Genomic DNA, 113,130 nt, shown 5'->3' with positions numbered 1-113,130 from the left:
CCCACGGGTCGACCCGTGGCCAAGGCGCCGGAGGCTCCGGAGGGCACGGCAAGAAGCCCACCGGGCAGCCCGCCCGTCCCCTCGGCGACGGCTCGACCTCCTTCACCGGCAGTCAGCCGGGACAGCCGAAGAAGCCCGAGCCGCTCGAGCCCGGCCAGACCCCGCCGCAGTTCGTCGTCTTCTCCTGGGACGGCGCCGGCGAGGTCGGCAACGGCCTCTTCCCGCGCTTCCTCGACCTCGCCAAGGAGCACGGCGCGCACATGACCTTCTTCCTCTCCGGCATCTACCTGCTGCCGGAGTCGAAGAAGCGGCTGTACGACCCGCCCAACAACCCGCGCGGCGCCTCCGATATCGGCTACCTCACCGACGACCACGTCAAGGCCACCCTGAAGAACGTCCGCCGCGCCTGGCTCGAAGGGCACGAGATAGGCACCCACTTCAACGGCCACTTCTGCTCCGGCTCCGGCACGGTCGGCAACTGGACGCCCCAGCAGTGGAAGAGCGAGATCCAGCAGGCCAAGTCCTTCGTCAAGGAGTGGCGCACCAACACCGGCTGGACCGACCTGCCCGCCCTGCCCTTCGACTACGACAAGGAACTCGTCGGCGGCCGCACCCCCTGCCTGCTCGGCCAGGACAACCTGCTGCCCACCGCCCGCGAGCTCGGCTGGCGCTACGACGCCTCCTCGCCCGGCGGCCGGCAGGTCTGGCCCGACAAGAAGCAGGGCCTGTGGGACCTGCCCCTGCAGCAGATACCTTTCCCCGGACACAGTTTCGAGGTCCTGTCGATGGACTACAACATGCTCGCCAACCAGTCGGTCAACTCCACCAACGCGCCCGCCTACAACTACCCGGCCTGGCGCGAGCAGGCCGCCCAGGCGTACATATCGGGCTTCGAGCGGGCCTTCGGCACCAACCGCGCGCCCTTCTTCATCGGCAACCACTTCGAGCAGTGGAACGGCGGCATCTACATGGACGCCGTCGAGCAGGCGCTGAAGCACATCGCGCGGGAGAAGGAGAAGGGCGCGGACGTCCGCATCGTCTCGTTCCGGCAGTTCGCCGACTGGATGGACGTCCAGAAGCCCGAGGTGCTCGCGAAGCTGCGCACCCTCGACGTCGGGCAGCAGCCGGCCGGTGGCTGGAAGGATTTCCTCAACGACGTCTCCACGGCCTCCACGGCCTCCACGGCCTCCACTGCGTCCACCGCCTCCGCGAACCCGGCCTGACGTGCGCGTTTCCGGCCCCCGGACGACCGTGAGGGGGGTGCGCAAGATCCTCGGAACGGACATGCGAAACTTTTCACATGACCGCCGCCAGCCGCGCCCCCCTGCGCTCGAACCGACGTAGCCGTGCCGCCCTCGCCGCCCTGGCCGCGGCCGCCGCGCTGACCGTGTCCGCGTGCGGTTCGGGAGGCACCTCGGGCGGGGGCGGTGACACCAACTTCGTGATGGGCAAGGACGGCATCTCCACCGCGAAGAAGGGGGAACGCGCCGCGGCGCCCGATCTGTCGGGCAAGACCGTCGACGGCGGACAGGTCGATGTCGCGTCCTTCAAGGGCAAGGTCGTCGTCCTGAACATGTGGGGCTCCTGGTGCGCCCCCTGCCGGGCCGAGGCGCGCAACTTCGAGACGGTCTACCGGGACCTCAAGGACGAGGGCGTGCAGTTCGTCGGCATCAACACCCGCGACACCAGCATCGAGAACGCGGTCGCCTTCGAGAAGCAGCAGGGCATCACCTACCCCAGCCTGTACGACCCGACCGGCAAGCTGATGCTCCGCTTCAAGAAGGGCACGCTCAACCCGCAGGCCGTCCCCTCCACCCTCGTCCTGGACCGGGACGGCGGGATCGCCGCCCGCTCGCTGGCCGCGCTCAGCGAGGAGAAGCTGCGCAAGATGGTCGCCCCGGTCCTCGCGGAGAAGTGACGTGAGCGCGGTCACCACGCTCGCCGCGACGGGCTACAACGGCACGGTGCTCAACGGCGCCCTGCTGGTCGCCCTGCCCGTCGCGCTGCTCGGCGGACTCGTCTCCTTCTTCTCCCCGTGCGTCCTGCCCCTCGTCCCCGGCTACCTCAGCTACGTCACCGGGGTCACCGGCACCGACCTGGCCGAGGCCCGGCGCGGGCGGATGGTGGCGGGCGCCTCCCTGTTCGTGCTCGGCTTCACCGCCGTGTTCGTCTCCAGCGGCGCGCTGTTCGGATACTTCGGCGACAGCCTCCAGGACAGCAAGGGCGTCCTGTCGAAGGTGCTCGGCGCGTTCATGATCCTCATGGGTCTCTTCTTCATGGGCCTGATGCCGTGGATGACCCAGCGTGAGTTCCGCCTGCACAAGCGGCCGGTGGCCGGCCTGGCCGGCGCGCCCGTCCTGGGCGCGCTGTTCGGCATCGGCTGGACGCCGTGCATCGGGCCGACGCTCGCCTCCGTGCTGGCCCTGTCCTCCCAGCAGTCCAGCGCGGGCCGCGGTGCCGTCCTGACCGTCGCCTACTGCCTCGGCCTCGGCGTGCCCTTCGTGCTCGCCGCGGTCGCCTTCCGCAAGGCGCTCGGCGCCTTCGGCTGGGTCAAGCGCCACTATGTCTGGGTGATGCGGATCGGCGGCACGATGATGATCGTGACCGGTCTGCTGCTGCTGACCGGCGCCTGGGACCGCCTCGTGCAGGACATGCAGTCCTGGTCCGCCGGCTTCACTGTGGGGATCTGATCGATGAGCAAGACCACCGCCGACAACGCCCCCGCCACGGGCGAGGACCAGGACCTGGGCGCCGCCGGCTCCCAGCTGTCCACCGCGCCCAAGGAGGAACTGCCGAACGTGCCCGCGCTGGGCGTGATCGGCTGGGCGCGCTGGTTCTGGCGCCAGCTCACCTCGATGCGGGTGGCGCTGCTGCTGCTCCTGCTGCTGTCGCTGGGCGCGATCCCGGGCTCGCTGATCCCGCAGACCGGCATCGACGCGACGAAGGTCACCCAGTTCCGCAAGGCCCACAGCATCCTCGGGCCGGTCTACGACAGGCTCGGCCTGTTCCACGTCTACAGCTCGGTGTGGTTCTCCGCGATCTACATCCTGCTGTTCATCTCGCTCATCGGCTGCATCGTTCCCCGCACCTGGCAGTTCGTGGGCCAGCTGCGCGGCCGTCCGCCGGCCGCCCCGCGCCGGCTGACCCGGCTGCCCGCCTACACCACCTGGCGCACCGCCGCCGAGCCCGAAGAGGTCCGCGAGGCCGCGCTCGCGCTGCTGAAGAAGCGCCGCTTCCGGGCGCACCCCACGGGTGACGCGGTCGCCGCCGAGAAGGGCTATCTGCGCGAGGTCGGCAACCTCGCCTTCCACGTCGCGCTGATCGTGATGCTGGTCGCCTTCGCCTGGGGCCAGCTGTTCAAGTCCGAGGGCTACAAGCTGGTGGTCGAGGGCGACGGCTTCGCCAACACCATCACCCAGTACGACAACTTCAAGTCGGGCAACCTCTTCACCACCGACGACCTCACCCCCTTCAGCTTCGACCTGAAGGACTTCCGGGGCACCTACGAGGAGACCGGCCCCAACCGGGGCACGCCGCGCACCTACCAGGCCAGGATCGACTACAGCGTGGGCGCGTACGGCAAGGAGAAGAGCACCACGATCCGGGTCAACGACCCGCTGGCCGTCGGCGACTCCAAGGTGTACCTCGCCAGCCACGGCTACGCGCCCGTCGTCACCGTCCGCGACGGCAAGGGCAACGTCGTCTACCGCGACGCCGTGCCGCTGCTGCCGCTGGACTCCTTCGCCACCTCCTCCGGCGCGATCAAGGTGATGGACGGCTACCGCAACGCCAAGGGCGTCCGCGAGCAGCTCGGTTTCCAGGCGTTCTTCCTGCCGACCTACACCGTGGGCAGCGAGACGGCCTCCACCTTCCCGGCGCTGCGCAACCCGACGCTGAACCTGGTCGGCTACCACGGCGACCTCGGCGTCGACTCGGGCATCCCGCAGAGCGTGTACCAGCTCGACCTGAAGAACATGAAGCCGTTCAAGAAGGCCGACGGCCAGGTGCTGCGCAAGAACCTGCACCCCGGCCAGACCATGACGCTCCCCGGCGGCGCCGGCTCGATCACCCTCGAGAAGCACGTCCGGGAGTGGGCGCAGTTCCAGATCGCCCAGCAGCCCGGCAGCGGGTGGGCGCTGGGCGGTTCGCTGGTGGCGATCTTCGGTCTCGCCGCGTCGCTGTTCGTCCAGCGGCGCCGGGTCTGGGTGCGGGCGACGCGGGGCGCCGACGGCGTCACGGTCGTCGAGATGGCCGGGCTCGGCCGCAGCGAGTCCGCCAAGGTGCCCGAGGAACTCGGCGACCTCGCCGGAATCCTCTACGACCAGGCGCCGGGCGCCCCCGACGCAGACGCCGACTCCGACTCCGGCCCCGGCCCCGGCGCCGACTCCGGCTCCGGCTCCGGCTCCGGCTCCGGCTCCGGCTCCGGCTCCGGCTCCGGCTCCGGCCCCGACTCCGGCTCCGGCCCCGACGCCGACTCCGGCTCCGGCTCCGGCTCCGGCCCCGACTCCGTCCCGGCCGCCACCGACCCCGCCGATCCCTCCGACTCCGCCGATCCCTCCGATTCCCCCGACCCCGAAGTCGTTCCTGCCGAAGGGGCTGAGAAGCAGTGACTCTCGCCGCCGCCACCAACGAACACCTCGCGAACATCAGCAACACGCTGATCTACTCCGCGATGGCCGTCTACACCCTGGCCTTCTTCGCCTACATCACCGAATGGCTCTTCGGCAGCCGCAGCAAGGTGGGCCGCACGGCCGCCGCGCTCACCGAGCCCAGGACGTCCACGACGTCCAAGGCGGCGGCCCCCGCCGTCACCGTCAAGAAGGCCGGCGGCACCGCCGTGCTGGAGCGGCCGAAGGTCGTCGTGCGGTCCTCCGCCGGCTCCCGTGACGTGCCGGACGGGCCGGGGGCGCACGGCGGGGACGCCCAGGGCGACCTCTACGGCCGGATCGCCGTCTCCCTCACCGCGCTCGCCTTCCTCGTCGAGGCCGGCGGGGTGCTCGCGCGGGCCCTCTCGGTGGAGCGGGCGCCGTGGGGCAACATGTACGAGTTCAACATCACCTTCTCGACGGTCGCCGTCGGCGTGTACCTCACGCTGCTCGCGCTGAAGAAGAACATCCGCTGGCTCGGGCTGTTCCTGATCACCACGGTCCTGCTCGACCTCGGTCTCGCCGTCACCGTCCTGTACACCGCCAGCGCCCAGCTCGTGCCCGCCCTGCACTCGTACTGGCTGTACATCCACGTCTCCACGGCGATCCTGTGCGGCGCGGTCTTCTACGTCGGCGCGGTCGCCACGCTGCTGTACCTGTTCAAGGACAGCTACGAGAACAAGCTCGCGGGCGGCGGTACCCCCGGCCGCTTCGCCGCGTCGTTCCTGGAGCGGCTGCCCGCCTCGGCGACCCTCGACAAGTTCTCCTACCGCGTCAACGCGGCCGTCTTCCCGCTGTGGACGTTCACCATCATCGCGGGCGCGATCTGGGCGGGCGACGCGTGGGGCCGCTACTGGGGCTGGGACCCCAAGGAGACCTGGTCGTTCATCACCTGGGTCGCCTACGCCGGTTACCTGCACGCCCGCGCCACGGCCGGCTGGAAGGGCCGCAAGGCCGCCTACCTCGCCCTGCTCGCCTTCGGCTGCTGGCTGTTCAACTACTACGGCGTGAACATCTTCGTCTCCGGCAAGCACTCCTACGCGGGCGTGTAGGACGCGGTTCCAACCCCTTCGGGTGCGCGACGTTCCCGTGCGAGTCAGGCTGGTGTCATGACCGGTTCCATCGAACAGGGCACCAGCCAGACCCACGGGAACACGCGCATCCTGCACTTCCTGGTGCGGCTCCCGCGGCCCATGGAGCAGGCCTGGCCGGCACTGGCCACCCCGGAGGGGCTCGCGGAGTGGTTCACCGCCGCCGACGTCCTCGAGCCCCGGCTCGGCGGTGAGGTCTCCCTGCGCGACCTGGGCGACGGGCAGGTCACGGCGTGGGACGTGGACCGGGTCGCCGAGTACACGCTGCGGGGCGGCGGGAGGGTCAGGTTCCACCTGGAACGGGCCGGTGAGGACGGCTGCCTGCTCCGCTTCACCCATGAGTTCCAGGGCGAGCACGAGTCCGAGGCCCGCTGGCGGGCCCGCTTCGAGCGCCTGATCGACGTCCTGGAGACCCGGGCCTAGGACGCTCCCGGGGGGCGTCGCGCGCGGTCACGCACCCCTTCACTCACCGATGTCCTCGTTCCACAGGGCCGGATGCCGGTCGATGAAGTCGCGCATCGTCCCGACGCACTCGGGGTCGTCCAGCAGCACGATCTCCACGCCGTGCTCCGTCAGCCAGTCGTGCCCGCCGTGGAAGGTCTCCGCCTCGCCGATCACGACCCGGGAGATGCCGAACTGCCGGACCAGGCCGGAGCAGTACCAGCACGGCGACAGGGTCGTCACCATCGTCGTGCCGCGGTACGAGCGCTGCCGTCCCGCCGCCCGGAACGCGGCCGTCTCCGCGTGCGCCGAGGGGTCGCCGTCCTGGATGCGCCGGTTGTGGCCCCGCCCGAGGAGGGTGCCGTCGGCGCCGTACAGCGCGGCCCCGATCGGGATGCCGCCCTCGGCGAGGCCGGCGCGGGCCTCCGCGACGGCGGTGGTGAGCCAGGTGCGTGCCTGTGCCGGATCCATGCGCCCCACTCTCCTGTGACCGAAACCCGAGGGCAACCGCCGTCGATCGGCCGTAGCCGTAGCCGTAGCCGTAGCCGTAGCCGTAGCCGTAGCCGTAGCCGTAGCCGTAGCCGTAGCCGTAGCCGTAGCCGTAGCCGTAGCCGTAGCCGTAGCCGTAGCCGTAGCCGTAGCCGTAGCCGTAGCCGTAGCCGTAGCCGTAGCCGTAGCCGTAGCCGCAGTCGCAGTCGCAGTCGCAGTGGTCGTGGCCATGGGGGCCGGGATCTTCCGGCGTTCTTCCCTTACGGGCGGTTTCCCCTAAGAAACGGTACAGAAGGCGCCCCATCCCCTACGGTGAGCGCGTGGACGAAGAAGAGGACAAGCGTCTGGCCGCCCTCACCCCCGAGGTCTCCCGCCTCTCCATCGACCTGCTGCGCAGGGCGGCCGGCGCCTACCCCGCCGAGGAGATCGCCCGGGAGGCCCTGGACTGCGCCGACCACATCCTCGACCGCTACGGCACGGACGGCCTGCGCGTCCTCGTCATGAGCCTCACCTGCTGGGCCACCGTTCAGGTGGAGATCAACGCGCACGCCTCCGGCCGCCCCCTGCAGTCCCTGCTGGACGACATGCTCCTGACCTGGCTGGAGACCGACCCGGAGGAGTGAGCGGCGGTGCCCGGGGGCGCCGGCCGGCCGTCCCTCAGTGCGCCCCGCCCACCCGCAGCAGCAGCTTGCCGGTGCTGGTCCGCGCCCCCATCAGACGGTGCGCCTCGGCCGCCTCCTCCAGGGCGAACTCGGCCGTCACCGGCAAGGACACCGTCCCGTCCACCGCCTTCGCGAAGGCCCGTTCGGCCAGTGACCGCAGCTCGCCGGGAGCGGTCCGCGCCAGCGTGAGGATCGAGAAGCCGCCGACCGACACACCCTGCGGGTACAGCTCGGGCTGCCCCACGCTCCAGGCCGGCGCCGAACTCGCGTTGCCGAAGGAGACCAGCCGCCCGAAGACCGCGAGCGAGGCCAGCCCGGCCCGGAGGGTGTCGCCGCCGACGGGGTCGAGCACGAGGTCGACCCCGCGGCCGCCGGTCGCCGCCCGCACCGGCTCCGCGAACTCCCCGACGAACACCTCGTCGTAGCCCTGCTCGCGCGCGTACGCCGCCTTCGCCGCGCCCGACACCACGCCGTACACCGCCCCGGCGCCCGCCGCCTTCGCCAACTGTCCCGCCACGGTGCCGACCCCGCCCGCCGCGCCCTGCACGAGCACCGTCTCGCCGGGCTGCAGCCGGCCCACGGAGTGGACGAGCGCGTAAGCCGTGGGCAGCACGGTCGGCAGTGCCGCCGCCGTGCGCGGGTCCACACCCGTCGGGAGCGGGAAGACCGTCACGGCGTCGGCGAGGACCACGTCCGCGTACGCCCCGCCGCCCGTCAGCGCCGTCACCTCCTGGCCCGCGGTCAGACCGACGACGCCCTCGCCCACCGCCCGGACGCGGCCGGACACCTCCAGGCCCGGCCGGAACGGCAGGTCCGTGACCCGGTAGCCCTCCGAACGCGCCTTGAGGTCGGCGAAGTTGACCCCGGTGTACGCCACGTCGACGCTCACCTGGCCGGGGCCCGGCTCGGGCACGTCGGCCTCCACCACCCCGAGGACCTCGGGACCGCCGTACTCCTGGAACTCCACCGCGCGCATGCCACACCCCGTCCAGCCGAAAACTGTTCAATCAAAAGCGAACAGTCGGTGAGTGTATGGTTTCCATCGAACACTGGCAAGCGGAGCAGCGGACAGGAGCACGGCGTGGCACAGCGGACCTCCACCGGTCATCGGGCCGCCCCCGAACACACCCACCCCGACGACGTCCCCGTGCAGACGGCGCTGGCCGCCCTCGCCGACCCGGTACGCCTCACCCTGGTGCGGGAACTGGCGGAGTCGGCCGAGTGGTCGCGCAGTTGCGGCGGCTTCGACGTGCCGGTCGGCAAGGCGGCGCTCAGCCACCACTTCGCCGTACTGCGCGGGGCGGGCCTGGTGGAGCAGCGCGACGAGGGCCCCCGGCGGGTCAACCGCCTGCGCAGAAGGGAGTTCGACGCCCGCTTCCCGGGCCTGCTGGAACTCGTCCTGCGGCAGGACGACCCGCCCCGGGAGGCATGACCCGCGCGAGCGGGCGGCCCGCACCGTGCCGGGTACCGGGTGCCGTCACCCCCGGCAGGCGGCCGCGCCCTCAGGCGCCGTCGTTCTCCTCGCCGCGCCGGTTCTCCTCGCGCAGCGACTTCAGGAACTCGGGGTTGTCGTCGGGCGCGACCCAGCGGGTCCGGCCGGCGGACGGCGCGGTGCGCCTCCGGCCGGCGACCAGCCACGCCACCGGGCCGACGAGCACCTCGCCGAACAGCAGGATGACGAACACCCAGGCCACCTTGGGCAGCCCGCGCACCTCGTCCTCGGGCGTGTTCAGGCAGTCCACGAACGCGTAGATCCACAGCGCCAGGACCAGTAGGAAGGGCAGATACCTGAGCATCGTCGTGCGATCCCCCAGACGAGTGAGCGGGCCCCGGTGACCGGGCCAGCGTATCGGGTGGCAGATACTGGGACGCATGGCATACGACGATCTTCGCTCGCTGCTCAGGGCACTGGAACGCGAGGGCGACCTCAAGCGTGTCAAGGCCGAGGTGGACCCGTACCTGGAGGTCGGGGAGATCGTCGACCGGGTGCAGAAGGCGGGCGGCCCGGCGCTGCTGTTCGAGAACGTGAAGGGCTCCTCGATGCCCCTCGCGATGAACGTCTTCGGCACCGACCGCCGCCTGCTCAAGGCCCTGGGCCTGAAGGCGTACGGCGACATCAGCGACAAGATCGGCGGACTGCTGAGGCCGGAGCTGCCGCACGGGTTCGTCGGCGTCCGCGAGGCCTTCGGCAAGCTCGGCGCGATGGCGCACGTACCGCCGAGGAAGGTGAAGGACGCGCCGGTGCAGGAGGTCGTGCTGACCGGCGACGACGTCGACCTGGAGCGGCTGCCGGCCCTGTTCACCTGGCCCAAGGACGGCGGCTCCTTCTTCAACCTGGGGCTGACCCACACCAAGGACCCGGAGACCGGGATCCGCAACCTCGGCCTGTACCGCCTCCAGCGCCACGACCGGCGCACGATCGGCATGCACTGGCAGATCCACAAGGACAGCCGCAACCACTACCAGGTGGCGGCCAGGCGCGGCGAGCGCCTGCCGGTCGCCATCGCCTTCGGCTGCCCCCCGGCCGTCACCTACGCCTCCACCGCCCCGCTCCCCGGCGACATCGACGAGTACCTCTTCGCCGGGTTCGTCGCGGGCCGGCGGATCGAGATGGTCGACTGCAAGACCGTCCCGCTGCAGGTGCCGGCGAACGCGGAGGTCGTGCTGGAGGGCTGGCTGGAGCCCGGCGAGATGCTGCCCGAGGGCCCCTTCGGCGACCACACCGGCTTCTACACCCCGCAGGAGCCCTTCCCCGCCCTGACGATCGACTGCGTGACGATGCGCAGGCGGCCCCTGCTGCAGTCGATCGTGGTCGGCAGGCCCCCGACGGAGGACGGCCCGCTCGGCCGGGCGACGGAGCGGTTCTTCCTCCCGCTGCTGAAGATCATCGTCCCGGACATCGTGGACTACCACCTGCCGGAGGCGGGCGGGTTCCACAACTGCGCGATCGTCTCGATCGACAAGAAGTACCCCAAGCACGCGCAGAAGGTGATGCACGCGATCTGGGGGGCGCACATGATGTCCCTGACGAAGCTGATCGTGGTGGTCGACTCCGACTGCGACGTGCACGACCTGCACGAGGTCGCGTGGCGGGCCCTGGGCAACACGGACTACGCCCGCGACCTCAGCGTCGTCGAAGGCCCCGTCGACCACCTCGACCACGCCTCCTACCAGCAGTTCTGGGGCGGCAAGGCGGGCATCGACGCGACGAAGAAGTGGCCCGAGGAGGGCTACACCCGCGACGGCGGCTGGCCGGACATGGTCCTGTCCGATCCGGAGACGGCGGCGAAGGTCGACCGCCGCTGGAAGGAGTACGGCCTGTGAGCAGCGCCTCCGCCGCGATTCCGCAGCCAGGACGCACCAGGGCGTTCCTGCGCCTGGTGATGATCGAGCACTCCGTCTTCGCCCTGCCGTTCGCGTACATCGCCGCGCTCACCGCGATGTACGAGTGGGACGAGAACATCCACTGGGGCAAGCTGCTGCTGGTCACCGTCTGCATGGTGGGCCTGCGCACCTTCGCCATGGCGGTGAACCGGATCATCGACCGGGAGATCGACGCCCGCAACCCGCGCACGGCGCACCGCGAGCTGGTGACCGGCGCGATGTCGGTGAAGCACGCCTGGACGGGCGCCCTGATCGCGGTGGTCGTCTTCCTCGGCTCCGCCGCCCTGCTGAACCCCCTCTGCCTGGCCCTGGCCCCCGTCGCGGTGATCCCGATGGTGGTCTACCCGTACGGCAAGCGGTTCACGAACTTCCCGCAGGCCATCCTGGGCCTCGCCCAGGCGATGGGTCCGGTCGGCGGCTGGCTCGCCATCACCGGCGAGTGGTCCTGGGACGCGGTGATCCTGGGCCTCGCGGTCGGCGTCTGGATCGGCGGCTTCGACCTGATCTACGCCTGCCAGGACGTCGAGACCGACCGCGAGATCGGCGTCAGGTCGGTCCCGGCCCGCTTCGGCATCCCCGCGGCGATCCGGGGCGCCCGGGTCTGCCACGCGGTGACCACGGCCCTGTTCGTCTGGTACGCCCTCGCCACCGGCGCGGGCGCCTTCTTCTGGCTGGGCCTGCTGATCGTGGCGGGCGCGTTCGGGTACGAGCACTCGATCGTCCGCCCGCACGACCTGTCCCGCCTGAACCGGGCCTTCTTCAGTGTCAACGGCTTCATCGGCATCGCCCTGTTCGTCTGTGCCCTGCTGGACCTGCTGGTGCGGGGGCTGACGCTGTAGCCGCGCGGTCACTGTGGTGCGGGCGGCCCCGGCCGCCCAGGGTGCGTCCGCAGGCGCCACCGTGCCGGAGCTGTTCGGCCTGAGCAGAACGACCCCGGTTGCCGTACCGCTTCTCTCTCACTCGTTCGAGCGGTGGAAAAGATCTGGTGCCGCTCCAGCGGTTCATCGCGCAGTGGGCCGTCTACGTCCACATCCAGCGTCAGCCCCACCTGGCGGCAGCCCTTCGCCACTGGGAAGACGCCGCCGAGTCGGGCGGCGCCCTCCAGGCACGGCAAGCTGCCTCCGAGATCGGGCGGCTGCTGGACGAAGCCCACGGGGCCATCGGCCTGTCGGCCCGGTGAGCGCGGGCTGGAGCTGGGAGTACGACCCGGGCCACGCCCACGTGGCGGGCGGTGTCCCTGCCCAGGTGGTGGCGGAAGCGGAGCGCCTGGCGGACCAGCTCGTCGACCTGGCCGGTACGGGCGTCGACATCAGTGACCTCGGCAACGGCCCTCGGCCGGGCGGACTGCGCCGTATGGACGCCGCCGGTGGCTGGTTCCACTTCCTCGTGGCACCACGGGACCCGCTGATCATCATCGTCCGCATCGCCCCCGTTCGGCGCGCTGTAGCACTGGACCACCACCGTCTTCGCATGCCAGGGGCGCGCCGGCTCCCCGTCGACCCCGAGGGGCCCGGCCGGTCCCGAGCACCCCTCGTCCCACCGGTACGCTCAAGATGTGAACGCAGGAGAAACGCAGCGCACGCCTTGGATCGTGGGGGTGTCCGGGGCATCCGGCACGCCGTATGCCGCCGCGGTGCTGCGCGCGCTGCTGGACGCCGGTGAGAGCGTCGACCTGGTCGTCAGCCGGGCCTCGCGGCTCACCCTGCTCGACGAGACGGGGATCTCCTTCCGGGACGGCCACTGGCAGGACGACCTGCGGGAATGGCTGTCGCGGGGGGCCGACGGCAAGCCGGGCCGCTTCCAGGTCGACCTCGCGGGCGTACGGCACTGGAGCGCGGGGGACCTCGCCGCCGGGCCGTCCTCGGGGTCGTACCCGAGCAAGGGCATGCTGATCGTGCCCGCTTCCACGGCCTGCGTCGCGGGCGTCGCGCTCGGGCTGTCCAAGGACCTGCTGCAGCGGGCGGCGAGCGTCACGCTCAAGGAGCGCCGCAAGCTGGTCGTGGCGGTGCGCGAGGCCCCGCTGGGCGGCCAGACCCTGCGTCACCTGGTCGCCCTGGACGACGCCGGCGCGAGCGTGGTGCCGGCCTCGCCGGGCTTCTACGCGGGCGCCACCCACATCCAGGACCTGGTGGACTTCGTCGCCGGGCGGGTGCTGGACGCGGCGGGTGTCGAGCACGGCCTGTACCGGCGGTGGAAGGGCGACCTGGGCGGCGGCGCGCCGGGCCGGTAGAGCACGCGGCCCCCCGCAACTTCTCAGCACCCCCAGCACCACCTCCCACTACTTCTCAGAACTTCACAGCACCTCAGACTTCAGGAACTCCTACAGCGGAAGGCTTCGATCGCATGGACGCGGTGGACAGGCAGCTCATCCAGGCCCTGAGGGAGAACGGCCGGGCCTCGTACGCGGAACTGGGGCGCCTCGTCGGCCTGTCGGGACCCAGCGTGACCGACCGCATCAACCGGCTGGAGGCGGCCGGCGTCATCACCGGCTACCGCGCCACCGTCGACGCCGCCTCCCTCGGCCTCGGCGTCACCGCGCTGATCGGCATCTCGCTCTCCGACGCCGCCGACCACGAGGACGTGGCGATGCGGCTGAAGGACCTCGGGGAGATCGAGGACTGCTGGTTCATCGCCGGCGACGACTCGTTCATGCTCAAGGTCCGGGCGGCGGACGTGGACGGCCTGGAGCGGATCATCCGGCGGCTGTCCGGGACCAAGGGCGTCTCCCGGACCCGTACCACCATCGTGCTGTCCACGAAGTGGGAGAACCGGGTGGGTGAGCTGCCGGAAGAGGTCTGACGGGCGCAGCGTACGGTTGACGGAGTCTTCTCAGAAAGAGGTAACGGCATGGACGTCGGGCTCAAGCGCGAGCTGGAGGAGAAGGTCCGCTCCGGTGAGCGGCTGTCCCGCGAGGACGGCATCGCGCTGTACGAGTCGGACGACCTGGCGTGGCTGGGCGGCCTGGCGCACGAGGTGCGCACCCGGAAGAACGGCGACGTCGTCCACTTCAACGTCAACCGCCACCTCAACATGACCAACGTGTGCACGGCCTCCTGCGCCTACTGCTCCTTCCAGCGCAAGCCGGGCGAGAAGGACGCGTACACGATGCGCATCGAGGAGGCCGTCAAGCTCGCCAAGGCGATGGAGTCGGAGAACCTCACCGAGCTGCACATCGTCAACGGCCTGCACCCCAACCTGCCGTGGCGCTACTACCCGCGGTCGCTGCGGGAGCTGAAGGCGGCCCTGCCGAACGTCTCCCTGAAGGCCTTCACGGCCACCGAGATCCACCACTTCGAGACCATCTCGGGGCTCAGCGCCTCCGAGATCCTCGACGAGCTCATCGACGCCGGCCTGGAGTCCCTCACCGGCGGCGGCGCGGAGATCTTCGACTGGGAGGTCCGGCAGCACATCGTGGACCACCGCACCCACTGGGAGGACTGGTCCCGCATCCACCGCCTGGCGCACGAGAAGGGCCTCAAGACCCCGTGCACCATGCTCTACGGCCACATCGAGGAGCCCCGCCACCGCGTCGACCACGTGCTGCGCCTGCGTGAGCTGCAGGACGAGACGAACGGCTTCCAGGTCTTCATCCCGCTGCGCTACCAGCACGACTTCGTGGACATGAAGGACGGCAAGATCCGCAACCGCCTCCAGGCGCGCACCCAGATGGCGACCGGCGCGGAGGCGCTGAAGACCTTCGCGGTCTCCCGGCTGCTGTTCGACAACGTCCCGCACGTGAAGGTCTTCTGGGTGATGCACGGCGTCCAGACCGCCCAGCTCGCCCTCCAGCACGGCGCCGACGACATGGACGGCTCGGTCGTCGAGTACAAGATCACGCACGACGCGGACAACTTCGGCACGCCGAACAAGCTGACCCGCGACGACCTGCTGGACCTCATCCGCGACGCCGGCTTCCGCCCGGTGGAGCGCAACACCCGCTACGAGATCATCCGCGAGTTCGACGGCCCGGACCCGGCGCGCCGGGACACCCCGCAGCCGATGCGCCTGTGACCTGACGCCCGCGCGGTGTGGCGGTTGTGCGAGCGTGACCCAGGTGCGGGTGTGACCCAGGTGCGGGCGTGATGCCCGGTGCCGGGCGGGTACCCGCCCGGCATGGTGCGCACCGAGGCTCCCGAGGACGCCTACACCGCCGTGCCGTTCCTGCCCGGGCGGCTCACCCTCGGCGGGCTGCGGGAGGCCGCCGCCGGCTGCCGGGGCTGCCCGCTGCACCGGGACGCCATGCAGACCGTCTTCGGCGCGGGCGCCGAGGACGCCCGCGTGATGCTCGTCGGCGAGCAGCCCGGCGACCAGGAGGACCGGCAGGGCAGGCCCTTCGTCGGGCCCGCGGGCAGGCTGCTGGACCGGGCGCTCGCCGAGGCCGGCATCGATCCCGGCGAGGCGTACGTCACCAACGCCGTCAAGCACTTCAAGTTCGCGCGGTCCGGGCCGGGCAAGCGCCGGATCCACAAGGCGCCGAGCCTGCGCGAGATGACGGCGTGCGGGCCGTGGCTGGCGGCAGAGCTGGCGGTCGTCGAGCCGGAGCTGGTCGTGGTGCTCGGCGCCACCGCGGGCAAGGCGCTGCTCGGCTCGTCGTTCCGGGTCGGCCGGGTGCGCGGGACGGTGCTGGAGGAGGAGATCCACGGGCGCCCGCGGCGACTGGTGCCGACCGTGCACCCGTCGTCGGTGCTGCGGGCGGACGACCGGGAGGCCGCGTACCGGGGGCTGGTGGGGGACCTGGAGGTGGCGGCGCGCGTGCTGTCGTAAGTCCCGCAATGCACGTGCTGTCGTAGCCCCGTAAGGGATACGATGCGCGCATGCCCCTTACCTTCACCCTGGACCCCTCCGTCACGCCCGACCTCCGCGACGGCGTGCTCGACCTGTGGGCCGATGTCTCCGACGCGGGCGGCGCCGTCGGGTTCGTGCCGCCGGTGACGCGGGAGGAGATCCGGCCCGAGCTGGTGAAGCACTTCGTGGCGATGAGCGAGGGGCGCGCCCGCCTGCTCTGCGGGCACGACGAGGAGGGACGGGTGGCGGCCACGGCGTTCCTCACGCACAACACCCACCGGCTGATGAAGCACTGGGTGTGGCTCTACACCGTGATGGTGCACCCCCGCCACCAGGGCCGGGGGTACGGCCGGGACCTGCTCACGGCCGCCGCCGGGGCCGCCCGCGGTCTGGAGGGCGTGGAGGCGATCCGCCTCACCTGCCGCGGCGGACTCGGCCTGGAGCGCTTCTACGGTTCCTGCGGCTACAAGGAGGTCGGCCGCATACCCGGCGCCATCCGCGTCGCGCCCGGCGACGACCGCGACGACGTGATCATGCTGCTGTCGCTGGGCTGAGCCCCGGCCGGAAGATCGCGGGGTGAGCGTGCTTCACTGGACAGTGCTCCTTGCTCCTTTCTGGAATCGGAAGAGTGGATTGAGATGCTCCGCTACACGCTGATGCGCCTCGGGATCTTCGTGGGCTGCCTCGTGGTCGTCTGGGGCCTCGTGTACGCGGGTGCCGTCCCACGCGGGCTCGGCGACTCCAACGGCATGTGGATCGTGCTGCTGTCGCTGGTGATCTCCGCTCCGATCAGCTTCGTCGCGCTGCGCGGGGAGCGGGACCGGGCCTCCGAGCAGGTCGTGCAGCGGGTGGACCGGATGAAGGCGAACCTGGCCGCCAGCCGCTCCCAGGAGGACGAGGCGGCCGACGAGGCGGCCGGACGCACGCGGGAACAGACCTCCTGACGGACCTCGTGGCGGACCTCGTGGCGAACGTCGTAGCGACCTGACCGGGCCTGACCGGGGCCTGACCGGGCCTGACCGGGCGGCCCCCGCCGGGCGGGCCGCCGCGACCCGTGACCGGACCGTTCCGCCGGACAGGCCCTACCCTTGCCTCATGGGTGCCGTGAAGACCAAGCGGATGCCGCGCGCGGTCCGCGAACAGCAGATGCTGGACGCCGCAGTACGGACCTTCGGCCAGCGGGGCTACATGGCCGCATCCATGGACGAGATCGCCGAACTCGCCGGTGTCTCCAAGCCGTTGGTCTACCTGTACCTGAATTCCAAGGAAGACCTGTTCACGGCCTGCATCCGCCGCGAGGCGAAGGCGCTGACCGAGGCGGTGCGCGCCGGCGTCCGGCGCGACCTGCCGGCCGACCGCCAACTCTGGGAGGGGCTGCAGGCGTTCTTCACGCACACCGCGCAGAACCCGGACGGCTGGTCGGTGCTGCACCTGCAGGCCCGCACCCACGGCGAGCGGTTCGCCGCCGAGGTCGCCGCGATGCGCGAGGAACTCGTCGCCTTCGTCACGCAGCTGATCGCCGTCGCCGCCCGGGATGCGCACCGCGACCCCGACCTGCCCGAGCACGAGGTCGCCGGCCTCGCCGAGGCCCTGGTCGGTGCCGCCGAGTCCCTCGCCGCCTGGGCCAACGCCAACCCCGGCGTCACCGCGCGGCAGGCGGCGGCGACCCTGATGAACTTCGCCTGGGCAGGCCTGGGCAACCTGATGACCGGACACCCCTGGTCACCCCCGCCCACCCCCGAAGCCTGACCCCCGGACCCCGCCCGGCCCTCCTCGCCCCCACCACCGGCACCGGCACCGACCTGCCCGCCGCGGCAACCACCGCCCCCGGCGGCGCCGCGCGACGCCGGGGGCGTGCTGCCGCTCCGGGGTTCCCGGCCTGGGGTCAGCGTTCCACTCGGCCACTCACGTGGACGCGGTCGCCGCCGCGCAGTTCGAACCGGTCGCCGGCCGCCGCGTAGGTCACCGTCCCCGGCAGCAGCACCGGTGCCCGGAAGTCGGCCCGTGCGCGCACCGACTCGGGCGTGCCGTGGGCGGCGAGGCAGCGCGCCACGGTCCACATGCCGTGTGCGATGGCGCGCGGGAAGCCGAACAGGCGGGCGGTGAGCGGGTGCAGGTGGATGGGGTTGCGGTCGCCGGACGCGGCGCCGTAGCGCCGGCCGAGGTCCCCGGCCAGGTGCCACTCGGCGACCGACGGCAGCGGTCCCGGCTCCTCCCGTCCGGCGGCACCCGCCCCGGCACCGGCATCCGCTCCGGAATGGGCATCCTCTCCGGAATGGACATCCGCTCCGGAACCGGCATCCGCTCCGGAACCGGCATCCGCTCCGGAACCGGCATCCGCTACGGCCGTCGTACGGTGCCGGGCCAGATAGGTGCTCGTCGACTCCCACACCACGGCGGAGCCGTCCCGCACCTCGGTGACCACCGTGGCCTCGGTCCCGCGCCGGTGCGGGGCCAGGCCGGCGACCCGCACGGCGACCTCGTACGCGCCGGTGGCCGGCAGCGCCCGGTGCCGGGTGATGTCGATCGACGTGTGGACGAGACCGAGCAGTGGCAGCGGGAAGTCCCGGCCGCTCATCAGCCGCATGGCCAGCGGGAAGCCCAGCACGTGCGGATAGGTGAGCGGCAGCAGGCCGTCGCCGGCGGCGAAGCCGCACACCCGCTCGTAGGCCGCCAGCCGGGCGAGGTCGACGCGCAGGCCGGGCAGCACGAGCCGGTCGTGCGGGAAGCCGGCGTCCGGGCGGGGCCGCTTGAACGGCGACAGCAGGGCGCCGCGGGCGAGCAGGGGCGCCAGCGCGGGGGAGCCGGTGAGGACGACGGACACTAGGCCCCCAGCAGGCTCTGGCCGCAGACCCGCACGACCTGCCCGTTGACCGCGCCGGAGGCCGGGTGCGCGAGCCAGGCGGTGGTCTCGGCGACGTCGGCGGGCAGCCCGCCCTGGGCGAGGGAGTTCATGCGGCGGCCCGCCTCCCGGATGAACAGCGGGACCGCGGCCGTCATCCTCGTCTCGATGAACCCGGGCGCGACCGCGTTGACCGTCACCCCGTGCTCGGCCAGCGCGCGCGGCGCGAGCGAGCGCACCAGCCCGACGACGCCCGCCTTGCTCGCGCCGTAGTTCGTCTGGCCCGCGTTGCCGGCGATCCCCGCGATGGAGGCCGTCGCCACGATCCGCCCGCCGCGCTTCAGCGTCCCGGCGGCCAGCAGTTCGTCCGTGCTGCGCAGTACGCTCGCCAGATTGACCTCCAGTACCGAACTCCAGCGCTCCGCAGGCATGTTGACCAGCCTGCGGTCGCGGGTGACGCCCGCGTTGTGGACGAGGACGTCCAGGCCGTCGGGCAGCGCCTCGGCCATCCGCCGGCCGGCGTCCGCGGCCGTGATGTCGAGCGCGAGGGCCGTGCCGCCGAGCCGTTCGGCGACCCGCCGCGCGTCCGCCTCGGCCTGCGGCACGTCGAGCACGACGACCCGGGCGCCGTCCCTGGCCAGCGTCTCGGCGACCGCCTCGCCGATGCCGCGGGCGGCACCGGTGACCAGGGCGGTGCGCCCGGCGAGGGGGCGGTCCGGGTCGACGGCGACGTCCGAGGCACCGGCGTCCAAGGCATGGGCGTCCAAGGCATCGGCGTCCGGGGCCGCGGGGCCCACCTCGATCACCTGGCCGCTGACGTAGGCCGACTTGGGGGAGAGCAGGAAGCGCAGGGTCGACTCGGCGGCGGCCGGGTCCGTGAGCCGTACCAGGTTCACCGTCCGCCCGCGCCCGATCTCCTTGCCGAGCGAGCGGGTGAAGCCCTCCAACGCCTGCTGCGCGGCGGCCTGGTGGTGGTCGTCGGCGTCGAGGGGCGCGCCCAGCACCACGACCCGGCCGCTGCCCGCCACCGACCGTACGACGGGGTGGAGGGCGGCGTGCACCTCGGCGAGCGCGCCGACGTCCCGCACACCGGTGGCGTCGAGGACGACGGCGGCGGGGGAGCCGGTTCCCGCCGTGAGCCCCGTGCGGGCGAGGACCGGCGCGAGGTCCAGCCCGGACTTCCCGGCGGTGAGGTGCAGCAGGGGACCGGGCAGGGCGGGGTGCTCCGGTGACCAGCGTCGCAGCGGCTCCGGCTGCGGCAGCCCGAGCCGCCGGGTCAGGAACCGGCCGGGCGCGGTGCCGGTGAAACGGAGATATCGGTCGGCCACAGTCCTTCTCCCCACGCGGATCCTTGGTTACTCTGGAGTAAGGTTACCGGAGGTAATCCTATGTCACAGGTGAGGAGCAGGTCGAGATGAGCCCCCTGAAGCCCCGGGCGGCACGGCGGGTCGCGATCATCGGCGGCGCCCGCATCCCGTTCGCGCGCTCCGACGGCCCGTACGCCACCGCGTCGAACCAGGAGATGCTGACCGCCGCGCTGGACGGCCTCGTCGAGCGGTACGCCCTTCAGGAGCCGGGCGCGGTCGGCGAGTTCGTCGCCGGGGCGGTCCTCAAGCACGCCCGCGACTTCAACCTCGCCCGCGAGACGGTCCTCGGCTCGAAGCTGGACGCCCGCACCCCGGCCTACGACGTCCAGCAGGCGTGCGGCACGGGGCTGCAGGCCGTGATCGCCGCCGCCAACAAGATCGCCCTCGGGCAGACCGAGTCGGCGATCGCGGGCGGCGCGGACACGGCCAGCGACGCGCCCCTCGGCGTCAACGACCGGCTGCGCCGCATCCTGCTGGAGGCCCGGCGGGCGAAGTCGGCCGGCGGCCGGCTGAAGGCGCTCGCCCGCATCCGCCCGTCCCACCTGATCCCCGACATCCCGCGCAACGCCGAGCCGCGCACCGGCCTTTCGATGGGCGAGCACGCGGCCGTCACCGCCCGCGCCTGGGGCATCACCCGCGAGGCGCAGGACGAACTGGCCGCGGCCAGTCACCAGAAGCTCGCGGCGGCGTACGAACGTGGCTTCTTCCAGGACCTGGTGATCCCGTTCCGCGACCTGGCCCGCGACCAGAACCTGCGCCCCGGCTCGACGACCGCCGAACTGGCGTCCCTGAAGCCGGTGTTCGGTCTGGACGGCCCGAACCCCACGATGACCGCGGGCAATTCGACGCCACTGACGGACGGCGCCGCGACCGTACTGCTCGCCTCCGAGGAGTGGGCCGAGGCCCGCGGGCTCGCACCCCTCGCGTATCTGACGGCGTACGAGACGGCGGCCGTGGACTTCGTCGCGGGCGATGTCGCCGACGGCGAGGACGGACTGCTGATGGCGCCCGCGTACGCGGTCCCGCGCATGCTGGAGCGGGCGGGCCTGGGCGTCGAGGACTTCGACCTGGTCGAGATCCACGAGGCGTTCGCCTCCCAGGTGCTGGCCACGCTCGCGGCCTGGGAGAAGCGGGGCATCGCGCCCGTGGACCGCGCCCGGCTGAACGTCGCCGGCTCCTCCCTCGCCACCGGCCACCCGTTCGCCGCGACCGGCGCGCGGATCGTGGCGACGCTGGCCGCTCTGCTCGCCGAACGGGACGCTCCCGGACGCGGCCTGATCTCGGTCTGCGCGGCGGGCGGCCAGGGCGTGACGGCGGTCCTGGAAAGAACGTGACGGCGGTCCTGGAAAGAAACTGAAGGGTCCTCACGTAAACCCACGTGACCCCCGAGGTTGCACACGCCCGGCTCCGGACCCTCCCCGAACCCGCACCGACTCCCCATCCGAGCCCCGTACGATCACCGTCCCGACCAGCGGTGCCCCCGCCGGCCGCGCACCGGCGGTGAACGTCTCGGCACGCGCGTCCCGTACCCCCGGTTGCACAGCGGAACCGAGCCGCACGCCTCAGGAGCTGCCATGTCCGTGTCCTACCCGTCCGCGTACGACTACGACGGTGTGCCCCGGCTGGTGGAGCCGGAGGTACGGAAGCTGGACGGGGAGGTCCGGGAGGTGTCGGTGCCGCCGCTCGTCCCGCCGGCCACCCACGGCTCGCTCGCCGACCTGCCGTTCGACAACGCCGAGGCGGCTCCCCGCGACCGCGTCCTCAGCCGCCGTACGGCGGACGGCCGTTGGACGGACGTGACGGCGGCCGAGTTCGCGCGGCAGGTGCTGGGCCTCGCCAAGGGCCTGATCAACGAGGGGCTGAAGCCGGGCGACCGGATCGCGGTCATGGCGCGCACGGTCTACGAGTGGACGCTGCTGGACTTCGCCGCGTGGGCGGCCGGCCTGGTCACCGTCCCGATCTACCCCACCTCCTCCGTCTTCCAGGCCCGCTGGATCCTCCAGGACTCCGGCGCGGTGGCCCTGGTAACGGAGACCGCCGGGCAGGCGGCGGCCCTGGGCCCGGAGCTCAGCCGCCTGCCCGACCTGCGCCACCTGTGGGTCGTCGACAAACGGCACCTGGAGCGGCTGGCCGAACTCGGACAGCACGTCCCCGACCAGGAGGTCGCCGTACGCCGCGGGATGCTGGTCCCCGACACCCTCGCCACCGTCATCTACACCTCGGGCACCACCGGCCGCCCCAAGGGCTGCGTCCTCACCCACGGAAACTTCCTGACGGAGGTCGACAACGCGATCGAACTCCTCTACCCGGTCTTCAAATCGAAGTCGAAGTCGAAGTCCGCCGAGGATGCCGCGACCCTGCTGTTCCTGCCGATGTCGCACGTCTTCGGCCGCATGGTCGCCATCGCCTGCGTGCGCGCCCGGGTCCGGCTGGGTCACGCGCCGAGCATGGCGGCGGAGGACCTGCTCGCGGACCTCGCCGCGTTCCGGCCCACCTTCCTCCTGGCCATCCCGTACATGCTGGAGAAGGTCTACAACAACGCGCGGGCCAGGGCGGAGAGCGGCGGCCGGGTGACGGCCTTCGACCGCGCGGCGAACGTGGCCGTCCGCCACGGCGAGGCGACCGAGGCCCGGCACGCCGGCACCGGCCCCGGCCCCGGCACGGCCCTGAAGGCGGCCCGCGCCTTCTACGACCCCCTCGTCTACCGCCGCATCCGCAACGCCATGGGCGGCCGCGTCCGGCACATCATCTGCGGCGGCTCACCGCTGGGCCGCCGTCTCGCCGCCTTCTACGCGGGCGCCGGCATGGAGATCTACGAGGGCTACGGCCTGACCGAGTCGACGGGCGCGGCGACGGTGACACCGCCCCTCAAACCCCGGCTGGGCACGGTCGGCTGGCCGCTGCCCGGCACGAAGGTGCGCATAGCGGCCGACGGCGAGATCCTGCTCAGCGGCGGCCAGGTGTTCCGCGGCTACTGGGACCCGCACGGCGGCGGGGTGGCCCCCGCGTCGGCGGACGGCTGGTTCGCCACGGGTGACCTGGGCCGCCTGGACGACGACGGCTACCTGACGATCACCGGCCGCAAGAAGGAGATCCTGATCACCGCGGGCGGCAAGAACATGGCGCCCGCCCCGCTGGAGAACTGGCTCCGCCAGCACCCGCTCATCTCCCAGTGCATGGTCCTGGGCGACGGCCGCCCCTACATCTCCGCGCTCGTCACCCTGGACCAGGACGGCATCGGCCACTGGTGCCGGATGAACGGCCGGCCCGCCGTCCCGGTGGAACGGCTCGTGGACGACGAGGCGTTGCGGGCGGTCCTGCAGCGCGCGGTCGACGAGGCCAACAAACTGGTCTCCCGCCCCGAGTCCATCCGCCGCTTCGCCGTCCTGCCCCGTGACCTCACCGAGCGGGAGGGCCATCTGACGCCGTCGATGAAACTCCGCCGGGAGGCGATCATGCGGGATTTCGCGGCCGAGGTGGAGGCGCTGTACGCGCAGGTGAGGGGCTCCCGGACGGCCGGGCGCTGACCGCGGCGGGGCGCCCGGAACACCGACCGGTGAACATCGGTTGCGTGTTTGTTACGACAACATCTTGACGTGTCAGGCGGGTGACGCTTTGCTGTCGGCGGTCTGGCACCGATGTTGCTCCCTGGTTCGGAAGGCCCCCCTGACGTGAACCCTCGCACCACCCGAAGGGCCGTAGCGCGCCGCACCGCTACGGCCCTGACCGGCTTCTCCGCCGCCCTCTCCCTGGCCGCGTGCGGCGTCATCAACGATGTCGGCGCAACCGGCGGTTCCGGTGAGCCGAAGAAGGGCGACGACCTCACGGTGGGTCTCCTGCTCCCCGACAAGGACACGGCGCGCTTCGAGAAGTTCGACTATCCGATCATCAGGAAGGAGGTCTCCTCGCTCACCCACGGCAAGGGCACGGTCCGTTACGCCAACGCCGAGGCGAGCAAGGCCACCCAGAGCGCGCAGTTCCAGGACATGATCGACGCCAAGGTGGACGTCGTCCTGGTCGACGCGGTGGACGCCGAGGCCATCGCCCCGGACGTGCAGAAGGCCAAGGACGCCGGCATACCGGTCATCGCCTACGACCGGCTCGCGCAGGGCCCGATCGACGCCTACGTCTCGCACGACAACGAACTCGTCGGCGAGGTGCAGGGCCGCGCCATCCTCGACGCGCTCGGCACCAAGGCGGCGGCCGGCAAGATCGTCATGATGAACGGCGACCCCGCCGACCCGAACACCGCCCGCTTCAAGTCGGGCGCGCTCGGCGAGCTCAAGGGCAAGGTGCAGATCGCCGAGCAGTACGACACCAAGGAGTGGAAGCCCGAGGCCGCCGCGGCGAACATGAAGCAGGCGATCCAGGCCGTCGGGCTGAACCGCATAGCCGCCGTCTACTCGGCCAACGACGGCATGGCGGGCGCCGTCATCGACACGCTGAAGGCGGCGGGCGTCACCGACCTCCCGCCGGTGACCGGGCAGGACGCGAACCTGGACGCGGTGCAGCGCATCGTGGCGGGGCAGCAGTACATGTCCGTGTACAAGTCGTTCCTGCTGGAGGCGACGAACGCCGCGAGGATGGCGGTGACCAAGGTCCAGGGCCACGACATCGAGTTCGACGCGCTGACCCGGGAGAAGGTCGACAGCCCGACCCGGAAGGACATCCCCTCGCTGCTGGTGCCGGTGGTCGCGCTCACCAAGGACAACATCGAGGAGACGGTGATCGCGGACGGCGTCTACACCGTCGACGAGATCTGCACCTCGGCCTACGCGGCGGACTGCGCGGCCATCGGCCTGAAGTAGCCCGCTCCTCCCGCTCCTCCCGCGCCCCGGGCCGGCGATCCGACGCGGGAGTACGGGGCGGGCTTGCGGGGAGTGCGGGGCGTGCGGGGCGCGCGGGGCGCGCGGAAAAGGCAGGAGCCCCGTCGCCGTGCGGCGCGGGGCTCCTTGGTACTGCATCTGTTCCGGATCAGAGCTTTGGGCTCGTCAACTCAGATGGCGGTGACGTTCTCGGCCTGGGGACCCTTGGGGCCCTGGGTCACGTCGAAGGTCACCTGCTGGTTCTCCTCGAGCGAACGGAAGCCGTTCGCGTTGATCGCGGAGTAGTGGACGAAGACATCGGGGCCGCCGCCTTCCTGGGCGATGAAACCAAAGCCCTTTTCGGCGTTGAACCACTTCACGGTTCCGGTAGCCATAAGCCCTCCTTGGGCCCAAAGGGTTGCCCTGCTCCAGAACCCTGCAAGTGTGAAAACAAGAATGCCGCACAACTGCATACGTCTGAAAACGACTAGAGCCCGCGGTCACATGCTCCGCAGGCTCTGTACTGCAAGGGAAACCAAACTGCAACTTGCGGCGAGCCTAGCATGCGGGCAGCCGAACGCAACAGAGGTCAAGATCACGTCACCCGGATGTTTGAAGATCACGTAGAGGTTGACCGCCGGGGCGGAGTCTGGAGCGTACCCCATAGGGGCTAGCCTCGCGATGTGGACAATTCTCGCACCCGGCCGCGCGTCGGCCACATCCAGTTCCTCAACTGCCTGCCCCTGTACTGGGGGCTCGCGAGAACGGGCACGCTCCTCGACTTCGAGCTGACCAAGGACACCCCGGAGAAGCTCAGCGAGCAGCTGGTGCGGGGCGACCTCGACATCGGCCCCGTCACCCTGGTCGAGTTCCTGCGCCACGCGGACGACCTGGTCGCCTTCCCCGACATCGCCGTCGGCTGCGACGGCCCGGTGATGTCCTGCGTCATCGTCTCGCAGGTCCCGCTGGAGCGGCTGGACGGCGCCCGGGTCGCCCTCGGGTCGACCTCGCGCACCTCCGTCCGCCTCGCCCAGCTGCTGCTGGCCGACCGCTTCGGCGTGACGCCCGAGTACTACACCTGCCCCCCGGACCTCAGCGTGATGATGCAGGAGGCCGAGGCCGCCGTGCTCATCGGGGACGCGGCCCTGCGCGCCAACCTCCACGACGGCCCGCGCTACGGCCTCGCCGTGCACGACCTCGGCCGGCTCTGGAAGGAGTGGACCGGGCTGCCGTTCGTCTTCGCCGTGTGGGCGGCCCGCCGCGACTACCTGGAGCGCGAGCCGGTCATCACCCGCAAGGTCCACGAGGCGTTCCTCGCCTCCCGCAACCTCTCCCTGGAGGAGGTGGGCAAGGTCGCCGAGCAGGCGGCCCGCTGGGAGGCCTTCGACGAACGCGTCCTGGAGGAGTACTTCACCACTCTCGACTTCAGGTTCGGGCCCCCGCAGCTGGAGGCCGTCGCCGAGTTCGCCCGGCGGGTCGGACCGACGACCGGTTTCCCGGCTGACGTGAAGGTGGAGCTGCTCCAGCCGTAGTCACTACGCTGCCGGACACGAGGCGTACGGGGTCATCACGGGGGAGGGTGGACGCCATGCAGCCACTCGGAGTCGACGAGCCCACCGCCGTGGGGCCCTACCGGCTGCTCGGCCGGCTCGGCGCCGGCGGCATGGGCCGGGTCTACCTGGGCCGCAGCGCCGGCGGTCGCACGGTCGCGGTCAAGATCGTGCACCCGCACTTCGCGCTCGACGAGGAGTTCCGCGCCAGATTCCGGCGCGAGGTGGAGGCCGCACGCCGGGTCGGCGGCGCCTGGACCGCGCCGGTCCTCGACGCCGACACCGAGGCGGCCGTGCCCTGGGTCGCCACGGCCTACGCGGCCGGGCCGTCGCTGGCCTCGGCGGTCGCGGACGGCGGAGCGCTGCCGGCGCCCTCCGTACGGGCGCTGGGAGCGGGCCTCGCCGAGGCACTGACGGCGGTGCACGAACTGGGCCTGGTGCACCGGGACGTGAAGCCGTCCAACGTGCTGCTGACCCTCGACGGACCCCTGCTGATCGACTTCGGCATCGCCCGGGCCACGGACGGCACCGCCTCCCTGACCTCGACCGGCGTGTCGGTCGGCTCGCCCGGTTACATGTCCCCCGAGCAGATCCTCGGCAAGCCGGCCGGCGCGGCGGCCGACGTGTTCTCCCTCGGCGCGGTGCTGGCCTTCGCGGCGACCGGCCGCCCCCCGTTCCCCGGGGACTCGTCCGCCGCGCTGCTGTACAAGGTCGTCCACGAGCCGCCCGAACTCGGCCTGCCGGCCGGCGAGCTGCGGGAGCTGGTGGAGAGCTGCCTGGCCAAGGACCCGGCCGCCCGGCCCGCCCCCGCCGAAGTGGCCCGACGGCTCGCCCCCGAGGGGGCGGCCCGGCTGATCGCGGGCGGCTGGCTGCCGGGGACGCTGGTGGAGCAGGTCAGCCGCAGCGCCGTACGGCTGCTGAACCTGGAGGCGGCGGAGACCGCCTCCGGGCCGGTGGGGTTCAGCAGCCCGTCGGTACGGGAATCCCCCACGGCCGGCGGAGAGGGGGCAGGGCAGCCGACGCTGGGGGAGTTCGGGCCGGCCCCGGTGATGCCACCGTCCTCGCTACCCGGGCCGCGCGAGGCACGCGGGGCGGAACAGCATCCCGGCGGGCCCGGCGGCGGGGGGCCCGGGACGGGTCCGGGTGCGGGCTCGGGCGCGGTTTCCGGTGCGGGCTCGGGCGCGGGCTCCGGCACGATCTCCGGCGCGGGCTCCGGTGCGGTTTCCGGTCCTGCCTCCGGCGCGGCTTCCGGCACCGCTCCCGGGAAGCTGTCCGTCTCCGTCGCCGCGACGTCCGTACCCGGGGACGGCGGACGGGGGCGGCGGCTGAGCTGCACGGTGGCGCTCGCGGTCGCCGGAGCGCTGGCGGCGGTGACCGTCGGGTCAGTGTTCGTCCTCGACCTGCTGCCCAAGGGCGGCGACGACACCGCGAGCGGCCCCGGCACCCGTTCACCGGCCGCCGGCGCCACGACCGGCACGCCCGCCACGCCCGCCACGCCCGGCTCGACCCCGACCGGGGACTCCAGCGCCCCCGTCGGAACCCCGTCCGCCGTCCCCGACGCCTACCTCGGCACCTGGGAGGGGCAGGGCCTCGCCCTGGACGGCACCCTGCCGGTGGGCACCTTCCGGCTCACCGTCCACCGGGCGGCCGTCGGCGCGGAACTGGGCAGGCTGCGCCAGACCGACCAGCTGGGCGGCGTCTGCAACGACGTACTGACCCTGAAGTCGGTGACGAAGAAGCAGCTCGTCGCCACGTCGGTCGGTGCCCGTTCCAACCACGACGGCTGCAACCCGGCCGCACACACGGTACGGCTGACCCGGGTGGGCGACGACCTGACGTACACCTCGGACAGCGAGGCGGAGGGGAACCCTACGGCCCGGATGTCCCGGGTGGGATAGCCGGACGGGCGCTCCGGGCGCTCCGGGCGCTCCGGGCGCGTCGGGAGAGCAGGGCGATCAGCAGCGCGGGCGCCGCAACGGTGGCCGCCAGGCCCACCGCCCGCACGAACGGGTGGTGCGCATGGACCCAGCAGGGGCTGCCCTCGCGGTAGCAGGCACCGCCCCGGTCCCGCGCGTGTCCCGGACGGACGGCTCCCGTGATCACGCCCTGCGCTTCTTCCGGTCCATCCGGGACAGCGGACCCATCAGCGCGCCGAGGGCGACCGGCACCAGCACCCCGACGCAGGCGGCGAACGCGTAACCGCCCCGGCCCGGAAGGCGCGAGGTCGCCCCGGACGTCCTCGCCCCACTCATGGCGGGCCATGGCCGCGGGTACGACGACTGTCAGAACATGGCGAGCAGGGCCAGTACGGCGAAACCGAAGCCGAACCCGGTTTCCTTCGGCTTCTCCGGCCGCGGGCGGCCCGGCCGGTGCTCGTACCGCAGCCCCGCCGACGCCGCTCTCCCGCGCCTCGGCCTGGCCGACCCCGTACTCACGCCCCTCACCGTACTCACGCCCTACAGCGGCGTCGTGACCGTCAGGTGCTCCCCCGTGCCCAGGTGCAGCATGCCCTTGCCCGGGGTGATCGGGCCGCCGACCATGCTGCGGGTGGTGCGGATGCCGATCAGCTCGCCCGAGCCGGACTCCTGCGGGGAGAGCAGGATCCCGCGACGGGCCTTCTTCGCGTCCACCTGCCAGCCGGAGAACCCGTCGCAGATCTCGTCCTCGTCACCGGCGATCACCACGGCCAGCCCCTCCTCGGCGCCGCGCTCGATGATCCGCTTCAGGACGTCCTCGGCATCGCAGTCGTCCAGCACCTCCGCGTCGTCGACCAGGACGACGATCGGTTCCTCCGGCTTGGCCGAACCGATCACCTCCTCCAGCTCGTCCTCGTCGACGTCACGACCGGTGAACACCCGCAACACCCCTTCCCGCCCGTCCAGTTCACGCAACGGCGAGGGCCGTGGCGCCGCGACGACGAGGCGGACGCCGCCCGCCAGGAACGACCGGGCGAAGGCGAGCAGCATCGTGCTGCGGCCGGACTTCGCCGGACCGCCGATCACGAACGCCGGGACGCCCTGGGCGAGATCGGGGCCGTAGGCGGTGAGTTCGTCGCCGCCGACGCCGGCCAGCGCCCACAGCGGGGACGACGCCGTCGCCGGGTCGCGCATCGCCCACGCGTCCTCGAAGGAGATCCGGCCGGGCAGCACGTCGACCCGGAACGGCCGTCTGGCGCGCGGCACTTCGGCGTCCCGGGCGGCGGCCGTCTCGCCGATCGCGAGCAGCGCGGCGTTCTGGCCCTGGCCGGTGGTGTCCTCGGACAGCAGCGCGAACTGCGTCTCGGTGGCGGACTCGCCGCGGAAGGCGCGGCCCGGCGGGATCTCCTCGGGCACCTTGCGGGAGTTGATGTCCAGCATCGAGAAGTCGGCGCGGTCGGCGAGCCGCAGACCGTACTTGTCCTCGGTGAGCGAGGAGATGCGGCCCGCCAGCAGCTGCCGGTCGCCGGTGATGACGACGTGGATACCGACGCTCGCGCCCTCCCGCATCATCGCCATGATCCGGTCGGTGAGGTCACCGTGGTTGTGCTCGCCCAGCGTGGGCAGCCAGCCCTCCCAGCGATCCAGCAGCAGCACGATGTGCGGCAGCCGCTCCTCCTCGGCGACGGCCGCCCGCTGCTCCCCGATGTCCGCGAAACCCTTGTCCGCAAGCAGGTCCTGACGTCGGCTCAGCTCGCCGCTCAGCCGGTTCATCAGCCGCTCGACCCGCTCCAGCTGGTTGCGGCCGACGACCGCGCCGCAGTGCGGCAGCCGGGTCAGCGCGTTCAGCGCGCCGTTGCCGCAGTCGATGCCGTACAGGTGCACGTCGGCGCAGGAGTTGGTGCGGGCCAGCGAACCGGCGATGGTGCGCAGCACCTGCGAGCGGCCGGAGCGCGGGGCACCCGCCACGATGAGGTGCCCGAACGTCGCGAAGTCCACGGCGACCGGGCGGCGGGCCTGGTCGGCGGGCAGGTCCTCGACACCGTACGGGGCCGCGGGCAGCGCACCCTGCGCGCGCACCGCCGGCACGTCGTCGAGCAGCAGCGTCTCGTCCAGCGCGGGCAGCCAGGGGGAGTGCTGGGCGGGGATGCCGAGCGCCTGGTTGGCCTCCCGCACGGCGTCCACCAGCACCTTCAGGTCGGTGATCTCGTCGTCCTCGCGCGCCTCCGTCTTCGGCTTGCGCAGCGCCGCCCGGCCCAGGTCCTGCCAGGTCAGCTCACCGGCCCACGGCGCGAGGACCGCCGGATCGGCCGCGCCCGGACGGCGTCCGCCGACGCGGCCGGACTGGAACGGGATCAGGGAGGCGTGCCCGAGACGGACGTACGCCCGGCCCGGTGTGCTCTTGGAGATGTGCCCGGCGTCCGGCGCGTCGATGACGTCGGTGGACTCGCCTGCGTCGGTCACGCGCAGCGCGATGCGCAGGTTGGTGTTGGCCCGGATCTCCGGCGACACGACACCGCTCGGCCGCTGGGTGGCCAGCAGCAGGTGGATGCCCAGCGAACGGCCTCGCTGGGCGATGTTCACCAGGCCCGTGACGAAGTCCGGCAGGTCGCGCACCATGGACGCGAACTCGTCGATGACGATGAGCAGCCGCGGCACCGGCGGACGGCTCGGATCCCTCCGCACCAGGTCCTGGTAGTCCTCGATGTCCTTGGCGTCGGCGGCGGCCAGGATGTGCTCCCGCCGCTTCAGCTCCGCCCCCAGCGACTCCAGAGCGCGCTCCACGAGATGCGCGTCCAGGTCGGTCACCATGCCGACGGTGTGCGGCAGTTTCACACAGTCCTTGAACGCCGAACCGCCCTTGTAGTCGACCAGGACGAAGGTCATGTTCTCCGGCGTGTTCGCCACCGCCAGCGCCGCCACGATCGTCTGCAGCAGCTCCGACTTTCCGGAACCGGTCGTACCGGCGATCAGACCGTGCGGCCCGTCCCGCCGCAGGTCGATGCCGAACGGCCCGTCGTACGACTCGCCGATCACCGCCATCGTCGACTGTCCGCCCATCCGCCACCGCGCGGCGATCGCGTCACGCGTCGGCGGCTCCAGTTGCAGCACGTCCAGCAGGCGGCTGGCGGCCGGCAGCGCGGAGTCCTCGGTCTCGCCGCTGATGTCACGCAGCGGCGCGAGGGCGCGGGCCAGCCGGGCGCACCAGGCGGCGGAGACGAAGTCCGGCCGTACGTCCTTCTTGCGCAGCGCTCCCGTCTGCTCCACCCGGAGCCGGAACTCCACCTCGTTCTCGGCCTGTTGCTCGGCATGCTGCGCGCCCTGGTGCCAGGCCTGGAAGGACGGGAAGCCCCCGGCGGACTGCTGGGCGGGGACGACGGGGGAACCGGCGTCAGCGGATCCGTCGGTCCTTCCACCGGTCCGGCGGGGCTCGGCGACCACGAACGCCTGGCACTCGCCGGGCAGGAACCGCTCCTCCTCGTCCAGGCAGATCGCGTGGATCGCGACCGCCGGACCCTCCCGCAGCAGCCGTACGACACCCGGCATCGACCGCAGCCGCCGCGAGCCGTCCCACACGACCACGATGTCGGGGTCGCTGAAGGCGGGCCCGTCGTTCTTGCCGCGGCCGCCCTGCTGCAGGGCCTTCTGCCGGGCGTCGAGCAACTGGGTCAGCTCGCCGACGCGCGCGCCGACGGTCTCGGAGTCCGTGCCGATCAGGACGTTCGCGTCCTGGCCGCCGGTGGGGCGGGCGTGCGGCAGCCAGCGCACCCAGTCCCAGCGGTCGCGGGCGTCGTTGTCGGTGAGGACGTAGAACTGCACGTCCATCGGGCTGTGCAGCACCGCGGTCTGCGCGACCGCCCACCGGCCGAGCGCGGCCGCCGAGTCGCCGGGGCCCGCCACGCCGATCACCCCCAGCTCCCGCAGCGGCAGCGCGACGGGCGCGTCCTCGATGTACCAGCGGACCTTGCGCTTGTGCTCGTCCTGCTGCGGATCGTCCAGCTCCACCTCGGACGGCAGCCGCCCGGTGCCGAAGCGCAGCAGCAGATGGTCGGCGTCGGTGCGCCGCCGCTCCCACAGCCGGGTACGGGGCCCGGTGCCGAAGGCCAGCACGGCGGCCGGATCGGGCACGGCCTGCCGCCGGTCGCCGCGCTCGGTGACCAGAGCGTCCTGCGCGTCCTTCTCGATCCGCGCCTTGTGCTCCTTGTACTCCTTGACCTGCTTGGCGTGCGACTTGCGGCCGTGCTTCTTGTCCATGAAGTAGTTGCCGAAGAGCATGATCGGGCTCATCAGCGCCATGACCATGTAGTACCAGCGCCCGAAGATCAGCACCGAGACCACGGCGCCGACCAGCGGCAGCAGCGCCATCAGCCACGGCAGCGGCCGGGCCTCGTAGTCGCCGGGCGGGTTCGGCAGCATGAAGTGCGTGGTGCGCTCGGCGGGGCGCAGCCGCGGCGGCCGGTTGTAGTCGAGGCCGGCACCGTCGTCGGACCACTTCAGCGCGGCGTTCGGCGGGGCGTACGGGATCAGCTCCAGAAGGGTGTTCCCGAGCGCGAGCTGTGACCGCAGAGGCCATTCCCCGCCCTCGAAGTCCTCCCCGTCGAGCCGGGCGGTGTCCTCCTCGCCCGTGTGCGGCAGGAGTTGGCAGGTCCCGTCGATGCCGATGGACAAAGTGGCTGCCCGCCCGGCGAGTTCGGGATCATCGATGCGCAACTGGGCGGCGGCCCCGCTGCCGATGTCGTACTTCCCGACCCCCAGCCGGTGCACGGCACCCGCCCCCGGCCCGCTCACCACCCGGAACTCCACGACGCCGGTGGGCTCACCGAGGACGCAGCCGGCCGGGTCGTGCAGGCTGACGACGACACCGTCACGCAGCGGCGACCCGACGACGGTGGCGGCCGGGTCGAGCGCGTACCCGTCGACGTAGGCGAGAGGAGCGCCGGACCCGCCGTCGGCCTGAGCGCGGGACGCCCCGATCGGAATGACCTGCGCACTGTCGCCGAGGCCGACGTGACGCGCCAGTTCCCGGGCGATGTCGCCGACCGTGGACTCCGGATCGGCGTCGAGCACCACGTCGGCACTGGCACCGCCGACCGGATCGACGACGGTCAGACTCAGACGCACGTCAGTCCCCCACTACGCTCGGCCCACCGGGCCCACTCACCCTGCAAGTGACCATATCCGCCCACCCTTTGCCGATCGCAACGGGATACGCGCCGGTTCACGATTCCCTCGCAACACAGCTCTGCGGCCCCACCGGCCACACCCGTAAGATCTTTGCTCATGCGGACGCGACCGCGCACGGACGCCCAACGGGCGCCCACAGCAGCCGCGTTGAACGACAGCGCCACGGGGGCAGGCCCTGCGGCCGCGCGAACGGGAGGAGAGCCGTCATGGGCAAGGGCAAAGACGCAGACCTTACTTATGCAGAGATGGAGAAGGTCGCGGGTGACCTGATCAAGGACATGCACGAGCTGGAAGACAAGATCAAGTCGGTCGAGAAGCGGGTCAGCCAGCTGGTGGAGAACGGCTTCACCACCCAGAAGGCCTCCGGCGCCTACGACGACTCGATGAAGGACTTCACCAAGGGCGCGACCAAGACCATCCAGGGCCTGCACGGCCTGTCGGACTTCCTGAAGAAGGCCAAGGAAGCCTACGAACAGCTGGACGACCAGCTCGCCAAGTCAGCCAAGGGCTGACCGGCCGAACGCGGTCGCCCACGGGTGCGGCGGAGCCCGCCACGCTCCGCCGCACCCGGGCCCGCTTGCGGTGAAGCACCCATGCGCAACCCAGAGGCAGGGAGTCTGATCCTGTGGCGGACAGAATCCGGTACGACCTAGACCTGATCAAGGAATGCTCGAACTCGCTCTATCGCATACATCGGGAGTTCAAGGAGCACGGCAATCCCGCTGACGGATACGGCGAGGAGCTGGGCAGTGACAAGTTGCGGGACGTCTTCGACGACTTCTCCGAGACGTGGGAGAAGAACCGCAAGAAGCTCATGAAGGACATCGAGAACCTGGCCAAGTACACCGCCAACGCGGCCAAGTCCTACGAGAAGATCGACCATGAGCTCGCCCAGGCCCTGCGAGACGCGAAGAAGAGCGGCAAGAAGGAGAAGGCACAGTGACAGCCCGCCCCAGGGACTGGTCGCCGATGTACGACTCCGATCCGGTGCCCGGTGACCCGTACGAGGTGGCCAAGCTCGGCAAGAAGCTGCGTGGCATGGCCGACGAGATCGACAAACAGGCCAGGAACATCCGTGCGTTGGCCTCGGTCGACGGTTGGGACAGCGACGCGGGACGGGCGTTCCACGAGATCGCGGGCGACACCGCCGGCCGCCTGAAGAAGGCGTACGACCGCTACGACGAGGCCGCCACGGCTCTCGGGACCAAGGTCCGGGAAGACGACGGCGAGTCGGACGAGTACGCGAGCGAGATGCGTCGTGCGCAGCGCATGGCGGACAAGGCCCTGCAGGACTACCGGGACGCCGAGGTGGACTACAAGGCCGCCGGCAAGGTGCTGGATCCGCTTCAGGGCAAGGTCCTGACCGGAGACGACGCGGTCGAGCACAGCAAGACGACGAAGAAGCGCGACGACGCCGCGCAGCTCATGCTCGACGCGGAAAAGAAGATCCTCAAGGCGAAACAGATCCATGACGATGCCGCGCGTCGGGCCGCGCGGCAGATCAAGAACGTGATCCACCACGACGGGATCCACGATCCGGGTGGTGTCATGGACTGGCTCGCGGACCATGCGGACTGGTTCTCGACGGCTGCCACGATCTTGGCCGCGGTGGCCCTCGTCGCGGCGGTTTTCCTGACGGGCGGCACCCTCGCGGTGCTCCTCGTCGCTCTGGCGTCCACCATGAGCGCCGTGGCCCTGACGGGTCGGCTCTACGACGTCCTGGCCCGTGGCGGGAAGCTCGACCTCATGGCCATCGGCGTGGACATCCTGGGCATCATCCCCGGTCTCGGCGCGCTCAAGGGCCTCTCCGCGGCGGCGAAGGGATCACGACTGCTGGTCGCCAGGCAGGCCATCTGGACGGCCTTCACCGAGGGCTTCGCCGTGAAGAACATCAACAAGGGCGTCGGCCTGGCGTCGAAGTTCCTCTCCGCCAGAAACATCACGAAGATCAAGCTTCCGGCGGAAGGTTTCAATCCCGAGGTGCTGACCCGGTTCATCAAGGGCGGTGCGGTGGTCAACCTCGGCGTGCAACTCGGACTGCTGCACGACGGTCAGGAACGTTCGAGCCAAACCAGCAGCCCGCCCGGCGATGCCCGGCCCACGCCCGCGCCGGGCCTGACGCCCAAGCCTTCCGAAAGCTCGAAGACTCCGTCGCCGGCGCCACAGCCCAGTCCGTCGTCGACTTCGTTCCACGCCGCCCTGGCGCCTGCCGGGTAAGGAGAGACGAGCTATGGGTGACTACCACGCGCTTGAGTTCGGAAAGTTCGTCGACGACCAGGGGACCGCGCACGACATGATCCCCGCGTCGGTCATCGCCGCCGTCCCTGAGGCGAAGGCGGCCGCCGAACGCTACGGGCAGGAAGCGCGCTTCGACTTCCTCGACGACCGAGCCGTGCACTGGATGCTCCACCAGCGACGCGAGGACACGGAAAAGGGCGGCCTCCTGGGCTGTCTCCTTGCCGTACCCATCCTCGTCCTAGGGGTCGGAGCCTGGCCCTTCTGGGATCTGGTCGCCTCCGAGAAACCGCGGTCGTTCCAGATCGCCTTCATCGTGGTGGACGCGCTGCTGCTCATCGCCATCACAGGGGGCCTCTTCCTGCTGCGCCTGCGCGATCTGCGCCAGAAGACCATCCGCAACACACGATGCAGGGCCCGCCTGTACCGGAAGATCGTGGGTATCGCCCGACGAGGCGGTGCGGACATCCCACGCTTGTACCCCTATTACGGAATGTATGCCACGTCGCGGAAATTCTTCCCCGAAGCGCCCGACCGCCCCATCCCTGACCAGGAACGGCCCTCGTGACGACAGAGACCGAACTGCCCGAGCTGATCGAGACTCGGCCGGCTCCGCCCGCGCTCCACGCGGACGACATTCACATTCGCTGGGTGATGCCCGAGATCTTCCACGACCTGCCCATCCACGAGAGGGACGACGACGAGGCAGTTCGTCTGTTGTGGGACCTCGCGGACAAGGCGCTCCCGGGGGTCGGAGACGAGGACAAGGCGAGGTTCGGCGTCATGTGCGCGTTGTCCCTCAACGATCTGGCGGGCGTCGGAGCCGAATACGCGAGCGTCTGCCTGACCGCGGTCGACGACACCCTGTGCACCGCGACGGTACTGGGTTCTTTGGTCGACAGCCCGGAAGCCGACGGCGGCGTCCGAGGCGTCACCAAGGAGATCTCGGCGGGACTTCGCCGCATCAAGGCGGGCGAGGTCTCCGAGGTGGAACTGCCCTGCGGATACGCCGTCTCGTGCATCGGCGCCCGGGACTCGCGGCTCACCGGCGACCTGACCGGCACCGGTGAGGACATCACGTTCCCGACCTGGTACATACGCGTCTACGTCCCGCTCCCCAACGGCACCACGTTCGTCCTGGAGATGGAGACGCCCACGATGACCGGCTGGGACGTCTTCTCCACGATGTTCGGCAACACGGTCAGTAGCATCCGCCTCTACGGCTCCGACGGCTCCCGCTTGATCACTACTGCGGCAGGTGTGTGATCACCAGCGAGAACCCGCCCTCGGACTACCGTCTCCTCGTGCCCCGCGACTGGTTCCGCGTCGACCTGACGCATGAACGCTGGCGTCGGCAACTGAAGACATTCGTGGCCAAGGAGGCACGGGGTAAACGGGCTCCGGCCGAAGTCAGGCACAGCGTTTGGACCACTTTGCGCAACACTGCGGAGAGAGGCCTTTCCCAGGGAGCGTTGGAGTTCTTCCTCAAGACAGAGTCACCCGGGGCGGCCTTGCCGGCTTCTCTCCTCGTCGGACTGGCGCCGACGCCCAGAGGACAGGCGTTGTCACCGGCGCTCTTCGCACAGGCGTTGGCGGAGCGTGCAGGACGAGCCGCCGACGTGGACGTCATCGAACTGCCCGCGGGCCCGTCTGTCCGCGTGATCCGTGAGAAGACGCTCGACTTCCACGTCCACGTGCCCGGCGAGGTCGGGTACTTGCACATGGCCTTCTCGATACCGCTGAGTGGGACGCACAGCCCCATGGGGGAGCTGTGCGACGCCATGGCCCACTCATTGCGCTGGGTGTGAGCCGGTCCGGCTGACCAGCCCGTTTCCAGCGAGACTCCCGGAGCAGCCCGCCCGGCCCGGATGCGGAATCCGGCCGGACGGTGCTGCGGGCCCCGCGCTCGATCAACGGTTGACGGACTGGATCTCCTGTACGGTGACGTCCTGGTCGTTGCCGAACGTGCCGTCGGGCAGGTCACCGCCCGCGCCGCCGGTGCCGGTCCAGGTGATCTCCCAGGTCACTGTTCCCTGGAGTTTGAACGTGCCGTCGCCGGAGGAACGCAGGTACTGGACGCCGCACGGCGGAGTCTCATCGGCCTTCCCCTTCGCGTACGGCTCCCCGATCGATCCGTTGTCGTTGATCGCGCACTCGCCGGACGCGGGGTAGGTTCGGGCGTCCTCCGTCCCGGGCCGGATCTGCAGCGAAACGGGCCTCGCCACGGTGGTGGCTTGCATGTTCAGGCCGGGGGCGGTGATCGAGGCCGTGACGGAGACCGGCTTGAACTCCCCCTTGTCCAGCCAGGCCCAGGTGGGGAGGTTGACCTTGGTGGTTCCGTCGGGTGCGAGCGTCACCTCGGTGCCCGGAACCCTGATCTGCTCGTAGGCGAGCCCGGCGAGGATCTCCGGGGTGATCGCGTTCTTCACGTCGGGTGTCTCGCCGTTCTCGACCCAGAAGGGGAGCGTCGTGTTGCACGCGGTGCGCTCGAGAATGGGGGCATTCGGGTTCTCGACGGCCCCCCACCACATCCCCTCGTCCTGCTTGTCGAGGTTGTAGTTCTTGTACTTGCCGTCCTTGTAGATGTCCCGGAACTGCTGCGTGGCGTTCTTCGCGTAGCTCGGCTGGTCCGGGTCGGTCGTGACGTCCTTGTATCCCGCCTCGGTTTCCTTCGCGAACTGCTTCGCCGTCCAGCGGGGCGCCAGCCAGCAGGCGGGGGGCGTCCAGGAACTCCCCTTGACCGCGACAGCCCCCGCGGAGCGGCCGGACCCGTTCTTCGAGGTGTCGTAGGAGATCGCCGCGTACAGCTTTTCGCCCGCGAGCCCGGCGTGGCGGTCGGACGTCGTCGTTCCCTTGTCGATCGGGCCGCCGGCGAACGAATTGTGCGTCGGCACAAGAAGAGCGGCGATGGTCATTCCGGTGACGGTGAGGAACCGGCCCTTCACGCCTTGCACTGCGTGGCCTCCTTCTGCACCTGTACGTCCTCGGCGGTCCACAGGCCGTCGGCCTCCGTGGACGCTGTCATGACGATCTCGAAGAAGTAGTAGTCCTTCGCGCTCGGTTGGGTCTTGAGAACCTTCTGGGACTTGACTTCCTTGCCGTAGAACTTCGAGTCGTCGTCACAGAAGGAGACCGATGCACGGTTACCGTCGCCGGCCATGTCGACCTCGGCACGCGAATAGCGCTGAACACCGGTGACGGTCCAGCCGCCGTCGACGTACTGCTTGATCTGCTTCTTGGCGTAGGCCTGAGCGGTGCCGCCAGGGGTGGAGTAGAACTTGTACGCGGCGTCTTCCGCGTCCTGCCGGACGATGCCGTAGTTGATGGCGCGGACGAAGTTCTCCGCATCGCCGAGAGCCGCGGCCTTCTTGTCGTCGGAGGGCTCGGTGCGGTCGAACACCATCTTGAAGTCTGCGGGGAAAGTCATCGCAGGACGCTTGAAGTTCGCTGCCTTCGATGCCTCCGGCGACGCGGACGCCGTGCCGGCGCCGGTGTCGGCTCCGGCGATCTTGTTGTTGGCCTTGGCGCTGTCGTCCCCGCCCCCGCAGGCTGTCAGCAGCAGGGTTGCGGTCGCGGCGAGCGCGGCGGCGGCGGGTAGGGTGCGGCGCTTCACAGTGGACTCCCCGTGAGACTCAAGTTCGTCAAGAGCACAGACGTTATCGGTGGGGTTCCGGGTTTCGCCACAGCGAACAGGATTGTCGACGGCGGGTGTTCAGACACGGCGCCGTCCCGGGGAGGGACTGTGAGGGCGTCCCCTGAGGTGTTCTGCGACTTGCGGTCAGGCCTGAGCGCGCTCGACGTCGTCGGACACCGGCTTGCGCATCAAGTGCTTGTGCAACGCGCTGGGTCGGTCCTCGGTGGTCAGGACCAGCCAGGAGCCGTCCGTGAAGCGGATGCGCAGCTTGTTGGTCTCGTACCGGGGGAGCGGGTCCTCGAGGACGGCCTCTCCCGCGGGGATCTCGGTGACGACGCGCATGCGCGCGTCCCTGCCGACGCTGACTCGTCTGGGCGGCGCGGCCAGCACGATGCGGCCTTCGGCCGGCATCACGAAGCGCTGGTGGTGGGAGGAGTGGCTGTTCCAGCGCAGCAGGTGGCGCGCGGCCGCCCATTTCCAGTCGCCGTCGAAGGTCTGGTCGAGGCCGAGGTCGGCGATCGCCTCGTCACGACGCCTGTTCTCGAGGTCGGCGGCGCGGGCACGATCTCGCTCCCGCTCCGTCGCCAGTACTCGCTTGAGGGCCTCCTCGACGGAGGCCAGAAGGCTGAACAGCATGACGATCGGCATGAGAGGAGCGACCAGTACGACGCCGAGCATCCCGAGAGGTCTCAGCCGCCCCGGCCGCAGTGGCCCCGCTCCGGCCGCACGGTGCACCTCCGCAGGCGGTGCTGGGATCTTGTCGATCGTGCACCAGGCTCCCGCGTCCGGGGTGACGCCGCCCCGGCGGCGCGGTGCGGTCGCTGCTCCTGGACATAACCGTCTCGCCCTTCTCGCTGCTGCGGGGACCTCTCCTGGGGTGTTCGAGCACGGTTTCACTACCGGCCGAGGGCTGAGCCCACGTCTCCGGTTCGCTTGATCGGGTGGTCTCTCCCCGTCTCTTCCCGGCACCCCATGTGCGTCATCCGTGCAGGCATCGTGACTGTCTCGTGATGGGGTGCCGGAGATGGTCGGAGAGTGACGAGGAGTCGCGGTGTGGTCCTCCCTCCGGGGGCCTCGCGAAGCAAACCGCTTTCGCGTGAGCACAGTCGACGCATCCGCCAGGCAGGCAGGACAACTGGTCACCACGGAGGCTTAGTTGCAGGTGGGACGAAATGAAGTGGCCTGCGACGCACGAGGGAGGCGCGCCTTGAGGGGCTTATGTGCTGCTGATACGGTGCCATGGCTTGACACTCACCCCAGCGATGGCTATTCGCCCGGATCGGGTGGTACGTCCCGCGCGTCCGGCACGTCTGTGTGCGGGCGGGCTCGGGTGAAGTGTCCGATGGTGCAGGGGACTTGTCAGACGGGGATTTGCCGGACGTGGCAGACGACGTCTTGGACGTACGGGGAGCGGTTGCGTGAAGATCCAAGAGCGTACGGGGGCGGGCGCGGGCCGTTCCGCCGCTCCGGCTCAGCCTTCGGTCGGTGAGCGGCTCCCCACACCCCCTCGCGAGCGCAAACCCGCCCTGGCCGCCCTGGCCGTCCTGTTGATCCTGGTCGGCGCGCTCGGTGCGACGATGCTGGTGCTGCAAGCCGGTGAGCGGATCGAGGTCGTCAAGGTGACCAAGGAGATCCCGGCCGGCGGCTCGGTCACCGACGACAACGTGACCAGCGTGATGGTCGCCCAGGACAGCGGTATCCACTACGTCGAGTGGTCCCAGCTGGCGGCCCTGAAGAAGCTGAAGGCCCTCAACACCATCCCGCCCGGAGTGGTGGCCGTCGGGGAGATGTTCGGCGACGACGCCGGTGTGCAGGCGGGCAAGGCCACCGTCGGTCTGTCGCTCAAGGCGGGCCAGTACCCGAGCGGGCTGAAGGCCGGGGACACCGTCGCCGCCTATCGGGTCGGGAGCGACACCAACTCAGGCGACAGCAACGGCAACAGCGGCACCGGCAACCCCTCGGCCTCCGTCGGCGGCGGCTCCGTGATCGTGGACCGGGCCCGCGTCACCTACGTGCAGTCGCAGAAGAGCGGCGACCTCGTCAGCAGCACGAACCTGCCGGTCACGCTCACCGTCGACAGCGACAAGGCCGCCTCCCTGGCCCAGGCCGCCTCCGACGGCGAAGTCGCCCTCGTGCTCGTCTCCGGCAACTAGAAGGCGGCTCCAGCACACCATGGCCCTCATCGCACTGGCCGCCGACAAGGGTTCCCCCGGCGTCACCACCGCGGCCGTCGCCCTCGCGGCGGTCTGGCCGCGCCGCGTCCTGCTCGCCGAGACCGACCCGGCAGGCGGCGACCTCGTCTACCGCAGCGCCGCCGCGCACGGCGGCCCGCTCAACCCGAACACCGGCATGCTGTCCATAGCGGCGACCGCCAGGCGTGGCCTCGTGCCCGACCAACTGTGGGATCACGTGCAGCCGTTGAGCGGGGGACTGGAGGTGCTCGTCGGGCTCGGCATCGCCGAGCAGGCCGCCGGTCTGGCCGGGCTGTGGCCCACCCTCGGCCACGCCTTCGCCTCCCTCGGCGACTCCCCGAACGCGCCCGCCGACGTCATCGCCGACTGCGGACGCGTCAGCGGCGACACCCCGGCCGTCGAGCTGTTCCCGCACGCCGCGCTCGTGCTGCTGGTCTCCCGCACCGAGCCGGAGGCCATCGCCCGGGTCCGCGACCGCGCCGCCGCCCTGTCCGCCAAGCTGCACGGCGGCCCGCGCGGCGCCGCGAGCCTCGCCACCCCGCTGATCGGCGTCGTCCTGGTCGCCGACCCCGCCGGCGCCGGCAAGCTCGCGAGCCAGGTCAACGACATGCTCGTACACGCCCGGACCGGAGCCCGCGTCGTCGGCACCATCGCCGACGACCCCACCGGAGCCGACCAGTTGGCCGGACGCAAACGCGGCCGCCTGGACAAGTCGCTGCTCATCCGCTCCGCCCGCAAGGTCACCGCGGACCTCTACCAGCAGTACGGCGCCGCCTGGTCCGTGCCCGCGCACGGCACCGCCCACAGCCCCGCGCACGGCCCCGTGGGCGGGCACGCGGGGGCCGGGGCATGACCGCTGTCGACCACCAGCTGGTCAAGCGGTTCCGGCAGGAGGCCGGCGACCGTATCGCCGAACAGCGCCGCCTGGACCAGGCGAACGGCGTCACGCCGATGTCCACGGAGGACGAACGGCAGTACGCGCGCGCCGTCATCGCCCAGATCCTGGAGGAGTACGCCCGCGCCGAGATCAACGCCGGGCGCACGCCGCTGGACGCCGAGACCGAGGAGCAGTACGCCGCCGCCGTGCACGCCGCGCTGTTCGGCGTCGGCCGGCTACAGCCCCTCCTGGACAACCCAGAAGTCGAGAACATCGACATCAACGGGTGCGACCAGGTCTTCGTCGGGTTCGCGGACGGACGCGAGGTCAGGGGCGAGCCGGTCGCCGACACCGACGAGGAGCTGATCGAGCTCATCCAGGTGCTGGGCGCCTACTCGGGCCTGTCCTCGCGGCCCTTCGACTCCGCGAACCCGCAGCTCGACCTGCGGCTGCCCGACGGCTCGCGCCTGTCGGCGGTCATGGACGTCGCCCGGCGCCCGGCGCTGTCCATCCGCCGCGCCCGCATGGGCAAGGTCTTCATCTCCGACCTCGTCGGCAACGGCACCCTGACCCCCGAGGTCGCGCACTTCCTCGCCTGCGCGGTCCGCGCCCGCAAGAACATCATGATCGCGGGCGCCACCAACGCCGGAAAGACCACGCTGCTGCGCGCCCTCGCCAACGAGATCCCGCCGCACGAGCGGCTCATCACCGTGGAACGGGCGCTGGAGCTGGGCCTCGACACCTTCCCCGACCTGCACCCCAACGTCGTCGCCTTCGAGGAACGGCTGCCCAACTCCGAAGGCCAGGGCGCCATTTCGATGGCCGAGCTGGTGCGCAGGTCGCTGCGCATGAACCCGTCCCGGGTCATCGTCGGCGAGGTCCTCGGCGACGAGATCGTCACCATGCTGAACGCGATGTCCCAGGGCAACGACGGCTCGCTGTCCACGATCCACGCCAACAGCTCCAGCGAGGTCTTCAACCGTATCTCGACCTACGCGCTGCAGGCGTCCGAGCGGCTGCCCATCGAGGCCAGCCAGATGCTGATCGCGGGCGCGGTCAACTTCGTCGTCTTCATCCAGCGGCGCAACGACTACCAGACGGGCGGCCGCCTGCAGCGCATGGTCACCTCCGTCCGCGAGGTCAACGGCGTCGACGGCCGCGTGCTGTCCAGCGAGGTGTTCGCCGAGGCCCCCGACGGGCGGATCGTCCCGCACGCGCCGATAGCGTGCCTGGAGGACCTGATCGCGCAGGGCTACCGGCCGACGGGGACGTGGGGTTGACATGACGTACCAGGCTCTCGGCTCGCTCGGCTCCATGGGCGGCCTGTTCTCCACGACCGTCCTGTACTCGATCGCGAGCGGCGTCGCCGTCGGCGGCGGACTCGCGCTGCTCGTGGTCGCCGTACGCGGTCTGCCCGCCAAGCCCGCGCACGAGAAGCAGAAGGCGGCCGAGCGGGCGAGCGAGCTGATCAGGTTCGCCGGGCAGCGCGGCTCGCTCGCGGCCATCGTCGGGCTCGTCGTGCTGCTGCTGACCCGCTGGGCGGTGGCCGGCATCGCGGCCGGCGTGCTCGTCTTCTTCTGGGACCGCCTCTTCGGCGGCGCCGCGGAGGAACGCTCGGCCATGCGCCGCGTGGAGGCCCTCGCCTCCTGGACGGAGTCGCTGCGCGACACGATCGCCGGCGCGGTGGGCCTGGAACAGGCCATCCCGGCGTCGGCCCGCGCCGCCGCCCCGGTGCTGCGCCCGCACCTGGACGCCCTGGTGGACCGGCTGCGCTCGCGCACCCCGCTGCCCGACGCGCTCCAGCAGCTCGGCGACGAGATCGACGACGCGTCCGCCGACATCATCGTCGCGGCGCTCATCCTCAACGCCCGCCTGCGCGGGCCCGGTCTGCGGCAGGTGCTGGGCGCGCTGGCGAAGTCGGCGCGCGAGGAGGTCGACATGCGCCAGCGCGTGATGGCGCAGCGCGCCTCCACCCGCAGGTCCGTGCAGATCGTGGTGGCCGTCTCCATCGCGTTCGTGCTCGGTCTGTCCATCTTCAACCGCGACTTCGTGGAGCCGTACGGCACGGCGGTCGGCCAGCTCGTCCTCGCCTGCGTCTGCGGGCTGTTCGCGCTCGGCTTCTGGTGGCTGCGCAAGCTGTCGACCATCGAGACGCCCGAACGCTTCCTGGTCCGCGACGAGTCGGCCGTGCAGTTCGTCCGCCCGCGGACGCCCGCCCAGCCTGCCCGGTCCGACGAGGGGGTACGACGGTGAACCTGACGATGCCGGTCGTGGTCGGCGCGGTCCTCGGCCTCGGCGTCTACGTCCTGATCCGCGCCCTGATGCCGTCCAGGCGCAGCGCGGTCGCGCAGGTCGCGCGGATCGACGCGATGCGGGCGCGGGGCGCGGCCTACGAGTCGGCACGCACGACGTCCGACCGGGGCCGGCTCGGCTCGCTGCGGGCCGGGGTCGGCGCCCGGGTGTCCGAGTTCTATCTGCAACAGGGCTGGGAACAGCGGTCGTTGCGCGCGGACCTGGCCGTCCTGGACCGCAGCTGGGAGAACTTCCTGGCGACCAAGGCGCTGCTGGCGGTGGCCGGGCTGTTCTTCGGCCCGTTCCTGTTCGCCGTCGTCTGGACGATGGGCTTCGGCAGCAGCCCGGTCATCCCGGTCTGGCTGGCGCTGGTCTGCGCCCTGCTGTTCTTCTTCCTGCCCGACCTGGAGGTACGGCGGGACGCGGCCGACAAGCGGCGTGACCTGCGGCGCGTGATCGGGGCGTACCTGGACCTGGTGTCGATGAGCCTGGCCGGCGGGCGGGGCCTTCCGGAGGCGCTCATGGCCGCCGCGGAGGTCTCGGACGGCTGGGCGACGCGGCGCATCCGCAACGCCCTCGCCGACGCCCGCATCACCGGCATCAGCCAGTGGCAGGCGCTGGGGCAGCTGGGCGAGGAGATCGGCGTCGAGGAACTGAAGGACCTCTCCGCGTCGCTGGCCCTGGTGGCCGACGACGGCGCGAAGGTCCGCGAGTCCCTCGCCTCCCGCGCCGAGACCATGCGGCACCGCGAACTCGCCGAGATCGAGGGCAGCGCGGGCGAGAAGTCGCAGTCGATGCTGGTGGCGCAGCTGCTGCTGTGCGCCGGGTTCCTGGTCTTCCTGATCTTCCCGGCGGCGATGCGGGTGTTCCAGGTGTCATGAGCCGGTCGCAGAGCCCTACCGCAGAGCCGCAGAGCACTTCCGCAGAACTTCTTCGAACTTCGGAAGACCTGCTTCGAACTTCGGAAGACCTTCTTCGAACTTCGGACGATTTCGAGAGGACAACGCGTCATGAACGCACGTAACTTCCACACCGGCGTCCCGGCCGTGGACTTCCTGGTCACGTTCCTGCGCGGCCGGGTCGAGCGGGCCCGCTCCGGCGAACTGGACCGCGGCGCCTCCGCGGTCGAGTGGGTCATCATCTCGGCGGTCGTCGTGGCGATCGTGGGAGTGGTCGCGGCGATCATCAACCAGGCGCTGAGCGATGGAGCGACCAAGGTCGGCGACTGCATCAAGGGCGCCAGCGCGAGCAAGACCTGCTGAACGTCCCTACGAGTCGACGGGGTTGTCGGTGCGCGCTGCTCGATGGATGCGCCGCCGGGTGGAGGCCGCCTCCGCCCGCGGTGACTCCGGCATGACCGCGATCGAGTTCGTGCTGCTCACGCCGGTGCTGTTCTTCATGATCTTCGCGACGGTGCAGTTCGCCCTGTACTTCTTCGCCGACCACGTGGCGCAGGCGGCGGCCCAGGCCGGTGCCCGCAAGGCCCGTGCCACGGCGCACGACCAGCCGGGGGCGTGGCGCGGCGAGGCGCGGACCGTGGTCGACAGCTACATCGGCCAGCTCGGCCCGCAGCTGGTGCTGTCGCCGGACGTGACCATGCTCCAGCCCGACCAGAACACGGTGGGCGTGGAGATCTCCGCCCGGGTGCCGACCGTGTTCCCCGGGCTGGACCTGACGGTGCACGCGCAGTCGGCGGGGCCGGTGGAGCGGTTCGTACGGGAGGACGGGAACTGATGCCGTCGTCCTGTCCCAGGAAGCGCTGTCCCAGGAAGCGCTGTCCCGAGAAGCGCTGTCGCGAGCGGCTCGTCGACGACCGGGGGCTGTCCACCGTGGAGGTGGTGATCCTCGCCCCGGTGATGATTCTGTTCATCCTGGTGCTGGTGGCGTTCGGCCAGCTCGTCGACGGCCGTGGAGCGCTCGACGGCGCGGCGCGCGACGCGGCCCGCGCGGGCTCGATCCAGAAGGACCACGCGACCGCGATGGCGGAGGCGCGGAAGGCGGCCGAGGCCGACCTCGCGGACGTCTGCTCGGGCCCGGTCACCGTGGTGCAGACCAGCCAGGGGTTCGAGCCGGACACCATCTTCACGGTCGAGGTGAGCTGCCGGGTCCGGGGCCTGGCGATGCTGGGCCTGGACGTGCCCACGACCCTGACGGCGCGCTTCAGCTCGCCGCTGGACCCGTACCGGAGGACGGCGTGAGGGACCGCTGGGAACGTGTACGAGACCGGCTGCGTACCCGCCTGGACGACCGCGGTTCGGGCGCCGGCGCGGTCATCGTCTTCGCGCTCGTCTTCCTGTCGCTGTCGGCCTTCGTCATCGACGGCGGCATGTCCATCTCGAAACGGGAACGCGCCGCGGACATAGCGGAACAGGCCGCCCGCTACGCCGCCCAGGACATCGACCGGGAGGCCCTCTACGACAACCAGGGCGGCCCGGCGCCGATCAACTACGAGAACTGCGACGCCCGGGTCAAGACCTTCGCCCGCGAGATGGACATGTCCGGCCCCGACATCGCCGCGACCCACTGCGTGGCGGCGGACGCCCAACGGGTGCAGGTCGAGGTGCAGTTGACGTACGCGCCGGTGTTCACCGGGATGTTCTACGGCGGCGACGTCACCGTGCACGGGCAGGCGGTGGCCGAGAACGAGGTCGGCTGACCCCGCCCGGCCCGCGGCCTCCTCAGTCGGCCTGGCTGTGCCCCTGGCCCCCGCCGCCGACCTTCCGCTCCTCCTCCTTGACTCCGTCGCGGACCTTGCCGGCGAGGTCGACGTCGAGCTTCTTGAACTCGCGGACCACGGCGTCGGACATGTCGGCGAGCGCGTCGAGCTGCTGGGTGATGTCCTCGCGGCCGTCCTCCCAGTTGGACTCGAAGTCGTCGAGGGCGTGGTTGACGCTGCTGTCGCCGATGTCGTCCTGGTACGACGCGAAGAGTTTCCTGGTGTGGTTCAGCCGCGTCTTGAGGGAGCGCAGCCGCTTGCCGTAGTCCTCGAGCTCGCTCAGCGGCAGCGCGAGGTCGCTCTTGCCCTGGCCCATCGCACATCCCCCGATCTCGTAGTCTGGGCGGAACCGTACAACGTATCGACGTCGGCACGACTGATCGAGCCCGCTGGGGGTCGATCGCGCACACGGGGGGAACCGGACACGTCATGGCCCGCTACATGGAGACGCGCAAGGTCGAGCGCGGAGGCTTCCGGATCAAGGTGCCGGAGTCGTGGTGGGAGTTCGACGTGCGGCCGGAGTCGCGCGACGACTCGATCCGCCGGATGGTCGACGAACGGGTCCGCAGCCACCCGGAGTTGGCGGAGTACCGGGACACCTACGTCACCTTCCTGCGGAAGGCCGCCGCGGATGCGTGGAAGTCGGGGGCGCTGTACTGCGGTTGCATGGCGGAGAGCTTCGGCGGGGACACGCCGATCACCGGCTCGGTGACGGTCTCCCTGGTCGGCGGCCGCACCCGGGACGGGGTACCCCTGTCGACCGACCCGTCCGCGATCGCCGCCGGCCTGGCGCCCAAGGAGGCGAGGAAGGACGGCGACTCCTGGCGCAAGGTGACGACGGTCGACATCCCCGGCGTGGGCGCGGCGGCGCGTACGTACGGCATCGAGGACATCGCCGTACCGGACGACAGCCGGGGCCGCACGATCCGGGCGGTGCTGATGCAGACGTTCGTCCCGGTCCCCGGGCAGGAGGGCAAGGTCGCGCTGGTGGCGGGCAGCAGCCAGGTCCTGGACCTGGCCGACTCCTTCTTCGACGTCTTCGACGCGATCACGTCGACGTTCCGGTTCACGGGCTGAGCGGGGGCGGATCTCTTCCGCTGCCGGAGGTCGAAGCGGGATACGGCGGGGAGAATGATGGAAGCGAACATCGAATCGCGGTTCCGCGGTGTCGGCCTGGACGTGGTCGGCTGGTTCACCGGAAGTGGCGGGCCATCGGTCACGGAAGCGTTCCGCAGGATCGTCCATATCGATGCCGAGCCCGTCGAGCGCATTCCACGGCGTGCGGCCGACGCCGCTCGGCGTGTCGACGAAGCATGGAGGAACCATGCGCGCCGTGGCGACGTGCTGTCTGACGACCGTTCGTTTTTGGTTGCCGTCGGCATGGACTACGGCTGGTTGCGCGTGAGGATGACCGATGACGCCGATATGACGGCCTTGGTTGATCTGCAGGGGGAGTTACTCCTCATTGCTCGGTCGCTGAGCGGACATCGCGTCTGTGCGGCGAGTGCTGAAGGGGACGAGCCGGATTCTCGAAGCGGACTGCCGTGAGCCGGGACACGGACGGTGACGCGATGGCTGACGAACCCGGGAAGGGCGCCTCGGTGTACCGATTGCTGCCGAGCTTGAGTGACTACCGAGCCCTGCAGTTCGACAGTTTCGACTCCCGTCGGCTCATGCGCCGGCAGTGTGGCGGAGACGAGGCGGACCGGCCCACCCGGCTGCGCGCCGAATGGATGGGCGATCGGCGTCGGCCCAAGAGCGACTTCCCGTCCGGCTATCCGGGCGGCCCTGTGCTCAGCCGTCGCCTTGCCGCACGTTTCGGGGAGGAACTGTCGGTTGCCGGCAGCCTGGTGCCCGTCGACATCGAAGGCGAGGAGGACGACGAGTACGTCCTCTTCGTGGTGGACAAGGTGGTCGACTGCCTGGATCTGCGCCGGTCGTCCAAACCGAAGAGGCTGGACGGGGAGGTCAAGAAGGCCTCGTTCCGCCCGGAAGCGCTGCCCGTACACCTGCCGGCCTTCCGCCTGCCGCAGTTCCCGGGAGCCGTCCAGTGGAACGGCTGGGCGGCCGACCGGATCGTGGAACTGATGGGGGAGCAGGTGGAGATACGCCTGATCTGGTCCCAGGACCCGGCGGCGAAGCCGCACCCCGATCCCTGGGGCATGTGACTCGCCGCGTTCGACAGGAACCGGAGGCTGGACGGTGTCCGGACTCTCGGGCTCGGTCTGATCTTCTTCTTGTCGGTCTGGCGTGCCGTGTAAGTTCACGTGTGCATAGGGATGTTGATGGTGCACATGTGACGGGGGTTGCAGAATGGCGGGGCACCGGCCGCGCGACTGGCATGTCCTGGACCTGGACAAGGACCCGACGCCGGGCGACCCCGACCGCGTACGGACGCTGGCCCAAACGCTTCACGACTTCGCGGACGACGTGTCCGAGGCGTTGCGGGTCGTGAAGGGGATGGCGGAGGAGGACGCTGCCCTGCAGTGGGCCGGGAAGTCCGCCAAGGTGTTCAAGGAGGAGTTCTCCGGCGTCCCGAAGAACCTCAAGAAGCTGAAGAAGTCGTACGAGCTGTGCGGTGACGCGCTGGCGGCGTACTGGCCGAAGCTGGAGCGGGCGCAGGCGCTGGCGGACAAGGCGCTGGCGAAGGCGCGGGAGGCCCGGGACAACCTGTCGTCGGCGCAGTCGCGGCTGGCCTCCGCCGACTCCTGGGTCACCCGGGCCACCAAGGAGGCCGACAAGTACAAGGACGACCCGACCGGCAGCAAATCGGACGCCGACAAGCCGGACGAGTCGAAGGTCCGCGCCGCCACGCGGGACGTGCAGCACGCCAAGTCCGCCCACACGAAGGCCCAGTCGGACGTCTCCGACGCGCAGGACGCCCTCTCCGCCGCGAAGAGGATGGCCGAGGACGCCCGCAAGATGCGCGAGGAGGCGGCGCGCCAGGCCAAACAGAAGATCGACGAGGCCTCCGACGCGGGCATCCAGAACCGGTCGTGGTGGGAGGAGGTCGGCGACTGGTTCGAGGACAACTGGGACACCATCGTCACGGTCTGCAAGGTCGTCGTGGCGGTGGTCGGCATCATCGCGATGATCATCGGCGGCCCGATCCTGGGCGCGATCGTGCTGATCGCGGCGCTGGTGGTGCTCGCCGACACCCTCTACAAATACTCACAGGGCAGGGCATCCCTGTGGGACGTGGCGTTCGCGGCGCTGGACTGCATACCCGGCGGCAAGGGGATCACCTCGCTCGGGAAGCTCGCCAAGGGAGCGAAGGCGCTCAAGGCAACGCGCATGAAGGGGATGGCCAACGCCGTACGCGGCCTGGTCAAGAACGGCCGGACCGCCATCGAGGACGGTGCCAAAGGCGGGTACAACCGGCTCAGGAGCAAGATCAAGGGATGTGGTGACCCGGTCGACGTGGCGACCGGGGAGATGTTCCTGGCGGAGACCGATGTCTCCCTTCCCGGAGCTCTGCCCCTCACCTTCACCCGCCGGGTCGCATCGGGCTACCGCTGTGGCTGGTGGTTCGGCGCCGGCTGGGCCTCCACCCTCGACCAGCGGCTGGAGATCGGCGAACACGAGATCGTCTTCGTCACAGAGGACGGGATGCTGCTCGCCTATCGTGATCCGGGGGCGGCCCGGGACCCGTGGCTGCCCGAAGCCGGCCCCCGCATGCCCCTTGTCCGTATGGACGACGGCACTTACCGGATTGACGATCCGCTCACTGGCCTGACGCGGCACTTCACGCCGTGCGGTGACGGCACGGCACCCATCGCAGCCGTCACCGACCGGAACGGCAACTCCCTCACCTTCGACTACGACGAGTCCGGCATCCCGCAGGCCATCCGGCACTCCGGCGGCTACCGCCTCGGACTGAGCGTCTACGGCGGCCGAGTGGTCGGTCTGGATCTGGTGGACGCCGCCGGAGAGGGATCGGACGTCGCGATCAGGCGTTACGGCTACACCGACGGCAACCTCACCGAGGTCGTCAACTCCTCTGGCCGCGCCCTCACCTTCACTTACGACCACCGCCTGCGCGTCACCTCGTGGACCGACCGGAACCGACGGCGCTATGAGTACACCTACGACGACCAGGACCGGTGCCTGGCCCAGGGTGGCGAGTCCGGGCACGTCACAGGAACGTTCACATACGACGGGATCGATGTTGCCTGGCCCGGCTGCCGCCTCACCACCCACACCACGGCCGCCGGTGAGACGACCCGGTTCGTGATCAACGACAACAGCCAGGTCATCGCCGAGGTCGACCCGCTGGGCAGTGTCACCCGGACCGAGTACGACGCACACCACCACCTCCTGTCCCGCACGGACGCGCTCGGCAACACCACCCGCTACGCGTACGACGCCGTCGGCAGGCCGACAAGCGCCTGTAGGCCCGACGGCGGGGTCGTCACGGTGGAGTACGAGACGCTTCACCTGCCGACTCGCGTCATCCAGCCGGACGGAGCCGTCTGGGAGCACGCCTACGACAGCCGCGGCAACCGGACCTCCACTACGGCTCCCGACGGAGCGCTCACTCGGCTGGCCTACGACGAGCGCGGACATCTGGCGGCGGTCACCGACCCCCTTGGCGCCACCACACACGTGCGGTGCAACCCCGCCGGGCTCAGGACGGAGACCGTCAGTGCCTTGGGGGACCGCTCGAGCCGCACGTACGACGCCTTCGGCCGCCTCAGCAGCATCACCGATCCACTGGGGCGGACCACCAGGTTCTGGTGGACGGTCGACGGTGATATGACGCGCGCGCGTCGGCCCGACGAGTCGTGCGACACCTGGGCGTACGACGCGGAGGGCAACTGCACGGCCCACACGGGACCGGATGGCGCCCGTACGGAGTTCGAGTACGGCCCCTTCGATCTGCTGACGGCGCAGACGGACTCCGAAGGCGCTCGGTACGAGTTCGCGTACGACAACTCACTGCGCCTCACCGAGGTGACCGACCCGCTGGGCCTCACGTGGCAGTACACCTACGACCGCGCCGGCCGTCTCATCGCGGAGACGGACTTCGACGGCCAACGGACGGCGTACGAGCGGGACGCGGCCGGCCGCATCGAGAGGCGGGTGAACCCGGCCGGCCAGGCCGTCGGTTACCGCTACGACGCCATGGGCCGGATCGTCGGGAAGACGGTCGGGGACGACACCACGTCCTACGTCTACGACAGGCTCGGCAGGCTGATTCATGCGTCGGGCCCCGGCTGCGATCTCCTGCTGGAGCGCGACCGCGCGGGACGGACGGTCACTGAGTGGATCAACGGGCGCACCCTGACCTCGGCCTACGATCCCAGGGGTCAGCGCGTCACGCGGGTCACCCCGTCCGGGGTACGAGCCCGGTACGCCTACGACGCCGTGGGAAGGACCGCCCGGCTGGACACCTCCGACCACGTCATCGACTTCACCCATGACGCGGCTGGACAGGAGATCGGGCGGCTGATCGACGACTCCCTGCGCTTCGTCCAGGCATGGGATGTCGCCGGTCGGCCAACAGAGCAGCACTGGACGGTGGCGGAGGGACAGGTCCGGAGCCGGACCTACGACTACGGGCCGGGCCGTAGCCTTGCGGTTTTCACGGACGCCCTGGACGGCCGCACCGACATTGACGTCTCACCGGCCGGTCGTATCACGTCGCTCCAGGGCGCGGGCCGGACGGAGACCTACGCCTATGACGCGGCGGGACACGTCACGTCCGCGTCGTGGTCGGGGCACCAGGGACCGGCCGAGGCCGCAGGAGACCGGTCCTACACGGGCACCCGCCTGCAGAGGGCTGGTGGGGTGCGCTACACCTACGATCCGGCCGGGCGGATCGTCGAGCGCCGGAAGACCCGGTTGTCCCGCAAGCCCGACGTGTGGCGGTACTCGTGGGACGCAGAGGACCGGCTGACCAGCGTGATCACGCCCGACGGGACCGTGTGGCGCTATGTTTACGACCCGCTCGGGCGCCGCATCGCCAAGGAGCGCCTGGCCGAGGACGGCCGGACAGTGGCGGGGCGAACCGAATTCACCTGGGACGGCCCGGTGCTCGCCGAGCAGACGACGGCCGACTCCGGGCTGCCGCATCCGGTCACGCTCACCTGGGAATATGACGGACTGCGGCCGATCACCCAGAGCGAACGGCTGACGGACTCCGCGACGCAGGAGGAGATCGACTCCCGGTTCTTCGCGGTCGTCACCGACATGGTGGGAGCCCCCACCGAACTCGTCGACCCGCAGGGCGTCGTGAACTGGCGTGCGCGGCGCACGTTGTGGGGCGTCACCACCTGGCCGAAGCAGAGCCCGGCATACACGCCCCTGCGTTTCCCCGGGCAGTACCACGATCCCGAAACCGGTCTGAACTACAACTTCCACCGTCACTACGACCCGGAGACGGCGCGCTATACCTCGCTCGACCCGCTTGGTCTGACACCCGCTCCCGATCCCTACGGATATGTCATCGATCCATTGCGCCAGATCGATCCATTCGGTCTGATGTCGTGTGATGAGGATACGGTGGTCCTCTACCACGGCTCGCGCAACTGGAGCGGTAATGATTTCTCTCTGAGAAATTCCAACGACCTGCAGCGGGAATACACCCCCGACGCGGGCGTCTACCTGACGGACGATTTCAATCGAGCCGCCACACAATATGCCGGTCCTGAAGGGGTCGTGGTGCGGACGGAAGTTCCGAGATCGTTCGCCGAGTCCGTATGGCGGGAACACAGCGGGCCGGCCGGAAGGCAGCCCGAATATTTTGTGAACACCCAAGAGGGAGTGGAAATTCTGAACGCGGGGTCGCCGCGCGTCCTGTCGCAACGAGATGCGATAATTGCACACATGATGGGTCAATTCTGATGAGATCCGAGATGCGAGGTATGGAGTAATGGTGGGAAAAGTCGTCCCTGTTCCGGAGGGCGTGCTCGCGCGGGAGGTCTTCGGCCCGCTCGGGGGAATCGTGGAGGTCGGAGCCGTGGCGGCGACGGGCACCTGGAGCGTCGGTGCGGCCTCGGTTGGCGCTCTGGTCGAGGGTCGGCGGGAAGAGGTCGACCGGCTGCTGGGCATGGTGCGTGCCGTCGGGGATTTCTCGCCGCCCGTCATGGCGATCGCCGATGAACTGGGCTACCTGCGCGAGCACCAGGTGACGGCGCCCTCGCTGCTGCTCTGGTCGGCCGGCCTGGAGGCCGTTCCGTCGAGTATTGAGGACCTGGAGAGGCCCGAGACCGTGCGCCGTATGTGCCGCATGGCCGCGGACCTGCAGTCGGCCCATTTCTTGCAGGCTGTGGTCACGGCCGCCGTCGCGGCCGGGACGGACGTGCGGCAGGGAGCGGCGCTGATCACCGAAGCGCTTGGGCTCGTATGCGACCTGGTGGATGCGGCAGGAGGGCCTTCCCCGGCGACGGTTTTCCGCATGTGGCGAGTGGCTCACCTGCCGGGCATTCTCGATCCCAGGGGCAAGGCTCCGGAGACGGGAAAGGCGGGCTTCAGGGCGTACGACCGGGAGTTGGAGAGATTGCTCATGGCAGTCTGACTGTCGTTGTCCCGTTGATCCACCAGTAGGACCGCCGACATCATGACCGCAGAATTCCTCATGAGCCTGGACGAAGGCATGCTGGAGTACTTCCGTGCCATCGCGAACGGGATGACGTCCAGGTTCGGCATCACGTACGCGGAAGCCGTGGCGAGGATGAACGAGCGGTACCAGGACGCCGAGATCTCGGCCTACCCCGACCTCATGTGCCACGAGTTCCCGGAGTACTGGGCCTACGGCCTGTACTACTACCCGGACGACCTTGGCCGCTTGCCGTCCGGCGACCAGGACGACGGCGAGGGAATCGACACCTCCACCCTCGGGGTCCGCCCCGCCCCGCCGAGGGACTCGCCGACCTGGACGCTGAGACGGTGAGGGGAATGTGGTACGACGTGTTCAGGGCCGCTCCGGAAACCGGAGCGGCGTGGGGTGAGCTGACACGGCCGGTACTCGACGCGATCGCAAGGTGCGATGCGGAACGGCTGGAGGTCGAGAGGGCCCGGGTCGCACCTCACATACGCGAGAAGATGACGGCTTCCGTGTATTCGGTGGCCGACCGTTTCGCGTCCTGGGAGCGTCTGGTGCGCAGGACGGAACTGGACTGGTCGAGCGACGACTTCTACCCCATCAGCGCCTACGGCAACGACCTGGACTCCCGTGACGGGTTGGAGGAGCTGATGCGTGCCATGTCGGCGGAAGCCCGAGACGGTGTTCTGGGGCAACTCCTGGCGCGCCTGGACGCCCGGTTCCGCGCGGTCACCGTCCCTGACCCGGAGCGCACACTGAGCCCCTGGGTCCGCCCGGCGACCGACAAGCCCGAACCGGAACTCGGCGAGTGGTGGAAACGCCGCCCCTTACATGCCCCTTGGGACGACTGAGCGCGGTGACGGCCGGCGCGGGTCGCACCTCACATACGCGAGACGATAACGGCTCCCGTGTATTCGGTGGCCGACCGTTTCCTGGCCCGCCTGGACGCCGCCTTCCAAGCGGCCGCCACCTCCCTGAAGGGGATATGGGCGATATTTACCGTAAATTCTCTTTTAGTTCCTGCGTGCTGCCCAGCGAGTCGAAATGCAACCGCCAGCACTCGCCTCGGTATCTCCCCGTGCACGTCACCGGAGGCCATCTACCCGCAGATTACCGGGCAGTTGACCTCAGGGTTTCGTGGTAGCGTCCTCGTCCGGAGGGACAGTACAACCTGAAAGGGAAATCGTGAACACGGAGAAGATCGCCGCTCGCCGCCTCTCGCTGGAAGAGGTGACGAAGCTCGACGTGAAGGACAGGATCTTCGTTTCCGCCGACACGGCAGAACTCAAACTTCCCGACTGTTATGTCCCTGCTTTTCTGACCAAGTCCGGTGAGTATTTCGAGGGCGGCTCGATCACGGCGAGGACCGTATTCCAGGAAGAGGTCTCCTGCCTTCCCGACGACGAGAATGAAGCCGGCATCTACGTGGCTGACGAGGGTGGCTCGGTGACCATCGAGGTACTCCAGTCCGCCGGTGTCGTGCTGGACCTGGCGCTTTTCGTCCCTGGTGGGGACAAGGGGGCCCTCTCGGCCCTTTACGCTGCGGCTCGGCAGGCGTTCGGCGCCGACATCGTGCAGATCTGGCGCCAGAGCCTCAAGGAAGTTCCCGACGTGAAGGTCGACATCTTCGAGGAGCAGATTCCCCGGGGGCGCAAGGCGGGCGACAGTCCCAAGCGTGACCGTCGCGCGATCGACACCTACCCCACCCGTGCGGACTTCATCGAGTTCTCCGCGGGGTGGAAGCCGGTCGTCGAGATTCACCGGCCGGTTGTCGACGACACCCCGACCATCTGAGGCGGCGTTGCCTCTCGATCCTGGTCCGAGGGAACGCCGAGAAATTCCTCGATGACCTCGTGAGGCAGTCCGACGTCCACTTCGTGATCGGGCGAGGCCGAGGAGCGTGAGGGGCCGGCGGGCGTCACGCGCATGACGGCGACGGCCGGAGGCGATGTTCTTCGCGCCGTTCAGTCGCAGGGCGCAGACCGCGATGTCGCGCCAGGTCGCCCTGGCGCGAGTGCGCGGTCGGTCCGCCACCGCGCACGCGGTTCTTCAGGGCCGTCGTGGACGACTTCGTGGAGTCGTCCGGGACGGCCGGTCCGCCTCAGCGCGGGACGTGAATGACGGTGTCCCGGAGGACGCCTTCCTTCAGGGCGTCGACGAACGCGGTGAAGGAAGCGGAAGGCAGGGAGAGGATCCCCTTGGCCGGGTCCTTCGAGTCGCGTATGGCTATGTGGGTGCGGCGGTTCGCTATCTCCAGGCAGGCGTTGCCCTCGCCGCCGCCGGAGTAGGACGACTTCCGCCAGATGTCGGGGGTGGCCATGGTGTGCCTCACAGCTCCTTCGCCAGCCGCTCGATGAAGTCACGTGAGCGCCCGGGCTCCAGTGACACTGCCTCCACTTTACGGAAGAGCGTTCGAAAGCGGGCGAGTTGTGCCTCCGCGTCGACGAACACGGTTCCGTGGGGACCGTCGCGTACCACGGTGTCGAGTTGGGGGACCGGACCGCCCGCGTACACCATGGCGCTTCCGGCTCCGGCGAAGCCGGTCAGGCCGAAGGGGACGACGCGCACGGTGATGTGGTCCGCCTCGGAAAGCTCCAGGACGCGGGCGAGCTGAGCCCGTGCGGCAGCGCGGTTGCCGACCATGATGCGCAGTGCCGCTTCGTGGATCACCGTCCTGTACGGCGTGGCGCTGGGGCTCTCGATGATGACCTTCCGCCTCATGCGGTGCTCCACCCGGCGCTCCAACTCGGTCTCGGGGAAGTCCGGGTTCATGTAGGAGAAGAGCGCCCGTGCGTAGTCCTCGGTCTGGAGAAGGCCAGGGATGTGCAGGAAGTCCACGTCCCATCGGTAGGCCGCGTGGTGCTCCAGCTCGGACAGGTCCAGGAACGACGTAGGCAGGTGCCCCCGGTACTCCTCCCACCAGCCGGTGGCGCGATCGGAGGCCATCGCTGCCAGTGCCTCGATCAAGTCGGCGTCGGAACAGGCGTAGTGGGCGGCGAGCCGTCGTACGCGTTCCTCGCTCACTCCTGCCGTGCCGAATTCGATCTGGCTCACCTGCGCCGAATCCGTACCGAGCAACGCGGCGGCCTCGCGCCCCTTGAGGCCGGCAGCCTCTCGCAGTTTCCGCAGCTCAGTGCCCAGACGTTGCTGGCGGGCTGTGGGTTCTTTCCTGCGCGCCATGGTTTCCTTCCCGGCGGCCCTGACTTCGCTGATGCGGCACCTCGTTGGGGTGGAAGACTACGGCAGCGACTTGCGGGGTCCCAAATTGTGGCCCTACTGTCGGTGACGCGCCGCACACGCTGCGAAACTCCGGGGCGCCGGAAGCGCACCGCTCCGTCGTGCCGTGGCGAGGTTCGCCGACATCCCTTTCTCTCGCAGGAGTTCCGTCATGCCTGAAAACGAGCCGTGGGAGTACTCCCTCTACATCCCGAACGACCCCCGCGCCGTCACCGTCTGCCGCCGAACCCTCCGCCTGATCCTGACCATGCACGGCCTCATCCGGCTGGTCGACACCGCGGAGCTGCTCGCGACGGAGCTGGTCTCCAACTCCGTACGCCACACCAAGGGGCCCGCGGCGCTGCGGGTGCGCTGGTCGGCCGGTGTGCTGCGGATCGGGGCGTGGGACACCAGTCCCGAACCGCCGCAGCAACCAGGGTTGTTGGAGCCGCACACCGAGGCGGAGGAGGGGCGCGGGCTTGCCCTGGTCCGGGCCTGTTCCGACCTGTGGGGGTGGCAGCCGCTCGCCAGGGACGGGAATCGTGGGAAGTACGTGTGGTGCGACCTCGTCGCGGCGTAGGTCCCCGTTCGAAGTTCATAAGATCTCGGTAGGCTCAGTACACCCCACCCCGCCGCCAACTCCCTCCACACCAGACCCAGGACACCCGCCATGCCGCGACGCCGCACATCAAGTTCGACGGGCAGCTCGACGAGCAGTCCGACGGTCCCGAGGAACCGCACTCCGCAACCCGTGCGCGTGCGGCGGCGCAGCTTCGGGGACTTCGTCAAGGCGTTCCTCGCCTTCGTCGCGTTGGTCGTCCTGGTCGTCGGGGTGCCGGGCGCGCTGGCCGTGTTCGTGGGGTGGCCGTTGCCGCACGGGGCGCCGAAGCTGGAGTGGCTCCAGCGGGAGATCACCGTCTCGACGTTCCTGCACATCCTGACGGTCGTGGTGTGGCTGGCCTGGGCGCAGTTCACCGCCTGCGTGCTGGTGGAGGTCAAGGCGGCGCTGTCCGGCATCGGCGTCCCCGGGCGGGTGCCCGGCGCGGGCCCCAGCCAGCTGCTCGCCCGCCAGCTCGTCGCCGCGCTGCTGCTCGTCGGCGCCACCGCCGCCAGTCTCACGCCGGGGCTCTCGCAGCTCGGGCACGGCCTGGAGGGCGGCCACAAGCCCGCCGTCGCCGCCGCCCAGGCGACCCCGGGACTGTTCGCGCAGCAGCAGGAGCAGGCCGCCGACACCGCCGCCGCGCTCGCCGAGCAGGCCTCGCACGCCGACGGCGGCAGCGGCGCCCGGCAGCACGGCGACACGAAGTACTACCGGATCCAGCCGCCGGAAGGGCGCCACCACGACTCGCTCTGGGAGATCGCCCAGCGCCACCTGGGCGACGGGCGGCGGTACAAGGAGATCTACGAGCTCAACAAGGACCGCGTGCAGCCCGACGGCTCCAAGCTGTCCGAGGCCAGCCTGATCCGGCCCGGCTGGATCATGGAGATGCCCGGCGACGCGCGCGGCGGCGAACTCGTCGAGATGCCCGACCCGGGCGCCGACGTGTCGCCGGAAGCGCAGCAGCAGATCCACGACTACGCCAAGAGCGGGGATCACGCCGAGCCCGCCGGACAGCACGGCGGGCAGGTGTCCGTGCCCGCGCAGCGGCCCGCCCCCGACGCGCCGCAGCACCGCGAGCACGCCGGCCCGGCCGCCGGCCAGGAGACCGGCCGGCAGACCGGCCACTCCTTCGGGCTTCCCGAAGCCCTGCTCACCGCCCCGCTCCTCGCCGCCGGTCTCCTCGGCGCCCTCGGACGCCGGCGCCGGCAGGCGCTGTGGCAGTCGGCGCTCGGCTCGGCCGGTGGCCGGCGCGGCATGGAGCCGCCCACGCCCACCGGTGACGCCGCCGACGCCCAGGACGCTCTCCTGGTCGGCGCCGACCCCGAGGCCGTACGGCTCCTCGACCGGTCGCTGCGCGGGCTCGCCGCTCAACTCGCCTCAGAATCAAGGCCGTTGCCCACCGTCTACGCGGCCTGGCTGACGGGCGGCGATCTCCACCTCCAGCTCGCCCAGCCCGCCGGGAAGCCGCCCGCGCCCTGGCAGCTCGGGCAGGACCAGACGTTCTGGATGCTGGCCCGCGCCGACGCCGAGCGGTACGAGGACGCCGAGACCGCCGCCCCGTACCCCGGTCTGGTCAGCCTCGGCACCATGGACGACTCGCGGCTGCTGCTCAACCTGGAGTCCGTGCCAGGCATCGTCTCCCTCAGCGGGCGCGAGGCCGACCGGGCCGCCGTCTTCGCGTCCGTCGCCGCCGAACTCGCCACCAACGGCTGGTCCGACCGCATGACGATCACCCTCGTCGGGTTCGGCGAGGACCTCACCCCGCTCGCGCCCAACCGGCTGCGTCACCTCGACGGCGTCGACGCCCTCATGGAGACCATGGAGGCCGAGACGCGGCAGCGGCGCGGCGCGCTCGGCGCGGCCGGGCACGACTCGGTACTGACCGGCCGCACCGGGCCCGCCCAGCACACCCGTTGGGCCCCGCACCTGGTCCTGCTCGCCGCCCAGCCGTCCGCCGAGGACGCCGTCAAGCTCGCCGAACTCGCCGCCGACGCGAGCCGCTTGGGCATCGGCTACCTCGTCGGCACCGAGACCGGCGAGCTGCCCGGCGCCGCCTGGGAGATGGAGATCACCCGCGAGGGCAAGCTGCTCGCGCCGCTGCTCGGCCTCGAACTGGAGGCGCAGCTCCTGCCGGTGGCCCAACAGCGCGCCGTCGTCGAGCTGTTCGTCGAAGCGGACCCCGAGCACGACCCCGACGGGCCCACCACCAGCCCACCGTTCCTCGTCGACATCAGCGAGCAGGGACGGCCCGCGGTGTACGCGCGACTGGTCGGGCCGTACGAGATCATCGGCCTCGACACCCCGGACGGCGAACGCAGCGCCCTGCTGCACGAGGCGCTCGCGCTGCTGCTGCTGCACCGCGAGGGCGTGCACCCGCGCGTGCTGTCGTCCGCGCTGTGGCCGCGCGGGGTCACCCCGGACGTGCGGGACGCGCTGCTGGAGCGGCTGGGCGCCTGGCTCGGGACCGACCCGGACGGCAGCCCCCGGCTGCGCACCGACGCGACCGGGCGGCTCACGCTCGCCAAGTCGGTCGTCTCGGACCTGGACGTGCTCCGCTCGCTGTACCACGAGGCCACGCAGGGCAAGGGCGTCGACAGCCGGGTGGTGCGCGGCCGGCTGCTCACCGACGCGCTGGTGCTGGTACGCGGACCGCTGCTCGCCGACCGGCCCGAGGGCCGCTACCGCTGGCTCACGCACGAGATCGTCGACGCCCAACTCCCGCTCCTGGTTGCGGACATCGGGCTCGCGCTGTCCGCGTTCCACCTGGAGAAGGACCGCGCGGAGCGGGCCATCGAGGCGCTCGACGCGGCCCTGAACTCCGCACCGGGTGACGAGCGGCTGTGGCACGAGCTGCTGCGCGCCACCCACGCCACCGGCGACGCGGACAAGCTGCGTGCCGTCGCCGCCGACCTGGTGGGCCGCAGCGGTGCGCGGGGCCTGCCGCCGCGCACCGAGGCGCTGCTCGACGAACTGCTGCCGTCGTGGCGCACCGGCACCGCCGCGGTGGGATGACCACGGCCGGGTCGAGCACGGCCGCGCTGGTCGCCGTCGCCGCGCTGTGGGGTGCGGCGGCGGGGGCGCTGCTGCCCCGGGCCGCGTACCGGTTCTCGGTGCCGGCGGGGGAGCCGTGGCGGGCGGAGTGCCCGGGCGGGCATCCGGTCGGCGGGTGGGCCGGACCGGCCCGGTGCGGGGCGTGTGAGCGGACGGAGGCGCGCTACGGCTCCGGTACCCCGGTCGCCGTCACCGCTCTCGTCTGCGCCGTGCTCGCCGCCGCCACCGGCACCCGGCCCGAACTCGCCGTCTGGCTGCTGCTCGCACCCGTCGCGGTGCTGCTGGCGGTGGTCGACGTGCGGGTGCAGCGGCTGCCCGACCCGCTCACCCTCCCGCTCGCGGGCGCCGCGCTCGCCCTGCTCGGCGCCGCCGCGCTCGTGCCGGAGCACGCCGGCGACTGGCTCACCGCGCTGTACGGCGCCCTGGCGCTCGGCGGCGCGTTCTTCGTGCTGTTCCTCATCAATCCCGGCGGCATGGGCTTCGGCGACGTGAAGCTGGCGGTCGGCCTGGGCGCGGCCCTCGGCTGGTACGGCTGGCCGACGCTGATGCTCGGCACGTTCGCCGCCTTCCTGCTGGGGGCCGTGTACGGCGGCGCGCTGGTGGCCCTGCGGCGGGCCGGGCGCAAGACGGCGATCCCGTTCGGCCCGTTCCTGATCACGGGCGCCTTCCTGGGCCTGCTGGTCGGGGCCTACGCGGCCTGACGTCGGCCGTCTGACACCGCTGACGTAGGCTGGTCCGGTCTGTCCACACCCTTGACGACTCCTGCGAAAGGGACGCCGGTGACCGAGAAGGCCGACCTTCAGTCCGTCCTCGACCGTGCCGCCGCCGGTGGGCGGATCACCCCCGAGGAGGCGCTCGCCCTCTACCGGGACGCCCCGCTGCACGCGCTCGGCGCGGCCGCCGACGCGGTACGCCGGCGCAAGTACGCCGGGATCGAGCACATCGCGACGTACATCATCGAGCGCAACATCAACTACACGAACGTGTGCGTCACCGCGTGCAGGTTCTGCGCCTTCTACGCCGCTCCCAAGGACACCGAGAAGGGCTGGACGCGCGACCTCGACGACATCCTGCGCCGGTGCGCGGAGACCGTCGAACTCGGCGGCACGCAGATCATGTTCCAGGGCGGCCACCACCCGGACTACGGCGTCGAGTACTACGAGAAGCACTTCGCCGCCATCAAGAAGGAGTTCCCGGAGCTGGTCATCCACAGCCTGGGCGCCTCCGAGGTGGAGCACATGGCCCGCATCAGCGGGGTCTCGGTGGAGGAGGCCATCACCCGTATCCACGAGGCGGGCCTGGACTCCTTCGCGGGCGCCGGGGCCGAACTGCTGCCCGAGCGGCCGCGCAAGGCCATCGCCCCGCTGAAGGAGAGCGGCGAGCGCTGGCTGGAGATCATGGAGGCGGCGCACCGGCTGGGCGTGGAGTCGACGTCGACGATGCTGATGGGCACCGGCGAGACCAACGCCGAGCGCATCGAGCACCTGCGGATGATCCGGGACGTGCAGGACCGCACCGGGGGCTTCCGGGCCTTCATCCCGTACACCTACCAGCCCGAGAACAACCACCTCAAGGGCCGTACGCAGGCCACGATCTTCGAGTACCTGCGGATGATCGCCATCGCCCGGCTCTTCCTGGACAACGTCCAGCACATCCAGGGCTCTTGGCTGACGACGGGCAAGGAGGTCGGGCAGCTGTCGCTGCACTACGGCGCGGACGACCTCGGCTCGATCATGCTGGAGGAGAACGTCGTCTCCTCGGCCGGCGCCAAGCACCGCTCCAACCGGCTGGAGATCATCGACCTGATCCGCAAGGCCGGGCGCGTCCCCGCCCAGCGGTCCACCACCTACGAGCACCTCGTCGTGCACGACGACCCGGCGAACGACCCGGTCGACGAGCGGGTCGTCTCGCACATCTCCTCGACGGCGATCGAGGGCGGCACCGCGCACCCCGAGTTGAAGATCCTGGCCTCCAACTGACGTAACCGTGCTGACCATTCACACGGCGGACGAGGTCCGCCCCAGCTGGGACGAGGGCTCCGAGCCCGTCAAGGACGGCGCCGTCCTGGTGTCGGGCACGCGCGTCGAGGCGGTGGGGCCGTTCGCCGTCCTCCGCGAACGTCACCCGGACGCGCGGGTACGGCGCTGGCCCGGCTTCCTCGGACCGGCCCGCGTCCACGAGGGCCCGCTGCCGGACGCCCCGAGCCCGCGCGAACGCATTCACGCGGTGCTGAAACTCGGCGCGACGGCGGTCACGGAGCAGCACGCCGCCTCGCCCGAACTTCGGGCCGCGGCTGAGCGCAACGAGGTGCGCGTACTGTCCGCGACGCCGACGCCGACGCCGGTTCCCCGCCTGGAGCCGGCGGCTCGCGCCGACCTCGCCGTCTTCGACGACACCGGCGCGTGCCTCGCCACGGTCTGCGCGGGCCGACTGGTGCACCGGCGCCGCTGAGCGTGCCGTCGGTGGTGCGGCGCCGTGCCCCGTCGGTCGTCTGCCGTGCCGTTGTGGCTGGTCGCGCAGTTCCCCGCGCCCCTTCGGGGCGCTGTCGACGTCGCCGTCTTCGTCGACATTGGGGCGTGTCTCGTCACGGTCTGGGCGGGTTGCCTGGTGCGCCGGCGCCGTGCCCGGTCGGTCGTCTGCCGTGCCGTTGTGGCTGGTCGCGCAGTTCCCCGCGGCCCTTCGGGGCGCTGTCGGACCGCAGGGGTTTTCCACCGGACCCGCTCAGCCCGCGAACGCCCTGCCGAAGGCGCCGGAACTCTGCTTCACGCCGCTGCAGTCGGTGGCCGCCTTGCCGGACGCCGCAGCGTCGCCCGGGCACTGCTGGTCCCGGAACGTCGACCACATCGACACCCAGGCGATCTTCTTCTCCTCCGCGAACGATCGCACCTGCGCCGCGTCGGCGAGCGTGAACGTCTCACCGGCCACGTCGTTGACGCCGATCATCGACGTCAGCGCCATGCCCTGCCAGGCGGCCGCGTCGGACAGCTCGAACACCTCCTTCAGCTGCGCGTGCGCGGCCTCGGCGGCGGCGAGGGCGTAGTCGCCCATGTCGCCGGTGTACGACGCGCCGTAGTTCATGGTCATCAGGTTCACCGTGGACACCTGCACGTCGTGCTCGTTCGCGGACCGCAGGACCGCCAGGCCGCGGTCGTCCAGGCCGGACGGCATGACCGGCAGGGTGAAGGTGACCTCCAGGCCGGGCCGGTCCTGCTGCAGCTTCGCTATCGCCTGCGAACGCAGGGCGATCGAGCCGGCGTCGGACAGCTGGCCGCCCTCGACGTCGAAGTCGGCCTTCGAGGTGCCCGCCGCGTCCAGCGCCTCGCCGTAGGCGCCGGCGAGCGCGGCGGCGCTGTCGCAGTCCGAGGCCAGTTCCTTGCCGGCGGCTCCGCCGAAGGAGACGCGGACGTCGGCGCCGTTCGCCTTCAGCTGCGAGATCCGGGTCTTCACGGCCGGGTCGCCGATGGCCTGCGTGCCGTTCCACATCGGGTCGCAGCCGCTGCCGGAGGAGAGCACGAACGCCAGGTTGTAGGTCGCCGGGGAGCCGGCGGAGTCGTTCTCCGAGGATCCCGTGGCACCGACGTACGGGGCGAACCCGTCGGCCGACTCCGCGGCCGGGGCGCTCGCCCGACCCGACGGCCCGGGCGCCGAGTCCGCGATGCCGTCGGGGCCCGCGGAGCAACCCGCCGTGGCCAGGGCGAACAGACAAGTGAACCCGGCCGCCGGCTTCAGCAGACTCCGCATGGGACATGCACCCGCTCTCGTGATCTTCATCTCAGGGTCGTAACCAGGCCTGATGCCAAAGGGAAACGTATGAGAGCGGCTCGCGTGCGGGAAATCCATGGAACATGTCGCGTGTTTCCCGCGAACAGGACCATCGGTCACCTGGCCGGTCAGCGTCATCGGATCACCGACAGGATCACGGCAGAGTCCGGAGTCATCAGCCGGTCCACGTCTGCGCTCCGCAACATGGGTACTCGGTGACGGACGTGGCGTACCCGGCAGCCGCACCGGAACCGAGCCGGTGACCGTACCGGAGCCCGCCCGGGCCGAAGCCGGTGGCCGGCGCGGCTCCCACCGACGCCGGGGCGGAGGAGGAGAAGCCTCCGCCCCGGCCCCCGGCCCCGGACGGCTGTGTCGGCTGGACCTGTTCGTGCCGCCGTGCGGCCGGGCGGGGGAGTGGCGGCGCGCGGGAAGCCCCGGCCCCCGCCGTGACGGCGTACTGCAACAATGGGCGCGTGACCCGCGCATCCCTGGACAAGCAGCCGCACGAAGTCGCCTCGATGTTCGACAACGTGGCGGAACGGTACGACCTGACGAACGACGTCCTGTCGCTCGGCCAGGACCGTCGGTGGCGCAAGGAGGTCGCCAAGGCGGTCGACGCGCGCCCCGCCCAGAAGGTCCTGGACCTGGCGGCCGGCACCGGGACGTCATCGCTGCCCTTCGCGCGGACCGGCGCCTACGTCGTCCCGTGCGACTTCTCCCTGGGCATGCTCCGGGTCGGCAAGAAGAACCACTCGTGGCTGCCGTTCACGGCGGGCGACGCCACCGGACTGCCGTTCCGGGACGACACCTTCGACGCGGTGACGATCTCCTTCGGGCTGCGCAACGTACGGGACTTCGACGCGGCCCTGCGCGAGATGCACCGGGTGACCCGGCCCGGCGGGCGCGTCGTCATCTGCGAGTTCTCACACCCGACCTGGGCGCCCTTCCGCACCGTCTACACCGAGTACCTGATGCGCGCCCTGCCGCCGGTGGCGCGCGCGGTCTCCTCCAACCCCGACGCCTACGTCTACCTCGCCGAGTCCATCCGCGCCTGGCCCGACCAGGCCGTGCTGGCCGGGCACCTGCAGAAGGCCGGCTGGTCGAAGGTGGCGTGGCGCAACCTCACGGGCGGGGTGGTCACCCTGCACCGGGGATTCAAACAGGGCTGACCACCGGGGATTCAGACAGGGCTGACGACGGCGTGCGGATCGCCCGGCTCGTCGAGCTCGCGCTGCAGTCCGCCCCCGGGCGGCCGCGGCACGCGCGGTTCGCGCACCCCGGCGCCTCCGCCGCCCTCCTGCGGGCCGAAGTCGAACCAGATGTAGACCACGGAGTCCCGCGGCACCGCGCCGCCCGGCGGCGGGTACTGCCGGACGACGTGGTCGACGAGGGTCCGGTTGAAGTCGGGCCGGTCCGCGGCGTGCAGGAGCAGGCCGCACGCCGCTGCCGTCTCGCGGGCGTCCATGGCCATCAGTCCGACCAGCCGCGGCACGCGCACTTCGGGTGTTACGGGCGTCATGTGCACAGATGTCACCCCCAGTGGTACTGGCAGGGTAACTCCGGCCGGGCGCCCCCCGGAAGCGCTGCGTGTTCATCCGTGGCAATCGGTCACTCAGAGCGACGAAAGCGAAGCCTGTGGGCCGCGGTCCGGTCCGAGGACCGGCGTCACAGCTCCAGCCGGTAGCAGCGCCCCTCCCGCTGCGAGGTGGGCGTGGTGAAGACCTCGACGAGGCGCATGCCGAGCCGTTCGATCACCGCGATCGAGCGCTTGTTGTCGGACAGCACCATCGCCACCACGCTGGGCACGCCCGCCGCGCGCAGCCGCTCCAGCGTCATCTGCGCGGCCGCGGTCGCGTATCCCTTGCCCCAGTGCTCCCGCCCGAGCCGCCACCCGATCTCGATCTCGCCCGTGGGGCCCCACTCCTGCGGCCACGGCTGCGCGCCGGTGAAGCCGATGACCCGCCCGGACGCGTCGAGCATGGTCCACAGGCAGAAGCCCAGTTCGGCGTCGTGCCGGCGCTGGCGGGCGGTCAGCTCCTCGTAGACCGACAACTCGGCGGGCTTGCCGCCGTGGAACTCCATGACGTCCGGATCGTCGAAGATCCGGTGCCAGGCCACGGCGTCCTCGTCGGTGGGGACGCGCAGCCTGACGACGGGCAGAGCATGGTTCACGGGGCAGCCCTTCAGCCGGTGATCGATACCGCTGAATAGACTGCCCATGTCCCGTGCCCCTCGGCACACAGATTTTCGAACTTGGGGAGATCCCGCCGTGACCGCCGTGACCGAGCCCCACTCCGAGCCCGTTTCCGAGCCCTTCTCCGAGAACACCGCCGATGTGATCGTCGTGGGCGCGGGTCCGGCCGGTTCCACGACGGCGTACCACCTGGCGAAGGCCGGACTCGACGTCCTGCTGCTGGAGAAGACCGAGTTCCCGCGCGAGAAGGTGTGCGGTGACGGACTCACCCCGCGCGCGGTCAAGCAGCTGGTCGCGATGGGCATCGACATCTCCGAGGAGGCCGGCTGGCTGCGCAACAAGGGCCTGCGGATCATCGGCGGCGGTGTCCGGCTCCAGCTGGACTGGCCCGACCTCGCCTCCTTCCCCGACTACGGCCTGGTGCGCAAGCGCGACGACTTCGACGAGCAGCTGGCGCGGCAGGCGCAGAAGGCCGGAGCGCGGCTGTACGAACGCTGCAACGTCGGCGCCCCGATCGTCGACGACCGCACCGGCCGCATCACCGGCGTGCACGCCAAGCTGGGCGAGGAGAAGCGCCCGGTCACCTTCCACGCCCCGCTCGTGGTCGCCGCCGACGGCAACTCCAGCCGCCTGTCCCTGGCGATGGGTCTGCACCGCCGCGAGGACCGCCCGATGGGCGTCGCGGTCCGCACCTACTTCACCTCTCCGCGCCACGACGACGACTACCTGGAGTCGTGGCTGGAGCTGTGGGACCGCCGCGGCCCCCAGGACCGCCTGCTGCCCGGCTACGGCTGGATCTTCGGCATGGGCGACGGCACGTCCAACGTCGGCCTGGGCGTGCTGAACACCTCCGACTCCTTCAAGGAGCTGGACTGGCGCGAGGTGCTGAAGGCGTGGTGCGCCTCCATGCCGGAGGACTGGGGCTACACGCCGGAGAACATGACCGGCCCGATCCGCGGCGCGGCCCTGCCGATGGCCTTCAACCGCCAGCCGCACTACACCAAGGGCCTGCTGCTGGTCGGCGACGCCGGCGGCCTGGTCAACCCCTTCAACGGCGAGGGCATCGCCTACGCCATGGAGTCCGGCCAGCTCGCCGCCGACGTCATCGTCCAGGCGCACGCGCGGGCCACGTCCGGCGGGCGTGAACTCGCCCTCCAGCGCTACCCGCGCGTCCTCAAGGACACCTACGGCGGCTACTACACGCTCGGCCGCGCCTTCGTGAAGCTCATCGGCAACCCGAAGGTCATGCAGATCGCCACCCAGCGCGGCCTGACCCACCCGCTGCTGATGAAGTTCACCCTCAAGCTCCTGGCGAACCTCACCGACCCCACGGGCGGCGACGCGATGGACCGCATCATCAACGGCCTGAGCAAGGTGGCGCCGCGTTCCTGATCACAGAGTCGGCACTCCGACGGAGTGTCATATGGCGCTCCGATAAAGGCGGGGCAATTACGGATCACCGTTTCGGTTTCTTTCGTGGAGGGTGACTTCCAATCGGAAACCGACATTCGAGTGGGCGAGTAGTGGCTGGTTTCGACCGGCTGAGTGCTTTCTCTGATCTGCGTGTCGCGGCCGAGTATGTGCAGCGGATCCGTCTCAGGGGGCGTGACCTGCTGATTCAAGGCGGTCTCGTTGATTACCGCTCGGTCCCGACGCTCGTTCCGGTGATTGTTATGTCGCGTTCCGTGGGTAATGTCGCGTTCCTCGGCAGGGGTTTCCCTGTGGTTCGAAGGAGGATCGATCAGTGAAAAGCATTGTTCGGGCCGTGGTGACCACGGTTCTGACCGCGGGGGCGGTGGTCGTGCCTTTGTCCGTGTCGGCGGCGGCCGTTCCCGGAGCCGCTGCCCGCGGTCCCGTCGTGGCGACGGGGGCAGACATTGTGGTGCGGTCGGTGCAGCGGTGCGACAGTCACCGCTCGCGGCACGATCGCAACGAGTCGGGCTGGGGCTGCTCCCGCAGCAGCCATCTCGAGTGGGTGAAGGGCCGCCACCGTCATCATCACCACCACTGGTCCTGTGACCGGCGGGGGCGTGGATAGTCCGGCGACCGCACAGGGCGCCGTCCGCCGGCACATGACAGTGACGGCGGACGGCGCCGACTTGTGCGGTGGAACCGCACCGCTTCGCGCTGCGGTCGCTGCACGCGATGTGCTGCCGGTTCCACGCGGCCGACTGCGGCTGCGGTGCCGTTCGGCACTGCCGCGCCGCAGGGAATCAGCGGCGGTAGATTGTCAGGACCGAGCCGTTGATTTCCATACGCCGCCTGCTGAGTTGTTCACCGCAGCGCAGGGCTGTGAGGCAGCCGCGCAAAGCGGCCATCTCTTCCCTGTCGAGAACCGCCAAGGCCATGTTCATCACGTCGGCCAGAGCCGAGGCGGTACTGCACTCGTGGAGTTCTTCCGAGAGCAGGATCACCGGTTCTCCCGTCGTGCCCCGGACGACGGCTGTGGTGGACGATCCCTGAACGACGAGCACATGCACCCCTCCCCCGAAACCTTGGCATCCAACCTGCTCGGCTCGGGCAGAAAGAGAGGATAGCCATAAAGTTTCGCTCTTTCATCTCTCCCGGACGGAATTATCCCGTGCTCGTGGCTTCTTGAAAGGGCGGCGGGCGTGCACGCGCGTCCGGGAACGTGCCCGGGACAGGTGAAGAGGCGTCTGTGCGCGGCCTGTTGCTCGCTTCGGGCCCGTGTCGGCGGATCCGTGAACCACGGGCGTGCGAATGTTTGTTTTGTTTTTCTGTTTGCTGCGGGACGGCTTTCGCGGTGTGGGCCGTGGTGGCGGCAGCGAGTGCCGGCCCCGTCTTCCGCGTCCCAGCGTCGGCGGCCCCGTCCGCATGGCCTGCCGCGGGCCTGTGCCGACCCGCCCTGTCCGTCCCGGCTGTGTTGTCCCTGCCTGGTTCCGTTGACCTGAGCTGCGTGTTCTGGGGCGTTCGGTAGGTGTTGGGCCGTGTTCTCATCCGACATCTCTTTTGGGGTTAAAAGAGTTGCCTGGGTGGTTTGCGTAGCGTCGCGACGTCCGCTAGTGTCCGGAGCCTCCGGACAAGATGTTCGGAGGCTCCGGACAACGGTGTGGGTGCCGGCCTCTGCATTCCGCGGGGGCTCTGGTGTCCGTGCCGTGCTGGAAGGGCGCAAGCCGGGCTGTTCGTCGGCCCGATGGTGCCCGTGGGCGGCTTCCGCGCGGCCTGACTCGACAGGCGCGCGGGTGACTGTTCATTCCAGGCGGGTGCCGACGGAAAGCCGGCACCCGCCCCGGAGCGGAATCGATGGTGGCTGCGTGCGGGTGGACGGTGCAGGGCCGTTGACCACCGCAACCGTACCCGGCTCCGGCCGGGCCCATCGGTTCCACATTCCTTAGGTGCAATAGAAAGGCGTTCTTCGTGAACATCGAACAGCTCGAGGGCGAGTCCGCGCAGCTGCTGCCCGGCCGTGAGGCGCTGGGGAAGTTCTCGTTCAACCTCACCAGGATCACCAACGTCACGCGCAAGGCCGCCTACGTGGACGCGCACAACGAGTCGCTGGCGGCCAACCAGCTCTCGCCGTTCGCGGTCGCCCAGTCCCAGGCCACCCAGGTCATCGGCATCTCCCAGTAAGCATCTGGGACACCGCATCCGGTAGCGCGTTTCCGGTGCCGCACTCGGGACCACAACCGGGTGCGGCACCCCTGCCCCAGACGGTATCGGGCTCGGTGTCGCTGTCGGCGCCGGAGCCGGGTGCCGCCGTCGGCGCGGTCGTCAGGACCGCATCCGGGATGCCGCAGCCGGTGTCGTAGGCGGCGTCGCAGCCGGTGCCGATCTAGGGCACCGCAGCCGGTGCCGCTCGAGGGCACCGCAGTCGGTGTCACATCTGGGTTGCCGTGGTGCCGTGGTGCTGTATGGGGCGAGTTGCCTGCCGGGCCGGTGCTCGCCGGCCCGGCAGGCGTCCGTCTGCCCGGGAAGGGTGTTGTCGCCCTGCGGGCGAGGCGGTCTCCGTTCGTGTCGTCGACAAGGAAATGAGGGCTTTCGTGAACTTCGACGAGCTTGAGGAAGAGTCCGCGCAGCTGCTGCCCGGCCGTGAGGCGCTGGGGAAGCTGAAGTTCAGTCTCACCCGGATGACCCGGGTCACGGCCAAGACCGTGGATGTGGCCGCGCACAACGAGTCGCTCGCGGCGAACGACGTTTCGCCGTTCGCGGTGGCGCAGTCCGAGGCGGCGCAATCGGTGTGCATCCGCCAGTAGTGGGCCGGGCTTCGTCGGGTTGTCTGTGACTGCACCGGGGCGGGCAGGTCCCGTCCCGGGGGGAGGAATGTGTGACGGTGGCCGGTGATCAGGATGTCGATGCTGTCGGTCTGCCGGGTCAGCCGCCTGGCGCCGCCGGGGTCTTGGCCGGTGAGGGTGACAGCCCCACGGTTCTGCTGCCGCCGGACACACGTACTCTGCGGCTGGGAGCGGTCGGCGGTGGCCGGCTGTCCCCGGCCGCGCCCCCGGCCCTGCGGCTGAGCCGTGGTCTGGAACGGATGGGCGAGTACAAGGGGTCGGGGTTCACCGAGCCGAAGTACCTGGTCCGCCGGGGCGACGGCCAGGTCATCCAGCTGTCGCGGCTGCTGTATCTGGTGGTGAGCGGTATTGACGGCACCCGTGACGCGGAGGCCGTCTCGCATTTCGTCAGCGCCCGCTACGGCGCGGAGGTCACCGTCGGCAACGTGTGCTATCTCGTCGAGAACAAGCTCACTCCGCTGGGTGTGGTGGTCGCGGCGGATGCGGATTCCGACGAGGCCGACGGCCCGCGTTCGGACCTGCTGCTGGCGCTCAAGGGCCACCGGGTGATCTTCGGTGACCGGCAGGTGGCGCGGATCGCGGCCGCACTGGCGTGGCTGCACCGGCCGCTGGTCGTGGCGGTGGTGCTGGCCGCCACGCTGGCCATGGACGTGTGGCTGTTCGCGATCCACGGGGCGATGTCGCCCGTGCTGCGTGTTCTCGAACAACCGGTCTGGATGCTGATCGTCTTCTTCCTGACCGTGGCCTCGCTGGTCTTCCACGAGTTCGGGCATGCCTCGGCGTGCCGTTACAGCGGCGCCACGCCCGGGAAGATCGGCTGCGGCATCTTCCTGATCTGGCCGTCCATGTACACGGACGTCACGGACGTCTACCGGATCGGGCGGGGCGGCCGTCTGCGGACCGGTCTCGGCGGTGTCTACTTCAACGTCATCTTCATGCTGGTGCTCACCGCCGCGTACACGGTGACCGGGCAGCCCCTGTTTCTCGCGGCGGTCTATCTCGCGCATTTCGAGGTCCTCGAGCAGCTGATGCCAGCGGTGCGGCTGGACGGCTACTACATCCTGGGTGACCTGGCAGGGGTGCCGGACCTGTACGGCAAGGTCAAGCCGATCCTGCTCAGCATGGTGCCGGGCCGTCCGGTGCATCCCGAGGTCGCGGACCTCAAACGCTCCGCCCGGGTCGTCGTCACCGTCTGGGTCGTCACCATGATCCCGCTCCTGTTGGCGGAGGTCGGCTACGTCCTGTGGAATCTGCCCCGCCTGCTCACCACGAGCCTGCGGTCCCTGGCCGACCAACTCACCGGCACCTACGCGGCGTTCGGCGACGGTCACTTCGGCGCGGGTGCGGTCGGCGTGATCGGCAGTCTGATGCTGGTCTTCCCGATGGCCGGAGGGGCCTATCTGGCCGTGCGGCTCGGCAGCCGTCTCGTTCGCAGCGCGGTGCGCGCCACCCACGGCAACACCCCGCTGCGGCTGCTGATCGCCGCCGTGGCGGTGGCGGGTGCCATGGTTCTGGCCGGGGCGTGGTGGCAGGGGGAGACCCCCCGGCCGCTTCCTCCCGCACCGCCGGCGGCTCCCGCGCTGCAGCCCGGTGTTCCCACCCAGCGCCCGACCTCCTCCACCGCGCACACGCCTCGGCCCGGCACTCCTTCCGCACAGGATTCCTCGGCGCCGCGCGGTACCACGAGACCCGGTCCTGCTGCCGACGCCACGTCATCTCCCACGGTGCACTCCCCCTCAGCCGCCTCCACCGGGACGCCGTCGGCCTCGGCGGGCGGGGACACGACCGGACCGGTGAAGACATCGCCCAAGCCTTCTGCCGGCAGCCCGTCACCGACCGCGACCAGTGCCGCGCCGTCGGTGTCGGCCACCGGCTCCGTTCCCCCGACTGCCTCCTCGCCCCCCGCGTCGGACGCCGGTTCCACGGCGCCGCGCTGAAAGAACCGGGATCGACCCCGCTCACTCGGGTCCACCCCCACGAACCCTGCCCACCCCCCACCTCCCCCCGCACCCCCCCCACCCCACCCCCGCTGTTTCTGTGAAGAGGAACGGACAATGACCCACCGCAAAGCACGCAACAGTTCCGTCATGAAGGCGGCTGCCCGCATCAGCATGGTGGCCACCGCGGGTATCGCCATGGCCGCGACGAGCACGACGGCGAGCGCGACCTCCGGCAACCTGTACATGTCTCGCAACATGTCCGCCGCCGTGGACATGGCCCGCACGCACGCCGACCGCGTACACGTCGACCAGTTCGACGAGTCCTTCCAGGTCCACGAGTTCGGGCCGCTGGTCGCGGTGACGGCGAACAACCGGGCCACGGCCGAGTCGGCGGGCTGCTCCCCGCTCGACCCGTGCCGGTCGGTCGCCCTGTCGTACCAGATCGTCACCACGGCCGGCCGCAACGCCCGGCTGATCAACGCCACGAACATCAGCCGGGCGGTCAACTACCACTGCGACAGTTGCCAGACCTTCTCCGGCGCCTACCAGTTCGTCGTCGCCACTCCGCAGAAACTCACGCTCAGCAGTGACACCCGCGGCCGGCTCGACGACATCCACCGTGAGGTGGCCGCCCTGAGGGCGTCGCATCTGTCCATCTCCGAGGTCCAGAGGCGCGCCGATGCGTTGGCGCAGCAGGTCAAGACCATCCTCGACCGCGAAGTGGCCTCGGCTCCGCGCACCGCGGGCGGTGACCCGCTGGCCGACTTCAACCCCACGGTCACCCTGCACCGCCACGTGGCCTGACCGAAGACGCGGCTGCCGGGGCGGAGTCCTGTCAGCACCGCCCCGGCAGCCGTGAAACCGGCCGCACCGGCCGGCCCCGACCCGACGCTCGCTCCCTGTCCCCGAGAAACCGCGTCCGAGAACGGACGGAAGGATCATGTCCCGCCGCTACCCTCCCGCCCTGCGCCGCAGGGCTTTGGACCTGCTGTCCGAAGGGCAGTCCGTCAAAGAGGTCGCCGTCGCACTCGAGATCGGCCGACAGACGGTGTACCGCTGGCGCCGCACGTATTTCCCCCACCCCGCTGACCGGCGCACTCGCTCCCGTGCCATGGAGATCGGGGCCGCTCGTGCCCGTATCGCCGAGCTGGAGAACCAGCTGGTCATCCACCGCCGGTTCACCGAGCTGCTGAGCGATGTGGTGCCCCCAAAAGACGGTTCGAGATCATCGAGGTGATGGCGGCGGAGGGCCATCCGGTCCGCTCGACGGCTGCGCTCCTGCACATTTCGGAGTCCGGCTACTACTCCTGGCGCCGACGCGGCCCCTCTCGCCGCTCGCTGCGTCAGGCCTGGCTGACCCACCTCATCCTGACCGTCCACAGATCCTCCGGCGGCGTGTACGGCTACCGTCGCGTCCACTACGAGCTGAACCACCGCTACGGCCTCAGCGTCAGCCACGGAACTGTGGAAATGCTCATGCGCCAGGCAGGCATCCAGGGGCAGCACGGCGCCCCACGGCTCATGCCGGCCTGCTTCGAGGACTTCGGATCCCGGGAAGAGGCGGTGAATACCGCCGTCACGGCCCCCGAGGGCCGGTGAACGGACCGCGCACCGTCCCCGGAACGTGCTCGCTCACATCGGAAGAGAAGGACAGCCGTGGACATCACGCCTGAACTGCCCATCACGCCGCTGCTCCGGCAGCAGCTGCCGCAAGGAGACCTTCCTGCCGCCCAGGCCCACCGAGTAATGCTCTACTGCGCTCTGGACGCGGCCTGCGTTCCCCCGCTGCTGCGGGACAACGACGCCATCGCCACCATCGCGGAACTGGACTATCCGGCGGTCCGTGCGGTGATCGACTGGGTCAGATCGGCCGGCACCCGGTCCTACTGACGCGGTGTACCGCCCTCGGTGTCCCCGCGATCACCTGACGTCGGCGTCGACTTCGTCCTCCGCGGCGCCGCGCAGGAGTGACTCGACCAGCACGGAAACATGCCTGCGGTCGGTGGAGCTGAGCTTTTGCACGCTGGCGATCAGGATCGCGACCTCCGGATCGGTGATTCCCGGGGTGTCCTCGAAATACAGGTTCACCCCGCAGGCTTCGGCAGCGGCCCGGTGCACAGGAGCAACCGGCACCCCCAGTCCTTTGGCCAGCCCCTCCAAGGTGGTCTGCTGGGGCATCTGGGCCAGTCGTTCGGAGGTTGCCAAGTGGTGGACGGTCGAGCGCGAGATGCCGCCGCGCCGGGCCACATCGCTGTAGGACCATCCGTGTTGCGTCAGCTGGTGCTTGATGAGTTCCTGCAGTGGGTTCGGCACTGCTCCGTCTTCCTGCTCAGAGGTCGCTTCCCTGTTCGGGTATCAGTGAGTCTAACGACCTGGTGCGATGTTGGTCTCGACCGCGTACCGTCGGATGCCGCTCACCGGGCCGTTCGTCCCACCCACGGATCCTGCCGCGAGCGGGGGAACGCACCACGCACGGACCAACGATCAGCTGATCGGAATGAAACGGGCCAGGGCCCGTCCGGCCCCGCGGGGCCGGCACCTGCACGCGTCCCGCACGCGTCCCGCACGCGTCCGGCGCATTTCCGGTATGCGCGGGTTCGGGGACGCCGGAAGGGCCGCTGCTCTTCCGGCTCATCCCTGCGCGGTGATCCCTGTGCGGCGCGGGCCGCCCGACCGTGCGGGACGGTGTTCAAGCGGCCGACGACCCGGGCTCCGGCGTCAGTGTGCAGCTCGTTCGCACCTCATCGCCGCCCCGGTACGCCGCTGACCCGCAGGAACCGAGGCGGCGCCCAAGGCGTGACTCAGCCGCTAGGGGTCAGCCGCTCAGCGCCTCGACGTTGGCGGCCCGGCGGGCGAACACCTCCTCCCGCCGGTCCGCGGCCTGCCGCAGGGCGTCGGCGCGGTCCCGCCTGGACAGCCGGTCCAGGTAGACCTGACCGTCGAGGTGATCGGTCTCGTGCGCCAGGCAGCGGGCGAAGTACCCGGTGCCCTCGACGGTGACCGGTTCGCCGTGCTTGTCCAGCCCGTGTGCCACGGCCCGGTCGGGGCGCGGCACAGCCATCATGGCGCCCGGGACGGAGAGGCAGCCCTCCTGCTCGTCGAGCAGCCTGCGCCCGGCGGGGTCGAGCGGTTCCAGCACCGGGTTGACGAGGTGACCGACGTGCCGGACTCCGTCGTCGTCCGGGCAGTCGTACACGAACAGGCGCAGGCCGACGCCGACCTGGTTCGCCGCCAGGCCGGCCCCTTCGGCGACGTACATGGTCAGGAACATGTCGTCGATGAGCGCGGCGAGGTCGGGCCCGAACTCGGTGACGTCCCGGCACGGCTTGTGCAGGACCTCCTCACCGACCTCGGTGATCCGCCGCACCCGCCCGCGCCGCGCCTCGGGGGCGAGCGGCGGATACGAGTCGACGGGCTTTCCCTGCACGAAGACACTGGGCATCGCTGTCTCTCCTTGTCGCGAGAACGCGGTGGAGGGACGACGGGGTCCCGCTCTGTCGGAGCCCCTCCCGTCCACCGCACCTCATGACAGCAGAGGACACGCGGCCCGCGCACGAGAACACCGGGCCAGGGGCGGCGCGGAGGCGTCCGGGGTGTGTTCAGGGCCGCTCCGGCTGATCCGGGCGGGCACGCTGGGGTGACGGGCCGTTGCAGGGAGCGTTGGGGCGCCGGGCTGTTCCCGGGCACGCCGACGCGCCGGGGCCGTTACCGGGGCGCGCCGGGAGGGCCGCTGCCCCCGAGCGGCTGCGGCCCTCCCGTGCGTCGGTCGTGCCGCGCGGTAGCGCGCGGTCGTGCCGCGCGGTCGCGTCAGCGCTCGCGCGAGCGCCGGTGTCAGCGCTCGCGCCGGTGGTGTGCCGTCACAGCACCCGCACCGCGCCGGTCGGCGGGTCGTAGGACAGCGGCCGCTCGACGACGCCCGACGACGGGTTCTGCGCGCCGACGAACATGCCGCCGCCGACGTAGACCGCGACGTGGTACGCGCTGCCCGCGCTGCCCCAGTACAGGATGTCCCCCGGCTGGAGGTTGCTGAGCGAGACCTGTGTGCCGACCGTCGACTGGTCCTGCGACACCCGCGGCAGGCTGATGCCGACCTGCTTGAAGGCCGTCTGCACGAGGCCGGAGCAGTCGTAGGCGGACGGACCGGTGGCGCCGGAGACGTAGGCCTTGCCGACCTGAGCCTTGACGAAGTTGACGATGGCGGCGGCGGAACCGGTGGCCGTGGACGTCGAGGTGCTGGTCGCGCTGGTGGCGAGCGTGGGCCGCTCGGCGGTGCGCGAGGCGCGCTCGGCCGCGGCCTTGCGGGCGGCCTCCTGGGCGGCCTTCTTCTTGGCCGCGGCCTTCTGCTTCGCCTCCGCGAGGTCCGCCTTGGCCTGCTTCGCGGCCTTCGCGGCTGCCGCGTCGCGCTCGGCCTGCAGCTGGTAGTTCGCGGCCGCCTGCTGCGTCGCGTCCGCGGACTGGGCGACCTGAGCGGCCAGGTCGGCCGTCAGGGTGGGCAGTTGCATGGTCTGCGTCGTCTCGGCGGCGCTCGCCGAGGCCGAAGCGCCCGCTGCCGCCATGCTGAGGACGCCACCGGCAACTCCGGCGCGCACCGCGATGTTCGTCGTCGCGTTGCGGCGGGGTTTCCGGTGGCTACGTATGTGAGCGGTGTGGGACATGGGTACAACCGGTATCAGGGGGTCCTCCATACCTTCAAGGAACGTGTGCTGCGCCACACTTGTTCAACGGAGGCCCCAAATCCCCCCTCCATCACTCTTTATTGACGTCGTAACGGACATTGCGGACGCGACCCCTCAGGCCCGTGATCACGGCCTTTCGCCAATAGGCCCGAATTGCCCCGCACCTACCATTGGTTGGACCGGATGGCCAAGCCCGCTTTTCGGGCGGCTCCCGCGGATGTGGCGGAGGTCACGCAACGGTCACGGCGCCGGGTGTGTCCCGCGCTTGGATCACGGCTTGATCGCGGCCGGGTCACGGCCCGGGTCCGCTCGTGAACGCGTGCACGCGTCCACATCGCGCCCGCCGCCTCCCTCCCGGGTGTGAACGGCACCCCTAGCAGCGCCCCGCGTCCAACACCAATTTGCATGCACAGGAATGCTCTTGATATGGGGCCCACCCCTGTGAGCTGCGCCGACGAACGAAAATGTCACCTCTGGTGATCACTCTGACGCATGTCGTACGAAGATCACGCCTGATCCAAGTTCATGATCCTTCGTCAGGTGGTGGAGATCACAAAGCTTGTGCAATACCCCGTGTCGCAGATCACAGACGGGCGGGCATAAGATGCGAGGCAGTTGGGCTTGTGACCTGCTTCACATGTTCGCGATCTTCGTCGGGACGGACGGGGTTCGTGTGACGGACGGGGCGGCAACGGGCCCGGCATCGCCAGCAGTCAGTGCCGACTGAGAGGAGCGAGGAGCGGTGAACGCGTATGCGCCCATCCTCGTACTGGGAGCCCTCGGGGCAGGCTTTGCGATCTTCTCCGTGGTCATGGCCACGCTGATCGGTCCGAAGCGGTACAACCGGGCCAAGCTCGAGGCCTACGAGTGCGGTATCGAGCCGACCCCCACGCCGGCCGGCGGCGGGCGCTTCCCCATCAAGTACTACCTGACGGCGATGCTCTTCATCGTCTTCGACATCGAGATCGTCTTCCTCTACCCCTGGGCCGTCACCTTCGACGCCCTGGGGATTTTCGGGCTCGTGGAGATGCTGCTCTTCGTGCTCACCGTCTTCGTCGCCTACGCGTACGTGTGGCGGCGCGGCGGCCTGGAATGGGACTGAGGGGCCTTTACAGACATGGGACTCGAAGAAAAGCTGCCGAGCGGCTTCCTGCTGACCACCGTCGAACAGGCCGCGGGCTGGGTGCGCAAGGCGTCCGTCTTCCCCGCCACCTTCGGCCTCGCCTGCTGCGCCATCGAGATGATGACGACCGGCGCCGGCCGCTACGACCTGGCCCGCTTCGGCATGGAGGTCTTCCGCGGATCACCGCGCCAGGCCGACCTGATGATCGTCGCCGGCCGGGTAAGCCAGAAGATGGCGCCGGTGCTCAGGCAGGTCTACGACCAGATGCCGAACCCCAAGTGGGTCATCTCCATGGGCGTGTGCGCCTCGTCGGGCGGCATGTTCAACAACTACGCGATCGTCCAGGGCGTCGACCACATCGTCCCGGTCGACATCTATCTGCCCGGGTGCCCGCCGCGGCCCGAGATGCTGGTGGACGCCATCCTCAAGCTCCACCACAAGATCCAGACCTCCAAGCTCGGCGTGAACGCCGAGGAGGCCGCCCGTGAGGCGGAGGAGGCGGCGCTCAAGGCCCTGCCCACGATCGAGATGAAGGGGCTGCTGCGGTGAGCGACGCGAACGGCAACGGGGTCAACCCCGAGAAGGACCTCAGCGCCTCGAACCTGCCCGGCCGGCGCGGCCAGGGCGGCGAGGAGATCCGCGTCCAGCGCGGCATGTTCGGCGCCAACAACGGCGGCGACACATCCGGCTACGGCGGCCTGGTCCGCTCGGTCCGGCTCCCGGGACCGGCGAGCCGTCCCTACGGAGGCTGGTTCGACGAGGTCGCCGACGAACTCGAGGGCGCGCTGGAGGAGCAGGACCTGCTGCCCGCCAACGCGATCGAGAAGACGGTCGTCGACCGCGGCGAGCTGACCTTCCACATCGAGCGCGAGCACCTGGTCCGCGTCGCCCGCACCCTGCGCGACGACCCGGCCCTGCGCTTCGAGCTGTGCACCGGCGTCAGCGGCGTCCACTACCCGCACGACAAGGGCCGCGAGCTGCACGCCGTCTACCACCTGCGCTCGATCACCCACAACAGGCTCATCCGCCTGGAGGTCAGCGTTCCCGACGGCGACCCGCACATCCCGTCGCTGGTCTCCGTGTACCCCACGAACGACTGGCACGAGCGCGAGACCTACGACTTCTTCGGGATCGTCTTCGACGGTCACCCGGCCCTGACCCGGATCATGATGCCGGACGACTGGCAGGGCCACCCGCAGCGCAAGGACTACCCCCTCGGCGGCATCCCCGTCGAGTACAAGGGCGCCCAGATCCCGGCTCCGGACCAGCGGAGGTCGTACTCGTGAGCGCCCACCCGTCCACCGGCCACCACCCCTCAACGACTCCCTGCGGGAGGCCCCGATGACCACCGCATCCGCACGCGAGACCACCGAAGGCACCGTCTACACGGTCACCGGTGGCGACTGGGACGAGGTCGTCCAGTCCGCGGCCCGCGCCGACGACGAGCGCATCGTCGTCAACATGGGGCCCCAGCACCCCTCCACCCACGGAGTCCTCCGGCTGATCCTGGAGATCGACGGCGAGACGGTCACCGAGGCCCGCTGCGGCATCGGCTACCTCCACACCGGCATCGAGAAGAACCTCGAGTACCGGACCTGGACGCAGGGCACCACGTTCGTGACGCGCATGGACTACCTGACGTCCTTCTTCAACGAGACCGCCTACTGCCTCGCCGTCGAGAAGCTCCTCGGCATCGAGGACCAGATCAGCGAGCGGGCCAAGATCATCCGGGTGCTCCTGATGGAGCTGAACCGGATGTCCTCGCACCTGGTGTGCATCGCCACCGGCGGCATGGAACTCGGCGCCACCACGATCATGATCTACGGATTCCGTGATCGTGAAATGATTCTCGACCTCTACGAGCTGATCACCGGCCTGCGGATGAACCACGCGTACATCCGGCCCGGCGGACTCGCCCAGGACCTGCCGCCCGGCGCGGTGGACCAGATCCGCGAGTTCGTGAAGAAGATGAAGAAGAACCTCCCGGAGTACGACAAGCTCGCCACCGGGAACCCCATCTTCAAGGCCCGCATGCAGGACATCGGCTACCTCGACCTGACCGGCTGCATGGCGCTGGGCGCGACGGGCCCCATCCTGCGCTCCACCGGCCTCCCGCACGACCTGCGCAAGTCCCAGCCGTACAGCGGTTACGAGACCTACGACTTCGACGTCCCGACCGCCGACACCTGCGACGCCTACGGCCGCTTCCTCATCCGCCTGGAGGAGATGCGGCAGTCGCTGCGGATCGTCGAGCAGTGCCTGGACCGGCTGGAGCCCGGCCCGGTCATGGTCGCCGACAAGAAGATCGCCTGGCCGGCCCAGCTCGCCCTGGGACCGGACGGACTGGGCAACTCCCTCGACCACATCAAGGAGATCATGGGCACCTCCATGGAGGCCCTGATCCACCACTTCAAGCTGGTCACCGAGGGCTTCCGGGTGCCGCCCGGGCAGGCGTACGTGGCGGTCGAGTCGGCCAAGGGCGAACTCGGGGCGCACGTCGTCTCCGACGGCGGCACCCGCCCCTACCGGGTCCACTTCCGCGACCCGTCCTTCACCAATCTGCAGGCCATGGCGGCGATGTGCGAGGGCGGCCAGGTCGCCGACGTCATCGTCGCCGTCGCGTCCATCGACCCCGTGATGGGAGGCGTCGACCGGTGAGCACCAGTTCTTCGGAGCAGGGCGTCAGCCTGGGTATGCCCCAACTGCCCGCGCCCGCCTACCCGGACGACGTACGGGAGCGGCTGGAGAGGGACGCGCGCGCCGTCATCGCCCGCTACCCGGACTCCCGGTCCGCGCTGCTGCCACTGCTGCACCTCGTGCAGTCGGAGGAGGGCCACGTCACGCGCACCGGGATGCAGTTCTGCGCGGACGTGCTGGGCCTGACCACGGCCGAGGTCACCGCGGTCGCCACCTTCTACACCATGTACCGGCGCAAGCCGAGCGGCGACTACCAGGTCGGCGTCTGCACCAACACGCTGTGCGCGGTGATGGGCGGCGACGCGATCTTCGAGGAGCTCCAGGAGCACCTCGGCGTCGGCAACGGCGAGACCACCGGCGACGGCAAGGTCACCCTGGAGCACATCGAGTGCAACGCGGCCTGCGACTTCGCGCCGGTCGTGATGGTCAACTGGGAGTTCTTCGACAACCAGACCGTGGACAGCGCCAAGCGGCTCGTCGACGACCTGCGCGCGGGCAGGCCGGTCGACCCCACGCGCGGGGCGCGGCTGTGCACCTTCAAGGAGACCGCCCGGATCCTGGCCGGCTTCCCCGACGAGCGGCCCGGGGCCGTCGACGAGAGCGGCAGCGCCGGACCGGCGTCGCTGGCGGGCCTCCGCCTGGCCAAGGGGGAGACGCCGCCCGCCCGCGTGGTCCATCCGCGCGACGGCGGCCCGCACGACACGGCCGTGCACGAGCCGTCCCCGACCGAGCACCTCAGCTCGCACGACGCGCCGCACAACACGTCGGCCTCCGACCCTTCCCATTCGGCAGGGCCAGTCGCCGAGGAGGGGGAGTGATGACCTTGGCAGCCGAACTCACAGACACCAGCCCGGAGAAGCTGCTCGCACCCGTGTTGTCGGCGTTCTGGGACGAGGACAGGTCCTGGACGCTGGACGTCTACCGCAGGCACGAAGGGTACGAGGGACTGCGCAAGGCGCTGGCCATGTCACCGGACGACGTGATCGCATACGTCAAGGAGTCCGGGCTGCGCGGCCGCGGCGGCGCGGGATTCCCGACCGGAATGAAGTGGCAGTTCATCCCCCAGGGGGACGGAAAGCCGCACTATCTCGTTGTCAACGCCGACGAATCGGAGCCCGGGACGTGCAAGGACATCCCGCTCCTCTTCGCGAACCCGCACAGCCTCATCGAGGGCATCGTCATCGCGTGCTACGCCATCAGGTCGTCGCACGCCTTCATCTACCTGCGTGGTGAAGTCGTCCCCGTTCTGCGGCGGTTGCACGAGGCCGTGCGTGAGGCCTACGCGGCGGGCTACCTGGGCGAGAACATCCTGGGCAGCGGCATCGACCTCGACGTCACCGTGCACGCGGGCGCGGGCGCGTACATCTGCGGTGAGGAGACCGCGCTGCTCGACTCGCTCGAAGGCCGCCGGGGCCAACCGCGGCTGCGTCCTCCCTTCCCCGCCGTCGCGGGCCTGTACGCGTGCCCGACTGTGGTGAACAACGTCGAGTCGATCGCCTCGGTTCCCGCCATCATGAACAACGGCAAGGAATGGTTCAGGTCGATGGGCAGCGAGAAGTCCCCGGGCTTCACGCTCTACTCGCTCAGCGGCCACGTGGCCAACCCCGGCCAGTACGAGGCGCCGCTCGGCGTCACGCTCCGCCAGCTGCTGGACCTGAGCGGCGGCATGCGGCCGGGCCACCGCCTGAAGTTCTGGACGCCGGGCGGCTCCTCGACACCGCTGCTCACCGACGAGCACCTCGACGTCCCGCTCGACTACGAGGGAGTGGGCGCCGCCGGTTCCATGCTCGGCACCAAGGCCCTGCAGTGCTTCGACGAGACGACCTGCGTCGTGCGCGCCGTGACCCGCTGGACCGAGTTCTACGCCCACGAGTCCTGCGGCAAGTGCACGCCCTGCCGCGAGGGCACCTACTGGCTCGTGCAGCTGATGCGCGACATCGAGGCCGGCAAGGGCCGGATGTCCGACCTCGACAAGCTCAACGACATCGCCGACAACATCAACGGCAAGGCCTTCTGCGCCCTCGGCGACGGTGCCGCCTCGCCGATCTTCTCCTCGCTCAAGCACTTCCGCGAGGAGTACGAGCAGCACATCACGGGCCGCGGCTGCCCCTTCGACCCGGCCAAGTCGACGGCCTGGGCCGACCGCACGGAGGTGAACGCATGACCGTGACCAGCAGCACTCCCGCGGGCGGGGGAGAAGCGGCGGTCCCGCCGGCCGATCTCGTCACGGTGACGATCGACGGCATCGAGATCAGCGTGCCCAAGGGCACCCTGGTCATCCGCGCCGCCGAGCAGCTCGGCATCGAGGTCCCCCGCTTCTGCGACCACCCCCTCCTCGACCCGGTCGGCGCCTGCCGCCAGTGCATCGTCGAGGTCGAGGGCCAGCGCAAGCCGATGGCGTCCTGCACCACCACGTGCACCGACGGCATGGTGGTCAAGACCCAGCTCACCTCGCCGGTCGCCGAGAAGTCCCAGCACGGGGTGATGGAGTTCCTCCTCATCAACCACCCGCTGGACTGCCCGGTCTGCGACAAGGGCGGCGAGTGCCCCCTGCAGAACCAGGCCATGTCGCACGGAAACGCCGAGTCCCGCTTCGACGGGAAGAAGCGCACCTACGAGAAGCCGGTGCCGATCTCCACGCAGGTGCTGCTCGACCGCGAGCGGTGCGTGCTGTGCGCCCGGTGCACCCGCTTCTCCACCCAGATCGCGGGCGACCCGATGATCGAACTGCTGGAGCGGGGCGCGCTGCAGCAGGTCGGCACCGGCGAGGGCGACCCCTTCGAGTCGTACTTCTCCGGCAACACCATCCAGATCTGCCCGGTCGGCGCGCTGACCTCGGCGGCGTACCGCTTCCGCGCCCGCCCCTTCGACCTGATCTCCTCGCCCTCGGTGTGCGAGCACTGCTCCGGCGGCTGCGCCACCCGCACCGACCACCGGCGCGGCAAGGTCATGCGGCGGCTCGCCGCCAACGACCCCCAGGTCAACGAGGAGTGGATCTGCGACAAGGGCCGCTTCGCGTTCCGCTACGCGCAGCAGCCGGACCGGCTCACCACCCCCCTGGTGCGCAACGCGGAGGGGGACCTGGAACCGGCCTCCTGGCCGGAGGCGCTGCAGATCGCGGCGCAGGGACTGCTCGCCTCCCGCGGCCGGACCGGCGTCCTCACCGGCGGCCGGCTGACCGTCGAGGACGCCTACGCGTACAGCAAGTTCGCGCGCGTGGCGCTCGACACCAACGACATCGACTTCCGCGCGCGCGTGCACAGCGGCGAGGAGGCCGACTTCCTGGCGTCCCGGATCGCCGGGCACGGGCGTGACATCGACGGCACGGGCGTCACGTACACCGCGTTGGAGAAGGCTCCGGCCGTCCTGCTGGTCGGGTTCGAGTCGGAGGAGGAGGCGCCCGGCGTCTTCCTGCGGCTGCGCAAGGCCTGGCGCCGGCACGGCCAGCGGGTGTTCGCGCTGGCCACGCACGCCACCCGCGGCCTGGAGAAGGCCGGCGGCACGCTGCTGCCGGCGGCTCCCGGCACCGAGAACGAGTGGCTGGACGCGCTCGCGAGCGGAATCGGCGTGGAGGGCCCCGGCGCACAGGCGGCCGAGGCGCTGCGCGCCGAGGGAGCGGTGATCGTGGTCGGCGAGCGGCTGGCCGCCGTGGCGGGCGGCCTGACCGCCGCGGTGCGGGCCGCCACGGCGACCGGTGCCCGGCTGACCTGGATCCCGCGCCGGGCCGGTGAGCGCGGCGCCGTCGAGGCCGGCGCGCTGCCGTCGCTGCTGCCGGGCGGACGCCCGGCCACCGACCCGCGCGCGCGTGAGGAGGTCGCCGCCCTCTGGGGCGTCGCCGCGCTCCCGCACCGCTACGGCCGCGACACCGGCGAGATCGTCGAGGCCGCCGCCGCCGGCGAACTGCAGGCCCTGCTGGTCGCGGGCGTCGAGGTCGCCGACCTGCCCGACCCGGCACGCGCGCGTGCGGCGCTCGCGGAGGCCGGGTTCGTGGTGTCGCTGGAACTGCGGCCCGGCGAGGTCACCGAGCACGCGGACGTCGTGCTCCCGGTCGCCGCCGTCGCCGAGAAGGCCGGCACCTTCCTCAACTGGGAAGGACGGGCGCGCTCCTTCGAGGCCGCGCTCAAGCCCGACCAGATGACCCGCCGCCTGGCGCCCACCGACGCGCGGGTGCTGCAGATGCTCGCCGACGCCATGGACGTGCACCTGGGCCTGCCCGACCTGCGTACCGTGCGCGCCGAACTGGACCGGCTCGGCGCCTGGGACGGGCCGCGGGCCACCGACCCGCGGCAGAGCGCGACCGTGCTGCCGCGGCCCGCCGCCGGGGAGGCCGTACTCGCCGGCCACCGTCTCCTGCTGGACCGAGGCGTCCTGCAACAGGGCGACGAGGCGCTGGCCGGGACCCGGCACGCCGCCCACGCGCGCGTGTCGGCCGCGACGGCCGCCGAGGCCGGCGTCAAGGACGGTGACCTGCTCGCCGTGACCGGCCCCTCCGGAGCCGTCGAACTCCCGCTGGAGATCACGGAGATGCCCGACCGTGTGGTCTGGCTCCCGCTGAACTCCGCGGGCGGGGGCGTCGCCTCCGACACCGGGGCGCTGCCCGGCGCCCTCGTCCGCATCGGCCCGGCGACGCTGACCGCCGAAGCCCCCAAGGAGGTGGAGGCATGAGCCCGTACCTCGCCGCTGAAGACCTCTCGATGTTCGGCCGCGACCCGTGGTGGCTGGTCGTCGTCAAGGCGGTGTTCTGCTTCGCCTTCGTGATGCTGACCGTGCTGTTGTCCATCGTCTGGGAACGCAAGGTCGTCGCCTGGATGCAGCTGCGCATCGGCCCCAACCGGAACGGCCCCTGGGGCATGCTCCAGTCGCTCGCCGACGGCGTGAAGCTGATGCTGAAGGAAGACATCATCGTCAAGCGCGCGGACAGGGTGGTCTACATCCTCGCGCCGATCGTCGCGGCCGTCCCGGCCTTCATGGCGGTCGCGGTGATCCCCTTCGGCCCGGCCGACAACCAGATCTCGATCTTCGGCCACCGCACCACGATGCAGCTGACCGACCTGCCGATCGCGATGCTCTACATCCTGGCGGTCGCCTCGGTCGGCATCTACGGCATCGTCCTCGCGGGCTGGAGCTCCGGCTCCACCTACCCGCTGCTGGGCGGCCTGCGCTCCTGCGCGCAGATGATCTCCTACGAGATCGCCATGGGCGCCGCCTTCGCCTCCGTGTTCCTCTACTCCGGCTCCATGTCGACGTCGACGATCGTCGAGCAGCAGCAGGACCGCTGGTACATCGTCCTGCTGCCGGTCTCCTTCATCCTCTACGTCGTCACCATGGTGGGCGAGACCAACCGTGCCCCCTTCGACATGCCGGAGTCCGAGGGCGACCTGGTCGGCGGCTTCAACACCGAGTACTCGTCGATCAAGTTCGCGATGTTCATGCTCGCCGAGTACGTCAACATGGTGACCGTCTCCGCCGTGTCCACCACGCTGTTCCTCGGCGGCTGGCGGGCCCCCTGGCCCATCAGCACCTTCTGGGAGGGCGCGAACCACGGCTGGTGGCCGATGCTGTGGTTCACCATCAAGGTCCAGCTGCTGCTGTTCTTCTTCATCTGGCTGCGCGGCACGCTCCCGCGGGTCCGCTACGACCAGCTGATGAAGCTCGGCTGGAAGGTGCTCATCCCGGTCTCCGTGGTCTGGCTGATGCTGGTCGCCACCGTGCGGGCGCTGCGGAACGAGAACTACGACTTCGCCGACATCGCCCTCTACATCGGCGGCGGCGTCCTCGCCCTGCTCCTGCTGTCCTTCGTCGCCGACATGTTCCGCGAGAAGGCGAAGGCGGCCGAGCAGCCCGCCGAGGAGCCGGCCGCGTTCGACCCGCTGGCCGGCGGATTCCCCGTACCGCCGCTGCCGGGGCAGGAGCTGCCGCCGGTGCCCAGGCGCCGTCCGCACCGTGAGCGGGAGCTCATTGTCAGTGGCGGGGCGGATACTCCCAGTGACGGATCTTCGGATGGAAAGGAGGCGTCCGATGGCTGAGGAACCGAAAGAGACTGAGCAGTTGAAGCCTGGCTTCATGAACCCCGTCGCAGGCTTCGGCGTGACCTTCAAGGCCATGTTCAAGAAGCGGCTGACCGAGCAGTACCCGGAGCAGCAGAAGACCACCGCTCCGCGGTTCCACGGACGGCACCAGCTCAACCGCCATCCGGACGGCCTGGAGAAGTGCGTCGGCTGTGAGCTGTGCGCCTGGGCCTGCCCCGCCGACGCCATCTACGTGGAGGGCGCCGACAACACCGACGAGGAGCGCTACTCGCCGGGCGAGCGGTACGGCCGCGTCTATCAGATCAACTACGCCCGCTGCATCCTGTGCGGCCTGTGCATCGAGGCGTGCCCCACCCGCGCGCTGACCATGACCAACGAGTTCGAGCTGGCCGACTCCAGTCGCGCCAACCTCATCTACACCAAGGAACAGCTGCTCGCCGGCCTGGAAGAGGGCATGGTCGACACCCCGCACGCGATCTACCCGGGGATGGACGAGCAGGACTACTACCGCGGCCTGGTGACCGAGGCCGCACCCGGCACGGAACGCCAGGTCGCCCGGTCCAAGGGCGAGGTCGTGCAGGAGGCCGACTCGACCTTCGGCGAGAGCGAACCGGCGTCGGAGAAGGTGATCGGCCGATGACCGCGCAGCTCGCCGCCTACTCCACCTCCACCGGAGAGGCCTTCCAGTTCTGGGTGCTCGGCACGGTCGCCGTGCTCGGCGCCCTGGGCACCGTCTTCATGAGGCGTGCCGTGCACAGCGCCCTGTCGCTGGCCGGCACCATGATCGTCCTGGCGGTGTTCTACCTCGCCAACGGCGCCTACTTCCTGGGCGTCGTGCAGATCGTCGTCTACACCGGCGCGATCATGATGCTGTTCCTGTTCGTGGTGATGCTCGTCGGCGTCACCGCGGCGGACTCCCTGAAGGAGACCATCAAGGGCCAGCGCTGGCTGGCCCTGCTGTGCGGACTCGGCTTCGGCATCCTGCTGTTCGCCGGGATCGGCAACGCCTCCTTGAAGCAGTTCGACGGCCTCGCCGAGGCGAACGGCAACGGCAACGTGCAGGGCCTCGCCGCCCTCATCTTCACCAAGTACGTCTTCGCCTTCGAGATCACCGGCGCGCTGCTGATCACGGCCACCGTCGGCGCCATGGTGCTCACCCACCGGGAGCGCACCGAGCGCGCCAAGACGCAGCGCGAGCTGTCCGAACAGCGCGTCCGGGAGGGCAAGCACCTCCCGCCGCTGCCGGCGCCCGGCGTGTACGCCCGGCACAACGCCGTCGACATCGCGGGCCTGCTGCCCGACGGCACCCCGTCCGACCTCACGGTCAGCAAGACGCTGCGCGAGCGCGGCCAGATCCGCGACGTGTCGGCGGACGCGCTCAACGACCTGCGGGCGCTGGAGCAGCGCGCCGAGGAGCGGCTGGAGCGGACCGCGATCGAACCGGCCACCTTCAAGCGGGAGGAGGCGTCGAAGTGAACCCGGTCAACTACCTCTACCTTTCCGCCCTGTTGTTCACGATCGGTGCCACCGGCGTGCTGATCAGGCGCAACGCGATCGTCGTGTTCATGTGCATCGAGCTGATGCTGAACGCCTGCAACCTCGCGTTCGTCACCTTCTCCCGGATGCACGGCAATCTCGACGGCCAGATCATCGCCTTCTTCACGATGGTCGTCGCCGCCGCGGAGGTCGTGGTCGGGCTCGCGATCATCGTGTCGTTGTTCCGTTCCCGCCACTCGGCCTCGGTCGACGACGCCAGCCTGATGAAGCTCTGAGGGGTCGCTGAATCGTGGAGAACCTGATTGCGCTGCTGGTGGCGGCGCCTCTGCTCGGAGCGGCCGTACTGCTGTGCGGCGGCCGGCGTCTGGACGCCGTCGGCCACTGGATCGGCACCGCCCTCGCGGCCTGTTCCTTCGTCATCGGTCTCGTCCTCTTCGCCGACCTGCTCGGCAAGGAGGCCGAGAACCGGACCCTGATGCAGCACCTGTTCAGCTGGATCCCGGTCGCGGGCTTCCAGGCGGACGTCACCTTCCGCCTCGACCAGCTGTCGATGACGTTCGTCCTGCTCATCACGGGCGTCGGCTCACTGATCCACCTCTACTCGGTCGGGTACATGGAGCACGACGAGCGGCGCCGCCGCTTCTTCGGCTACCTGAACCTGTTCCTCGCGGCGATGCTGGTGCTCGTCCTCGCCGACAACTACCTGCTGCTGTACGTCGGCTGGGAGGGCGTCGGTCTCGCCTCCTACCTGCTGATCGGCTTCTGGCAGCACAAGCCCAGCGCGGCGACCGCGGCGAAGAAGGCCTTCCTGGTCAACCGCGTCGGCGACATGGGCCTGTCGATCGCGATCATGCTGATGTTCACGACGTTCGGCACCTTCGCCTTCCAGCCGGTGCTGAGCCACGTCGGCGACACCTCCGAGGGCAAGCTCACCGCCATCGGCCTGATGCTGCTGCTCGCCGCCTGCGGCAAGTCCGCCCAGGTGCCGCTGCAGTCCTGGCTCGGGGACGCGATGGAGGGCCCGACCCCGGTCTCGGCCCTCATCCACGCCGCGACCATGGTGACCGCGGGCGTCTACCTGATCGTCCGCTCCGGCGCGATCTTCAACGCCGCGCCGGACGCGCAGACGGCGGTCGTCGTCGTCGGCGCGGTCACGCTCCTGTTCGGTGCCGTCGTCGGTTGCGCGAAGGACGACATCAAGAAGGCGCTGGCCGGTTCGACCATGTCGCAGATCGGCTACATGGTCCTCGCCGCGGGCCTCGGCCCCATCGGCTACGTCTTCGCGATCATGCACCTGGTGACGCACGGCTTCTTCAAGGCCGGGCTGTTCCTCGGGGCCGGCTCGGTCATGCACGGCATGAACGACGAGGTCGACATGCGCCGGTACGGCGGCCTGCGCAAGTACATGCCGGTCACCTTCGTCACCTTCGGCCTCGGCTACCTGGCGATCATCGGCTTCCCGTTCCTGTCCGGCTTCTACTCCAAGGACGCGATCATCGAGGCCGCCTTCGCCAAGGGCGGCACCGAGGGCTGGATCCTCGGCGGCGTGGCCCTGCTGGGCGCGGCCATCACCGCGTTCTACATGACGCGCGTGATGCTGATGACGTTCTTCGGCGAGGAACGCTGGCGCCACGCCCCGACCCCGTCCCCGGCCGAGCCGAGCGTGGAGCCGGCCGCCGAGACGAGGGGCGAGTACACGGAGCCGCATCCGCACGAGTCGCCCAACGTCATGACGATCCCGATGATCGTGCTGGCCGTCGGGTCGGTCGCGGGCGGCTTCTTCTTCCACCTCGGCGACCGCTTCCTGAACTGGCTGGAGCCGGTCACCGGGCACAGCGAGGGCGACTCCCCGGTCAGCGCCCTGACCGTCACCGGAGCGACCCTGGTCTGCCTGGTCGTCGGCGCGGGCCTCGCGTACGCCATGTACGGGCGGCGCCCGGTCCCGGCCGTCGCCCCGCGCGGGTCGCTGCTCACCCGGGCCGCCCGGCGCGACCTGCTGCAGGACGACTTCAACCACGTCGTCCTGGTCCGCGGCGGCGAGCACCTCACCCGCTCCCTGGTGTACGTGGACCACACCCTGGTCGACGGCGTCGTCAACGGCACGGCGGCCTCGGTCGGCGGCCTCTCCGGACGGCTGCGCAGGCTGCAGAACGGCTTCGCGCGCTCCTACGCGGTCTCGATGTTCGGCGGCGCGGCGGTCCTCGTCGCCGCGACCCTGCTGATGAGGGCGGTCTGATACCGATGTCCTTTCCCCTGCTGACAGCGACGGCGGCGCTCCCGGCGATCGGCGCGGTGGCCACGGCCGCCGTGCCGGCCGCGCGGCGCACCGCCGCCAAGTGGCTGGCGCTGCTCGTCTCGCTCGCCACGCTCGCCCTCGCGATCGCCGTCCTGGTCCGCTTCGACCCGGGCGGCGGGCGCTACCAGCTCACCGAGTCCCATGCCTGGATCGCGGAGTTCGGCGTCCGCTACGAACTGGGGGTGGACGGCATCGGGGTGGCGCTGGTCGCGCTGACCGCCCTGCTGATGCCGTTCATCATCCTCGCGGGCTGGCACGACGCCGACCCGATGGAGACCGGAAGCCGCCGCTGGCGGCCGACGCAGGGCTTCTTCGCCCTGATCCTGGCCGTCGAGGCGATGGTGATCCTCTCCTTCGAGGCCACCGACGTCTTCCTCTTCTACATCTTCTTCGAAGCCATGCTCATCCCGATGTACTTCCTCATCGGCGGCTTCGGGGACCACGCGCACGAGCACGGCGAGAAGGCGGCGTCGACGCAGCGGTCGTACGCGGCCGTGAAGTTCCTCCTCTACAACCTGGTCGGCGGCCTGATCATGCTGGCCGCGGTGATCGGCCTGTACGTGGTCGCCGGGAACTTCAGCCTCCAGGAGATCGCCCAGGCCCGCGCCGACGGCTCGCTGCACATGGCGACGAACACCGAACGCTGGCTGTTCCTCGGCTTCTTCTTCGCCTTCGCGGTGAAGGCGCCGCTGTGGCCGCTGCACACCTGGCTGCCCAACGCCATGCAGGAGTCCACCGCCCCGGTCGCCGTCCTCATCACGGCGGTCGTCGACAAGGTCGGCACCTTCGCGATGCTCCGCTTCTGCCTCCAGCTGTTCCCGGAGGCGTCGAAGTGGGCGACGCCGGCCATCCTGGTGCTGGCGCTCATCAGCGTCATCTACGGGGCGCTGCTCGCCGTCGGCCAGCGCGACATCAAGCGGCTGGTGGCGTACGCGTCGATCTCGCACTTCGGCTTCATCATCATGGGCATCTTCGCGATGACCAGCCAGGGCCAGTCCGGCGCGACCCTCTACATGGTCAACCACGGGATTTCGACCGCCGCCCTGATGCTGGTGGCGGGCTTCCTGATCTCGCGGCGCGGCTCGCGGCTCATCGCCGACTACGGCGGTGTCCAGAAGGTCGCGCCGGTGCTCGCCGGCACGTTCCTGATCGGCTCCCTCGCCACCCTGTCGCTGCCCGGACTGGCGCCGTTCGTGAGCGAGTTCCTGGTCCTGGTCGGCACCTTCACGCGCTACCCGGTGATCGGCATCATCGCCACCTTCGGCATCGTCCTCGCCGCGCTCTACACCCTCGTCCTCTACCAGCGGACGATGACGGGCCCGGTGAAGCCGGAGGTCTCCGCGATGCCCGACCTGCGGGTGAGGGAGATCCTGGTGATCGCTCCGCTGGTGGTGCTGCTGATCTTCCTGGGCGTCTACCCGAAGCCCGTCACGGACATCGTGAACCCGGCGGTGAAGTCGACGCTGTCGGACGTACAGAAGAAGGACCCCCAGCCTGAGGTGGAGGCGGCCAAGTGAGCGCATCAGCCGTCCACAGCCTGTGGACAACCGCGGCCACCGCGGCCGATCCGATCTCCAAGATCGACGCACCCAAGATCGAGTACGGGCAGCTCTCGCCCACCCTGATCGTCCTCGGCGCGGCGATCGTCGGGGTGCTCGTCGAGGCGTTCGTCCCGCGCAGGTCCCGCTACTACGCGCAGGTGTTCGTCTCCGCCGTCGCCCTGTGCGCGGCCTTCGCCGCGGTCGTCGCGCTCGCGGCGGACGGGTACGGCACGACCAAGGCGCACATCGCGGCGATGGGCGCGATCGCCGTCGACGGACCGTCCCTGTTCCTCCAGGGCACGATCCTGCTGGCCGGCCTGGTCGGCCTGTTCACCTTCGCCGAGCGCCGGCTCGATCCGGAGGCGCACGGCAACCGGGTCGACTCCTTCGCCGCGCAGGCCGCGTCCGTGCCGGGCAGCGACAGCGAGAAGGCGGCCGTGAAGGCCGGGTTCACCACCACCGAGGTCTTCCCGCTGCTGCTGTTCGCGGTCGCCGGCATGCTGGTCTTCCCGTCGGCCAACGACCTGCTGACGCTGTTCATCGCCCTGGAAGTCCTCTCGCTGCCGCTGTACCTGATGTGCGCCCTGGCCCGCCGCAAGCGGCTCATGTCGCAGGAGGCCGCGGTCAAGTACTTCCTGCTCGGCGCGTTCGCCTCGGCGTTCACGCTGTTCGGCATCGCCCTGCTGTACGGCTACGCCGGCTCGGTGTCGTACGCCAGGATCGCGCAGGTCGTCGACGGCACGGCCACGGGCGTCGACCCGGCGCTCGCCGGCACCATGGGCAACGACGCGCTGCTGCTCGTCGGCGCCGCGATGATCGTCATGGGCCTGCTGTTCAAGGTGGGCGCCGTCCCGTTCCACATGTGGACGCCGGACGTCTACCAGGGCGCCCCGACCCCGGTGACCGGCTTCATGGCGGCGGCGACGAAGGTGGCGGCCTTCGGCGCGCTGCTGCGCATCCTGTACGTGGTGCTGCCCGGCATGCGCTGGGACTGGCGGCCGGTCATGTGGGGCGTGGCGATCGTCACCATGCTGGGCGGTGCGATCGTCGCGATCACGCAGACCGACATCAAGCGGCTGCTGGCGTACTCGTCGATCGCGCACGCCGGATTCATCCTCGCGGGTGTCATCGCGACCACGCCGGACGGCGTCTCCTCCGTCCTCTTCTACCTCGCCGCGTACTCCTTCGTGACCATCGGCGCCTTCGCCGTGGTGACGCTGGTGCGCGACGCGGGCGGCGAGGCGACGCACCTGTCCAAGTGGGCGGGCCTCGGCCGCCGCTCGCCGCTGGTGGCGGCGGTGTTCGCGGTGTTCCTGCTGGCCTTCGCGGGCATCCCGCTGACCTCCGGCTTCGCCGGGAAGTTCGCCGTGTTCAAGGCGGCGGCGGACGGCGGGGCGGCCCCGCTGGTCGTGGTCGGTGTGATCTCGTCCGCGGTCGCGGCGTTCTTCTACATCCGGGTGATCGTGCTGATGTTCTTCAGCGATCCGCGGCCCGAGGGGCCGACGGTCGCCGTGCCGTCGCCGCTGACGACGACGGCGATCGGCGTCGGCGTGGCGGTCACGCTGGTGCTGGGCGTCGCGCCGCAGTACTTCCTGGACCTGGCGAGCCAGGCGGGGGTCTTCGTGCGCTGACCCGGCACGCGCCCCGGCACGGCGGCCCGGCATCCGTTCAGGGGTGCCGGGCCGCCGTGCGTGGCGCCCCAAAGGGGCGCGGGGAACCACGCGACCGGCAACGACGGCGCGGCAGGCGCTCGACGGCATCGCACGGCACTCCCACAAGCCTGTGGACAACTCGGGGACTGTCGGTGCGGAGCCCTATCGTGGAGGCAGTGGTCGAGGGCCACGGGCGGGGGATCGGGCAATGGGCGGGACGGGCGGGATCAGCGAGATGGCAGTGATGACGGACCCGGGGACGACCGACAGCGAGGCGCTGGCCACGCTGCGCCGGGTCTTCGGATACGAGGCCTTCCGCGGCGAGCAGGAAGCGGTCATCGAGCATGTGGTGGCCGGCGGCGACGCGGTGGTCCTCATGCCGACCGGCGGCGGCAAGTCGCTGTGCTACCAGATCCCCTCCCTGGTCAGACCGGGCACGGGCGTGGTGGTCTCCCCGCTGATCGCGCTGATGCAGGACCAGGTGGACGCGCTGCGGGCGCTGGGCGTGCGCGCCGGGTTCATGAACTCCACGCAGGACTTCGACGAGCGCCGGGTGGTGGAGGCCGAGTTCCTCGCCGGCGAGCTGGACCTGCTGTACCTGGCGCCGGAGCGGCTGCGGCTCGACGCGACGCTGGACCTGCTCTCCCGCGGCAAGATCGCGGTCTTCGCGATCGACGAGGCGCACTGCGTGTCCCAGTGGGGCCACGACTTCCGGCCCGACTACCTCGCGCTCTCCCTGCTCGGTGAGCGCTGGCCGGACGTCCCGCGGATCGCGCTGACGGCGACGGCCACGCACGCGACGCACCAGGAGATCACGCAGCGGCTGAACATGCCGGACGCCCGGCACTTCGTGGCGAGCTTCGACCGGCCCAACATCCAGTACCGGATCGTCCCCAAGGCCGACCCCAAGAAGCAGCTGCTGAGCTTCCTGCGCGAGGAACACGCGGGGGACGCGGGCATCGTGTACTGCCTCTCGCGCAACTCGGTCGAGAAGACGGCCGAGTTCCTCTCCCGCAACGGCATCGAGGCCGTGCCGTACCACGCGGGCCTGGACGCGGGCACGCGCGCGGCGCACCAGTCCCGGTTCCTGCGCGAGGACGGTCTGGTCGTGGTGGCGACCATCGCCTTCGGCATGGGCATCGACAAGCCCGACGTCCGCTTCGTCGCCCATCTCGACCTGCCCAAGTCCGTCGAGGGGTACTACCAGGAGACGGGCCGCGCGGGCCGCGACGGACTGCCGTCCACGGCATGGATGGCGTACGGCCTCAACGACGTCATCCAGCAGCGCAAGCTGATCCAGTCCGGGGAGGGCGACGAGGCGTTCCGCCGCCGTTCCGCCGCCCACCTCGATTCCATGCTGGCGCTGTGCGAGACGGCCCGGTGCCGCCGCGGCCAGCTCCTCGCCTACTTCGGGCAGGACCCCGACCCGGCGGGCTGCGGCAACTGCGACACCTGCCTGGCGCCGCCCGAGACCTGGGACGGCACGGTCGCGGCCCAGAAGGTGCTGTCGACGGTGGTGCGGCTGCAGCGGGAGCGCGGCCAGAAGTTCGGCGCGGTGCAGATCGTCGACATCCTGCTGGGCCGGCGCACGGCGAAGGTGATCCAGTTCGACCACGACCAGCTGTCGGTGTTCGGCATCGGCGAGGAGCTCACCGAGGGCGAATGGCGGGGTGTCGTACGGCAGTTGCTGGCGCAGGGACTCCTCGCGGTCGAGGGGGAGTACGGCACGCTGGTGCTGACCGAGGCCAGCGGTTCGGTGCTGCGGCGCGAGCGGGAGGTGCCGCTGCGCAAGGAGCCGAAGAAGCCGACGACCGCGCGGTCGGGCTCGGCGGGCGCGGGTGCGGGGTCGGGCCGGGGCGAGCGCAAGCCCAGGGCCGCGGCGGCCGAGCTGCCCGCGGAACTGCAGCCCGCCTTCGAGGCGTTGCGCGCCTGGCGCGCCGAACAGGCCCGTGAGCAGGGCGTCCCGGCCTACGTGATCTTCCACGACGCCACGCTGCGGGAGATCGCCACGGCCTGGCCCACGTCCATCGCGCAGCTCGGCGGCGTCGGCGGGGTCGGCGAGAAGAAACTGGCGACGTACGGGGAGGGCGTCCTCGCGGTGCTCGCCTCCCTGAGCGGGGCACCCGGTCCGGCTCCGGCGACGGACGGAGACCCCGGCGACCCCGGCAGCGGCGGTCCGGGCACCCCCGGTCCCGGCAGCGGTGACCCCGGCGACGGTCACGACTGGTCCGAGTTGGACGTGGAACCGGAGCCGGACGACTGGATGTAGGGCTGCCGGGCTCTCGGGCTCTCGGGCTGTCGGGGACGGCGCGGTCAGTTCAGTGCCGTCAGGCCCGGGGCGAACGCGATCAGCAGCGGCAGCAGCGGCACCAGCGCCGCCGCCGTCGTGGTGAGCGCCCGGTCCCGGCGGCCCAGCCGGGGCGGCGGCTCGAGGAGCCGGTCGACGCGCTCGCCGAGCAGGCGGTGGCTGGAGGCGCAGGACAGGACGCCGCGGTGCTGGTTCAGTTCGATCAGCGCCAGCGCGGTCGTGAGGTGGCCCCACCGGCGGGAGGCTGTGTCGTCGGCGGCCAGCTCCACCAGCCGGTGCGTCTGGTCGCAGAAGTGGGCGAACAACGGCACCCGCGGGAACCCGGTCGCCAGCGCGGTCGACAGGTGCAGCAGCCAGTCGTGGCGGGCGCGCGCGTGACCGCGCTCGTGGGTGAGGACGGCGTTGAGCTGGTGGTCGGTGAGGCGGTGCAGTGCGCCGGTGGTGACCACCAGCTGGGGCGGGCTGCCCGGCATCCACCAGGCGTCCGGGTACTCGTCCTCCAGCACCAGCAGGGGACCGCGGGCCGGCTTCCCCAGCCCGGCGGGCAGCTCGGGGGCCCGCTCGCGCAGGTGCGCACGGGCCCGGACGCGGCGCCGGCGCGCCTCGACGAGCTCCCGGGCGAGCATCGCGGTCGTCCAGGCGGCGCCGCACGCCAGCAGCAGGGTCAGAGCGGCGGCCCAGGGCGGGGCGGCGGACAGGTCGTAGGCGGCGGTGACCGCGGCCGGCGCGGGCGCGAAGAGCTGGGCGCGCACGGTGCCGAAGACGGCGGCGGCGCCCAGCAGCAGGGCCGTCAGGCAGCACAACAGGACCGTGGCCACCAGGCATTGCCACACCCACAGCCCGACCACCGGCTCCCGGTCGGGCCACCCGGCGCGCACCAGCGCACGCGGCGCCGGCACGGCGGCCGTCAGGGCGACGACGCTCAGCAGGAGCAGACAGACGGTCATGCCACGAACTCCGGTCGCTGGGGGTCGGAGGAGGGGTGCGGTGATACCGGCGTACGGACCCGAAGGACGACGCGCCAGCCGCCAGTATGACGGCGGTGGACGCGGGAGTCAGGAGAAGGAAGCGGACGACTACGTCACGTGCCGACACCGTCACAGTCCCGCCCCCACCGCGCTCCCGGCCACGCCGCCCGGCTTCCGGGCTCCGGGTCGCGCTGCCCGGCTCTCGGGCGGCTGGTCACGCCGCCCGGCCGTCTCACCGGGCCCGGGCGCAACCCCGGGCCCGGCCCCGGGGGCACGCCGGGCCGTCGTACCCCGGGGCCGCGTCGTCCCGGCCCCGCCGGATCACCGCCGGGGCACTACCCTCCCCGTCACCTCGCCGAGGCCCACCCGGACCCCGCCGGGGCCGGGCGCCCACGCCGACAGCGTCACCACGTCCCCGTCCTCCAGGAACGTCCGCTTGCCGTCGGGGAGTTCGAGCGGTTCCCGCCCGTTCCAGGTCAGCTCCAGCAGCGACCCGCGCTGCGACGGCTCGGCCCCGCTCACCGTGCCGGAGCCGTACAGGTCGCCGGTCCGCAGCGAGGCCCCGTTGACGGTCATGTGCGCCAGTTGCTGCGCGGCCGTCCAGTACATGGTGGAGAAGGGGGGCTCGGAGACGACGTGACCGTTGATCGCGACGGAGATCCTCAGGTCGTAGCCGCCCGGCTCCTCCACGGAGCCGGAGTCGTCCAGGTAGGGCAGCAGCGGGTGCGTGCGCTCGGGCGGTGCCAGCCGGGCCTCCTCCAGCGCCTCCAGCGGGGTGATCCACGCCGACACCGAGGTGGCGAAGGACTTGCCGAGGAACGGGCCGAGGGGGACGTACTCCCAGGCCTGGATGTCGCGCGCCGACCAGTCGTTGAGCAGGCACAGCCCGAAGACGTGGTCGCGGAAGTCGCCGAGGGCCACCGGCCGGCCCATCCGCGACTCCACGCCCACCACGAAGCCGACCTCGGCCTCGATGTCCAGCCGGACGGACGGTCCGAAGACGGGCGCCGCGTCGCTCGGGGCCTTGCGCTGCCCCGACGGGCGGACGACGTCCGTGCCGGAGACGACCACCGTTCCGGACCGGCCGTGGTAGCCGATCGGGAGGTGCTTCCAGTTGGGGGTCAGCGAGTCGGCGGCGTCGGGGCGGAAGATCTGCCCGACGTTCCGGGCGTGGTTCTCGGAGGCGTAGAAGTCGACGTAGTCGGCGACCTCGAAGGGGAGGTGCAGGGTCACCGCGGACAGCGGGTGCAGGAACCGTTCGACCGTCTCCCGGTGGGCGGGCACGGTCACCCACGCCGTCAGCGCGCGCCGTACGTCCGACCAGGCGGTGCGGCCCGCGGCGAGGAGCGGGTTCAGCGAGGGCCGCGCGAGCAGGGAGGCGTACGGGGAACCGAGCGCCACCGCCGCCGCGCCCGCGTCGAGGACGTGGTCGCCGAGGCGGACGCCAACGGTCCGTTCGGCGGATCCCTCGGGCGAGAAGACGCCGTAGGGAAGGTTGTGCGGGCCGAAGGGGTCGCCCTCGGGGACATCGAAGGGGGGCATGGGTGCTGCCTCACTCTCACCATGTGTCGCGTGCCGTCATGGGGCCGCGCGTACCGTCATGTGGCCGGGCCACACGTTACGGCCGAGTCGCCTGTCTTGGGCAGTTGTCCTGGACGGTGTCCAACAAGTCGGCAATGTCGGGGTTCGTCGTGTCGGAGGTGTCGATTCCGGGCTGATCCAACCGACGGCAGTCATCGGCGCCGGACCCTTCGGCCTGTCCACAGCCGCCCCCGGTGAAGCGGGCGCGGTGAAGCGGGCGCGGTGAGCCGGGTGCGGTGAAGCCGGTGCGGTGTGCCGGGTTCGGCGCGGGCTCCGCAACCGCCGTGCGGGCGCGGTGAGTAGGCGCGGCGCCCGACCGTATTCTCTGATCATGGCCGCACCCACCGCATACGCACTCGTCGCCACCGACCTGGACGGCACCCTGCTCCGAAGCGACGACACGCTCTCCGACCGTTCCCTCGCCGCGCTCGCGCGGGCGGCGGAGGCCGGCGCCCGGCACCTCGTCGTCACGGGCCGGCCGGCGCCGCGCGTACGGCCGTTGCTGGACGCCCTCGGCGGTGGCGGGCTGGCGGTGTGCGCGCAGGGCGCGCAGGTCTACGACGCCGCGGCGGACCGCCTGCTGTGGTCCGTCACCCTGGACAGGGAACTGGCCGAGACCGCGCTCGGGAAGATAGAGGCCGAGGTGGGGGAGGTGTACGCGGCCGTCGACCAGGACGGCGTCGACGGGCTCACGCTCATCGAGCCCGGCTACCTCATGCCGCACCCCACCCTGCCCGCCGTGCGGGTCGGCCGGCGCGGCGATCTGTGGAGCGCGCCGATCAGCAAGGTGCTGCTGCGTCACCCCCGCCTGAGCGACGACGAGTTGACGGAGACCGCGCGCGCGGTGGTCGGTCCCCTCGCCACGGTCACCATGTCGGGACCCGGCACCGTCGAGCTCCAGCCGTGCGGGGTCACCAAGGCGACCGGCCTCGCGCTGGCCGCCGAACACCTCGGTCTGGGCCCGCACCAGACGATCGCCTTCGGGGACATGCCCAACGACATCCCCATGTTCGACTGGGCCGCCCACGGCGTCGCCATGGCCAACGCCCACCCCGAACTCCGCGCCGTCGCCGACGAGATCACCCTGTCGAACGAGGACGACGGCATCGCCGTCGTCCTCGAGCGGCTGTTCTCCGGGGCCTGACAGCCGCGCCTAGTAGGCGCCGTAGACGTTGTCGATCGAACCGTAGCGCTTGGCCGCGTAGTTGCAGGCGGCGGTGATGTTCGCGATCGGGTCGTAGGGGTCGTACGAGGTGCCGGGCACGTGGTAGGCGGCGAAGGTCGGGTCGATGACCTGCAGCAGGCCCTTGGAGGGGGTGCCGGCGGCGGCGTTCGAGTCCCAGTTGTTGATCGCCCTCGGGTTGCCCGAGGACTCGCGTATGACGTTGCGGTAGATGCCGTTGTACGAGCCCGGGATGCCGTGCTGTGCCATGACGCTGAGGGAGGCCCGGATCCAGCCGTCGAGGTTGTCGGGGTAGCCCAGCGAGGCGGCGGTGACGGTGGTCGAGGTGGCCGCGGACGCCTCGGTCGCGCCGACGAGCGGCAGGGCGAGCACGGCGAGGCCCGTGCCGGCGACGGCGAGTTTGCGGACGAGACGGGAGTTTCTGACGCGGGGGTGCCGGGTGACTGCAGACATGACGGTTCCTCTCCGGCGCCTGCGAGGTGAGCTGTCGGGTTCGGGCGGGAGATGCCCGGCCGCCTCGCCCTGCGGCGACGCGACTTCACCCCCAGCCGTCCCGGGACGGTGCCCGGTCCGGCGACTTACCTGGTTCCCCCGCTCCTGCCGTGCGTGAGTTCGTCGATGGCTGTTCCCGGGCGGCGGCAGGATTCGGCGTCCGCCCGACAGGCCGGGAACGTATGCGAGAGCACATGTCCGGAACAAGTGGCCGTTTCGTATGCCGGGCTTTTTGACCTTGATGCGGGGTGTATGGGGTGCTTGATCCTTTGCAGTAGCCAAGGGCCAAATGGGCGGCGGGGAACGGGATGTGAGGGTGTGGCGCGCGGGCGGCGGTGCGGGGGTGGGCGTGAGCCAACTCACGGGCATTCACAAGTGCGGCAAAACGGTCAATGGGGCCAACTCGGTTGCAATGGGCCGCCCGTGGGTCGGGGTGGCGCCATGTGGGCGGACTGCCGCCCGGCGGTGGGCGCGGTGGAGGGTCGGCGGGCGGCCAGGTGGCGGCCAGGGGTGGCCAGGGGCGGCTCGGTGGGGGCCTGTGGGGGCGCCTGGGGCGGTTCGACGGACGGCCCGCGGGTGGCACGCCGGGCGTGGTCGGGTGCGTGGTGGTTCGGCCGACGGCCGGCAGCCGACGGCCGGCAGCCGGCAGCCGGCCGTCGGCGGCCAGCGGGTGGCGGGTGGCGGGTGGTGGCGGGTGGTCGCCGGGTGGGCGGCGCCCTCCCGTGCCGCCCGGATCGTCTTGCGTGCCCACGTCAGAAGGCCCCTGGTGTGGGCGCCGCGCGGACGCCGTCCGACCGCCGATCCTCGGCGCACGCTTCCCCTGTCGGCCGATCCTCGGCCGATTGGGTAAGTCAGTAAATGTCTGTTCATATCTGGTGATCGAAAACATACCGGCCGTGATCCGATACCGCCCGTGCTGGACGGGTGGGCGGCATGGGTGATCGAAAGCCGACCGGATACGCTGACTTAGTGGGGGCAGCGACCTATCGACAAACCGTGTGATCGCCAGCAGACACCAGCAGACAGGAGACCCCTCGTGACCGTCGTCGGGCCATTCGGGCTGAGCGTGCGGGACCAGGCTCTGGAAGCCGATGTCCAGGCCGGATTGGCGGCTGTCGAGGAGGGACTGCTCGAAGCCACCAAGAGTGAGGTCCCCTTCATCACGGAGGCCGCCCAGCACCTGGTGCGGGCAGGCGGAAAGCGGTTCCGCCCGCTCCTCGTGATGCTCGCCGCCCGGTTCGGTGACCCGTACGCGCCGGGGATCGTGCCGTCGGCCGTGGTCGTGGAGCTGACCCACCTCGCGACCCTCTACCACGACGACGTCATGGACGAGGCGGCGGTGCGGCGTGGCGTGGACAGCGCGAACACGCGCTGGGGCAACTCGGTGGCGGTCCTCACCGGCGACTTCCTGTTCGCCCGCGCCTCGCACATCCTGGCCGACCTGGGGCCCGAGGCGGTCCGGGTGCAGGCCGAGGCGTTCGAGCGGCTGGTCACCGGGCAGATCCTGGAGACCGCGGGCCCGCAGGACGGCCGGGACCCGGTCGAGCACTACCTCGACGTCCTGGGCGGCAAGACGGGGTCGCTGGTGGCCGTGTCCTGCCGGTTCGGCGCGATGATGTCCGGCGCCGACGAGACGGTCGTCGACGTGCTCACCCAGTACGGGGAGCGGCTCGGCGTCGCCTTCCAGCTGGCCGACGACGTGCTGGACATCGCCTCCGACTCGCACGAGTCCGGCAAGACCCCGGGCACGGACCTGCGGGAGGGTGTCGCGACGCTGCCCGTGCTGCGGCTGCGGGAGCGGGCGGCCCGGCTGGGGCTCGCCGAGGACATCGCCCTGTGCGAGCTGCTGGACTCCGACCTGAGCGACGACGCGCGGCACGCCCGGGCGCTGGCGGGGCTGCGGGCGCATCCCGCGCTGGAGCAGGCGCGGCGTGACACCGTGCGGTACGCGGAGGACGCCAGGGCGGCCCTCGCGCCGCTCCCGGAATGCGACGCGAAGGCGGCGCTGGTGCAGCTGTGCGACGCGGTGGTGCACCGCGCCGGGTGACGCGCCCGACGGCCTGGTTCTGCCCGGTTCCGTCCGGTTCGGTGGAGTGAAGTCCGGCCGGTCCGGATTCGCCCTCGTGGGAGTGAAGTTCGGTCGGTCCTGATTCGCCCCATGTCGGAATCGTTCGGCGGATGGCGTACGTCATGCCCCCGAGCCGGACCCCTACGGGTAGGCGGACGTGCCGCCCTCTCGTGTCATACCCCAGGCGTACTCGGAGTTGGCTCCGCGGTCTGACGCTTCCTGACGGGTCATTTGGTCAGATGGAGACCACGGAAAACACCAATCCTCACCGATTCGGGTGAGAATGGCGGCTCGGGGTGAATCGTGAGTGGAGCAGCCGCCGCCGACGACGGAGGTAAGGCACACATGGCACCGTACGGATCCGACGACAGCACGATCGCCGGGGAGTCCGACGACCTGCGCGCGGGACGGCGCAAGGCCGCGCGGTACGTCGTCCCGGTCGCGGTCGTGGGGGTGGCGGCGGCGACCATCGGGCTCGTCCCCGCGCTCGCCGACTCCGGGGACCCCGATCTGCCGAAGATCAGCGCGCAGCAACTCATCGAGAAGATCGCGAAGTCGGACGTCCAGCAGCTGTCCGGCACAGTGAAGATCAGCACGGACCTGGGGCTGCCCGACTTCGGCGGGCTGGAGAGCTCGCTGGCCTCCGGCGCCTCCGGGTCCGGTGGCGACGGCTCCTCCGCGGACCCGTCCACCAAGCTTCCCGAACTGGCGTCCGGCACCCACACCCTGCGCGTGGCGGCCGACGGCCCCGAGAAGCAGAAGCTGTCCCTGCTGGAGAACGCGGCCGAGTACAGCCTCATCCGCAACGGCAAGGACGTGTGGGGCTACGACAGCAAGTCGAACGAGGTCTACCACGCGACCGACTCCGCACCGGGCTCCGGTTCCGGCGGCGCGGCGCGCGAGCAGCGGCGGGAAGACCTGCCCGCCACGCCGAAGGACCTCACCGAGGAAGCCCTGAAGGCGGTCGACGACACGACCTCGGTGACCGTCGAGGGCACCGCACAGGTCGCCGGCCGGGACGCCTACCGCCTGGTCGTCAAGCCGAAGCAGTCCGGCTCGACCGTCGGGCAGATCACCGTCGCCGTGGACGCGAAGACCGGGATGCCGCTGAAGTTCACGCTGACGCCCGCGAGCGGCGGCGCCGCGGTGGTCGACGCCGGCTTCACCCAGGTCAGCTTCGCCGCGCCGACGGCGTCCACCTTCGACTTCACGCCCCCCAAGGGCGCGAAGATCACCGAGGGCGGCACGACCGGGCACGCCCGGAAGGGCGACGACGCCACCGAGGGCCTCGGCCGGGACTCCGGTCCGGGCTTCGGCCAGGGCTTCGGTCCGGGCTTCGGTCAGGGGTTCGACCAGGGCTCCGACGGGGTGAACGTCATCGGCGAGGGCTGGAACTCCGTCGCCGTCTTCGACACCGGCGGCCAGGGCGTTCCGTCCGGCTCCGGGGCCGACGGCGCCTTCGGTGGCTTCCTCGACTCGCTCGGCGACAAGGTGTCCGGCAGCTTCGGCTCGGGCACGGTCTTCAAGACCCGTCTGATCAACGCCCTGGTCACCGACGACGGCAAGGTCTACGTCGGCGCCGTGACCAAGGACGCGCTGCTGAAGGCCGCCGGCGAGGGGAAGTAACCCGCACGGAGCGACCACCGTACGGGCACGACGGATCGGGGGAGCCGATGGAGGAGACGTCAGCCACGGAGCCGGACGCGCGGGGCGCGGGTGACGGCGTCATCGTCACCCGCGCGCTCACCAAGCGCTACCGCGGTGGGCAGCTCGCCGTCGACGGGCTGGACCTGACCGTCCCGGCGGGCAGCGTCTTCGGCTTCCTCGGTCCGAACGGCTCCGGCAAGACCACCACCATCCGCATGCTGATGGGTCTGATCGAGCCGACGTCGGGCACGGCGCACGTCCTCGGGCGCCCCATGCCGCGCGCCGCGCGCGCCGTGCTCCCGCACGTCGGGGCCCTCATCGAGGGTCCGGCCCTGTACGGGTTCCTCTCCGGCCGCGACAACCTGCTGCGCTACGACGCCGCCGACCCGACCGCCGACCCGCGCACCCGGCGCGCGCGTGTCGCGGCGGCGCTGGACCGGGTGGGGCTGACGACGGCGGCCGGCAAGAAGGCCACGGCCTACTCGCTGGGCATGAAGCAGCGGCTCGGCCTCGCCGCCGCGCTGCTGCGTCCCCGCAGGCTGCTGGTGCTGGACGAGCCGACCAACGGCCTCGACCCGCAGGGCATGCGGGAGATCCGTTCCCTGGTGCGGGAGCTGGCGTCGGACGGCACCACCGTCTTCCTCTCCTCCCACCTCCTCGACGAGATCGAGCAGGTCTGCACGCACGCAGCGGTCATGGCGCAGGGCCGCCTCGTCACGCAGGGCAAGGTGGCCGACCTGGCGGCGGGGACGCGCGGCCGCCTGGTGGTGACCACGCCCGACCCCCAGGACGCGGCCCGGGTACTGAAGGAACAGGGCGCCGGCGACGTCGTCGTGGCCGACGACCGGGTCACCGCCGAGCCGCCGGACCGCGACCTGGCCGAGGTCAACGCCGCGCTGGTGACGGCCGGCGTCCGGGTCCGCGGCTTCGGCGTCGAACGGGCCTCGCTGGAGGACGCGTTCGTGGCACTGACGGGGGAGGGGTTCGATGTCGCGGGCTGAGAGCGTCGCCGGGACGCGCACGCCGAATCCGCTGTGGTCCCTCGACCTCTTCCACAGCGAACTGCGCACCACCTTCCGGCGCTGGCGCACACTGGCCCTGCTGGGCGTGCTGGCGGCCGTGCCGGTGCTGGTGGGGATCGCGGTGAAGATCGAGACGAGTGACGGCTCCTCGGTGGGGCGCGGCGGCGGCGAGGGCCCCGCCTTCATCTCGCAGATCACCAACAACGGCCTGTTCCTGGTCTTCACCGCGCTGGCCGCGACGCTCCCGTTCTTCCTGCCGATGGCGATCGGCGTCGTCGCGGGCGACGCGATCGCCGGCGAGGCGAACGCGGGCACCCTGCGCTACCTCCTGGTCGCCCCCGCCGGCCGTACCCGCCTGCTGCTCACCAAGTACGCGACCGTGCTGTCGTTCTGCCTGGTGGCCACCCTCGTGGTCGCCGTGTCCGCGCTGACGGTGGGCGCCCTCCTCTTCCCCCTCGGCGACCTCACCACCATCTCCGGCACGCGGATCGGCTTCGCCGAGGGATTGGGCCGGGCCCTGCTCATCGCGCTGGTCGTCGCCGCGTCCCTGGTCGGCATGGCGGCCCTGGGCCTGTTCGTGTCGACGCTCACCAACAGCGGCATCGCGGCGATGGCGACCACGGTGGGCCTGCTGATCACGGTTCAGATCCTCGACCAGATCCCCCAACTCCACGCCGTTCAGCCGTACTTCTTTTCCCACTACTGGCTGTCCTTCGCCGACCTGATGCGCGACCCGGTCTACTGGGACGACCTGGTCAGGAACCTCGGCCTGCAGGCCCTGTACGCGGCGGTGTTCGGCTCGGCGGCGTGGGCGCGCTTCACGGCGAAGGACGTCACGGCGTAGCACCGGCGCCGGATACCGTCTCCCGTCTCCCGTCTCCCGTCTCCCGTCTCCCGTCTCCCGTCTCCCGTCTCCCGTCTCCCGTCTCCCGTCTCCCGTGTCCTGGGCCCTGTGTCCCGTGTCCTGTGCCCGGGGTCCTGGGACGAGTCTGTGACGCCGCGGTGACGTGAGAACCGGCAGCGACCGGAGAGACTCGACCGTACGCGCACGACCGGATCGTGACGCCGGGGAAGCGCGGGCCCGACGGCGGGAGGGAGCACCATGGACCCGAACATGCCGTCCGCTCGACTCCCGACGCATCCGAGTGAGGGAACGATGACTCGACTCAGCCGCGAGAAGAAGCGGGAAACCCAGCGCGCCGCGGCGCCCTCCGCGGCCCTCGCGGCGCCGCCGATCGACGTTCGCGTCTCGGGTGCCGGCGCCGCCTCGGTGGACGGCGTCCCGGTCTCCGCGCCCGCCGGCGAGGAGATCCAGAACGCCGTGCTGAACCACCTCCACCGCCTCGCCCGCGCCGCCGGGCATCCCGTGCACGCCACCATCCACGACGAGCGCATCGGCTACGTCGTCCACCTCGAGGTCGGCCCCGACGGCTCCAGCGGCTTCACGGGGGAGCCGGTGCGGATGCCCGAGCCGGACGGCGCGGCGGTGCGGCCGGCCGTGGGACCGCGGCCCGCGCCGGAACGTACGCGGCCGGAGCACGGGCAGCCCGACCGGGCGCGGCAGCCCGAGCGGCCGCGGCGCGGCACACCCGAGTACGTCGTGCGGGCGGCCGCCGAGCCCGTGCGGGACGCCGTGCCCACCTTCCCGCTGCGGGCGGTACCGGAGCCGCAGCAGCCGGGCGGGAACGCCCGGACCTTCGCGCTGCGGGCCGTGCCGGAACCGCAGGAAGCCGCGCACGACCTGGCTCCCGGCACGGTGGCGCCCCCCACCGGCGAGTTCGGTCCGCCCCCGCTGATGGACGCGGTGCCGCCGCAGGCCGAGCGCGGCCCCGAGGACGGGCCCGAGGACGGAACCGAGCGCGGAACCGAGCGCGGAACCGAGCGGGGACGTGAGCGTGTGGCCCAGGTCCGGTCCGCGCCCGCGGCCACGGCACGCCCGGCACCCCCGGCCGCGTCCAAGCCGCTGTTGATCCCCGTCGAACCGGAACCCGAACCCCGGCCCACCCCCACCCCCGCCCGCGGCTTCGACGCCGTCGCCGAGGCCGTCCTCGACGACCGCCCGCCCGCCGTCCCCACGCCCCTCACGGAGCCGATGGCCCGGATCGGCGAGGCGGTCAGGTCGGGCCGTACGGACGTGGCGGCGGAGCTGGCGCAACGCACGATCGCCGACGCGTCCACGACCCTGGGCGCGGAGCACCCGGAGGTCCTCCGGCTGCGCGAGCTGGCCGCGTACGTCGCCTACCTGGCCGGCGACCCGGTCCGCTCCTTCCGCCTCTCCCTCGCCCTCGTCCGCATCTTCCGCACCCGCGACGCGGAGGCGGCGTACGGCAACATCCAGAGCGCGGCCACCGCCTGGCGTGCCGTGCGGGACCCGGAGCAGGGGCTGGCGCTGGGCCGTGACCTGATCGGCCTGTGGACCGAACTCGTGGCCGAGGGCGGCCCGGCCGCCGACGACATCGAGCGGCTGGAGTCGGCACGCGCCCGGATTGGCCGCCTCACGGCCCGCGCCGGCCGCGACGCCGAACGGCCCGCCCGCTGACCGACGTCGTGCCGGCGCCGGCGCCAGTGGGCGTCGGCGCCGGCACGACGTCAGTGCACGCAGAACTCGTTGCCCTCCGGGTCCGCCATCACCACCCACTCCCCGGCGGGCTCCTTCACCCGCCGCAGCACGCTCGCGCCCAGCCCCTCCAGCCGCTCCACCTCGCCGTCCCGCCGCCCGTCGCCGGGATGCAGGTCGAGGTGGAGCCGGTTCTTGCCGGTCTTCGCCTCCGGCACCCGCTGGAACAGCAGCCGCCGCCCCAGCCCGGTCCCGCTGTCCGCGTCGTAGGGGTCGTCCGGATGCCGTACGGCGATCAGGTCCCGGAAGGCCGGGCGGCCGTGGTGGTCGACGGTGGCCTCGGTCGGCAGGGCGCCGAGCTGCAGCAGCCGCCGGACGAGGGCGCTGTTGTCCTCCGTCTCGTAGCCGAGTGCCGCGGCCCAGAAGTCGGCCTGCGCGTGCGGATCTCCGGAGTCGACGACGAGCTTGAAGTGAACTGGAGCTGCCGGTCGAGTGTTCATGTAACCACTTATACTGGTTATGTGAGCGAGCGTGCAGCGGAACCACCGGAATCGCAGGAATCAGCCGGACGCCACCGACCGCCGGACCGGCCGCCGGGCGTGACGTTGACCTCGTACGACGGCAAGCCCTACCGGTTCGATCCCGGCGCCCTGTGCCTGGAACTGCTGACCACCGGCGGCCCCGGCGCGTTCGCGCGCTACGAGGTGCTGCACCAGCCGGCCGACCTGGCGGCCTGGGTCACCCACAGCCGCCTCCCGGACGGTCTCGAGGTGTCCGTCAGCGACCGGGAACTGACGCGGGCGCGCACCGTCCGTGACGCCCTCTTCCGCCTCACCGCCGCCCGCGCCCACGGCCGCCGCCTCGATCCCCGGGACCTGGACGTCGTCAACGCCGCCGCGGCCGAGCCGCCGCTCGTCGCCCGCATCGCCCCGGACGGCACCCACGCCTGGGCGCCCGGCGCCACGGCCACCGCGCTGCTGTCGACCGTCGCCCGGGACGCGGTCGGCCTCTTCACCGGCCCGCACGCCGACCGTATCCGCGTCTGCGACGCCCACGACTGCCATCTCCTGTTCGTCGACACCTCGCGACCGGGCCGGCGGAGGTGGTGCGCGATGGAGCACTGCGGCAACAGGGAGAAGGCGCGGGCGCACCGGAGCCGGGGGCGGGCCCAGCCTGCCGGTGCCTAAGCGGTCAGGCGTCTGCCGAAGCCGAAGCCGAAGCCGAAGCCGGCGCCGAAACCGGCGCCGAAACCGGGGCCGAAGCCGGGGCCGGGGCCGGCGTGTCCACCCGGGGCACGCGGATCGCGGCGCGCACTCGCCGCGCGCTCCGCCACGCGTCCGCGGTGAGCAGGCACAGCGCCAGCCACACCAGCGCGAACCCGGCCCACCGCTCCGGCGGCATCGCCTCATGGAAGTACAGGACGCCGATCAGGAACTGGAACATCGGCGCCAGGTACTGCAGCAGCCCCAGCGTGGACAGCGGCACGCGGATCGCCGCCGCGCCGAAGCAGACCAGGGGCAGCGCGGTCACCACGCCGGTCGAGGCGAGCAGCGCCGCGTGGCCGGGACCCTGGGCCGTGAAGCTCGACGTACCGTGCGCGGACAGCCACAGCAGATAGCCCAGGGCGGGCAGGAACTGGATCGCGGTCTCGGCGGCCAGCGACTCGACGCCGCCCAGGTTGACCTTCTTCTTCACCAGCCCGTAGGTGGCGAAGGAGAAGGCGAGGCAGAGGGAGATCCACGGCGGTCGCCCGTACCCCACGGTGAGCACGAGCACGGCCGCGAACCCGATCGCGACCGCCGCCCACTGCACCGGCCGCAGCCGCTCCTTCAGCAGCAGCACGCCCATGGCGATGGTGACCAGTGGGTTGATGAAGTACCCGAGTGAGGCCTCGACGACGTGCCCGGTGTTCACCGCCCAGATGTAGACGCCCCAGTTGACGGTGATGAACGCCGCGCCGACCGCGACGAGCCCCAGCCTGCGCGGCTGCCGCAGCAGCTCCCCGGCCCACGCCCAGCGCCGTACGAAGACCAGCGCGGCGCCCACGAAGAGCAGGGACCAGACCATGCGGTGGGCGAGGATCTCGACGGCGCCCGCGGGCTTGAGGAGCGGCCAGAAGAGGGGCACGAGCCCCCACATCCCATAGGCCGCGAAGCCGTTCAGCAGACCTGTGCGCCGCTCGCTCCTCGACTCCCCGGTCACGGGTACCTCCTTCTCGCCCGGTCGCACGCGCGTACCGGCCTCGAAGGTAACGCCGGACACCCCGCTTGTCATACCCGTGTCGCCATACGGTCATGACAGGCGGGCTGTCCGGGCGCGGACGTACGCGTGCCGGGTCAGCCCTTGAGCGCGGCGGCGACGGCGTCGGCGAGCGGGGTGGTCGGCCGACCGGTCAGGCGGGAGAGGTCGCCGCTGTCGACGACCAGCTCGCCCTTCTCGATGGAGGCGTCGACGCCCGCGAGGACGGCGGCCAACGGAGCGGGCAGCCCGACGCCGGTCAGGATGCCGGTGTAGTCCGCGACGGAGACGGGGCGGTAGGCGATCTCCTTGCCGGTCTGCCTGCTGAGCTCGGCCGCGTACTCGGCGAAGCTCCACGCCTGGTCGCCGCCGAGCTCGTACGTCCGGTTCTCGTGCCCCTCGCCGGTCAGTACGGCGACGGCGGCGGCCGCGTAGTCGGCGCGCGCGGCGGAGGAGAGCCGGCCGTCGCCGGCGGCCTGGACGACGGCGCCGTGCTGGAGCACCGGGGCGAGGTTCTCGGTGTAGTTCTCGTGGTACCAGCCGTTGCGCAGCAGCACGTAGGGGACGCCGGAGGCGAGGAGTGCCTCCTCGGTGGCGCGGTGGTCGTCGGCGAGCGCGGCCGTCAGGGTGCCGGGGGCGCTGGTGTAGGCGAGCAGGGCGACGCCGGCCGCCTTCGCGGCGCCGATGACCACCTCGTGCTGCCGGACGCGGCCCCTGTCGAACTCGTTGCCGGAGATGAGCAGCACCTTGTCGCCGGCGGCGAAGAGGCCGTCGAAGGTCTCCGGGGTGTTGTAGTCGGCGACCGCGAGCCGCACGCCGCGCGCCGCGAGGCCGGCGGCCTTCGCCTCGTCGCGCACGACGGCGGTGACCTGCCCGGCCGGGACCCTCTCCAGCAACTGCTCCACGACATGACGGCCGAGGTGTCCGGTGGCTCCGGTGACGACGATGCTCATGGGTGACAACTCCTTGTGGGGGTGCGTTGCCACCGACCCTAGGCCGAGCGCTAACTAAAAGAAAGTACCCACCTTGAAGTAAGGTACTTGCGTGGAAGTAAGCACCCGGGCAGCCGCCTCCTACGACACCGGCGAGGCGATGTGTCCCTACCGCCTCGTCCTGGAGCACGTGACCAGCCGCTGGGGCGTCCTGGTCCTCATCCACCTCCTCGACCGTCCGCACCGCTTCAGCGAACTGCGCCGCGCCATCGGCCGGGTGAGCGAGAAGATGCTCACCCAGACCCTCCAGACCCTGGAACGCGACGGCCTGGTCCACCGGGACGCCAAGCCGGTGATCCCGCCCCGCGTCGACTACTCCCTGACCGGCCTCGGCCGTGAGGCGGCCGAACAGGTGCGGGCGCTGGCGGAGTGGACGCAGGACCGGATGGCGGCCGTGCAGCAGGCGCGGGAGAGGTACGACGCGGCGCGGGGACGTGACTGAGCCGCACCGTCGTCACCGGCCGCGAGAGGACATCCGGGCCGTCCGCCGCACCACCGGCGCGCGACGCGTCATCGCCTGCGAGTGACCTGCAGATGCCATGACATGACATGTCATGGCGGTCATGACGTGCCAAGGGCCCGGATGCGCTGCGCCATGGCCATGGCGCATCCGGGCCCTCTCACCGTGCGGAGCGGTACCTCAGCCCACCACCGTCCAGGTGTCCCCGCCCGCGAGCAGCGCCGCCAGGTCGCCCTTGCCGTTCTGCTCGATCGCGGTGTCCAGCTGGTCGGCCATCAGCGTGTCGTACACCGGCCGCTCCACGGACCGGAACACGCCGATCGGGGTGTGGTGCAGGGTGTCGGGGTCGGCGAGCCGGGACAGGGCGAAGGCGGTGGTGGGCGAGGCGGAGTGCGCGTCGTGGACCAGGATCCGTGCCTCGTTCTCGGGGGT

General features: G+C 70.9%; 109 protein-coding genes, 3 pseudogenes and 1 riboswitch (1 of these 113 only partly in view). Of the genes and pseudogenes, 83 read left to right on the top strand and 29 right to left on the bottom strand.

Translation table 11 applies throughout. The features are described 5' to 3' along the window. From VKA29_RS16570 to VKA29_RS16545, 6 genes are all read left to right on the top strand, one after another. Positions 1-1,223, top strand: the 3' portion of a protein-coding gene (locus tag VKA29_RS16570; RefSeq protein WP_324786418.1) for a polysaccharide deacetylase family protein. Its footprint begins 91 nt before the window's first position; 1,223 of the gene's 1,314 nt are visible here — the last part of the coding sequence; its start codon lies beyond the left edge, outside the window; its stop codon occupies positions 1,221-1,223. Positions 1,224-1,300: 77 nt separating this feature from the next. Next, on the top strand, positions 1,301-1,918 hold the full coding sequence (locus VKA29_RS16565) for a TlpA disulfide reductase family protein (protein ID WP_324786417.1): 618 nt from the start codon (positions 1,301-1,303) through the stop codon (positions 1,916-1,918). A gap of 1 nt (position 1,919) precedes the next feature. Further along, positions 1,920-2,690 (top strand): cytochrome c biogenesis CcdA family protein, encoded by a 771-nt coding sequence (locus tag VKA29_RS16560; protein ID WP_324786416.1) that lies wholly within the window; start codon positions 1,920-1,922, stop codon positions 2,688-2,690. A gap of 3 nt (positions 2,691-2,693) precedes the next feature. Then, complete coding sequence (resB, locus tag VKA29_RS16555; protein ID WP_324786415.1) at positions 2,694-4,610, top strand: cytochrome c biogenesis protein ResB; 1,917 nt, start codon at positions 2,694-2,696, stop codon at positions 4,608-4,610. Then, positions 4,607-5,698 (top strand): c-type cytochrome biogenesis protein CcsB, encoded by a 1,092-nt coding sequence (gene ccsB / locus VKA29_RS16550; RefSeq protein ID WP_324786414.1) that lies wholly within the window; start codon positions 4,607-4,609, stop codon positions 5,696-5,698. The genes resB and ccsB overlap by 4 nt, the downstream gene beginning before the upstream one ends. Positions 5,699-5,755: 57 nt before the next feature. Further along, positions 5,756-6,160, top strand: a complete 405-nt coding sequence (locus tag VKA29_RS16545) for an SRPBCC domain-containing protein (RefSeq protein ID WP_324786413.1) — start codon at positions 5,756-5,758, stop codon at positions 6,158-6,160. Between the two features lie 39 nt (positions 6,161-6,199). On the opposite strand, the gene VKA29_RS16540 is transcribed toward VKA29_RS16545, so the two are convergent. Next, positions 6,200-6,649 carry a nucleoside deaminase gene (locus VKA29_RS16540; protein ID WP_324786411.1) on the bottom strand — a complete coding sequence of 150 codons (450 nt, stop codon included), beginning with the start codon at positions 6,647-6,649 and terminating at the stop codon, positions 6,200-6,202. A 338-nt stretch (positions 6,650-6,987) separates the two neighbouring features. On the opposite strand from VKA29_RS16540, the gene VKA29_RS16535 reads away from it, so the two are divergent. Next, positions 6,988-7,290 (top strand): hypothetical protein, encoded by a 303-nt coding sequence (locus VKA29_RS16535; RefSeq protein ID WP_324786410.1) that lies wholly within the window; start codon positions 6,988-6,990, stop codon positions 7,288-7,290. Between the two features lie 34 nt (positions 7,291-7,324). On the opposite strand, the gene VKA29_RS16530 is transcribed toward VKA29_RS16535, so the two are convergent. Next, a complete protein-coding gene (locus VKA29_RS16530; RefSeq protein WP_324786409.1) occupies positions 7,325-8,305 on the bottom strand; it encodes a quinone oxidoreductase family protein in 981 nt (326 codons plus the stop codon). Between the two features lie 105 nt (positions 8,306-8,410). On the opposite strand from VKA29_RS16530, the gene VKA29_RS16525 reads away from it, so the two are divergent. Next, a complete protein-coding gene (locus tag VKA29_RS16525) occupies positions 8,411-8,761 on the top strand; it encodes a transcriptional regulator (RefSeq protein WP_324786408.1) in 351 nt (116 codons plus the stop codon). An 88-nt stretch (positions 8,762-8,849) separates the two neighbouring features. Here the strand turns inward: VKA29_RS16525 and VKA29_RS16520 are convergent. Next, positions 8,850-9,125: pseudogene (locus tag VKA29_RS16520) on the bottom strand (PLD nuclease N-terminal domain-containing protein); the annotation flags it as partial. Positions 9,126-9,201: 76 nt separating this feature from the next. Here VKA29_RS16520 and VKA29_RS16515 point away from each other — a divergent pair. The 10 genes and pseudogenes from VKA29_RS16515 (at position 9,202) to VKA29_RS16470 (ending at position 17,247) form a co-directional block, all read left to right on the top strand. Then, positions 9,202-10,653, top strand: coding sequence for a menaquinone biosynthesis decarboxylase (locus VKA29_RS16515; protein WP_324786406.1), 1,452 nt, complete (start codon positions 9,202-9,204; stop codon positions 10,651-10,653). After that, positions 10,650-11,552, top strand: a complete 903-nt coding sequence (mqnP, locus tag VKA29_RS16510; protein ID WP_324786404.1) for a menaquinone biosynthesis prenyltransferase MqnP — start codon at positions 10,650-10,652, stop codon at positions 11,550-11,552. Before VKA29_RS16515 ends, mqnP begins: the two co-directional genes overlap by 4 nt. 134 nt (positions 11,553-11,686) lie before the next feature. Further along, positions 11,687-11,893: pseudogene (locus VKA29_RS16505) on the top strand (hypothetical protein); the annotation flags it as partial. Between the two features lie 375 nt (positions 11,894-12,268). Next, positions 12,269-12,943 carry a UbiX family flavin prenyltransferase gene (locus tag VKA29_RS16500; protein WP_324786401.1) on the top strand — a complete coding sequence of 225 codons (675 nt, stop codon included), beginning with the start codon at positions 12,269-12,271 and terminating at the stop codon, positions 12,941-12,943. A 113-nt stretch (positions 12,944-13,056) separates the two neighbouring features. Beyond that, complete coding sequence (locus tag VKA29_RS16495) at positions 13,057-13,512, top strand: Lrp/AsnC family transcriptional regulator (protein WP_324786400.1); 456 nt, start codon at positions 13,057-13,059, stop codon at positions 13,510-13,512. 48 nt (positions 13,513-13,560) lie between these two features. Then, on the top strand, positions 13,561-14,724 hold the full coding sequence (gene mqnE / locus VKA29_RS16490; protein ID WP_324786399.1) for an aminofutalosine synthase MqnE: 1,164 nt from the start codon (positions 13,561-13,563) through the stop codon (positions 14,722-14,724). A 102-nt stretch (positions 14,725-14,826) separates the two neighbouring features. Then, on the top strand, positions 14,827-15,477 hold the full coding sequence (locus VKA29_RS16485) for a UdgX family uracil-DNA binding protein (RefSeq protein ID WP_324786398.1): 651 nt from the start codon (positions 14,827-14,829) through the stop codon (positions 15,475-15,477). Positions 15,478-15,527: 50 nt separating this feature from the next. Then, on the top strand, positions 15,528-16,052 hold the full coding sequence (locus tag VKA29_RS16480; protein ID WP_324786396.1) for a GNAT family N-acetyltransferase: 525 nt from the start codon (positions 15,528-15,530) through the stop codon (positions 16,050-16,052). Between the two features lie 84 nt (positions 16,053-16,136). Continuing rightward, the gene (locus VKA29_RS16475) at positions 16,137-16,442 is read left to right on the top strand and encodes a DUF4229 domain-containing protein (RefSeq protein WP_324786395.1); all 306 of its coding nucleotides are present in this window, start codon (positions 16,137-16,139) and stop codon (positions 16,440-16,442) included. A 151-nt stretch (positions 16,443-16,593) separates the two neighbouring features. Further along, positions 16,594-17,247, top strand: coding sequence for a TetR/AcrR family transcriptional regulator (locus VKA29_RS16470; protein WP_324786393.1), 654 nt, complete (start codon positions 16,594-16,596; stop codon positions 17,245-17,247). Between the two features lie 136 nt (positions 17,248-17,383). Here the strand turns inward: VKA29_RS16470 and VKA29_RS16465 are convergent, their stop codons facing one another. Together VKA29_RS16465 and VKA29_RS16460 are read right to left on the bottom strand one after the other, a co-directional pair. Further along, on the bottom strand, positions 17,384-18,322 hold the full coding sequence (locus tag VKA29_RS16465) for a MaoC/PaaZ C-terminal domain-containing protein (protein WP_324786392.1): 939 nt from the start codon (positions 18,320-18,322) through the stop codon (positions 17,384-17,386). Continuing rightward, a complete protein-coding gene (locus VKA29_RS16460; RefSeq protein WP_324786391.1) occupies positions 18,322-19,668 on the bottom strand; it encodes a 3-oxoacyl-ACP reductase in 1,347 nt (448 codons plus the stop codon). Before VKA29_RS16460 ends, VKA29_RS16465 begins: the two co-directional genes overlap by 1 nt. 86 nt (positions 19,669-19,754) lie before the next feature. Here VKA29_RS16460 and VKA29_RS16455 point away from each other — a divergent pair, with 86 nt between their 5' ends. From VKA29_RS16455 to VKA29_RS16445, 3 genes are all read left to right on the top strand, one after another. Further along, positions 19,755-21,041: an acetyl-CoA C-acetyltransferase gene (locus tag VKA29_RS16455; RefSeq protein WP_324786390.1), complete on the top strand. Its 1,287-nt coding sequence runs from the start codon at positions 19,755-19,757 to the stop codon at positions 21,039-21,041. 240 nt (positions 21,042-21,281) lie between these two features. After that, complete coding sequence (locus VKA29_RS16450) at positions 21,282-23,234, top strand: AMP-dependent synthetase/ligase (RefSeq protein ID WP_324786389.1); 1,953 nt, start codon at positions 21,282-21,284, stop codon at positions 23,232-23,234. Positions 23,235-23,378: 144 nt separating this feature from the next. After that, positions 23,379-24,515, top strand: a complete 1,137-nt coding sequence (locus tag VKA29_RS16445) for a sugar ABC transporter substrate-binding protein (RefSeq protein ID WP_420718503.1) — start codon at positions 23,379-23,381, stop codon at positions 24,513-24,515. A 188-nt stretch (positions 24,516-24,703) separates the two neighbouring features. Here the strand turns inward: VKA29_RS16445 and VKA29_RS16440 are convergent, their stop codons facing one another. Further along, positions 24,704-24,907 (bottom strand): cold-shock protein, encoded by a 204-nt coding sequence (locus VKA29_RS16440; RefSeq protein WP_324786388.1) that lies wholly within the window; start codon positions 24,905-24,907, stop codon positions 24,704-24,706. 288 nt (positions 24,908-25,195) lie between these two features. Between VKA29_RS16440 and VKA29_RS16435 the strand changes: the two genes are divergently transcribed. Together VKA29_RS16435 and VKA29_RS16430 are read left to right on the top strand one after the other, a co-directional pair. Further along, a complete protein-coding gene (locus tag VKA29_RS16435) occupies positions 25,196-26,044 on the top strand; it encodes a menaquinone biosynthetic enzyme MqnA/MqnD family protein (RefSeq protein ID WP_324786387.1) in 849 nt (282 codons plus the stop codon). Positions 26,045-26,100: 56 nt separating this feature from the next. Beyond that, positions 26,101-27,960 carry a serine/threonine-protein kinase gene (locus VKA29_RS16430; RefSeq protein WP_324786386.1) on the top strand — a complete coding sequence of 620 codons (1,860 nt, stop codon included), beginning with the start codon at positions 26,101-26,103 and terminating at the stop codon, positions 27,958-27,960. Between the two features lie 201 nt (positions 27,961-28,161). Here the strand turns inward: VKA29_RS16430 and VKA29_RS16425 are convergent, their stop codons facing one another. The 3 genes from VKA29_RS16425 to VKA29_RS16415 are packed head-to-tail and all read right to left on the bottom strand — an operon-like array spanning position 28,162 to position 33,099. Next, complete coding sequence (locus tag VKA29_RS16425; protein WP_324786385.1) at positions 28,162-28,314, bottom strand: hypothetical protein; 153 nt, start codon at positions 28,312-28,314, stop codon at positions 28,162-28,164. Positions 28,315-28,344: 30 nt separating this feature from the next. Continuing rightward, a complete protein-coding gene (locus tag VKA29_RS16420; RefSeq protein WP_324786384.1) occupies positions 28,345-28,497 on the bottom strand; it encodes a hypothetical protein in 153 nt (50 codons plus the stop codon). A 21-nt stretch (positions 28,498-28,518) separates the two neighbouring features. After that, on the bottom strand, positions 28,519-33,099 hold the full coding sequence (locus VKA29_RS16415; protein WP_324786382.1) for an FtsK/SpoIIIE domain-containing protein: 4,581 nt from the start codon (positions 33,097-33,099) through the stop codon (positions 28,519-28,521). Positions 33,100-33,368: 269 nt separating this feature from the next. Between VKA29_RS16415 and VKA29_RS16410 the strand changes: the two genes are divergently transcribed. From VKA29_RS16410 to VKA29_RS16385, 6 genes are all read left to right on the top strand, one after another. Further along, complete coding sequence (locus VKA29_RS16410) at positions 33,369-33,674, top strand: WXG100 family type VII secretion target (protein ID WP_324786381.1); 306 nt, start codon at positions 33,369-33,371, stop codon at positions 33,672-33,674. Between the two features lie 113 nt (positions 33,675-33,787). Then, positions 33,788-34,105, top strand: a complete 318-nt coding sequence (locus VKA29_RS16405) for a hypothetical protein (RefSeq protein WP_324786380.1) — start codon at positions 33,788-33,790, stop codon at positions 34,103-34,105. Positions 34,106-34,131: 26 nt separating this feature from the next. After that, positions 34,132-35,379, top strand: a complete 1,248-nt coding sequence (locus VKA29_RS16400) for a putative T7SS-secreted protein (RefSeq protein ID WP_324786379.1) — start codon at positions 34,132-34,134, stop codon at positions 35,377-35,379. A 13-nt stretch (positions 35,380-35,392) separates the two neighbouring features. Further along, the gene (locus VKA29_RS16395; protein WP_324786378.1) at positions 35,393-35,965 is read left to right on the top strand and encodes a hypothetical protein; all 573 of its coding nucleotides are present in this window, start codon (positions 35,393-35,395) and stop codon (positions 35,963-35,965) included. Further along, on the top strand, positions 35,962-36,663 hold the full coding sequence (locus VKA29_RS16390; RefSeq protein ID WP_324786376.1) for a hypothetical protein: 702 nt from the start codon (positions 35,962-35,964) through the stop codon (positions 36,661-36,663). Before VKA29_RS16395 ends, VKA29_RS16390 begins: the two co-directional genes overlap by 4 nt. Next, positions 36,660-37,205 carry a hypothetical protein gene (locus VKA29_RS16385; RefSeq protein WP_324786375.1) on the top strand — a complete coding sequence of 182 codons (546 nt, stop codon included), beginning with the start codon at positions 36,660-36,662 and terminating at the stop codon, positions 37,203-37,205. The genes VKA29_RS16390 and VKA29_RS16385 overlap by 4 nt, the downstream gene beginning before the upstream one ends. Positions 37,206-37,307: 102 nt before the next feature. On the opposite strand, the gene VKA29_RS16380 is transcribed toward VKA29_RS16385, so the two are convergent. The 3 genes from VKA29_RS16380 to VKA29_RS16370 all read right to left on the bottom strand — a co-directional run bounded on the left by VKA29_RS16380 (position 37,308) and on the right by VKA29_RS16370 (position 39,679). After that, on the bottom strand, positions 37,308-38,312 hold the full coding sequence (locus VKA29_RS16380) for a hypothetical protein (protein ID WP_420718508.1): 1,005 nt from the start codon (positions 38,310-38,312) through the stop codon (positions 37,308-37,310). A gap of 26 nt (positions 38,313-38,338) precedes the next feature. Next, the gene (locus tag VKA29_RS16375; RefSeq protein ID WP_324786373.1) at positions 38,339-39,010 is read right to left on the bottom strand and encodes a hypothetical protein; all 672 of its coding nucleotides are present in this window, start codon (positions 39,008-39,010) and stop codon (positions 38,339-38,341) included. Positions 39,011-39,175: 165 nt separating this feature from the next. Continuing rightward, on the bottom strand, positions 39,176-39,679 hold the full coding sequence (locus VKA29_RS16370; protein ID WP_324786372.1) for a hypothetical protein: 504 nt from the start codon (positions 39,677-39,679) through the stop codon (positions 39,176-39,178). Positions 39,680-40,449: 770 nt separating this feature from the next. On the opposite strand from VKA29_RS16370, the gene VKA29_RS16365 reads away from it, so the two are divergent. The 9 genes from VKA29_RS16365 to VKA29_RS16325 all read left to right on the top strand — a co-directional run bounded on the left by VKA29_RS16365 (position 40,450) and on the right by VKA29_RS16325 (position 47,048). After that, positions 40,450-41,184 carry a hypothetical protein gene (locus tag VKA29_RS16365; protein ID WP_324786370.1) on the top strand — a complete coding sequence of 245 codons (735 nt, stop codon included), beginning with the start codon at positions 40,450-40,452 and terminating at the stop codon, positions 41,182-41,184. Between the two features lie 19 nt (positions 41,185-41,203). After that, complete coding sequence (locus VKA29_RS16360; RefSeq protein WP_324786368.1) at positions 41,204-42,076, top strand: hypothetical protein; 873 nt, start codon at positions 41,204-41,206, stop codon at positions 42,074-42,076. Then, entirely contained in the window at positions 42,073-43,380 is a 1,308-nt protein-coding gene (locus VKA29_RS16355; protein ID WP_324786367.1) for a CpaF family protein, read from the top strand. The genes VKA29_RS16360 and VKA29_RS16355 overlap by 4 nt, the downstream gene beginning before the upstream one ends. Positions 43,381-43,414: 34 nt before the next feature. Next, complete coding sequence (locus tag VKA29_RS16350; protein WP_420718507.1) at positions 43,415-44,353, top strand: type II secretion system F family protein; 939 nt, start codon at positions 43,415-43,417, stop codon at positions 44,351-44,353. Next, positions 44,350-45,273: a type II secretion system F family protein gene (locus VKA29_RS16345; protein WP_324786364.1), complete on the top strand. Its 924-nt coding sequence runs from the start codon at positions 44,350-44,352 to the stop codon at positions 45,271-45,273. The genes VKA29_RS16350 and VKA29_RS16345 overlap by 4 nt, the downstream gene beginning before the upstream one ends. A gap of 129 nt (positions 45,274-45,402) precedes the next feature. Then, positions 45,403-45,654, top strand: coding sequence for a hypothetical protein (locus tag VKA29_RS16340; protein ID WP_324786362.1), 252 nt, complete (start codon positions 45,403-45,405; stop codon positions 45,652-45,654). A gap of 46 nt (positions 45,655-45,700) precedes the next feature. Next, on the top strand, positions 45,701-46,126 hold the full coding sequence (locus VKA29_RS16335; protein ID WP_324786519.1) for a TadE family protein: 426 nt from the start codon (positions 45,701-45,703) through the stop codon (positions 46,124-46,126). Then, a complete protein-coding gene (locus VKA29_RS16330; protein ID WP_324786360.1) occupies positions 46,126-46,590 on the top strand; it encodes a TadE/TadG family type IV pilus assembly protein in 465 nt (154 codons plus the stop codon). Before VKA29_RS16335 ends, VKA29_RS16330 begins: the two co-directional genes overlap by 1 nt. After that, positions 46,587-47,048 (top strand): Tad domain-containing protein, encoded by a 462-nt coding sequence (locus VKA29_RS16325; RefSeq protein WP_324786358.1) that lies wholly within the window; start codon positions 46,587-46,589, stop codon positions 47,046-47,048. Before VKA29_RS16330 ends, VKA29_RS16325 begins: the two co-directional genes overlap by 4 nt. 22 nt (positions 47,049-47,070) lie before the next feature. On the opposite strand, the gene VKA29_RS16320 is transcribed toward VKA29_RS16325, so the two are convergent. After that, the gene (locus VKA29_RS16320; protein ID WP_324786357.1) at positions 47,071-47,424 is read right to left on the bottom strand and encodes a hypothetical protein; all 354 of its coding nucleotides are present in this window, start codon (positions 47,422-47,424) and stop codon (positions 47,071-47,073) included. Between the two features lie 113 nt (positions 47,425-47,537). Between VKA29_RS16320 and VKA29_RS16315 the strand changes: the two genes are divergently transcribed. The 8 genes from VKA29_RS16315 to VKA29_RS16280 all read left to right on the top strand — a co-directional run bounded on the left by VKA29_RS16315 (position 47,538) and on the right by VKA29_RS16280 (position 56,448). Beyond that, on the top strand, positions 47,538-48,185 hold the full coding sequence (locus tag VKA29_RS16315) for a hypothetical protein (RefSeq protein ID WP_324786356.1): 648 nt from the start codon (positions 47,538-47,540) through the stop codon (positions 48,183-48,185). Between the two features lie 57 nt (positions 48,186-48,242). Beyond that, positions 48,243-48,656, top strand: coding sequence for a hypothetical protein (locus VKA29_RS16310; RefSeq protein ID WP_324786354.1), 414 nt, complete (start codon positions 48,243-48,245; stop codon positions 48,654-48,656). 23 nt (positions 48,657-48,679) lie between these two features. Further along, positions 48,680-49,276 carry a hypothetical protein gene (locus VKA29_RS16305; RefSeq protein ID WP_324786352.1) on the top strand — a complete coding sequence of 199 codons (597 nt, stop codon included), beginning with the start codon at positions 48,680-48,682 and terminating at the stop codon, positions 49,274-49,276. Between the two features lie 145 nt (positions 49,277-49,421). Further along, positions 49,422-53,954 (top strand): DUF6531 domain-containing protein, encoded by a 4,533-nt coding sequence (locus tag VKA29_RS16300; protein ID WP_324786351.1) that lies wholly within the window; start codon positions 49,422-49,424, stop codon positions 53,952-53,954. Between the two features lie 31 nt (positions 53,955-53,985). Continuing rightward, entirely contained in the window at positions 53,986-54,627 is a 642-nt protein-coding gene (locus VKA29_RS16295) for a hypothetical protein (RefSeq protein ID WP_324786350.1), read from the top strand. 42 nt (positions 54,628-54,669) lie between these two features. Further along, a complete protein-coding gene (locus tag VKA29_RS16290; RefSeq protein WP_324786349.1) occupies positions 54,670-55,002 on the top strand; it encodes a hypothetical protein in 333 nt (110 codons plus the stop codon). Positions 55,003-55,154: 152 nt separating this feature from the next. Further along, positions 55,155-55,505, top strand: a complete 351-nt coding sequence (locus VKA29_RS16285) for a hypothetical protein (protein ID WP_324786347.1) — start codon at positions 55,155-55,157, stop codon at positions 55,503-55,505. Between the two features lie 334 nt (positions 55,506-55,839). After that, on the top strand, positions 55,840-56,448 hold the full coding sequence (locus VKA29_RS16280; RefSeq protein ID WP_324786346.1) for a hypothetical protein: 609 nt from the start codon (positions 55,840-55,842) through the stop codon (positions 56,446-56,448). 307 nt (positions 56,449-56,755) lie between these two features. Here VKA29_RS16280 and VKA29_RS16275 read toward each other — a convergent pair whose 3' ends face one another. Both VKA29_RS16275 and VKA29_RS16270 read right to left on the bottom strand, forming a co-directional pair. Beyond that, complete coding sequence (locus VKA29_RS16275) at positions 56,756-56,974, bottom strand: DUF397 domain-containing protein (RefSeq protein ID WP_324786517.1); 219 nt, start codon at positions 56,972-56,974, stop codon at positions 56,756-56,758. An 8-nt stretch (positions 56,975-56,982) separates the two neighbouring features. Further along, complete coding sequence (locus VKA29_RS16270) at positions 56,983-57,834, bottom strand: helix-turn-helix transcriptional regulator (RefSeq protein ID WP_324786344.1); 852 nt, start codon at positions 57,832-57,834, stop codon at positions 56,983-56,985. Between the two features lie 208 nt (positions 57,835-58,042). On the opposite strand from VKA29_RS16270, the gene VKA29_RS16265 reads away from it, so the two are divergent. The 5 genes from VKA29_RS16265 (at position 58,043) to VKA29_RS16245 (ending at position 63,973) form a co-directional block, all read left to right on the top strand. Beyond that, on the top strand, positions 58,043-58,450 hold the full coding sequence (locus VKA29_RS16265; RefSeq protein WP_324786343.1) for an ATP-binding protein: 408 nt from the start codon (positions 58,043-58,045) through the stop codon (positions 58,448-58,450). A 90-nt stretch (positions 58,451-58,540) separates the two neighbouring features. Next, positions 58,541-61,483, top strand: coding sequence for a BTAD domain-containing putative transcriptional regulator (locus VKA29_RS16260; protein ID WP_324786342.1), 2,943 nt, complete (start codon positions 58,541-58,543; stop codon positions 61,481-61,483). Next, complete coding sequence (locus tag VKA29_RS16255; RefSeq protein ID WP_324786340.1) at positions 61,480-62,223, top strand: A24 family peptidase; 744 nt, start codon at positions 61,480-61,482, stop codon at positions 62,221-62,223. The genes VKA29_RS16260 and VKA29_RS16255 overlap by 4 nt, the downstream gene beginning before the upstream one ends. Before the next feature lie 78 nt (positions 62,224-62,301). Next, entirely contained in the window at positions 62,302-63,501 is a 1,200-nt protein-coding gene (gene mqnC, locus VKA29_RS16250; protein WP_324786338.1) for a cyclic dehypoxanthinyl futalosine synthase, read from the top strand. 7 nt (positions 63,502-63,508) lie between these two features. Next, positions 63,509-63,973, top strand: a complete 465-nt coding sequence (locus VKA29_RS16245) for an imidazolonepropionase-like domain-containing protein (RefSeq protein WP_324786337.1) — start codon at positions 63,509-63,511, stop codon at positions 63,971-63,973. 270 nt (positions 63,974-64,243) lie between these two features. On the opposite strand, the gene VKA29_RS16240 is transcribed toward VKA29_RS16245, so the two are convergent. Next, positions 64,244-65,263, bottom strand: a complete 1,020-nt coding sequence (locus tag VKA29_RS16240; RefSeq protein ID WP_324786336.1) for a chitinase — start codon at positions 65,261-65,263, stop codon at positions 64,244-64,246. Between the two features lie 494 nt (positions 65,264-65,757). Here VKA29_RS16240 and VKA29_RS16235 point away from each other — a divergent pair, with 494 nt between their 5' ends. Next, positions 65,758-66,453: a demethylmenaquinone methyltransferase gene (locus tag VKA29_RS16235; RefSeq protein ID WP_324786334.1), complete on the top strand. Its 696-nt coding sequence runs from the start codon at positions 65,758-65,760 to the stop codon at positions 66,451-66,453. A gap of 11 nt (positions 66,454-66,464) precedes the next feature. Here the strand turns inward: VKA29_RS16235 and VKA29_RS16230 are convergent, their stop codons facing one another. Together VKA29_RS16230 and VKA29_RS16225 are read right to left on the bottom strand one after the other, a co-directional pair. Then, the gene (locus VKA29_RS16230) at positions 66,465-66,803 is read right to left on the bottom strand and encodes a PASTA domain-containing protein (RefSeq protein WP_324786333.1); all 339 of its coding nucleotides are present in this window, start codon (positions 66,801-66,803) and stop codon (positions 66,465-66,467) included. Positions 66,804-66,949: 146 nt separating this feature from the next. Continuing rightward, complete coding sequence (locus tag VKA29_RS16225; protein WP_324786332.1) at positions 66,950-67,504, bottom strand: GNAT family N-acetyltransferase; 555 nt, start codon at positions 67,502-67,504, stop codon at positions 66,950-66,952. On the opposite strand from VKA29_RS16225, the gene VKA29_RS16220 reads away from it, so the two are divergent. Continuing rightward, a complete protein-coding gene (locus tag VKA29_RS16220) occupies positions 67,503-68,870 on the top strand; it encodes a geranylgeranyl reductase family protein (RefSeq protein ID WP_324786331.1) in 1,368 nt (455 codons plus the stop codon). The genes VKA29_RS16225 and VKA29_RS16220 overlap by 2 nt on opposite strands. Before the next feature lie 821 nt (positions 68,871-69,691). On the opposite strand, the gene VKA29_RS16215 is transcribed toward VKA29_RS16220, so the two are convergent. Then, complete coding sequence (locus VKA29_RS16215; RefSeq protein WP_324786330.1) at positions 69,692-69,952, bottom strand: hypothetical protein; 261 nt, start codon at positions 69,950-69,952, stop codon at positions 69,692-69,694. 904 nt (positions 69,953-70,856) lie between these two features. Here VKA29_RS16215 and VKA29_RS16210 point away from each other — a divergent pair. The 7 genes from VKA29_RS16210 to VKA29_RS16180 all read left to right on the top strand — a co-directional run bounded on the left by VKA29_RS16210 (position 70,857) and on the right by VKA29_RS16180 (position 75,561). Further along, positions 70,857-71,069: a hypothetical protein gene (locus tag VKA29_RS16210; protein WP_324786328.1), complete on the top strand. Its 213-nt coding sequence runs from the start codon at positions 70,857-70,859 to the stop codon at positions 71,067-71,069. A 410-nt stretch (positions 71,070-71,479) separates the two neighbouring features. Then, on the top strand, positions 71,480-71,692 hold the full coding sequence (locus VKA29_RS16205; RefSeq protein ID WP_324786327.1) for a hypothetical protein: 213 nt from the start codon (positions 71,480-71,482) through the stop codon (positions 71,690-71,692). Positions 71,693-71,970: 278 nt separating this feature from the next. Continuing rightward, positions 71,971-73,668 (top strand): hypothetical protein, encoded by a 1,698-nt coding sequence (locus VKA29_RS16200; protein WP_324786326.1) that lies wholly within the window; start codon positions 71,971-71,973, stop codon positions 73,666-73,668. A gap of 117 nt (positions 73,669-73,785) precedes the next feature. Next, positions 73,786-74,475 carry a hypothetical protein gene (locus VKA29_RS16195; RefSeq protein WP_324786324.1) on the top strand — a complete coding sequence of 230 codons (690 nt, stop codon included), beginning with the start codon at positions 73,786-73,788 and terminating at the stop codon, positions 74,473-74,475. Positions 74,476-74,611: 136 nt separating this feature from the next. Continuing rightward, entirely contained in the window at positions 74,612-74,908 is a 297-nt protein-coding gene (locus VKA29_RS16190) for a helix-turn-helix domain-containing protein (protein WP_324786323.1), read from the top strand. Continuing rightward, positions 74,908-75,270 (top strand): IS3 family transposase, encoded by a 363-nt coding sequence (locus VKA29_RS16185; protein ID WP_324786322.1) that lies wholly within the window; start codon positions 74,908-74,910, stop codon positions 75,268-75,270. The genes VKA29_RS16190 and VKA29_RS16185 overlap by 1 nt, the downstream gene beginning before the upstream one ends. Positions 75,271-75,327: 57 nt before the next feature. Further along, positions 75,328-75,561, top strand: a complete 234-nt coding sequence (locus VKA29_RS16180; protein ID WP_324786321.1) for a hypothetical protein — start codon at positions 75,328-75,330, stop codon at positions 75,559-75,561. A 30-nt stretch (positions 75,562-75,591) separates the two neighbouring features. On the opposite strand, the gene VKA29_RS16175 is transcribed toward VKA29_RS16180, so the two are convergent. The 3 genes from VKA29_RS16175 to VKA29_RS16165 form a co-directional block, all read right to left on the bottom strand. Beyond that, complete coding sequence (locus tag VKA29_RS16175; RefSeq protein WP_324786320.1) at positions 75,592-75,984, bottom strand: helix-turn-helix transcriptional regulator; 393 nt, start codon at positions 75,982-75,984, stop codon at positions 75,592-75,594. A 502-nt stretch (positions 75,985-76,486) separates the two neighbouring features. After that, on the bottom strand, positions 76,487-77,113 hold the full coding sequence (gene def, locus VKA29_RS16170; RefSeq protein WP_324786318.1) for a peptide deformylase: 627 nt from the start codon (positions 77,111-77,113) through the stop codon (positions 76,487-76,489). 415 nt (positions 77,114-77,528) lie between these two features. Then, entirely contained in the window at positions 77,529-78,326 is a 798-nt protein-coding gene (locus VKA29_RS16165; RefSeq protein WP_324786317.1) for a C40 family peptidase, read from the bottom strand. 763 nt (positions 78,327-79,089) lie between these two features. Between VKA29_RS16165 and VKA29_RS16160 the strand changes: the two genes are divergently transcribed. The 15 genes from VKA29_RS16160 (at position 79,090) to recQ (ending at position 97,451) form a co-directional block, all read left to right on the top strand. After that, complete coding sequence (locus VKA29_RS16160; RefSeq protein ID WP_003992243.1) at positions 79,090-79,449, top strand: NADH-quinone oxidoreductase subunit A; 360 nt, start codon at positions 79,090-79,092, stop codon at positions 79,447-79,449. A 15-nt stretch (positions 79,450-79,464) separates the two neighbouring features. Continuing rightward, a complete protein-coding gene (locus tag VKA29_RS16155) occupies positions 79,465-80,019 on the top strand; it encodes a NuoB/complex I 20 kDa subunit family protein (protein ID WP_324786313.1) in 555 nt (184 codons plus the stop codon). Beyond that, positions 80,016-80,756: an NADH-quinone oxidoreductase subunit C gene (locus VKA29_RS16150; protein ID WP_324786312.1), complete on the top strand. Its 741-nt coding sequence runs from the start codon at positions 80,016-80,018 to the stop codon at positions 80,754-80,756. The genes VKA29_RS16155 and VKA29_RS16150 overlap by 4 nt, the downstream gene beginning before the upstream one ends. A gap of 55 nt (positions 80,757-80,811) precedes the next feature. Then, positions 80,812-82,128 carry an NADH-quinone oxidoreductase subunit D gene (locus VKA29_RS16145; RefSeq protein ID WP_324786310.1) on the top strand — a complete coding sequence of 439 codons (1,317 nt, stop codon included), beginning with the start codon at positions 80,812-80,814 and terminating at the stop codon, positions 82,126-82,128. Beyond that, positions 82,125-82,985 carry an NADH-quinone oxidoreductase subunit NuoE gene (gene nuoE / locus VKA29_RS16140; RefSeq protein WP_324786309.1) on the top strand — a complete coding sequence of 287 codons (861 nt, stop codon included), beginning with the start codon at positions 82,125-82,127 and terminating at the stop codon, positions 82,983-82,985. The genes VKA29_RS16145 and nuoE overlap by 4 nt, the downstream gene beginning before the upstream one ends. After that, complete coding sequence (gene nuoF / locus VKA29_RS16135; protein WP_324786308.1) at positions 82,982-84,331, top strand: NADH-quinone oxidoreductase subunit NuoF; 1,350 nt, start codon at positions 82,982-82,984, stop codon at positions 84,329-84,331. Before nuoE ends, nuoF begins: the two co-directional genes overlap by 4 nt. Beyond that, complete coding sequence (locus VKA29_RS16130) at positions 84,328-86,832, top strand: NADH-quinone oxidoreductase subunit G (RefSeq protein WP_324786307.1); 2,505 nt, start codon at positions 84,328-84,330, stop codon at positions 86,830-86,832. Before nuoF ends, VKA29_RS16130 begins: the two co-directional genes overlap by 4 nt. Further along, positions 86,829-88,193, top strand: coding sequence for an NADH-quinone oxidoreductase subunit NuoH (gene nuoH, locus VKA29_RS16125; RefSeq protein WP_324786306.1), 1,365 nt, complete (start codon positions 86,829-86,831; stop codon positions 88,191-88,193). Before VKA29_RS16130 ends, nuoH begins: the two co-directional genes overlap by 4 nt. Beyond that, entirely contained in the window at positions 88,186-88,836 is a 651-nt protein-coding gene (gene nuoI, locus VKA29_RS16120) for an NADH-quinone oxidoreductase subunit NuoI (protein WP_324786305.1), read from the top strand. Before nuoH ends, nuoI begins: the two co-directional genes overlap by 8 nt. Next, a complete protein-coding gene (locus VKA29_RS16115; protein WP_324786304.1) occupies positions 88,833-89,672 on the top strand; it encodes an NADH-quinone oxidoreductase subunit J in 840 nt (279 codons plus the stop codon). Before nuoI ends, VKA29_RS16115 begins: the two co-directional genes overlap by 4 nt. Continuing rightward, positions 89,669-89,968: an NADH-quinone oxidoreductase subunit NuoK gene (nuoK, locus tag VKA29_RS16110; protein ID WP_242779136.1), complete on the top strand. Its 300-nt coding sequence runs from the start codon at positions 89,669-89,671 to the stop codon at positions 89,966-89,968. Before VKA29_RS16115 ends, nuoK begins: the two co-directional genes overlap by 4 nt. A 14-nt stretch (positions 89,969-89,982) precedes the next feature. Then, positions 89,983-91,929 carry an NADH-quinone oxidoreductase subunit L gene (gene nuoL / locus VKA29_RS16105; protein ID WP_324786302.1) on the top strand — a complete coding sequence of 649 codons (1,947 nt, stop codon included), beginning with the start codon at positions 89,983-89,985 and terminating at the stop codon, positions 91,927-91,929. A 5-nt stretch (positions 91,930-91,934) separates the two neighbouring features. After that, the gene (locus VKA29_RS16100; protein WP_324786301.1) at positions 91,935-93,506 is read left to right on the top strand and encodes an NADH-quinone oxidoreductase subunit M; all 1,572 of its coding nucleotides are present in this window, start codon (positions 91,935-91,937) and stop codon (positions 93,504-93,506) included. Then, positions 93,503-95,161 carry an NADH-quinone oxidoreductase subunit NuoN gene (nuoN, locus tag VKA29_RS16095; protein ID WP_324786300.1) on the top strand — a complete coding sequence of 553 codons (1,659 nt, stop codon included), beginning with the start codon at positions 93,503-93,505 and terminating at the stop codon, positions 95,159-95,161. The genes VKA29_RS16100 and nuoN overlap by 4 nt, the downstream gene beginning before the upstream one ends. 229 nt (positions 95,162-95,390) lie before the next feature. Then, positions 95,391-97,451 carry a DNA helicase RecQ gene (recQ, locus tag VKA29_RS16090; protein WP_324786298.1) on the top strand — a complete coding sequence of 687 codons (2,061 nt, stop codon included), beginning with the start codon at positions 95,391-95,393 and terminating at the stop codon, positions 97,449-97,451. A gap of 44 nt (positions 97,452-97,495) precedes the next feature. On the opposite strand, the gene VKA29_RS16085 is transcribed toward recQ, so the two are convergent. Both VKA29_RS16085 and fahA read right to left on the bottom strand, forming a co-directional pair. Beyond that, positions 97,496-98,437: a M56 family metallopeptidase gene (locus tag VKA29_RS16085; protein ID WP_324786297.1), complete on the bottom strand. Its 942-nt coding sequence runs from the start codon at positions 98,435-98,437 to the stop codon at positions 97,496-97,498. Positions 98,438-98,779: 342 nt separating this feature from the next. Then, entirely contained in the window at positions 98,780-100,000 is a 1,221-nt protein-coding gene (fahA, locus tag VKA29_RS16080; protein ID WP_324786295.1) for a fumarylacetoacetase, read from the bottom strand. A 370-nt stretch (positions 100,001-100,370) separates the two neighbouring features. Here fahA and VKA29_RS16075 point away from each other — a divergent pair, with 370 nt between their 5' ends. After that, positions 100,371-101,183 (top strand): HAD family hydrolase, encoded by an 813-nt coding sequence (locus tag VKA29_RS16075; protein WP_324786294.1) that lies wholly within the window; start codon positions 100,371-100,373, stop codon positions 101,181-101,183. Between the two features lie 9 nt (positions 101,184-101,192). Here VKA29_RS16075 and VKA29_RS16070 read toward each other — a convergent pair whose 3' ends face one another. Next, entirely contained in the window at positions 101,193-101,675 is a 483-nt protein-coding gene (locus VKA29_RS16070) for a transglycosylase SLT domain-containing protein (protein ID WP_324786292.1), read from the bottom strand. A 1-nt stretch (position 101,676) separates the two neighbouring features. Then, a riboswitch (cyclic di-AMP (ydaO/yuaA leader) is annotated at positions 101,677-101,850 on the bottom strand. 900 nt (positions 101,851-102,750) lie between these two features. On the opposite strand from VKA29_RS16070, the gene VKA29_RS16065 reads away from it, so the two are divergent. The 5 genes from VKA29_RS16065 (at position 102,751) to VKA29_RS16045 (ending at position 108,990) form a co-directional block, all read left to right on the top strand. Next, positions 102,751-103,761 carry a polyprenyl synthetase family protein gene (locus VKA29_RS16065; RefSeq protein WP_324786291.1) on the top strand — a complete coding sequence of 337 codons (1,011 nt, stop codon included), beginning with the start codon at positions 102,751-102,753 and terminating at the stop codon, positions 103,759-103,761. 366 nt (positions 103,762-104,127) lie between these two features. Then, positions 104,128-105,408 carry a DUF2092 domain-containing protein gene (locus VKA29_RS16060; protein WP_324786290.1) on the top strand — a complete coding sequence of 427 codons (1,281 nt, stop codon included), beginning with the start codon at positions 104,128-104,130 and terminating at the stop codon, positions 105,406-105,408. Positions 105,409-105,455: 47 nt separating this feature from the next. Further along, positions 105,456-106,430 (top strand): ABC transporter ATP-binding protein, encoded by a 975-nt coding sequence (locus VKA29_RS16055; protein WP_324786289.1) that lies wholly within the window; start codon positions 105,456-105,458, stop codon positions 106,428-106,430. Then, the gene (locus VKA29_RS16050; protein WP_324786288.1) at positions 106,417-107,295 is read left to right on the top strand and encodes an ABC transporter permease; all 879 of its coding nucleotides are present in this window, start codon (positions 106,417-106,419) and stop codon (positions 107,293-107,295) included. The genes VKA29_RS16055 and VKA29_RS16050 overlap by 14 nt, the downstream gene beginning before the upstream one ends. A 312-nt stretch (positions 107,296-107,607) precedes the next feature. Beyond that, positions 107,608-108,990 carry a tetratricopeptide repeat protein gene (locus VKA29_RS16045; protein WP_324786287.1) on the top strand — a complete coding sequence of 461 codons (1,383 nt, stop codon included), beginning with the start codon at positions 107,608-107,610 and terminating at the stop codon, positions 108,988-108,990. A gap of 50 nt (positions 108,991-109,040) precedes the next feature. On the opposite strand, the gene VKA29_RS16040 is transcribed toward VKA29_RS16045, so the two are convergent. Next, positions 109,041-109,508, bottom strand: a complete 468-nt coding sequence (locus VKA29_RS16040) for a VOC family protein (RefSeq protein WP_324786286.1) — start codon at positions 109,506-109,508, stop codon at positions 109,041-109,043. A gap of 99 nt (positions 109,509-109,607) precedes the next feature. Between VKA29_RS16040 and VKA29_RS16035 the strand changes: the two genes are divergently transcribed. Next, positions 109,608-110,195 carry a CGNR zinc finger domain-containing protein gene (locus VKA29_RS16035; RefSeq protein ID WP_420718501.1) on the top strand — a complete coding sequence of 196 codons (588 nt, stop codon included), beginning with the start codon at positions 109,608-109,610 and terminating at the stop codon, positions 110,193-110,195. Between the two features lie 4 nt (positions 110,196-110,199). Here the strand turns inward: VKA29_RS16035 and rarD are convergent, their stop codons facing one another. Continuing rightward, entirely contained in the window at positions 110,200-111,210 is a 1,011-nt protein-coding gene (gene rarD / locus VKA29_RS16030) for an EamA family transporter RarD (RefSeq protein ID WP_324786285.1), read from the bottom strand. Between the two features lie 134 nt (positions 111,211-111,344). Continuing rightward, positions 111,345-112,199, bottom strand: coding sequence for an SDR family oxidoreductase (locus VKA29_RS16025; protein WP_324786284.1), 855 nt, complete (start codon positions 112,197-112,199; stop codon positions 111,345-111,347). 139 nt (positions 112,200-112,338) lie between these two features. On the opposite strand from VKA29_RS16025, the gene VKA29_RS16020 reads away from it, so the two are divergent. After that, positions 112,339-112,680: a winged helix-turn-helix transcriptional regulator gene (locus VKA29_RS16020; RefSeq protein ID WP_324786513.1), complete on the top strand. Its 342-nt coding sequence runs from the start codon at positions 112,339-112,341 to the stop codon at positions 112,678-112,680. 198 nt (positions 112,681-112,878) lie between these two features. On the opposite strand, the pseudogene VKA29_RS16015 reads toward VKA29_RS16020, so the two are convergent. Next, positions 112,879-113,130, bottom strand: a pseudogene (locus VKA29_RS16015) (2-oxoacid:ferredoxin oxidoreductase subunit beta); the annotation flags it as partial.

The sequence above is a fragment of the Streptomyces sp. H51 genome, from assembly GCF_035656535.1.
Classification (GTDB): Bacteria; Actinomycetota; Actinomycetes; order Streptomycetales; family Streptomycetaceae; genus Streptomyces.
This window is presented reverse-complemented; position numbering and strand designations above follow the sequence as displayed.

Excerpts from the sequence above, each read along its gene's own strand:
- VKA29_RS16565 (WP_324786417.1), top strand. The coding sequence starts at position 1,301 with ATGACCGCCGCCAGCCGCGCCCCCCTGCGCTCGAACCGACGTAGCCGT.
- resB (WP_324786415.1), top strand. The coding sequence starts at position 2,694 with ATGAGCAAGACCACCGCCGACAACGCCCCCGCCACGGGCGAGGACCAG.
- VKA29_RS16545 (WP_324786413.1), top strand. The coding sequence starts at position 5,756 with ATGACCGGTTCCATCGAACAGGGCACCAGCCAGACCCACGGGAACACG.
- VKA29_RS16540 (WP_324786411.1), bottom strand. The coding sequence starts at position 6,649 with ATGGATCCGGCACAGGCACGCACCTGGCTCACCACCGCCGTCGCGGAG.
- VKA29_RS16530 (WP_324786409.1), bottom strand. The coding sequence starts at position 8,305 with ATGCGCGCGGTGGAGTTCCAGGAGTACGGCGGTCCCGAGGTCCTCGGG.
- VKA29_RS16515 (WP_324786406.1), top strand. The coding sequence starts at position 9,202 with ATGGCATACGACGATCTTCGCTCGCTGCTCAGGGCACTGGAACGCGAG.
- VKA29_RS16495 (WP_324786400.1), top strand. The coding sequence starts at position 13,057 with ATGGACGCGGTGGACAGGCAGCTCATCCAGGCCCTGAGGGAGAACGGC.
- mqnE (WP_324786399.1), top strand. The coding sequence starts at position 13,561 with ATGGACGTCGGGCTCAAGCGCGAGCTGGAGGAGAAGGTCCGCTCCGGT.
- VKA29_RS16485 (WP_324786398.1), top strand. The coding sequence starts at position 14,827 with ATGGTGCGCACCGAGGCTCCCGAGGACGCCTACACCGCCGTGCCGTTC.
- VKA29_RS16480 (WP_324786396.1), top strand. The coding sequence starts at position 15,528 with ATGCCCCTTACCTTCACCCTGGACCCCTCCGTCACGCCCGACCTCCGC.
- VKA29_RS16475 (WP_324786395.1), top strand. The coding sequence starts at position 16,137 with ATGCTCCGCTACACGCTGATGCGCCTCGGGATCTTCGTGGGCTGCCTC.
- VKA29_RS16470 (WP_324786393.1), top strand. The coding sequence starts at position 16,594 with ATGGGTGCCGTGAAGACCAAGCGGATGCCGCGCGCGGTCCGCGAACAG.
- VKA29_RS16455 (WP_324786390.1), top strand. The coding sequence starts at position 19,755 with ATGAGCCCCCTGAAGCCCCGGGCGGCACGGCGGGTCGCGATCATCGGC.
- VKA29_RS16450 (WP_324786389.1), top strand. The coding sequence starts at position 21,282 with ATGTCCGTGTCCTACCCGTCCGCGTACGACTACGACGGTGTGCCCCGG.
- VKA29_RS16440 (WP_324786388.1), bottom strand. The coding sequence starts at position 24,907 with ATGGCTACCGGAACCGTGAAGTGGTTCAACGCCGAAAAGGGCTTTGGT.
- VKA29_RS16430 (WP_324786386.1), top strand. The coding sequence starts at position 26,101 with ATGCAGCCACTCGGAGTCGACGAGCCCACCGCCGTGGGGCCCTACCGG.
- VKA29_RS16425 (WP_324786385.1), bottom strand. The coding sequence starts at position 28,314 with ATGAGTGGGGCGAGGACGTCCGGGGCGACCTCGCGCCTTCCGGGCCGG.
- VKA29_RS16410 (WP_324786381.1), top strand. The coding sequence starts at position 33,369 with ATGGGCAAGGGCAAAGACGCAGACCTTACTTATGCAGAGATGGAGAAG.
- VKA29_RS16400 (WP_324786379.1), top strand. The coding sequence starts at position 34,132 with ATGTACGACTCCGATCCGGTGCCCGGTGACCCGTACGAGGTGGCCAAG.
- VKA29_RS16395 (WP_324786378.1), top strand. The coding sequence starts at position 35,393 with ATGGGTGACTACCACGCGCTTGAGTTCGGAAAGTTCGTCGACGACCAG.
- VKA29_RS16380 (WP_420718508.1), bottom strand. The coding sequence starts at position 38,312 with ATGACCATCGCCGCTCTTCTTGTGCCGACGCACAATTCGTTCGCCGGC.
- VKA29_RS16370 (WP_324786372.1), bottom strand. The coding sequence starts at position 39,679 with ATGCCGATCGTCATGCTGTTCAGCCTTCTGGCCTCCGTCGAGGAGGCC.
- VKA29_RS16360 (WP_324786368.1), top strand. The coding sequence starts at position 41,204 with ATGGCCCTCATCGCACTGGCCGCCGACAAGGGTTCCCCCGGCGTCACC.
- VKA29_RS16355 (WP_324786367.1), top strand. The coding sequence starts at position 42,073 with ATGACCGCTGTCGACCACCAGCTGGTCAAGCGGTTCCGGCAGGAGGCC.
- VKA29_RS16350 (WP_420718507.1), top strand. The coding sequence starts at position 43,415 with ATGGGCGGCCTGTTCTCCACGACCGTCCTGTACTCGATCGCGAGCGGC.
- VKA29_RS16340 (WP_324786362.1), top strand. The coding sequence starts at position 45,403 with ATGAACGCACGTAACTTCCACACCGGCGTCCCGGCCGTGGACTTCCTG.
- VKA29_RS16335 (WP_324786519.1), top strand. The coding sequence starts at position 45,701 with ATGCGCCGCCGGGTGGAGGCCGCCTCCGCCCGCGGTGACTCCGGCATG.
- VKA29_RS16330 (WP_324786360.1), top strand. The coding sequence starts at position 46,126 with ATGCCGTCGTCCTGTCCCAGGAAGCGCTGTCCCAGGAAGCGCTGTCCC.
- VKA29_RS16320 (WP_324786357.1), bottom strand. The coding sequence starts at position 47,424 with ATGGGCCAGGGCAAGAGCGACCTCGCGCTGCCGCTGAGCGAGCTCGAG.
- VKA29_RS16315 (WP_324786356.1), top strand. The coding sequence starts at position 47,538 with ATGGCCCGCTACATGGAGACGCGCAAGGTCGAGCGCGGAGGCTTCCGG.
- VKA29_RS16310 (WP_324786354.1), top strand. The coding sequence starts at position 48,243 with ATGGAAGCGAACATCGAATCGCGGTTCCGCGGTGTCGGCCTGGACGTG.
- VKA29_RS16305 (WP_324786352.1), top strand. The coding sequence starts at position 48,680 with ATGGCTGACGAACCCGGGAAGGGCGCCTCGGTGTACCGATTGCTGCCG.
- VKA29_RS16300 (WP_324786351.1), top strand. The coding sequence starts at position 49,422 with ATGGCGGGGCACCGGCCGCGCGACTGGCATGTCCTGGACCTGGACAAG.
- VKA29_RS16290 (WP_324786349.1), top strand. The coding sequence starts at position 54,670 with ATGACCGCAGAATTCCTCATGAGCCTGGACGAAGGCATGCTGGAGTAC.
- VKA29_RS16285 (WP_324786347.1), top strand. The coding sequence starts at position 55,155 with ATGACGGCTTCCGTGTATTCGGTGGCCGACCGTTTCGCGTCCTGGGAG.
- VKA29_RS16275 (WP_324786517.1), bottom strand. The coding sequence starts at position 56,974 with ATGGCCACCCCCGACATCTGGCGGAAGTCGTCCTACTCCGGCGGCGGC.
- VKA29_RS16270 (WP_324786344.1), bottom strand. The coding sequence starts at position 57,834 with ATGGCGCGCAGGAAAGAACCCACAGCCCGCCAGCAACGTCTGGGCACT.
- VKA29_RS16265 (WP_324786343.1), top strand. The coding sequence starts at position 58,043 with ATGCCTGAAAACGAGCCGTGGGAGTACTCCCTCTACATCCCGAACGAC.
- VKA29_RS16260 (WP_324786342.1), top strand. The coding sequence starts at position 58,541 with ATGCCGCGACGCCGCACATCAAGTTCGACGGGCAGCTCGACGAGCAGT.
- VKA29_RS16255 (WP_324786340.1), top strand. The coding sequence starts at position 61,480 with ATGACCACGGCCGGGTCGAGCACGGCCGCGCTGGTCGCCGTCGCCGCG.
- VKA29_RS16240 (WP_324786336.1), bottom strand. The coding sequence starts at position 65,263 with ATGCGGAGTCTGCTGAAGCCGGCGGCCGGGTTCACTTGTCTGTTCGCC.
- VKA29_RS16230 (WP_324786333.1), bottom strand. The coding sequence starts at position 66,803 with ATGACGCCCGTAACACCCGAAGTGCGCGTGCCGCGGCTGGTCGGACTG.
- VKA29_RS16220 (WP_324786331.1), top strand. The coding sequence starts at position 67,503 with ATGTCCCGTGCCCCTCGGCACACAGATTTTCGAACTTGGGGAGATCCC.
- VKA29_RS16225 (WP_324786332.1), bottom strand. The coding sequence starts at position 67,504 with ATGGGCAGTCTATTCAGCGGTATCGATCACCGGCTGAAGGGCTGCCCC.
- VKA29_RS16200 (WP_324786326.1), top strand. The coding sequence starts at position 71,971 with ATGGGCGAGTACAAGGGGTCGGGGTTCACCGAGCCGAAGTACCTGGTC.
- VKA29_RS16195 (WP_324786324.1), top strand. The coding sequence starts at position 73,786 with ATGACCCACCGCAAAGCACGCAACAGTTCCGTCATGAAGGCGGCTGCC.
- VKA29_RS16190 (WP_324786323.1), top strand. The coding sequence starts at position 74,612 with ATGTCCCGCCGCTACCCTCCCGCCCTGCGCCGCAGGGCTTTGGACCTG.
- VKA29_RS16185 (WP_324786322.1), top strand. The coding sequence starts at position 74,908 with ATGGCGGCGGAGGGCCATCCGGTCCGCTCGACGGCTGCGCTCCTGCAC.
- def (WP_324786318.1), bottom strand. The coding sequence starts at position 77,113 with ATGCCCAGTGTCTTCGTGCAGGGAAAGCCCGTCGACTCGTATCCGCCG.
- VKA29_RS16165 (WP_324786317.1), bottom strand. The coding sequence starts at position 78,326 with ATGTCCCACACCGCTCACATACGTAGCCACCGGAAACCCCGCCGCAAC.
- VKA29_RS16155 (WP_324786313.1), top strand. The coding sequence starts at position 79,465 with ATGGGACTCGAAGAAAAGCTGCCGAGCGGCTTCCTGCTGACCACCGTC.
- VKA29_RS16145 (WP_324786310.1), top strand. The coding sequence starts at position 80,812 with ATGACCACCGCATCCGCACGCGAGACCACCGAAGGCACCGTCTACACG.
- VKA29_RS16130 (WP_324786307.1), top strand. The coding sequence starts at position 84,328 with ATGACCGTGACCAGCAGCACTCCCGCGGGCGGGGGAGAAGCGGCGGTC.
- nuoH (WP_324786306.1), top strand. The coding sequence starts at position 86,829 with ATGAGCCCGTACCTCGCCGCTGAAGACCTCTCGATGTTCGGCCGCGAC.
- nuoI (WP_324786305.1), top strand. The coding sequence starts at position 88,186 with ATGGCTGAGGAACCGAAAGAGACTGAGCAGTTGAAGCCTGGCTTCATG.
- VKA29_RS16115 (WP_324786304.1), top strand. The coding sequence starts at position 88,833 with ATGACCGCGCAGCTCGCCGCCTACTCCACCTCCACCGGAGAGGCCTTC.
- VKA29_RS16100 (WP_324786301.1), top strand. The coding sequence starts at position 91,935 with ATGTCCTTTCCCCTGCTGACAGCGACGGCGGCGCTCCCGGCGATCGGC.
- recQ (WP_324786298.1), top strand. The coding sequence starts at position 95,391 with ATGGGCGGGACGGGCGGGATCAGCGAGATGGCAGTGATGACGGACCCG.
- VKA29_RS16085 (WP_324786297.1), bottom strand. The coding sequence starts at position 98,437 with ATGACCGTCTGTCTGCTCCTGCTGAGCGTCGTCGCCCTGACGGCCGCC.
- fahA (WP_324786295.1), bottom strand. The coding sequence starts at position 100,000 with ATGCCCCCCTTCGATGTCCCCGAGGGCGACCCCTTCGGCCCGCACAAC.
- VKA29_RS16075 (WP_324786294.1), top strand. The coding sequence starts at position 100,371 with ATGGCCGCACCCACCGCATACGCACTCGTCGCCACCGACCTGGACGGC.
- VKA29_RS16070 (WP_324786292.1), bottom strand. The coding sequence starts at position 101,675 with ATGTCTGCAGTCACCCGGCACCCCCGCGTCAGAAACTCCCGTCTCGTC.
- VKA29_RS16060 (WP_324786290.1), top strand. The coding sequence starts at position 104,128 with ATGGCACCGTACGGATCCGACGACAGCACGATCGCCGGGGAGTCCGAC.
- VKA29_RS16055 (WP_324786289.1), top strand. The coding sequence starts at position 105,456 with ATGGAGGAGACGTCAGCCACGGAGCCGGACGCGCGGGGCGCGGGTGAC.
- VKA29_RS16050 (WP_324786288.1), top strand. The coding sequence starts at position 106,417 with ATGTCGCGGGCTGAGAGCGTCGCCGGGACGCGCACGCCGAATCCGCTG.
- VKA29_RS16045 (WP_324786287.1), top strand. The coding sequence starts at position 107,608 with ATGACTCGACTCAGCCGCGAGAAGAAGCGGGAAACCCAGCGCGCCGCG.
- VKA29_RS16040 (WP_324786286.1), bottom strand. The coding sequence starts at position 109,508 with ATGAACACTCGACCGGCAGCTCCAGTTCACTTCAAGCTCGTCGTCGAC.
- VKA29_RS16025 (WP_324786284.1), bottom strand. The coding sequence starts at position 112,199 with ATGAGCATCGTCGTCACCGGAGCCACCGGACACCTCGGCCGTCATGTC.
- VKA29_RS16020 (WP_324786513.1), top strand. The coding sequence starts at position 112,339 with ATGTGTCCCTACCGCCTCGTCCTGGAGCACGTGACCAGCCGCTGGGGC.